At 60.9% G+C, this 113,808-nt stretch carries 105 protein-coding genes, 1 pseudogene and 2 riboswitches (2 of these 108 running past the window's edge); of the genes and pseudogenes, 47 read left to right on the top strand and 59 right to left on the bottom strand.

Going from position 1 to position 113,808, the window contains the following annotated elements; genetic code table 11:
• The 3 genes from KHP07_RS17735 to KHP07_RS17725 form a co-directional block, all read left to right on the top strand.
• Positions 1–899, top strand: the 3' portion of a protein-coding gene (locus tag KHP07_RS17735; RefSeq protein WP_099492638.1) for a phosphoethanolamine transferase CptA. 859 nt of this gene lie to the left of the window's left edge; 899 of the gene's 1,758 nt are visible here — the last part of the coding sequence; its start codon lies beyond the left edge, outside the window; it ends in the stop codon at positions 897–899.
• 114 nt (positions 900–1,013) lie between these two features.
• Positions 1,014–3,242, top strand: a complete 2,229-nt coding sequence (locus KHP07_RS17730) for a TonB-dependent siderophore receptor (RefSeq protein WP_214497643.1) — start codon at positions 1,014–1,016, stop codon at positions 3,240–3,242.
• Positions 3,243–3,386: 144 nt separating this feature from the next.
• Positions 3,387–3,608: a hypothetical protein gene (locus KHP07_RS17725; RefSeq protein WP_078048118.1), complete on the top strand. Its 222-nt coding sequence runs from the start codon at positions 3,387–3,389 to the stop codon at positions 3,606–3,608.
• 110 nt (positions 3,609–3,718) lie between these two features.
• Here KHP07_RS17725 and KHP07_RS17720 read toward each other — a convergent pair whose 3' ends face one another.
• The 4 genes from KHP07_RS17720 to KHP07_RS17705 all read right to left on the bottom strand — a co-directional run bounded on the left by KHP07_RS17720 (position 3,719) and on the right by KHP07_RS17705 (position 6,606).
• Positions 3,719–4,210, bottom strand: a complete 492-nt coding sequence (locus KHP07_RS17720; protein WP_214497642.1) for a GNAT family N-acetyltransferase — start codon at positions 4,208–4,210, stop codon at positions 3,719–3,721.
• Positions 4,211–4,382: 172 nt separating this feature from the next.
• Positions 4,383–5,486, bottom strand: a complete 1,104-nt coding sequence (zapE, locus tag KHP07_RS17715) for a cell division protein ZapE (RefSeq protein ID WP_214497641.1) — start codon at positions 5,484–5,486, stop codon at positions 4,383–4,385.
• Between the two features lie 15 nt (positions 5,487–5,501).
• Positions 5,502–5,837: a nuclear transport factor 2 family protein gene (locus KHP07_RS17710; RefSeq protein ID WP_078048115.1), complete on the bottom strand. Its 336-nt coding sequence runs from the start codon at positions 5,835–5,837 to the stop codon at positions 5,502–5,504.
• A 52-nt stretch (positions 5,838–5,889) separates the two neighbouring features.
• On the bottom strand, positions 5,890–6,606 hold the full coding sequence (locus KHP07_RS17705) for a helix-turn-helix transcriptional regulator (RefSeq protein WP_078048114.1): 717 nt from the start codon (positions 6,604–6,606) through the stop codon (positions 5,890–5,892).
• Between the two features lie 160 nt (positions 6,607–6,766).
• Here KHP07_RS17705 and KHP07_RS17700 point away from each other — a divergent pair, with 160 nt between their 5' ends.
• Positions 6,767–7,813 carry an aldo/keto reductase gene (locus KHP07_RS17700; RefSeq protein ID WP_214497640.1) on the top strand — a complete coding sequence of 349 codons (1,047 nt, stop codon included), beginning with the start codon at positions 6,767–6,769 and terminating at the stop codon, positions 7,811–7,813.
• 53 nt (positions 7,814–7,866) lie between these two features.
• On the opposite strand, the gene pepN is transcribed toward KHP07_RS17700, so the two are convergent.
• The 6 genes from pepN to KHP07_RS17670 are packed head-to-tail and all read right to left on the bottom strand — an operon-like array spanning position 7,867 to position 14,367.
• Entirely contained in the window at positions 7,867–10,524 is a 2,658-nt protein-coding gene (gene pepN / locus KHP07_RS17695; protein ID WP_214497639.1) for an aminopeptidase N, read from the bottom strand.
• Between the two features lie 13 nt (positions 10,525–10,537).
• The gene (locus KHP07_RS17690; protein WP_214497638.1) at positions 10,538–11,368 is read right to left on the bottom strand and encodes a DUF2797 domain-containing protein; all 831 of its coding nucleotides are present in this window, start codon (positions 11,366–11,368) and stop codon (positions 10,538–10,540) included.
• Positions 11,365–11,625 carry a YeaC family protein gene (locus KHP07_RS17685; RefSeq protein ID WP_016972751.1) on the bottom strand — a complete coding sequence of 87 codons (261 nt, stop codon included), beginning with the start codon at positions 11,623–11,625 and terminating at the stop codon, positions 11,365–11,367. Before KHP07_RS17685 ends, KHP07_RS17690 begins: the two co-directional genes overlap by 4 nt.
• 14 nt (positions 11,626–11,639) lie before the next feature.
• On the bottom strand, positions 11,640–12,509 hold the full coding sequence (locus tag KHP07_RS17680) for a rhomboid family intramembrane serine protease (RefSeq protein WP_214497637.1): 870 nt from the start codon (positions 12,507–12,509) through the stop codon (positions 11,640–11,642).
• Positions 12,506–13,480, bottom strand: coding sequence for a metallophosphoesterase (locus KHP07_RS17675; RefSeq protein WP_178076800.1), 975 nt, complete (start codon positions 13,478–13,480; stop codon positions 12,506–12,508). The genes KHP07_RS17680 and KHP07_RS17675 overlap by 4 nt, the downstream gene beginning before the upstream one ends.
• Positions 13,477–14,367, bottom strand: coding sequence for an NAD(+) kinase (locus tag KHP07_RS17670; protein ID WP_003217892.1), 891 nt, complete (start codon positions 14,365–14,367; stop codon positions 13,477–13,479). The genes KHP07_RS17675 and KHP07_RS17670 overlap by 4 nt, the downstream gene beginning before the upstream one ends.
• Positions 14,368–14,512: 145 nt before the next feature.
• Between KHP07_RS17670 and KHP07_RS17665 the strand changes: the two genes are divergently transcribed.
• A complete protein-coding gene (locus KHP07_RS17665) occupies positions 14,513–15,460 on the top strand; it encodes a DUF1853 family protein (protein WP_214497636.1) in 948 nt (315 codons plus the stop codon).
• On the opposite strand, the gene KHP07_RS17660 is transcribed toward KHP07_RS17665, so the two are convergent.
• From KHP07_RS17660 to cobW, 4 genes are all read right to left on the bottom strand, one after another.
• Entirely contained in the window at positions 15,457–16,056 is a 600-nt protein-coding gene (locus KHP07_RS17660; protein ID WP_214497706.1) for a vWA domain-containing protein, read from the bottom strand. The genes KHP07_RS17665 and KHP07_RS17660 overlap by 4 nt on opposite strands.
• Positions 16,057–16,109: 53 nt before the next feature.
• Positions 16,110–17,108 carry a magnesium chelatase ATPase subunit I gene (locus KHP07_RS17655; RefSeq protein ID WP_214497635.1) on the bottom strand — a complete coding sequence of 333 codons (999 nt, stop codon included), beginning with the start codon at positions 17,106–17,108 and terminating at the stop codon, positions 16,110–16,112.
• 186 nt (positions 17,109–17,294) lie between these two features.
• Positions 17,295–21,056 (bottom strand): cobaltochelatase subunit CobN, encoded by a 3,762-nt coding sequence (gene cobN, locus KHP07_RS17650; protein ID WP_214497634.1) that lies wholly within the window; start codon positions 21,054–21,056, stop codon positions 17,295–17,297.
• A gap of 3 nt (positions 21,057–21,059) precedes the next feature.
• Complete coding sequence (cobW, locus tag KHP07_RS17645; RefSeq protein ID WP_214497633.1) at positions 21,060–22,121, bottom strand: cobalamin biosynthesis protein CobW; 1,062 nt, start codon at positions 22,119–22,121, stop codon at positions 21,060–21,062.
• A 93-nt stretch (positions 22,122–22,214) separates the two neighbouring features.
• Positions 22,215–22,414: riboswitch (cobalamin riboswitch) on the bottom strand.
• 827 nt (positions 22,415–23,241) lie between these two features.
• Positions 23,242–23,446, top strand: a riboswitch (cobalamin riboswitch).
• 96 nt (positions 23,447–23,542) lie between these two features.
• Between cobW and KHP07_RS17640 the strand changes: the two genes are divergently transcribed.
• From KHP07_RS17640 to cobM, 4 genes are all read left to right on the top strand, one after another.
• The gene (locus KHP07_RS17640; RefSeq protein WP_214497632.1) at positions 23,543–23,731 is read left to right on the top strand and encodes a CbtB domain-containing protein; all 189 of its coding nucleotides are present in this window, start codon (positions 23,543–23,545) and stop codon (positions 23,729–23,731) included.
• 11 nt (positions 23,732–23,742) lie between these two features.
• On the top strand, positions 23,743–24,447 hold the full coding sequence (locus KHP07_RS17635) for a CbtA family protein (RefSeq protein WP_214497631.1): 705 nt from the start codon (positions 23,743–23,745) through the stop codon (positions 24,445–24,447).
• The gene (locus KHP07_RS17630) at positions 24,444–24,836 is read left to right on the top strand and encodes a cobalamin biosynthesis protein (RefSeq protein WP_214497630.1); all 393 of its coding nucleotides are present in this window, start codon (positions 24,444–24,446) and stop codon (positions 24,834–24,836) included. The genes KHP07_RS17635 and KHP07_RS17630 overlap by 4 nt, the downstream gene beginning before the upstream one ends.
• Before the next feature lie 69 nt (positions 24,837–24,905).
• Positions 24,906–25,652, top strand: a complete 747-nt coding sequence (gene cobM / locus KHP07_RS17625) for a precorrin-4 C(11)-methyltransferase (protein ID WP_214497629.1) — start codon at positions 24,906–24,908, stop codon at positions 25,650–25,652.
• Between the two features lie 248 nt (positions 25,653–25,900).
• On the opposite strand, the gene nfuA is transcribed toward cobM, so the two are convergent.
• From nfuA to KHP07_RS17610, 3 genes are all read right to left on the bottom strand, one after another.
• On the bottom strand, positions 25,901–26,485 hold the full coding sequence (gene nfuA, locus KHP07_RS17620) for a Fe-S biogenesis protein NfuA (RefSeq protein ID WP_003173594.1): 585 nt from the start codon (positions 26,483–26,485) through the stop codon (positions 25,901–25,903).
• A gap of 59 nt (positions 26,486–26,544) precedes the next feature.
• The gene (locus KHP07_RS17615; RefSeq protein ID WP_214497628.1) at positions 26,545–27,567 is read right to left on the bottom strand and encodes an acyltransferase family protein; all 1,023 of its coding nucleotides are present in this window, start codon (positions 27,565–27,567) and stop codon (positions 26,545–26,547) included.
• 87 nt (positions 27,568–27,654) lie between these two features.
• Positions 27,655–29,946 carry a fatty acid cis/trans isomerase gene (locus KHP07_RS17610; protein WP_214497627.1) on the bottom strand — a complete coding sequence of 764 codons (2,292 nt, stop codon included), beginning with the start codon at positions 29,944–29,946 and terminating at the stop codon, positions 27,655–27,657.
• Positions 29,947–30,112: 166 nt separating this feature from the next.
• Between KHP07_RS17610 and metH the strand changes: the two genes are divergently transcribed.
• Positions 30,113–33,823 (top strand): methionine synthase, encoded by a 3,711-nt coding sequence (gene metH, locus KHP07_RS17605; RefSeq protein WP_214497626.1) that lies wholly within the window; start codon positions 30,113–30,115, stop codon positions 33,821–33,823.
• Positions 33,824–33,920: 97 nt separating this feature from the next.
• Here the strand turns inward: metH and KHP07_RS17600 are convergent, their stop codons facing one another.
• Positions 33,921–34,370, bottom strand: coding sequence for an NEL-type E3 ubiquitin ligase domain-containing protein (locus KHP07_RS17600; RefSeq protein WP_157806789.1), 450 nt, complete (start codon positions 34,368–34,370; stop codon positions 33,921–33,923).
• 328 nt (positions 34,371–34,698) lie between these two features.
• Between KHP07_RS17600 and KHP07_RS17595 the strand changes: the two genes are divergently transcribed.
• The 4 genes from KHP07_RS17595 (at position 34,699) to KHP07_RS17580 (ending at position 42,400) form a co-directional block, all read left to right on the top strand.
• Positions 34,699–39,546 (top strand): dermonecrotic toxin domain-containing protein, encoded by a 4,848-nt coding sequence (locus tag KHP07_RS17595; protein WP_214497625.1) that lies wholly within the window; start codon positions 34,699–34,701, stop codon positions 39,544–39,546.
• 94 nt (positions 39,547–39,640) lie between these two features.
• Positions 39,641–39,859 carry a DUF2970 domain-containing protein gene (locus tag KHP07_RS17590; RefSeq protein WP_099493915.1) on the top strand — a complete coding sequence of 73 codons (219 nt, stop codon included), beginning with the start codon at positions 39,641–39,643 and terminating at the stop codon, positions 39,857–39,859.
• Between the two features lie 404 nt (positions 39,860–40,263).
• The gene (locus KHP07_RS17585; RefSeq protein ID WP_099493916.1) at positions 40,264–41,922 is read left to right on the top strand and encodes a nitrite/sulfite reductase; all 1,659 of its coding nucleotides are present in this window, start codon (positions 40,264–40,266) and stop codon (positions 41,920–41,922) included.
• A complete protein-coding gene (locus KHP07_RS17580; RefSeq protein ID WP_048727764.1) occupies positions 41,906–42,400 on the top strand; it encodes a DUF934 domain-containing protein in 495 nt (164 codons plus the stop codon). Before KHP07_RS17585 ends, KHP07_RS17580 begins: the two co-directional genes overlap by 17 nt.
• A gap of 40 nt (positions 42,401–42,440) precedes the next feature.
• Here the strand turns inward: KHP07_RS17580 and KHP07_RS17575 are convergent, their stop codons facing one another.
• Complete coding sequence (locus tag KHP07_RS17575) at positions 42,441–42,845, bottom strand: MerR family transcriptional regulator (RefSeq protein ID WP_078048095.1); 405 nt, start codon at positions 42,843–42,845, stop codon at positions 42,441–42,443.
• Between the two features lie 71 nt (positions 42,846–42,916).
• On the opposite strand from KHP07_RS17575, the gene KHP07_RS17570 reads away from it, so the two are divergent.
• Both KHP07_RS17570 and poxB read left to right on the top strand, forming a co-directional pair.
• The gene (locus KHP07_RS17570; RefSeq protein ID WP_214497624.1) at positions 42,917–44,149 is read left to right on the top strand and encodes an NADH:flavin oxidoreductase/NADH oxidase family protein; all 1,233 of its coding nucleotides are present in this window, start codon (positions 42,917–42,919) and stop codon (positions 44,147–44,149) included.
• 77 nt (positions 44,150–44,226) lie between these two features.
• The gene (gene poxB / locus KHP07_RS17565; RefSeq protein WP_078048093.1) at positions 44,227–45,951 is read left to right on the top strand and encodes a ubiquinone-dependent pyruvate dehydrogenase; all 1,725 of its coding nucleotides are present in this window, start codon (positions 44,227–44,229) and stop codon (positions 45,949–45,951) included.
• A 114-nt stretch (positions 45,952–46,065) separates the two neighbouring features.
• On the opposite strand, the gene KHP07_RS17560 is transcribed toward poxB, so the two are convergent.
• Entirely contained in the window at positions 46,066–46,623 is a 558-nt protein-coding gene (locus KHP07_RS17560; RefSeq protein WP_214497623.1) for an NADPH-dependent FMN reductase, read from the bottom strand.
• Positions 46,624–46,850: 227 nt separating this feature from the next.
• Between KHP07_RS17560 and KHP07_RS17555 the strand changes: the two genes are divergently transcribed.
• Positions 46,851–47,087 carry a hypothetical protein gene (locus KHP07_RS17555; RefSeq protein WP_016979714.1) on the top strand — a complete coding sequence of 79 codons (237 nt, stop codon included), beginning with the start codon at positions 46,851–46,853 and terminating at the stop codon, positions 47,085–47,087.
• Positions 47,088–47,148: 61 nt separating this feature from the next.
• Here the strand turns inward: KHP07_RS17555 and KHP07_RS17550 are convergent, their stop codons facing one another.
• On the bottom strand, positions 47,149–47,490 hold the full coding sequence (locus KHP07_RS17550; protein ID WP_078048091.1) for a hypothetical protein: 342 nt from the start codon (positions 47,488–47,490) through the stop codon (positions 47,149–47,151).
• A 109-nt stretch (positions 47,491–47,599) separates the two neighbouring features.
• Between KHP07_RS17550 and KHP07_RS17545 the strand changes: the two genes are divergently transcribed.
• Positions 47,600–48,508, top strand: a complete 909-nt coding sequence (locus tag KHP07_RS17545; RefSeq protein ID WP_078048090.1) for a LysR substrate-binding domain-containing protein — start codon at positions 47,600–47,602, stop codon at positions 48,506–48,508.
• 56 nt (positions 48,509–48,564) lie between these two features.
• On the opposite strand, the gene KHP07_RS17540 is transcribed toward KHP07_RS17545, so the two are convergent.
• From KHP07_RS17540 to KHP07_RS17520, 5 genes are all read right to left on the bottom strand, one after another.
• Positions 48,565–49,146: a GNAT family N-acetyltransferase gene (locus tag KHP07_RS17540; RefSeq protein ID WP_099493921.1), complete on the bottom strand. Its 582-nt coding sequence runs from the start codon at positions 49,144–49,146 to the stop codon at positions 48,565–48,567.
• Positions 49,147–49,154: 8 nt separating this feature from the next.
• Positions 49,155–51,410, bottom strand: coding sequence for an Orn/Lys/Arg family decarboxylase (locus tag KHP07_RS17535; RefSeq protein ID WP_078048088.1), 2,256 nt, complete (start codon positions 51,408–51,410; stop codon positions 49,155–49,157).
• A 186-nt stretch (positions 51,411–51,596) separates the two neighbouring features.
• Positions 51,597–52,337, bottom strand: a complete 741-nt coding sequence (gene dnaQ, locus KHP07_RS17530; RefSeq protein ID WP_177409512.1) for a DNA polymerase III subunit epsilon — start codon at positions 52,335–52,337, stop codon at positions 51,597–51,599.
• An 82-nt stretch (positions 52,338–52,419) separates the two neighbouring features.
• Positions 52,420–52,872, bottom strand: a complete 453-nt coding sequence (gene rnhA, locus KHP07_RS17525; protein ID WP_003173571.1) for a ribonuclease HI — start codon at positions 52,870–52,872, stop codon at positions 52,420–52,422.
• A gap of 30 nt (positions 52,873–52,902) precedes the next feature.
• A complete protein-coding gene (locus KHP07_RS17520) occupies positions 52,903–53,661 on the bottom strand; it encodes a class I SAM-dependent methyltransferase (protein ID WP_078048086.1) in 759 nt (252 codons plus the stop codon).
• A gap of 65 nt (positions 53,662–53,726) precedes the next feature.
• Here KHP07_RS17520 and gloB point away from each other — a divergent pair, with 65 nt between their 5' ends.
• The 11 genes from gloB (at position 53,727) to KHP07_RS17465 (ending at position 68,909) form a co-directional block, all read left to right on the top strand.
• Positions 53,727–54,494, top strand: a complete 768-nt coding sequence (gloB, locus tag KHP07_RS17515) for a hydroxyacylglutathione hydrolase (RefSeq protein WP_214497622.1) — start codon at positions 53,727–53,729, stop codon at positions 54,492–54,494.
• A 98-nt stretch (positions 54,495–54,592) separates the two neighbouring features.
• A complete protein-coding gene (locus KHP07_RS17510) occupies positions 54,593–56,008 on the top strand; it encodes a lytic transglycosylase domain-containing protein (protein WP_078048084.1) in 1,416 nt (471 codons plus the stop codon).
• Positions 56,009–56,302: 294 nt separating this feature from the next.
• Positions 56,303–58,132, top strand: a complete 1,830-nt coding sequence (locus KHP07_RS17505) for an extracellular solute-binding protein (protein ID WP_214497621.1) — start codon at positions 56,303–56,305, stop codon at positions 58,130–58,132.
• Positions 58,129–59,967, top strand: a complete 1,839-nt coding sequence (locus KHP07_RS17500) for an extracellular solute-binding protein (RefSeq protein WP_214497620.1) — start codon at positions 58,129–58,131, stop codon at positions 59,965–59,967. Before KHP07_RS17505 ends, KHP07_RS17500 begins: the two co-directional genes overlap by 4 nt.
• Positions 59,968–61,044, top strand: a complete 1,077-nt coding sequence (locus KHP07_RS17495) for a microcin C ABC transporter permease YejB (RefSeq protein ID WP_078048081.1) — start codon at positions 59,968–59,970, stop codon at positions 61,042–61,044.
• Position 61,045: 1 nt separating this feature from the next.
• A complete protein-coding gene (locus KHP07_RS17490; protein WP_012723835.1) occupies positions 61,046–62,065 on the top strand; it encodes an ABC transporter permease in 1,020 nt (339 codons plus the stop codon).
• A gap of 1 nt (position 62,066) precedes the next feature.
• Positions 62,067–63,668 carry an ABC transporter ATP-binding protein gene (locus tag KHP07_RS17485; RefSeq protein ID WP_214497619.1) on the top strand — a complete coding sequence of 534 codons (1,602 nt, stop codon included), beginning with the start codon at positions 62,067–62,069 and terminating at the stop codon, positions 63,666–63,668.
• A 185-nt stretch (positions 63,669–63,853) separates the two neighbouring features.
• Complete coding sequence (locus tag KHP07_RS17480) at positions 63,854–64,375, top strand: sigma-70 family RNA polymerase sigma factor (protein ID WP_078048079.1); 522 nt, start codon at positions 63,854–63,856, stop codon at positions 64,373–64,375.
• Entirely contained in the window at positions 64,372–65,322 is a 951-nt protein-coding gene (locus tag KHP07_RS17475; RefSeq protein WP_214497618.1) for a FecR domain-containing protein, read from the top strand. The genes KHP07_RS17480 and KHP07_RS17475 overlap by 4 nt, the downstream gene beginning before the upstream one ends.
• Before the next feature lie 97 nt (positions 65,323–65,419).
• Positions 65,420–67,882, top strand: a complete 2,463-nt coding sequence (locus KHP07_RS17470) for a TonB-dependent siderophore receptor (protein WP_214497617.1) — start codon at positions 65,420–65,422, stop codon at positions 67,880–67,882.
• 133 nt (positions 67,883–68,015) lie between these two features.
• Entirely contained in the window at positions 68,016–68,909 is an 894-nt protein-coding gene (locus KHP07_RS17465) for an AraC family transcriptional regulator (protein WP_250883606.1), read from the top strand.
• On the opposite strand, the gene KHP07_RS17460 is transcribed toward KHP07_RS17465, so the two are convergent.
• Positions 68,851–69,438 (bottom strand): LysE family translocator, encoded by a 588-nt coding sequence (locus tag KHP07_RS17460; protein WP_078048075.1) that lies wholly within the window; start codon positions 69,436–69,438, stop codon positions 68,851–68,853. The genes KHP07_RS17465 and KHP07_RS17460 overlap by 59 nt on opposite strands.
• Before the next feature lie 131 nt (positions 69,439–69,569).
• Here KHP07_RS17460 and KHP07_RS17455 point away from each other — a divergent pair, with 131 nt between their 5' ends.
• From KHP07_RS17455 to KHP07_RS17445, 3 genes are all read left to right on the top strand, one after another.
• Positions 69,570–69,818, top strand: coding sequence for a hypothetical protein (locus KHP07_RS17455; protein ID WP_214497616.1), 249 nt, complete (start codon positions 69,570–69,572; stop codon positions 69,816–69,818).
• A 131-nt stretch (positions 69,819–69,949) separates the two neighbouring features.
• Entirely contained in the window at positions 69,950–70,792 is an 843-nt protein-coding gene (locus KHP07_RS17450; RefSeq protein WP_214497615.1) for an alpha/beta fold hydrolase, read from the top strand.
• A gap of 64 nt (positions 70,793–70,856) precedes the next feature.
• Positions 70,857–71,450 carry a TetR/AcrR family transcriptional regulator gene (locus KHP07_RS17445; RefSeq protein ID WP_214497614.1) on the top strand — a complete coding sequence of 198 codons (594 nt, stop codon included), beginning with the start codon at positions 70,857–70,859 and terminating at the stop codon, positions 71,448–71,450.
• Here KHP07_RS17445 and KHP07_RS17440 read toward each other — a convergent pair.
• Together KHP07_RS17440 and KHP07_RS17435 are read right to left on the bottom strand one after the other, a co-directional pair.
• A complete protein-coding gene (locus KHP07_RS17440; RefSeq protein WP_214497613.1) occupies positions 71,443–73,131 on the bottom strand; it encodes a phospholipase D-like domain-containing protein in 1,689 nt (562 codons plus the stop codon). The genes KHP07_RS17445 and KHP07_RS17440 overlap by 8 nt on opposite strands.
• Positions 73,132–73,184: 53 nt before the next feature.
• Complete coding sequence (locus KHP07_RS17435; RefSeq protein ID WP_078048071.1) at positions 73,185–73,619, bottom strand: winged helix-turn-helix transcriptional regulator; 435 nt, start codon at positions 73,617–73,619, stop codon at positions 73,185–73,187.
• A gap of 118 nt (positions 73,620–73,737) precedes the next feature.
• Here KHP07_RS17435 and KHP07_RS17430 point away from each other — a divergent pair, with 118 nt between their 5' ends.
• Positions 73,738–74,436 carry an SDR family oxidoreductase gene (locus KHP07_RS17430; protein ID WP_214497612.1) on the top strand — a complete coding sequence of 233 codons (699 nt, stop codon included), beginning with the start codon at positions 73,738–73,740 and terminating at the stop codon, positions 74,434–74,436.
• Here the strand turns inward: KHP07_RS17430 and KHP07_RS17425 are convergent.
• Positions 74,426–75,298: an NAD(P)/FAD-dependent oxidoreductase gene (locus tag KHP07_RS17425; RefSeq protein WP_214497611.1), complete on the bottom strand. Its 873-nt coding sequence runs from the start codon at positions 75,296–75,298 to the stop codon at positions 74,426–74,428. The two genes, KHP07_RS17430 and KHP07_RS17425, sit on opposite strands and share 11 nt — an antisense overlap.
• Positions 75,299–75,442: 144 nt before the next feature.
• On the opposite strand from KHP07_RS17425, the gene KHP07_RS17420 reads away from it, so the two are divergent.
• Complete coding sequence (locus KHP07_RS17420; protein ID WP_078048068.1) at positions 75,443–75,880, top strand: Rrf2 family transcriptional regulator; 438 nt, start codon at positions 75,443–75,445, stop codon at positions 75,878–75,880.
• On the opposite strand, the gene KHP07_RS17415 is transcribed toward KHP07_RS17420, so the two are convergent.
• Entirely contained in the window at positions 75,877–76,506 is a 630-nt protein-coding gene (locus KHP07_RS17415) for a ribonuclease T2 family protein (protein WP_100490950.1), read from the bottom strand. The genes KHP07_RS17420 and KHP07_RS17415 overlap by 4 nt on opposite strands.
• Positions 76,507–76,543: 37 nt before the next feature.
• Positions 76,544–77,524: a Gfo/Idh/MocA family protein gene (locus KHP07_RS17410; RefSeq protein ID WP_214497610.1), complete on the bottom strand. Its 981-nt coding sequence runs from the start codon at positions 77,522–77,524 to the stop codon at positions 76,544–76,546.
• 127 nt (positions 77,525–77,651) lie between these two features.
• On the opposite strand from KHP07_RS17410, the gene KHP07_RS17405 reads away from it, so the two are divergent.
• The gene (locus tag KHP07_RS17405) at positions 77,652–78,014 is read left to right on the top strand and encodes an NUDIX hydrolase (protein ID WP_078048065.1); all 363 of its coding nucleotides are present in this window, start codon (positions 77,652–77,654) and stop codon (positions 78,012–78,014) included.
• On the opposite strand, the gene KHP07_RS17400 is transcribed toward KHP07_RS17405, so the two are convergent.
• The 5 genes from KHP07_RS17400 to KHP07_RS17380 all read right to left on the bottom strand — a co-directional run bounded on the left by KHP07_RS17400 (position 78,000) and on the right by KHP07_RS17380 (position 80,802).
• Positions 78,000–78,713 carry a transporter substrate-binding domain-containing protein gene (locus KHP07_RS17400; protein WP_099493937.1) on the bottom strand — a complete coding sequence of 238 codons (714 nt, stop codon included), beginning with the start codon at positions 78,711–78,713 and terminating at the stop codon, positions 78,000–78,002. The two genes, KHP07_RS17405 and KHP07_RS17400, sit on opposite strands and share 15 nt — an antisense overlap.
• Before the next feature lie 291 nt (positions 78,714–79,004).
• A complete protein-coding gene (locus tag KHP07_RS17395) occupies positions 79,005–79,472 on the bottom strand; it encodes a periplasmic heavy metal sensor (RefSeq protein ID WP_099493938.1) in 468 nt (155 codons plus the stop codon).
• On the bottom strand, positions 79,469–79,900 hold the full coding sequence (locus tag KHP07_RS17390) for a hypothetical protein (RefSeq protein ID WP_214497609.1): 432 nt from the start codon (positions 79,898–79,900) through the stop codon (positions 79,469–79,471). The genes KHP07_RS17395 and KHP07_RS17390 overlap by 4 nt, the downstream gene beginning before the upstream one ends.
• Complete coding sequence (locus KHP07_RS17385; RefSeq protein WP_099493940.1) at positions 79,897–80,475, bottom strand: RNA polymerase sigma factor; 579 nt, start codon at positions 80,473–80,475, stop codon at positions 79,897–79,899. The genes KHP07_RS17390 and KHP07_RS17385 overlap by 4 nt, the downstream gene beginning before the upstream one ends.
• A 15-nt stretch (positions 80,476–80,490) precedes the next feature.
• Positions 80,491–80,802 carry a YXWGXW repeat-containing protein gene (locus KHP07_RS17380; protein ID WP_078048060.1) on the bottom strand — a complete coding sequence of 104 codons (312 nt, stop codon included), beginning with the start codon at positions 80,800–80,802 and terminating at the stop codon, positions 80,491–80,493.
• Positions 80,803–81,015: 213 nt separating this feature from the next.
• On the opposite strand from KHP07_RS17380, the gene KHP07_RS17375 reads away from it, so the two are divergent.
• Positions 81,016–81,156 carry a hypothetical protein gene (locus KHP07_RS17375; protein ID WP_177409459.1) on the top strand — a complete coding sequence of 47 codons (141 nt, stop codon included), beginning with the start codon at positions 81,016–81,018 and terminating at the stop codon, positions 81,154–81,156.
• On the opposite strand, the gene KHP07_RS17370 is transcribed toward KHP07_RS17375, so the two are convergent.
• On the bottom strand, positions 81,153–81,401 hold the full coding sequence (locus KHP07_RS17370; RefSeq protein WP_078048059.1) for a DUF1652 domain-containing protein: 249 nt from the start codon (positions 81,399–81,401) through the stop codon (positions 81,153–81,155). The two genes, KHP07_RS17375 and KHP07_RS17370, sit on opposite strands and share 4 nt — an antisense overlap.
• A gap of 247 nt (positions 81,402–81,648) precedes the next feature.
• Between KHP07_RS17370 and KHP07_RS17365 the strand changes: the two genes are divergently transcribed.
• A complete protein-coding gene (locus tag KHP07_RS17365) occupies positions 81,649–82,593 on the top strand; it encodes a GGDEF domain-containing protein (RefSeq protein ID WP_214497608.1) in 945 nt (314 codons plus the stop codon).
• A 258-nt stretch (positions 82,594–82,851) separates the two neighbouring features.
• On the opposite strand, the gene KHP07_RS17360 is transcribed toward KHP07_RS17365, so the two are convergent.
• From KHP07_RS17360 to KHP07_RS17340, 5 genes are all read right to left on the bottom strand, one after another.
• A complete protein-coding gene (locus tag KHP07_RS17360; protein WP_100490954.1) occupies positions 82,852–83,112 on the bottom strand; it encodes a hypothetical protein in 261 nt (86 codons plus the stop codon).
• 4 nt (positions 83,113–83,116) lie between these two features.
• A complete protein-coding gene (locus tag KHP07_RS17355; RefSeq protein WP_078048056.1) occupies positions 83,117–83,563 on the bottom strand; it encodes a GNAT family N-acetyltransferase in 447 nt (148 codons plus the stop codon).
• A 74-nt stretch (positions 83,564–83,637) separates the two neighbouring features.
• The gene (locus KHP07_RS17350; RefSeq protein ID WP_099493944.1) at positions 83,638–84,546 is read right to left on the bottom strand and encodes a helix-turn-helix transcriptional regulator; all 909 of its coding nucleotides are present in this window, start codon (positions 84,544–84,546) and stop codon (positions 83,638–83,640) included.
• Between the two features lie 36 nt (positions 84,547–84,582).
• Positions 84,583–85,278, bottom strand: coding sequence for a fumarylacetoacetate hydrolase family protein (locus tag KHP07_RS17345; protein WP_100490955.1), 696 nt, complete (start codon positions 85,276–85,278; stop codon positions 84,583–84,585).
• A gap of 66 nt (positions 85,279–85,344) precedes the next feature.
• Positions 85,345–86,397 carry an AbrB family transcriptional regulator gene (locus tag KHP07_RS17340; RefSeq protein ID WP_214497607.1) on the bottom strand — a complete coding sequence of 351 codons (1,053 nt, stop codon included), beginning with the start codon at positions 86,395–86,397 and terminating at the stop codon, positions 85,345–85,347.
• A 109-nt stretch (positions 86,398–86,506) separates the two neighbouring features.
• Here KHP07_RS17340 and KHP07_RS17335 point away from each other — a divergent pair, with 109 nt between their 5' ends.
• Positions 86,507–87,406 carry a LysR family transcriptional regulator gene (locus tag KHP07_RS17335; protein WP_214497606.1) on the top strand — a complete coding sequence of 300 codons (900 nt, stop codon included), beginning with the start codon at positions 86,507–86,509 and terminating at the stop codon, positions 87,404–87,406.
• Positions 87,407–87,410: 4 nt separating this feature from the next.
• Here the strand turns inward: KHP07_RS17335 and KHP07_RS17330 are convergent, their stop codons facing one another.
• Positions 87,411–87,740, bottom strand: coding sequence for a hypothetical protein (locus KHP07_RS17330; protein ID WP_078050907.1), 330 nt, complete (start codon positions 87,738–87,740; stop codon positions 87,411–87,413).
• Between the two features lie 92 nt (positions 87,741–87,832).
• A complete protein-coding gene (locus tag KHP07_RS17325) occupies positions 87,833–88,273 on the bottom strand; it encodes a carboxymuconolactone decarboxylase family protein (RefSeq protein WP_100490957.1) in 441 nt (146 codons plus the stop codon).
• Between the two features lie 183 nt (positions 88,274–88,456).
• On the opposite strand from KHP07_RS17325, the pseudogene pdxR reads away from it, so the two are divergent.
• A pseudogene (gene pdxR / locus KHP07_RS17320) lies at positions 88,457–89,828 on the top strand (MocR-like pyridoxine biosynthesis transcription factor PdxR).
• An 80-nt stretch (positions 89,829–89,908) separates the two neighbouring features.
• Positions 89,909–90,490 carry an LOG family protein gene (locus KHP07_RS17315; RefSeq protein ID WP_214497605.1) on the top strand — a complete coding sequence of 194 codons (582 nt, stop codon included), beginning with the start codon at positions 89,909–89,911 and terminating at the stop codon, positions 90,488–90,490.
• A gap of 58 nt (positions 90,491–90,548) precedes the next feature.
• On the opposite strand, the gene KHP07_RS17310 is transcribed toward KHP07_RS17315, so the two are convergent.
• On the bottom strand, positions 90,549–93,053 hold the full coding sequence (locus tag KHP07_RS17310; protein ID WP_099493950.1) for a TonB-dependent siderophore receptor: 2,505 nt from the start codon (positions 93,051–93,053) through the stop codon (positions 90,549–90,551).
• 253 nt (positions 93,054–93,306) lie between these two features.
• On the opposite strand from KHP07_RS17310, the gene KHP07_RS17305 reads away from it, so the two are divergent.
• Together KHP07_RS17305 and KHP07_RS17300 are read left to right on the top strand one after the other, a co-directional pair.
• The gene (locus KHP07_RS17305) at positions 93,307–97,932 is read left to right on the top strand and encodes an RHS repeat-associated core domain-containing protein (protein WP_214497604.1); all 4,626 of its coding nucleotides are present in this window, start codon (positions 93,307–93,309) and stop codon (positions 97,930–97,932) included.
• Positions 97,929–98,339 (top strand): DUF6896 domain-containing protein, encoded by a 411-nt coding sequence (locus KHP07_RS17300; protein ID WP_214497603.1) that lies wholly within the window; start codon positions 97,929–97,931, stop codon positions 98,337–98,339. Before KHP07_RS17305 ends, KHP07_RS17300 begins: the two co-directional genes overlap by 4 nt.
• Before the next feature lie 37 nt (positions 98,340–98,376).
• Here KHP07_RS17300 and KHP07_RS17295 read toward each other — a convergent pair whose 3' ends face one another.
• Positions 98,377–98,814: a DUF3995 domain-containing protein gene (locus tag KHP07_RS17295; protein WP_078048046.1), complete on the bottom strand. Its 438-nt coding sequence runs from the start codon at positions 98,812–98,814 to the stop codon at positions 98,377–98,379.
• 93 nt (positions 98,815–98,907) lie between these two features.
• Between KHP07_RS17295 and KHP07_RS17290 the strand changes: the two genes are divergently transcribed.
• Together KHP07_RS17290 and KHP07_RS17285 are read left to right on the top strand one after the other, a co-directional pair.
• Positions 98,908–99,297 carry a DUF2946 domain-containing protein gene (locus KHP07_RS17290; protein ID WP_078048045.1) on the top strand — a complete coding sequence of 130 codons (390 nt, stop codon included), beginning with the start codon at positions 98,908–98,910 and terminating at the stop codon, positions 99,295–99,297.
• A gap of 95 nt (positions 99,298–99,392) precedes the next feature.
• Positions 99,393–101,519, top strand: a complete 2,127-nt coding sequence (locus tag KHP07_RS17285) for a TonB-dependent receptor (protein ID WP_100490965.1) — start codon at positions 99,393–99,395, stop codon at positions 101,517–101,519.
• Positions 101,520–101,648: 129 nt separating this feature from the next.
• Here the strand turns inward: KHP07_RS17285 and KHP07_RS17280 are convergent, their stop codons facing one another.
• Together KHP07_RS17280 and KHP07_RS17275 are read right to left on the bottom strand one after the other, a co-directional pair.
• Positions 101,649–102,665 (bottom strand): ABC transporter substrate-binding protein, encoded by a 1,017-nt coding sequence (locus KHP07_RS17280; RefSeq protein WP_214497602.1) that lies wholly within the window; start codon positions 102,663–102,665, stop codon positions 101,649–101,651.
• 133 nt (positions 102,666–102,798) lie between these two features.
• Complete coding sequence (locus KHP07_RS17275) at positions 102,799–103,248, bottom strand: hypothetical protein (RefSeq protein WP_177409513.1); 450 nt, start codon at positions 103,246–103,248, stop codon at positions 102,799–102,801.
• A 418-nt stretch (positions 103,249–103,666) separates the two neighbouring features.
• On the opposite strand from KHP07_RS17275, the gene KHP07_RS17270 reads away from it, so the two are divergent.
• The 3 genes from KHP07_RS17270 (at position 103,667) to KHP07_RS17260 (ending at position 104,587) form a co-directional block, all read left to right on the top strand.
• Positions 103,667–103,942 carry a hypothetical protein gene (locus tag KHP07_RS17270; RefSeq protein WP_214497601.1) on the top strand — a complete coding sequence of 92 codons (276 nt, stop codon included), beginning with the start codon at positions 103,667–103,669 and terminating at the stop codon, positions 103,940–103,942.
• 110 nt (positions 103,943–104,052) lie between these two features.
• Positions 104,053–104,283 carry a hypothetical protein gene (locus KHP07_RS17265; RefSeq protein WP_078048040.1) on the top strand — a complete coding sequence of 77 codons (231 nt, stop codon included), beginning with the start codon at positions 104,053–104,055 and terminating at the stop codon, positions 104,281–104,283.
• A gap of 67 nt (positions 104,284–104,350) precedes the next feature.
• Positions 104,351–104,587 (top strand): DUF2789 domain-containing protein, encoded by a 237-nt coding sequence (locus tag KHP07_RS17260; protein ID WP_078048039.1) that lies wholly within the window; start codon positions 104,351–104,353, stop codon positions 104,585–104,587.
• 7 nt (positions 104,588–104,594) lie between these two features.
• Here KHP07_RS17260 and KHP07_RS17255 read toward each other — a convergent pair whose 3' ends face one another.
• The 10 genes from KHP07_RS17255 to iolD form a co-directional block, all read right to left on the bottom strand.
• Complete coding sequence (locus KHP07_RS17255; RefSeq protein ID WP_028615868.1) at positions 104,595–104,798, bottom strand: hypothetical protein; 204 nt, start codon at positions 104,796–104,798, stop codon at positions 104,595–104,597.
• Positions 104,799–104,913: 115 nt separating this feature from the next.
• On the bottom strand, positions 104,914–106,146 hold the full coding sequence (locus tag KHP07_RS17250; protein WP_457232578.1) for a methyl-accepting chemotaxis protein: 1,233 nt from the start codon (positions 106,144–106,146) through the stop codon (positions 104,914–104,916).
• Between the two features lie 545 nt (positions 106,147–106,691).
• A complete protein-coding gene (locus tag KHP07_RS17245; protein WP_010564800.1) occupies positions 106,692–107,096 on the bottom strand; it encodes a TraR/DksA family transcriptional regulator in 405 nt (134 codons plus the stop codon).
• Positions 107,097–107,434: 338 nt separating this feature from the next.
• Positions 107,435–108,457 (bottom strand): ABC transporter permease, encoded by a 1,023-nt coding sequence (locus KHP07_RS17240; protein WP_016975559.1) that lies wholly within the window; start codon positions 108,455–108,457, stop codon positions 107,435–107,437.
• A gap of 26 nt (positions 108,458–108,483) precedes the next feature.
• On the bottom strand, positions 108,484–110,037 hold the full coding sequence (locus tag KHP07_RS17235; protein ID WP_078048037.1) for a sugar ABC transporter ATP-binding protein: 1,554 nt from the start codon (positions 110,035–110,037) through the stop codon (positions 108,484–108,486).
• Positions 110,038–110,102: 65 nt separating this feature from the next.
• The gene (locus KHP07_RS17230) at positions 110,103–111,032 is read right to left on the bottom strand and encodes a sugar ABC transporter substrate-binding protein (protein WP_078048036.1); all 930 of its coding nucleotides are present in this window, start codon (positions 111,030–111,032) and stop codon (positions 110,103–110,105) included.
• Positions 111,033–111,080: 48 nt separating this feature from the next.
• On the bottom strand, positions 111,081–111,257 hold the full coding sequence (locus KHP07_RS17225; protein WP_163033238.1) for a hypothetical protein: 177 nt from the start codon (positions 111,255–111,257) through the stop codon (positions 111,081–111,083).
• A 127-nt stretch (positions 111,258–111,384) separates the two neighbouring features.
• The gene (locus KHP07_RS17220) at positions 111,385–112,413 is read right to left on the bottom strand and encodes a Gfo/Idh/MocA family protein (RefSeq protein WP_214497599.1); all 1,029 of its coding nucleotides are present in this window, start codon (positions 112,411–112,413) and stop codon (positions 111,385–111,387) included.
• A gap of 153 nt (positions 112,414–112,566) precedes the next feature.
• Positions 112,567–113,577, bottom strand: a complete 1,011-nt coding sequence (iolG, locus tag KHP07_RS17215; RefSeq protein WP_078048034.1) for a bifunctional inositol 2-dehydrogenase/D-chiro-inositol 1-dehydrogenase — start codon at positions 113,575–113,577, stop codon at positions 112,567–112,569.
• A gap of 18 nt (positions 113,578–113,595) precedes the next feature.
• Positions 113,596–113,808: the 3' end of a 3D-(3,5/4)-trihydroxycyclohexane-1,2-dione acylhydrolase (decyclizing) gene (gene iolD, locus KHP07_RS17210; RefSeq protein WP_214497598.1), read on the bottom strand. 1,719 nt of this gene lie beyond the right edge of the window; only the last 213 of its 1,932 coding nucleotides appear in the window; its start codon lies beyond the right edge, outside the window; the stop codon is at positions 113,596–113,598.

Genomic DNA, 113,808 nt, shown 5'->3' with positions numbered 1-113,808 from the left:
TCGAAGCACTGCAACAGGTACTGACCTTCGCCGACGAAGAAAACCCGGACCTGTACCTCAAGACCCCTTCGATTGTCAGCGTGATGAAACAGGCGGGCTACAAGACCTACTGGATCACCAACCAGCAGACCATGACCAAGCGCAACACCATGCTCACGACCTTTTCCGAACAGGCCGACGAGCAGGTGTACCTGAATAACAACCGCAACCAGAACGCCCGCCAATACGACGGTGATGTGCTGGCACCGTTTTCCAAGGCCCTGGCCGACCCGGCGGAACGCAAATTCATTGTGGTGCACCTGTTGGGCACCCACATGAGCTACCAGTACCGCTACCCGCCGACCTTCGACAAATTCACCGACCGCCAGGGCGTCCCGGCGGGTGTGAGCGACGATCAACTGCCTACCTACAACAGCTACGACAACGCCGTGCTGTACAACGACTTCGTGGTGTCGAGCCTGATCAAGGACTACGCCAAGACCGACCCGAATGGCTTCCTGCTGTACCTGTCAGACCATGGCGAAGACGTGTTCGACTCGGCGGGCCACAGCACGTTGGGTCGCAATGAAGCCAACCCGACGGCGCCGATGTACACCATCCCGTTCATGGCCTACGCCTCGCCGAAATGGCGTGAAACCCACGACTGGAGCTTTGCGGGCGACTTGCAGCGGCCTTACAGCAGCTCGCAGTTGATCCACACATGGGCGGACCTCGCCGGCTTGAGTTTCAACGAGCTGGACCGTACAAAAAGCCTGGTAAGCGACAACTTCAGGCCGCGCCCGCAGATGATCGGCAACCCCTACCTACGCCAGCAGAAGCCGCTGATCGACTTCAGCCTGATCAAGCCCAAGAAGGTCAACCCGACCGATGTGGTGCTTCAGGAACCGCCCGCTCTGTAACAGAAAGATAACAATCATTCTCGTTTAAGCCTAAAGTTCCCCTTCTCCTTTCGTCTTTGAGCCATGGCCTTTTCTTACTGAGAAGGCCGCAAAGACGACAAGGAGTCTTCCGCGATGTTCGCGCCCTTTACCCGTTCCATGACCCTCAGCCTCGGCCTGTTAAGCGTGGTCGCCAGCCCGGAGCTGCTGGCTGAAACCGTCCCCGAAAACAAAACCCTCGAACTCGGCGCCACCAGCATCACCGCCGAAGGCCTGGGTGCTACCACCGAGCACACCGGGGCCTACACCACCGGTTCCATGAGCACCGCCACCCGCCTGAACCTGTCGGTCAAGGAAACCCCGCAATCGATCTCGGTGATCACTCGCCAGCAGATGGATGATTTCAACCTCAACACATTGACCGATGCGCTGCGCCAGACCACTGGGGTGACAGTCCAGCACTTGGATTCGGACCGTGCTGGCTACTCATCGCGGGGCTACTCCATCAACAATTTCCAAGTGGATGGCATGCTCAATACCTTTGGGCGCATGAAGTCCGACTCCGACACCATCATCTACGACCGTATCGAGGTGGTACGCGGCGCGACCGGCCTGACCACCGGTGCGGGCGACCCCTCGGCCACGGTCAACATGATCCGCAAACGCCCGACTTCGCAGTGGCAAGCCAAAGCGGGCGTCAGCGGCGCCAGCCATGACAACTACTACAGCTACCTGGATGTGGGCGGCCCACTGGCCTTTGATGGGCGCCTGCGCGGACGTACCGTGATGGCTTACCGCGACAGCCAATCCTTTCGCGATAATTACGCCCTGCAAAGGGAAGTCGGCTACGGCATTCTCGAAGCCGATCTGACGGACGACACCGTGGTAGCCGTAGGCTTCGATTATCAGAACAAACATGTGCAGGGCACCTCATGGGGCACACTGCCCTATTGGAACAGCGATGGCAGTAAGGCTCGCCTGTCGCGCTCCGCCAATATGGCCACCGACTGGAGTTCCTGGCCGCTCAAGGACAAGACCACCTTTGCCTCCCTTGACCACAAACTGTCCGAGAACTGGCGCCTGAAAGCCGCCTATACCCACCGGCAGAGCGATACCGACGGCAAGGTATATTACGGCGGCGCGGGTTTCCCGAATCCGGACGGTAGCGGCATGACCGCCTGGACCAACCAAATGGTCGGTACCTCGAAGATGGATGCCGTGGACTTCAACCTCGCCGGCGCCTACTCACTGCTGGGACGCGAGCATGAATTGATGGTGGGGTATGGGGAGTCGCAGCAAAGGGATTCTTCACCCTACCAGCGTTACAGCACACCCGAAGGCTACGAAACCATCCCTGATTGGCAACACATGGGCGGGATCGTCAAGTTCCCCGACCGCACCACCGGGCTCAAGGGCCCACACTCACGCAAACAACAGAAGGCCGGTTACCTGGCCACTCGACTGAGCCTGACCGACAGGCTGCACGCGGTACTGGGCAGCCGCTATGGCAGTTGGGAAATCGAAAGTACCCCGGCTGAATACGACGCCAATAATCAACGCGTCCCCGAACCCAAAACCCGCCAGACCCACAACGACATGTGGACGCCCTACGCCGGGCTGCTCTACGACCTGACGCCGGAATACACGGTGTATGCCAGCTACACCGATATCTTCAACCCGCAGGACGAACGCGACGCCAGCAAGAAGTACTTGGAGCCGGTGGTGGGCAGCAACTATGAAATCGGCCTCAAGGGCAGCCTGCTGAACGAGCGGTTGAACCTGGCCACTGCGTTTTTCTGGAGCACCCAGGATAACGTAGCTGAACTCGACAACACCGCCCCACCAGACCCGGTCACCCGCGAGCAGTTCTACAAATCCGGTGGCAAAGGCAACAAGGTGCAGGGCTTTGAAGTCGAGGTGTCAGGCGAAGTGATGCCCGACTGGAACCTCACCGCTGGGTACACCTATACCCACTCGCTCAACGGCGATAAGCAACGCAACAACACCGATCAGCCGATGAACTTGCTGAAGATGTCGACAGCCTATCGCCTGCCCGGGGAATGGCGCGGGTTGACGGTGGGGGGTGCTGTCAATTGGCAGAGCGACTTCTACGCATTTGCCGGGCGTCCAACGGGTGGCCGCGATCAAGACGGCGACCTCATCACGACACCGACCAAGATCACCCAACAGGCCTATACCGTCGTCAACCTGATGTCGCGCTACCAGTTCGACGAACATGTCTCGGTGTCGGTCAACGTCAACAATCTATTTGATAAAAAATATTACGAACGCGTCGGTTTTTATAATGGCGTGTATTGGGGCGACCCGCGCTCGATCACCTTGGCACTCGACTGGAAGATGTAAGAATTTATAACCCGAAGTTAACGAAATTGTTAACTTCGGGATTTTTTAGCGTTAATTCCTACTTAATAAACCCACCCCACACTCGCCCCATGAATCTGATCAAGGACAGAGCGGATACCGATCACTCTTAATGGGAACACTGCCATGAAACTCTCGACCTTGATGCTTGCCAGCCTGATGACCCTGACGTCTGCCGCCGCCTTTGCCGAAGGCGGTTCCGAGCGTTCGAAGGAGTTCTACAACAACTTCACGTTCATGCAGCAAAAGACTCACGGCACGGCTGAACAAACAGCTCAGGCTGATGGCAAGAACGTCAAGAAAGAGGCGGCCGATCAATCCACCGCTGAGCAACAACCGAATACTTGATTCAACGGCATACCTGATTTAACCGCACTACCCCTTACCATCCCGCTCCTTTGGCTAGGGTCTACTTGGCGCCATTTAATACATGGCGCCTTTTTTTTGCCTGTTATTTATTAAAGTGGTTTATTCCAGAACAACATGCGTCCGTGGGCGGGATCAAATACCGAGTCATCAAACCCAAACTTGCGATACGCCGATTGCGCCACGGCATTTCCCTCCAACACCTCCAGGGTGATCTTGCAGCAGCCGCGCTGACGGGCGATTTCCTCGACCTTCTGCAGCATTTTCTGGCTCAGCCCCAAACCACGAAACGAGTCCATCACCACCACATCGTGGACGTTGACCAGCGGACGACAGGCAAATGTGGAGAACCCTTCAAAGCAATTCACCAAGCCCGCCGGTTCACCGCCGACAAACGCCAGCACGCTGAACGCATGGGGACGCTTGGCCAGCTCGCCCGGCAGTTGCTCCAGCAGGTCAGCGGGCAGGCTGTGGCCACCGCCCATGGGGTCTTCAGCATAGTGGTTGAGCACACGGCCAATCGCTTCGGCATGCACGGGGTTGGTGTAGCTGGCTTGCAGCACCAGGATATCTAGGGTGTCCATGTCCATCCTCGATCACAACTAAAAGGGAATCGGCTCCCTGTGAGGGGCACGATTGTAAGCATGGAGCAGGTGTCAGATGAAGGAGATTAACTACAAAAATACGCCTGAAAACGCGAAGGTTCAGCGGGTGTAAAAGCGCAATCAGGCGATTCCTGGATTTTTTCGCACAGACTCAGCCGAAACGCTGCAACTGCATTTCCTGCAGCCGGCTGAGCGTCCTGCGGAAGGGAAATTCCAGGTAGCCTTCGGTATAGAGACACTCCAGCGCCACCTTGGCCTCGATGAACAGCGGCACTCTTCGGTCGTAGCATTCGTCCACCAAGGCGATAAACCGGCGCACGCTGTCATCGTGCACCGACAACTGCGGCAATTCACGATCACCGGCCACCACGCGCTGTGCGCCGTCTTCGGTGCCACGGGCAATCCGGCCAGGGCGTTTTTGCGCGCTGAGGTTGGGCACTTCACCCAGTAGGATCGCCTTGAAGCGATCACACAACAGCATGAAGTCCATCGCCGCCAGGGGTGGCTCGCACAGGTCGGCGTAGCGGCACCAGAGCACCGTGTCGCTGGCCTGCACGGCGATGATGGAACGATGCCCCACCACCACCGGCCCGCTGCAGGTTGGCTGGCTTTCAGCTAATTGCGCGAACACGCCGGCCAGTGCCTCGGGCTGGTTGACCCAGTAACGCTGAATGCCTACCCCCGGGTGCAACCGGTGGTCCTCTGCGCCATCCACCGCGACCACGTGCATATGCTGCTTTATCGCCGCGATCCCCGGCAAAAAGCGCTCGCGGTTGAAGCCCTCGGCGTACAGTTGGTCAGGCGGCTGGTTGGACGTGCAGACCATCACCACACCTTCCTCGAACATCACCTGGAACAGGCGCCCAAGGATAATCGCGTCGCCGATGTCATTGACGAACAACTCATCGAAGCACAGCACGCGCACTTCCTGGCTCAGCTCCCGAGCCAGGGCCTGCAAGGGGTCCTCGATGCCCGTCAGCTGGAACAGGCGCTGGTGCACCCAGCCCATAAAGTGATGAAAGTGCTGGCGCCGCGCAGGCACCCGCAGGCTCTGGTAGAACTGGTCCATCAGCCAAGTCTTGCCACGCCCCACGGGGCCCCACAGGTAAACGCCGGTGATCGGCGCATGGCCGTGATGCAGGGCTTGGTGGCAGGCTTGTAAGGCGTCCACGGCGCGGCGCTGGGCGTCATCGGCGACGAAACCCTGTTGAGCGATGGCGTGTTGATAGGCAGCGAGGGGCGAGTCGAAAGTCATGCCCGCGATTATGACCTACAGGGAAATATCCAGCCGTGAAATCTTGCCCTGTTCGTTCAACCGAAAGGTGTAGCGCAGCTCCAAGGGGCTGCCCGGGAAATTGCCGGACACGCTGTTGCTGACCAGCACCTTGCCGGTACGGTGTTGCACCTTGAGCACTTCGACCCGCGGCTGATAACGACGCCCGGTGTCCTCCATCCAGCGCGCAATCGCGGCAGTGCCGACCTGGTGCTGGCCCTCATCGAACACGTTGGCATCCTCGGCAAAGCACTGGGCCACAGCCGAGGTGTCGAGGGTGTTGGCCGCCGCGATATAGGCCGCGATGGCCGGTGCCAACTCAGGAATAGACATGGCACAGCTCCTTTCTTGGTGATTTGTGAGGCCATGCTAAGCCAGTGTTGTGTCAGTTTTTGTCAGGAGTAAAAGGCCCGGATTCATTTTGCTCCAGCAGCTTGCGCCAGGCCCGCAGCCAGTCACTGCGGCGCCCCGGATAACGCTCGCCGAGCGCTTGGGCACTCGCCACGCGGTCGGTGCGGAAAGTGCGGTAGGCGCCGCGCAGCTCACACCAGGCCACGACTACCCGCACCTCATTCAAGAAACCCAGGGCCAGGGGCCAGATCAGGCGCTGGCTCTGGGTCTGGCTGGCGTCCGCATAGTCGATATGCAGCTTGGCCTGGCTGCGAATAGCCTCGCGAAACACGTTGAGGGGGACGCGGTTTTCCGGGTAACCGAACCCAGGCGGGCCGGGCAACAGCGTAGGGTTGCGCAAGGCTTCCTGGGCGGCCGGGTCGAGTACGTCGGCGATCTTCGCCAGGGCATTGGCGGCGGCGCGGCTGAGCACCTCATCGCCGCGCTGGTCCACGTAGCGCAAGCCGAGCACGATGGCTTCGGTTTCCTCGGCGTTGAGCATCAAGGGCGGCAGAAACAAGCCACTGCGCAGCACATACCCTACCCCCGCCTCGCCAAAGATAGGCGCACCCAGGGCGGTCAATTCGGCGATATCGCGGTACAGCGTACGCTCGGACACCTCCAACTGCGCCGCCAGCACGGCAGCGGTCACCGGTCGTTTCTTGCCCCGTAGGGCCTGCAGCAAAGTCAGTAGACGAGTGGTACGCGACACAGGAATGCCTGCCGAGAAGGAAAAAGTGACGCAGCTTAGCAGAGCCCCCTGTCAGAAAACGTCAGCAGTAAAAAAGCCCCTTGACCGAATACATTACCAAGATCATATTAAATACATGTTACTAAACATGTAAGAAAATCACTGCCTCAGGAGTCCTTGTATGCGCAATAAAGTCTTTGGCCGCCGCAGCGGTCTGCAGGTATCTGAACTGGCCTTGGGCACCGGTAATTTCGGTACGGGCTGGGGCCATGGCGCCGAGCGCGATGAAGCCAAACAGATCTTCGACGGCTACCTTGAGGCCGGTGGCAACTTCCTCGATACCGCCAACGGCTATCAGTTCGGCCAGGCGGAAAAGCTGCTGGGCGAATTTATCGCCTCCGAGCGCGACAACCTGGTCGTGGCCACCAAGTACACCCTGCGCACCCAACCGTCCGATGAAGGCACGATCAGGCTCGGCAACAACCGCAAGAACCTGGTCCGCTCGGTGGAAGAAAGCCTCAAGCGCCTGAACACCGACCGCATCGACCTGCTCTGGGCGCACATGAGCGACAACGTCACGCCCATGGAAGAGATCCTGCGCGGCCTCGATGACTTGGTCCGCGCCGGCAAGATCCACTATGCCGGCCTGTCCAATTTCCCCGCCTGGCGGATTGCCCGCGCCGACCTGTTGGCCGAAGTGCGCAGCTTTGCGCCCATCATCGGCATCCAGGTGGAATACAGCCTGGTCGAGCGCACTGCCGACCGCGAGCTGCTGCCGATGGCCGAAGCCCTGGGCCTGGCCGCCACGCTGTGGTCGCCCCTGGGCGGCGGCTTCCTGACCGGCAAGTACCGCAACACCCAGGACGACAACCGCGCCAACAAACTCGGGATCCTGGTGCACGCCGAGCACAGCGCCCGCGAAACCGCGGTGCTCGACGCACTGCTGGCGGTCGCTGGTGAAGTCGACGCCACCCCCACCCACGTTGCCATTGCCTGGTTGCGGGAAAAAGCACGGCGCTCGACCACGGCGCTGATCCCGATTCTCGGCTCGCGCACCCGCGCGCAACTGGACAGCACCCTCGGCGCCCTCGACGTGCAACTGTCGGCCGAGCAGGTCACCCGCCTCGACACCGCCAGCGCCATACCGCTGGGTGTGCCGCACGGGATCATCGCCGAGCGTTTCCCCCTCGATAACGGCCTCGACACCCCTCGCCCGCCCGTTATCTGAGGCGAAAAAAAACGGCCTGTTAGACAGGCCGTTTTTTTATTCAACGTGGCAGCTTAAGCCAGGCTTTTGCTGACCACCTCAAACACGTCACTCGACAACTCACCGGACGCCAGAATGCGCTCCAGCTCCGCCTTCATCAGCGCCTGACGCGCGCTGTCGTATTTGCGCCAGCGGGTCAGCGGCGCCAGTTGGCGCGAAGCGATCTGTGGGTTGAAGCCATTGAGCTGAATCACCAAGTCCGCCAGGAAGCGATAACCCGAGCCGTCCGCTGCATGGAAGTTGATCAGGTTCTGCCCGGCAAAGGCGCCGATCAAGGCACGCACCTTGTTCGGGTTCTTCAGTGTGAACGCTGGGTGCTCCATCAACGCCTTGACCCGCGCCAAACCGCCCGGCAACGTGCTGCCAGCCTGCACGCTGAACCACTGGTCCATCACCAGCGGGTTGTCCTTGAAGTTTTCCGCAAACACCGCCAGCGCCTTGGCCTTCTCTGCTTCGAATGGCGAATTCACCAGCACCGCCAGCGCGGTCAGGCGCTCGGTCATGTTGTCGCTGGTGTCGAACTGTTCGATGGTCGCCGCCAGCACTTGCGGCTTGCCGCTGAGCATCAGGTACGACAGCGCAATGTTCTGCAACGCGCGACGGGCAAAGTGCTCGGCGGCCGCCACGTATGGCGTTTGCTTGGACAGTTCGCGATTGGCCTGGTAGCGCAGCCAGAGGGCTTCATGCAGGTTGTCCGCCAGTTGCTTGCGTGCGAATTCACGGGCGGCGTGGATGGCATCCACATCCGCCACGTCGCTGATTTCGGTCAGGTAGGCCTCACCCGGCAACGACAGCATTTCTGCCACCATGGCCTGGTCCAGGCTTTCGTCGCTCAACACACTGCGCAGCGCAGTGATCAAGCGCTGATCCATGTGCAAGGCCTGGCCCTGTTGATGCTGGGCGATCAACTCCTGCAACACCTGCACCGACAACTGCTGGCCGGCATCCCAGCGGTTGAAGCCGTCGCTGTCATGCTGCATGAGGAACATCAGTTGGTCGCGGGTGTACGGGAAGCTCAGCTTGACCGGCGCCGAGAACCCACGCAGCAGCGAAGGCAACGGCTGCTCGGCGATATCAACGAAGGTAAAGGTCTGCTCGGCCTCGGTCACCGAGATCACGCGCGACGTGGCGCCAGCGGCCGCTTCACCGGCCAGGCGCAAGGCAATACCAGCGCCCTTGGCGTCCAGCAAGCCCAGTTCCACCGGGATCACGAACGGCAGTTTTTCCACCTTGTCCGGGGTTTCCGGGCAGTTTTGACGGAAGGTCAGGCTGTAGGTCCTGGCCGCGGCATCGTAGGACTCGCTCACCACCAGACGCGGCGTGCCGGCCTGGCTGTACCAGCGTTTGAACTGGGTCAGGTCGGCGCCGTTGGCGTCTTCCATGGCCTTGATGAAATCGTCGCAGGTCACGGCCTGGCCGTCGTGGCGTTCGAAGTACAGGTCGCTACCTTTGCGGAAGCCCTCGGCGCCGAGCAAGGTGTGGATCATGCCGACCACTTCCGAGCCCTTTTCGTACACGGTCAGGGTGTAGAAGTTGGAGATCTCGATAAAGCTGTCCGGGCGCACCGCGTGGGCCATCGGGCCGGCGTCTTCGGCGAACTGGTGGGTACGCAGGTACGCCACGTCCTGGATGCGCTTGACCGTGGCCGAGTTCATGTCGGCCGAGAAACCCGAGTCACGGAACACGGTGAAGCCTTCCTTGAGCGACAGCTGGAACCAGTCGCGGCAGGTCACGCGGTTGCCCGACCAGTTGTGGAAGTATTCGTGGGCAACAATCGCCTCGACCCGCTGGTGCGCGGCGTCTGTCGCGGTTTCGGCGCGGGCCAGCACGGCACTGGAGTTGAAGATATTCAGGCCCTTGTTTTCCATGGCGCCCATGTTGAAATCATTCACCGCCACGATCATGAAGATGTCGAGGTCGTACTCGCGACCGTAGGTTTCTTCGTCCCAGCGCATGGATTTTTTCAGGCTGGTCATGGCGTGCTGGCACTTGTCGATGTTTTCCGGCTCGACGTAGATGCGCAGCGCGACCTCGCGGTTGGTCATGGTGGTGAAGGTGTCTTCGACACACCACAAATCACCCGCAACCAGCGCAAACAGGTACGCCGGCTTTTTGAACGGGTCTTCCCAGGTTGCCCAGTGACGGCCATCTTCGCCGGGGCCGCTGGCGATCGGGTTGCCGTTGGACAACAGGATCGGGTAGCGGTGTTGCTCGGCGATCACCGTGGTGGTGAAGGTGCTCATCACGTCCGGGCGGTCGAGGTAATAGGTGATCTTGCGGAAGCCTTCAGCCTCGCACTGGGTGCAGAACATGGTGCCGGACTTGTACAGGCCTTCCAGGGCGGTGTTGGTTTCCGGGTGGATTTTTACCGTGGTATCCAGGGTAAAAGTCTCGCTCTTCGGATGCACCGTCAGGTGACTGTCGGTCAGTTGATAATCATCGGCCGTCAGTTCCTGATCGGCCAGGTTCACACTCAACAGCTCCAACTGCTGGCCGTCCAGCACCAGCGGCGGCAAACCGGCGCCGCGCTCAGGGTTGCGGCGCATCACCAACTGCGCGTGAACCAGGCTATGGTCCTCGAACAACTCGAAGGTCAGGTGCGTCTCTTCGATCAGGTAGTCCGGCGCCTGATAGTCCTTCAGGTAGATCATCTTCGGTTGTTCGGTGCGCATGGGTGGCATCCTTCTACTGATGCACGGCGAGCTGGTAGGCCGTGTACTTACGAATGTTGATAACGCCGGTGTCGAAGATCAGGTATTGGCCCTTGATCCCCAGCAGCGTGCCTTCGGCAATCGGGTTCTTGTCCAGGTTGAAGCTGACGATCTTGGTCGGATACTGCTCGACCGGATAGCGGATTTCGATCGGCTCAATGTCGGCAATCGTTTGGATGGCCTGCAGGCCAAAGCGTTCCTGCAGACTCACCAGGCCTTCGGCGCAGGAGGCGAACAGCTCGTCACGCACCTGCTTGAGGTCGACGGACTGGGCGTCGCCCTTGAGCAGCGCGCGCCAGTTGGTCTTGTCGGCCACCTGGCTGCGGAACAGGTCCTCGACGAAGCCGGATTGCTGGCGGGTCGTCACGCGCATGATCGGCAGCGCCTGGCTCGCGCCCTGGTCGAGCCAGCGCGTCGGCAACTGGGTGGCGCGGGTGATGCCGACCTTGATCCCCGACGAATTCGCCAGGTACACCACATGGTCGGTCATGCAGAATTGTTCGCCCCAGCCCGGATCGCGGCAGGTGCCGGCGTCGTAATGGCAACGCTCGGGGCTCATGATGCACAGGTCACACTGGGCCAGCTTGGTCATGCACGGGTAGCAGTACCCCTGGCTGAAGCTGGTCTTGGTCTTGCGGCCGCAATGGCTGCAATGGATGGCACCGAGGTATTCCAGGCGCACGTGAGTGCCGATCAACGGGTTGACCGGCACCTCGGCATTGCCCAGGCGAAACGCGTATTGAACGGTCGGCTCACCGAGTTGCGCCGACATTTTGCTGACTGCACCGCGACCAATTTCAATCAATGGATCGCATCCGACTTGAACAGGATATTCGGTACTGGCGCGGACTTGGAGGCACATTCCTGCGGGCCCATGTAGCCGGTGCGCTGGTCTTCCGGCAGGTTCTGGATTTCCCAGGCGATCACCGCTTGCAGGGACAGCTCGCGCTGTTCGGCAGTGAGCTTGCGGCCATCGGACCACTTGCCGATTTCCACGGCGAGCTTGAGGCTCTCGTAGATGTCCGGGGTGATGTTTTCAATCATTTCAGCAAAAGAGGACATAAGGCTCTTCCTTATCAAAGAGAGGCTTTGTGGCGGCTGTACAGCCCACCCAGCAAACCCGTCAGGCAACCGATAACCAGGCCGCCGACATGGGCAGCATTGGCGATTTCGCCGAAACCGATCATCGAGACCAGCCCCGACAGGCAGAGCAACAGCCACACCAGCATCATCACCAGCACCCCACGGGGCAGGCGATAGGCCGGATTAGGCGACAGTAATTGAAAAATCCAGCAATGCCCGAGCAGGCCATACAGCACGCCGGACAACCCACCGAACAGGCCGGGGCCGCCATAAACATATTGAGCGTAGTTCGACACCAAGCTGAACAACAGGGTCAGGCCCAGCAAATTGATGCTGCCCTGGCGCGCTTCGATGCGCCGGCCCAGTTCCCAGTACCACATGCCATTCATGGCGAGGTGCAGGATGCCAAAGTGGATCAGCATCGGCGTGACCAGGCGCCACCACTGCCCTGCCGCCAGGCTGTCGGCCAGCGGCGTGAACTGGATGTACTCGCCGACGATGCGGAACTGCAGGAACGTCAGCCAACTCATGGCTTGCAGGTTTTCACCGAGCAAGGTCACGGCGCCCACAATGATACTTGCCAGCAGCACCAACGCGGTTAACGGGCTGTGCCGCAGTTGCTGGAGAAACCCAGGGCGCTTGATCGGCGCCTGCTCGGGAATGTCCAGTTGCTGGTCCGGGTCACCGGCGGGAAAGCGTTGGTACAGCACGCGCACGTCGTCGCTGATGTTCTCGGGCACCCACAACACCTGCTCGCCCGCCTCTTCACTGACACGATGGGGCACTTGCATGCGTTGCAGCAACTGGACAAAGCCGCCCAGGTCGACGCTCAAGGGCAGGCGTAATACCGCCACAGCACTCATTTGATAACCTCGGGGCGCTCTACGTCGACCCATACGAATTTACTCGGATCCAGGCGGGTTTCCTGATCCAGGCGATAAGCCACCAGCTTGCCGTACAGCACGGCGCTGTAGTCCAGGCACGCCAGGTTCTCGCGGATCGGCGCCGGTTTGCCGCTGCGCCAGTAATGGCCGACGAACAACAACGGTTCGTCGACGCCGTAGCGCAGCAGGGAATTCTTTTCGGTGGACGATAACGGCGTACGCGCCACTGGCTCCGGCAAGGCGTCGGGCTGGAACACGATATCGCCGTAGGTCTTGGGGTCGTCCTCCCAGAACTTGGTGCGAAAGAACGAGCGCGTCAGGCCATCGCCACCGGTCAGCGTAAGGCCGTGCGGCAGGCGCATGTCGGTACCGCGCAGCAGGCGGTCGAAGGCGTTGCAGGCAAAACTGCCCGGCACGGCGGCGGCCTGCAGGAAGTGCTGGTCGATGCAACCGTCCGGGAAGGTCGCGCGCAGCGGCTGGATAAAGCCGTCGTCCCAGCACGCATGCACCACGCGGAAGCGCCCAGCGTCGACGAACAGCGGCATGTCATAGAACCAGCCGAGGAAGTCATGCCAGTCCGCCGGGTGGTGTTCGAACTGGGTCAGGGTCTCCTGGATCAACCGTGCATGCCGTGGGTTGTGCTCGCGCACGAACTGCTTGCCACTGCCCGGCGGCGCCGGTGTGGTCCAACCCAGGGCGTTGAACTCGTGGTTGCCCATGATGCACAGCGCCTGGCCAGCCTCGGTCATGTCGTGGACGATATGCAGCGCCTCGCGGATGCGTGGGCCGCGGTCAATGATATCGCCGAGGAACACCGCCATGCGCGACGGATGACGCCAGGTGCCGCCCTGCTTGTGGTAGCCCAGCAGGTCGAGCAGGTGCTCAAGGGTGTGGGCGCAACCGTGCACGTCACCAATCAGGTCGTAGCTACGCGCGGGATCGAGCATCAGTCGCCTCCACCCCCCAAGCGGCTGCCCCAGCCCAGCTTGGTGCGGCACACTTCGTAGTAGTTGTGGTCCAGCGGGTGGATCAACCGCAACTTCTGTGCCTTCTTGCTCACGGTGATGGTGTCACCGGGGGCGCAGGTGAAATGGTTCTGACCGTCGCAGGACACCTGCGGGTAGATCTGCATGTCTTTGGACACCACGATTTTCAGCTCACTGTTGCCGTCGACCACGATGGGCCTGCTCGACAACATATGGGGATACATCGGCACGATCACAATGGCATCCAGCTTGGGATGCATGATCGGCCCACCTGCCGACAGCGCGTAGGCCGTGGAGCCGGTGGGCGTGGCGACGATCAGGCCGTCGGCCTTCTGGCTGCACACGAATTGGCCGTCTATATAGAGTTCGAACTCGATCATCCGCGTCGACTTGCCGGGGTGCAGCACCACATCATTCAAGGCATCGCCCTGGCCGATGGCTTCGCCGTGGCGGCGCACTTCGGCTTGCAGCAGGAAGCGGTTTTCCACCAGGTAATGGCCGTCGAGCACCTTGGCGACTTCGACTTCCAACTCATCGGGACGGATATCGGTGAGGAAACCCAGGCTACCCCGGTTGATCCCCAGCACCGGTACGTTGTGCCGCGCCAGGGCACGGGCGGCGCCGAGCAGGCTGCCGTCGCCGCCGACCACGATGACCATGTCGCAGACTTCGCCTAGCATCTTGCGCGACGAGGTTTGCAAGCCGTGGCCCGGCAGGATTTCAGCGATGGTGTCTTCGAGGATCACATGCAGGTGGCGTTCCAGCAGGAACTTTTTCAGCCGGCGGACGGTGTCCAACACCTGGGTACTGCCCAGGCGACCGATAATGCCGATATTGCGAAATTGCTCCATGGGGCTCCTGCGGGATGTGGGGTGTGGCAAAAAAGAACGATTATGGGCGAAAGGCCGTCCCAGGCAAAATCCTTTGTCGCCGTGAAGCCTTGATGACAAGGGTTCTCATCCACCCGCACGACACTGAAAAGGCTATGCTCGGACCATGACTGTGTTCCCGGATCTGCACAACCTGCCCCGCCAGCTGCGCCACCCCGAAGTGCGCGACCTGGCGTGGGTGATGCTCGCCCCGCCGATGCTCGCGCAAACACCGTGGCCGCAGCGCCACCCGCTGGCCGGCAGTGACTGGGTGCAGGCGCCGCACCTGCTAGAGCGCTGGCTGCGCCAGCTCGATCAGGACAGCAGCGCCTTGCAGCAGTGGCTGAACCAGTCACGCACCCGGCGCCTGGGCCTCTATTACGAGCGCCTGTGGCAGTTTGCGGTGCAGCATGCGCCGGGCGTGGAACTGTTGGCGGCCAACCTGCCGATCCGCCGCGCTGGGCATACCCTCGGCGAGTTGGACATGCTGCTGCGCGACCGCGACGGCGTGCATCATCTGGAGCTGGCAATCAAACTGTACCTCGGCCCGCAGGACGGCAATGGCCAGGACACGGATCAATGGTTGGGGCCGGGCTGCCACGATCGGCTGGACCGCAAACTGGCGCATCTGGCCCAACATCAACTGCCGATTTCTAAGCGAGCGGAAAGCCAGGAGGCGCTGGCGGCGCTGGATATCCAGCATTTCGATGCGCATTTGTGGCTGGGCGGTTATCTGTTGTACCCCTGGCCTGGCGAGGCCCAAGCCCCCATTGGTGCCCATCCACAGCATTTACGTGGGCGCTGGTTGCATCAGCGTGATTGGCCAGCGTTTGTCAGCCAAAGTCCGCCCGGCCGCTGGCAGCCCCTGCCCAGGCATGCGTGGTTGGCGCCGGCGCATTACCCGACGGATGAAGTCTGGAGTGAAGAACAGATGAGGGGCTGGCTGGCGCAGCTGGATCCCATGGCGCCGGCGCAGTTGTTGGTGCGGATGGTTCAAGTCGATCAGGATTGGGAGGAAGCCGAGCGGCTGTTCCTGGTGGCGGACCTTTGGCCCAACGTGCCGGGCAATAGCTAATCGTCAATATGCCGATAGTCCAGCTGCAACCCCACGGCCAACTCCCGAGCCCGACCCAACCTGATGGGCCCGCGCTCGATATCCACCAACAGCCCCGGACACTCCAGCAACGGCAACCCGGCGATGTCCTTGAGTCGCCCGTCAGTGATCACCAGCAGCCGCTGTTGTTCAGCCGGATACCGCTTGCGGCGCAGCGTCAACCACGCCCCGGCCTCGGTCAACGCCGCGAGCAACGGCGTACCACCGCCCGCGCCCAATTGATCCAGCCAGTCCGCCAAGCCCTTCGCCGCTTTCAACCCTTGTACCTGCCATTTGGGCGAGTGCCCGCTGGCCGTCAACAACGCCATCCGCGCCCGCTGGCGGTAAGCGTCATCGAACAATTGCGCCAACAAACCCTTGGCATCGGTGAGCGCACGATGCCGCCGGGTGGATGCCGACGCATCGACAATCACCAACCAGAGCTCATGGGCCGAACGACTGCGCAGGTGATAAAGCAGATCCTCACGGGCTTGCGGCCGGCCACCGAGCAAGGTGCCGGGCCAATTGATCGTCCCCTGCTTCGCGCTGCGCGCCTTACCGTGCCTGCCGCTGTCCAGTCGCCCTGCCTTGGGGCGGGCATCCGTCCCCGTGTCAGGCCGGGGGCGAATGCCTAGGGCTTTTTTGGCCAGGTGGGGACTTCCCGGCGCGCCCCCGTGGGCAGGGCCGGAGCGGGCATGTCGCCCCACTGGCCTTGGCCTGGCGAAGCGTCGGAAGATTTGGGCGACTGCCCTTCGCTGGGCGGGTTGGACGATGGGGCTTGTTCCTGGCGACGATGGCGCAGGGCAAACTCGGCCACCGCTTCGATATCTTCCTCGGCGATCGCACTGGCGCCACGCCAGGCGGCATGGGCCCGAGCGCCGCGCAACCAGACCAAGTCCGCACGCAAACCGTCGACGCCCGCCGCGAAGCAACGTTCGGTGATCCTTGCCAGCGCCTCGTCGTCCAGCGCGATAGTGTCCAGTTGTGCCCGCGCCTGAGTGCAGCGTTCGCGCAAGGCCGCCTGCGACACTTCCCATTGCGAGCAGAACGCCGCCGGGTCGCTGTCGAAATCCAGGCGCCGACGAATAATCTGCCCACGCTCGGCGGGCAAGGTCTGCCCGCTCAACGCCACGTTGAAACCGAAACGGTCGAGCAGTTGCGGACGCAACTCGCCCTCCTCCGGGTTCATGGTGCCGATCAGCACGAACCGCGCCGAATGGCGATGGGAAATGCCGTCACGCTCGATCAGATTGGTGCCGCTGGCGGCCACGTCCAGCAGCAAATCCACCAAATGATCGGGCAGCAGGTTGACTTCATCGACGTACAGCACGCCGCCATCCGCCTTGGCCAATACGCCGGGCGAAAACTGCGCCCGGCCCTCGCCCAATGCAGCATCCAGGTCCAGCGTGCCGACAAGGCGCTCTTCAGTCGCGCCCAGGGGCAAAGTCACGAATTGACCACTGGCCAGCAGGTCCGCCAAACCACGCGCCAAAGTCGACTTGGCCATGCCGCGCGGGCCTTCGATCAGCACACCGCCGATCTTCGGGTCGATGGCGGTCAGGCACAGCGCCAGTTTCAGGTCATCGGCGCCGACTACGGCGGACAGCGGAAAATGGGGAATATCAGTCATACGATCCCTCTTCAAATTCTGCGACACAAGCAACCACACTGTAGTGAGCGGGCTTGCCCCGCGCTGGGCTGCGTAGCAGCCCCAATAAAGCTAAACGGATTCTTCCTGGCAAAACGCGGTGTCCGGTTTTGGGGCCGCTTCGCAGCCCAGCGCGGGGCAAGCCCGCTCACCACAACAAGCTTGCCTTCAGCCATCCTCTTCGATATCCAGCAACAGGTTTTCCAACGCCTCGCGGTACGCCCCCGGTTCCTGCCACATGCCACGCTGCTGGGCTTCGAGCATGCGCTCGGTCATGTCGCGCAGCGCATCGGGGTTGTGCTGTCGCACAAAGGACCGGGTATCGGGGTCGAGCAGATAGGCGTCGGCCAACAGCGCATATTGGTGGTCGTCTATCAGCGCGGTGGTGGCGTCGAAGGCGAACAGGTTGTCCACGGTCGCCGCCATCTCGAACGCACCTTTATAACCATGGCGTTTCACGCCTTCGATCCACTTGGGGTTGGCGGCGCGGGAACGGATCACCCGGTTCAGCTCTTCCTTCAGGGTGCGGATCTTCGGCAGGTCGGGCTGGCTGTGGTCGCCATGATAGCTGGCAGCCTTATCGCCGCTCAGGGTTTCCACGGCAGCAAGCATGCCGCCCTGGAATTGGTAGTAATCATTGGAATCGAGCAGGTCGTGCTCGCGGTTGTCCTGGTTCTGCAACACAGCCTGCACCTGGCTCAGACGCTGGGCGAATTGCTCGCGGGCGGCGGTGCCTTCGTCGGAACCGCCATAGGCGTAGCCGCCCCAGTTCAGGTAGACCTCGGCCAAGTCTTCGCGGCTTTGCCACAGGCGACCGTCGACCGCGCCCTGCACGCCCGCGCCATAGGCGCCGGGCTTGGCGCCGAAGATGCGCCAACCGGCCTGTTTCGCAGCGGCCTCGTCGTCCAGGCCGGACTTGAGCAACGCCTCGCGCTCACTGCGCACCTTGGCCGCCAGCGGGTTCATGTCGTCCGGCTCGTCGAGCGCGGCCACCGCTTGCACGGCGGCATCGAACAGGCGGATCAGGTTGGCGAAGGCATCCCGGAAAAAGCCCGACACCCGCAGCGTCACGTCTACGCGCGGCCGGTCGAGCAGGCTGATCGGCAGGATTTCAAAGTCATCCACCCGCTGGCTGCCCGTCGCCCACACCGGGCGCACGCCCATCAGCGCCATGGCCTGGGCGATATCATCGCCGCCGGTGCGCATGGTGGCGGTGCCCCATACCGACAGGCCAAGTTGGCGCAGGTGGTCGCCATGGTCTTGCAGGTGTCGCTCAAGAATCAGGTTGGCCGACTGGAAACCGATGCGCCACGCGGTGGTGGTGGGCAGGTTGCGCACGTCGACGCTGAAAAAGTTGCGCCCGGTCGGCAGCACATCCAGACGCCCGCGACTCGGCGCACCGCTAGGGCCAGCGGGCACAAAACGGCCGCTCAAGGCATCGAGCAGCCCACGCATTTCCGCCGGACCACAGGCGTCCAGGCGTGGCGCCACGACGATACGCAGGCTTTCGATCACGGCTTTCACATCCTCCCAGCCGGACTCTTCCAACTGTTCAAGTGGCCCTTCCAGCGCCTGCTCGATCAAGCGCGCGGCGTACAGCTCCAGGCGTTCGCGGGTATCGCCGGCGGTGCGCCACAACTGCCCGTCGATCTTCTGCAGCACCAACGGGCGCCGTCCTGTCCACGGCTCGGCCAGGGCGCAATCGAGGGGGTCAAAGCCCAGGTCGAAGGCCTTGGCCAGCACCCGCAGCAAGCTCGACTGCGGGCCACGGCCATCGCCCCGCGGGATGCGCAGCAATGCCAGCAAGGTGTCGATACGCAAACGCCCCTCGGGCGACTCGCCAAAGATATGCAGGCCGTCGCGGATTTGCGACTCCTTCAAGTCGCACAGGTAAGTGTCCAGGCGCGGCAGCCACACGGCGGCATCGGCGTCGCTTTCCAGCTCCAGTTCCTGGTCGATACGGGTTTCGCGCACCAGCTTGAGGATGTCTTTCTGCAATTCCAGGGCGCGGCGCGGATCCAGCAACTGGGCGTCGTAATATTCGTCCGCCAACAGCTCCAGGTCACGCAGCGGGCCATAGGTCTCGGCACGGGTCAGCGGCGGCATCAGGTGGTCGATGATCACCGCCTGGGTACGCCGCTTGGCCTGGGCGCCCTCGCCCGGGTCGTTGACGATAAAGGGATAGATATTCGGCAGCGGCCCCAGCAGCGCGTCGGGCCAGCAGTTTTCCGACAGCCCCACGCCTTTGCCGGGCAGCCATTCGAGGTTGCCGTGCTTGCCCACATGGATCACGCCATGGGCGCCGTAGGTGTGGCGCAGCCAAAAGTAGAACGCCAGGTACGCGTGGGGCGGCACCAGGTCCGGGTCGTGGTACACCGCGCTGGCGTCCACTTGATAACCCCGGGCCGGCTGGATACCGACAAAGGTCAGGCCCAGGCGCAGGCCAGCGATCATCATGCGGCCATCACGGAACATCGGATCGTTTTGTGGCGTGCCCCAGCGTTCCAGTACGGCCTGCCGATTGGCTTCGGGCAGGCGAGCGAACATCGCCGCGTAGTCGTCCAGGCCCAGGCTTTGATGGCACGGGCGCAGGTCGAGGCTGTCGAGGTCGTTGGTGACGCCGCCGAGCAACTCGTGGATCAGCGCCGTGCCACTGTCGGGCAAGGTCTCCGGCAGCGGATAGCCTTCAGCCTGCAGGGCACGCAAAATATTCAGTGCGGCCGCTGGGGTATCGAGGCCCACGCCATTGCCAATCCGACCGTCGCGGGTCGGGTAGTTGGCAAGGATCAGCGCGATGCGCTTGTGCGCATTCGGCACTCGCGCCAACTCGACCCAGCGTCGCGCCAGTTCCGCGACAAAATCCATGCGCTCGGGCGCGGCGCGGTAGCACACCACATCCGACTGGCTGCGCTCGCTGCGCCAGGCCAGGTCCTTGAAGCTGATTGGCCGGCTGATGATCCGTCCATCCAGCTCCGGCAGGGCGATGTGCATGGCCAAGTCACGCGGGCCGAGGCCTTGCTCGCTGGCTTCCCAACCAGGTTGGTTGTCCTGGGCGCAAATGGCCTGGATCACCGGGATATTGCGGCGAAACGGCCGCAAGTGCGGCGCTTCGGGGCTGGACTGGGCGAAGCCGGTGGTGTTCAGGATCACCGCCGCACCCACCTCATCCAGCCAATCCTCGACCACCGCCAGGCAGCCGGGCTCTTTCAAACTGGCCACCGCCATCGGCAACGGGTTAAGCCCCGCGGCCTGCAAGCGCTGGCAGAACACGTCGATAAAACCGGTATTGGCCGCCTGCAAATGGGAGCGATAGAACAGCACCGCCGCCACCGGCCAGTCGGCGTGCCAGTCGGCCTGCCAATCATTCAGGCGGGCGTTAGCGTGGCGCGGATGATAAATCGCCGTGCGCGGCAGGGTCTGCGGCTCCGCCCAGGCGTAGTCACGGCCCAGGTAGGCACTGGCCAGGCAGCGATAAAAATCCAGCGCATTGCCTAGGCCGCCCTGGCGCAGGAAGTGCCAGAGGCGATCACGCGCTTCGGCGCCGACGGTGCTCAACCCGCTGAGTTCAGGGTCCGGACGATCATCCCCCGGCACTAGGATCAGCTGCACGCCCCTTTCGGCCAGCTCCACCAGGCGCTCGATGCCGTAGCGCCAATAACCGATGCCACCATGCAGCGAAATCAGGATGACCTTGGCATGGCGCAGCACCTCATCGACATACAGGTCGACCGAGGCATGGTTCTGCACCTGCATCGGGTTGGCCAGGCGAAAGCTGGGGTAGTCGTCGGGTAACTGCTGGGCCGCTTCGGCCAGCAGCGCCAGGCTGGAATCACCGCTGCACAGGATCACCAGTTCAGCGGGGGTCTGGCCAAGGTCGGCAATATTGTCGTCCGAGACGAAACCACCGGGCTGGGTCCTGAGCAGGTGCATGGGTTAAACGCTGAGAGCGGCGCGCAGTTGCGCTTCAAGGCCGGCCGCATCGAGGTCCTGACCGATCAGCACCAGGCGCGTGATGCGCGGCTCGTCGGCGCTCCAGGCACGGTCGAAGTGCTTGTCGAAACGCGTGCCCACGCCCTGGATCAGCAGGCGCATCGGCTTGTTCGGGATGGCGGCGAAGCCTTTGACGCGCAAGATGCCGTGCTGCACCACCAGTTGCGTCAGGGCGTCGAGCAGCAGCGCTTCGTCGGCTTGCGGCAGGTCGATGGAGATGGAATCGAAGGCGTCGTGATCGTGATCGTCTTCACCTTCGTGATGATGATCGTGATGGCTGTGGCGACCGTCGATGTGTTCTTCGGAGCCTGCACCCAGGCCGATCAACACGTCCAGCGGCAGGCGACCGCTGCTGGCTTCAATGATCTTCACGGCGGGTGGCAGTTCTTCGGCGACTTCCAGGCGCACGCGAGCCAGGTCTTCGGGGCTGATCAAGTCGCTCTTGTTGAGGATCACCAGGTCGGCGCTGGCCAACTGGTCGGCGAACAGCTCGTGCAGGGGTGATTCGTGGTCCAGGTTCGGGTCAAGTTTGCGCTGGGCATCGACCTGTTCCGGGAACGCCGCGAAGGTGCCTGCGGCCACGGCCGGGCTGTCGACCACGGTGATCACCGCGTCAACGGTGCAGGCACTGCGGATTTCCGGCCACTGGAAGGCTTGTACCAACGGTTTTGGCAGGGCCAGGCCGGAGGTTTCGATAAGGATATGGTCGAGGTCACCACGACGGGCGACCAATTCGCGCATCACCGGGAAGAACTCTTCCTGCACGGTGCAGCACAGGCAGCCGTTGGCCAGCTCATAGACGCGGCCGTTGGCTTCTTCTTCGGTGCAACCGATGGAGCACTGCTTGAGGATTTCACCGTCAATGCCCAACTCGCCGAATTCATTGACGATCACCGCGATACGGCGGCCCTGGGCGTTGTCGAGCATATGGCGCAGCAAGGTGGTCTTGCCCGAGCCGAGGAAGCCGGTAACGATGGTGACGGGGAGTTTGGCCAGTGTTTTCATCGGATGCCCTTGGGGGCGGGCATACGGGACGATAGGCCCTGCGACGGCACGCAGCAGCGGATTTCGTCACCGGATCACCCCGCCCGGTTGAATTGGAAAATCGGTTGCGAGGCAGGTCTCCTGGCTTGGGGCTTGCGGGTCTTGCGACCAGCGCTGGCTGCGCCTTCCCGCTGTAATGGCAGTGGCGTGGCAGTCAGATGAACCCTTTACAGTTGCGGGGGCAGCCGCGGCTTGGACCGCGTTCCCTTCTTAGCTTCGGCCTGGGCTGAAGAACCTCGAGGGTGCAAGGCTACGCAGTGCTTGGGGGATGGTCAATGATGGGGTTTGGGTTGGGGTACATATCCGTTGCTGCGGTAATGGCCGCTTATGGTTCCGCCCTTACGGCGGGTCACTTTGCAAAAGCGGCAAAGTAACCAAAGCGCTCTTGCCCCAACACTCGGTACCTCGCCTAGGCTCGGTATGCCCGTAATCCGACAGTGATTTGGGGGGCCGCCGCCACGCGCCATCCATGGCGCGGGGCGGCTAAACCGGCATCCCTGCCGGTTTACCCCCCAAATCCCTGCCGAATTCCGGCCAGCGTGTTTGACGGGGCGCCTAAGATCAAAATCAAAAGCACAGCGGCCTGACAGCCGGCTTGAGTGGTGTAAAGCAAAGGCAAAATCAAACGCGGTCTTGTAGGAGCCGGCTTGCCGGCGATGGTCTTCAACGATGACGCGGGGAATCAGACAAAACGCGGCGGTCTCACGTTTTTCGCCGGCAAGCCGGCTCCTACAGAAAACGAAAAGCGTATCTACGATGCGAAGCGAGTCGCTCTTGATCTGAGGCGCCCCGTCAAACACGCTGGCCGAACGCAGGCTTGAATCCGTGGGTAACCCGGCAGGACGCCGGGTTAGCCGCGCTGGGCCAAGGATGGCCCATCGCGGCGGCCCACGGATTCAAGCCGGAGTGAGGGCACACCGAGCCTAGGCGAGGTGCCGAGTGTTGGGGCGAAGGCCTTTTGGTTACTTTTGGGCCTTTCCAAAAGTGACCCGCTGTAAGAGCGGAACCATAAGCCGCCGTTACCTAAACAACGGATATGCTCCCAACAACCCAATTGACTCCCCTCCCACCCCCATGCTCTCCTACACACCTTGTTTCGGGTGCCCCTCACAGGGTGAAACGGGAAACCGGTGCGTCATAGCGATATGACCAGTCCGGTGCTGCCCCCGCAACGGTAAGCGAGCGAAGTGTCAGATCCACTGTGCCTCCAAGGCATGGGAAGGCGACGCTTAATAGGCGCAATGCCCCTCGCAAGCCCGGAGACCGGCCCGAAAAAATCAGATAACAAACCCGCGGTGGGCGGGCGCTGTTTAAACCCTGCGTGCCCGGCTCGCGGTGTTTTCATGCGCTCGTTTCACCCTGACACCTGAAAGGGACGCGCCATGTCGATCATCAGCAGCACCTCGCACACCGCCAGCAGCTCCGCCCCCCTGAGCCAACGCCTGACCGCCGCCATCGGCGCGTCGATTCTCGGCGCGTGCCTGGTGTACTTCGCCGGTTTCTCGCACATCGAGGCCGTGCACAACGCCGCCCACGATACCCGCCACAGCGCCGCGTTCCCGTGCCACTGAGACCTGCCGACATGATCAAGCGTATCGCGCAAACCGCAGGTTTCACCGGTCTTCTGGCCGCCCTGCTGCTGACCCTGTTGCAAAGCTTCTGGGTCGCCCCGCTGATTCTGCAAGCGGAAACCTACGAACATGCCCCTGCCGCCACCGAAGTGGCCCATGCACACACCGAGGGTGCCGCCGCCCACACCCACGACGCCGAAGCCTGGGAACCCGAAGATGGCTGGCAACGCGTGCTGTCCACCACCGGCGGCAACTTGGTAGTCGCGGTCGGGTTTGCGTTGATGCTGGCCGGCCTGTACACCCTGCGTGCGCCGACCCGTACGGCGCAAGGCCTGCTCTGGGGCCTGGCGGGTTACGCAACCTTTGTGCTGGCGCCAACCTTGGGCCTGCCGCCAGAGCTGCCAGGCACCGCCGCGGCTGACCTGGCGCAACGGCAGATCTGGTGGATCGGCACTGCCGCGTCGACCGCCGCCGGTATCGCGCTGATTGTGTTCGGTCGCAACTGGCTGCTCAAAGCGCTGGGCGTGGCGATCCTGGTGGTGCCGCACGTGATCGGTGCTCCACAGCCAGAAGTACACTCGATGCTGGCCCCGGAAGCCCTGGAAGCCCAGTTCAAGATCGCTTCGCAGTTGACCAACGTCGCATTCTGGCTGGCCCTGGGCCTGATCAGTGCGTGGCTGTTCCGCCGCAACCGTGACGATCAATACGCGGCATGATCCTGGTGGTCGGCCTGGGCTGCCAGCGCGGTTGTGATGTTCACGCCTTGCAGGCCCTGTTTGATGCGGCCCTCGCCGAGGGCGATATCGAGCGCCAGCGCATCACCGCGCTGGCCAGTATCGATCGCAAACAGGATGAACCAGGCCTGCTGGCGCTGGCCAAAGCACTGGACCTGCCGTTGCAGTGTTTCAGCGCCGAGCAACTGGCGGTTTTCGAAAACCGCCTGAGCCACAAATCCGAGGTGGTTTTTGCCCATACCGGCTGTTACGGCATCGCTGAAAGCGCCGCCTTGGCCCTGGCTGAACACCTCGGTCACGCCCCTGCCCGCCTGCTGATCACCCGCAGAAAAAACGCCCAAGCGACCTTTGCATTGGCGTGCGCCGGCTAAAATCCCGATAATCGCCCGCCCCGATCATGAATAACATTCATGCTCGCCCGTTTTTCGACAGGAATTACCATGACCGTCTACTTCATCGGCGCAGGCCCCGGCGACCCGGAATTGATCACCGTCAAAGGCCAGCGGCTGATCCGCAGTTGCCCGGTGATCATCTACGCCGGTTCACTGGTGCCAGCGGCGGTGCTGGAAGGTCATCAGGCCGAAACCCTGGTCAATAGCGCCGAATTGCATCTGGAGCAGATCATCGACCTGATCAAGGCCGCCCACGCAAAAGGGCAGGATGTGGCCCGCGTGCACTCCGGTGACCCGAGCCTGTATGGGGCAATTGGCGAACAGATCCGTCATTTGCGCGAGCTGAACATCCCCTTCCAGATCATCCCCGGCGTCACCGCGGTAGCCGCTTGCGCGGCGCTGCTGGAAACCGAACTGACCCTGCCCGACATCGCCCAGAGCGTGATCCTGACCCGCTACGCGGATAAAACCAGCATGCCGGCCGGTGAAGACTTCGACAGCCTGGCCCGGCATGCCACGACCATGGCGATCCACCTGGGGGTCAACCACCTGGATAAAATCGTCGCCGAACTGCTGCCGCACTATGGCGCGGATTGTCCGATTGCCGTGGTGCATCGCGCGACCTGGCCGGATCAGGATTGGGCAGTCGGCACCCTCGATGACATTGCCGAGAAAGTGGCGTCAAAAGGGTTTCGACGTACGGCATTGATTGTGGTGGGTCGGGTGCTGGCCAATGATAGTTTCAGTGAGTCTTCGCTGTATCGGGCCGGGCATGCACACCTTTACCGACCATGACAAATAACCTCATAAAATAGCCGCAACTCACTGATATATGTGAATATTTTGATACTGTAGGAGCTGGCTGGCCAGAGATCGCGGCGTATCTGCTGCCGACTCTGTTGACTGACACGCCGCTATCGCCGGCAAGCCGGCTCCTACAGTTAATCTTCAGCGTTAGATAGACGGCGTAAGACGCTGAATTTAAAGCATAAAAAAACGGCGCTCACGGGGCGCCGTTTTTCTGTTCGCAGTGAACACCTTACTCAGTAGTAGGCGTTTTCTTTCTGCGTGTGGTCGGTCACGTCACGTACACCCTTGAGCTCCGGAATGCGCTCAAGCAAGGTACGCTCGATGCCTTCACGCAAAGTCACGTCCGCCTGGCCACAGCCCTGGCAGCCGCCGCCGAACTTGAGCACGGCAATGCCGTCTTCGACCACGTCGATCAGACTGACCTGACCACCGTGGCTGGCCAGCCCAGGATTGATCTCGGTTTGCAGGTAATAGTTGATGCGCTCGTTGACCGGGCTGTCAGCGTTGACGTTCGGCACCTTGGCGTTTGGCGCCTTGATGGTCAACTGGCCGCCCATGCGGTCGGTGGCGTAGTCGACTACAGCGTCGTCAAGGAAGGCTTCGCTGAAGGCATCGATGTACGCGGTGAAGCTTTTGAGCCCCAGGGCGGTGTCCTCAGGCTTCTCTTCCCCTGGCTTGCAGTAGGCAATGCACGTTTCAGCGTATTGGGTGCCGGGCTGGGTGATAAAGACGCGGATGCCGATACCTGGGGTGTTCTGCTTGGACAGCAGGTCAGCCAAGTAATCGTGGGCGGCGTCGGTAATGGTTATGGCAGTCATGGAAACTCCTCACAGGCTTGTCGGCAGTTTACGCCAAAATATTACGTTGGTACAAAGTCCTAGTATTTTTGTCGGGAAAGGACAATCGGAGCCTCCACGCCAAACCAACGCTTGAGCCTGAGGTATGCACCCTTTTCCAGCCAGTGATAGCTGTAAAAGGCGCCAGATGCGGTCAGTACGATGCAAACAGGCAATATCAAGTAGGGGCTTATTCCAGTGTGTCCGACAACCCATCGTCCAGCACACAGCACCAGGTCGTGGAGCAAATACACCGAATAGGAACAATCACCGAGCATCTTCATAAAGCGAGAGCCTTGAAAGAAAGGCTCCAGCATCACAAAACTCATCACCAACATCGCGCTGGGCACCCCCCACTCCAGCACGCGCGGTATATCGGCCCCCTGGTAAATCGCCGCACAAGCCACCACGATTCCCAACAACGGCAGCCATGCCCTGGCCCGAAACAGGCCGCGGCGGTACAGCATGCCGATCACAACGCCCATCAGGAATTCAAAAACCATGTCCTGACGATAAAAGTCGCTGGTCAAGTCGAGCCCAGGACCGATGTAGCACACGAGAAACAGTAGCACCGCCACCACCCACAACCGATATGACGGGGGAACCATTAAGGCGATGGCAAACAGGGCATAGAACAGCATCTCGAAGTTCAGGGTCCAGCCGACATTCAGCAGCGGGTAGACCCCATAGCCCCCTGGGTTTTCAGCGCAGAGAAACAACAGCGACATGAGCGCATGACCCAGTTCGAGATGATCATCTGGAAACATCGAGGGGACGACCGCGATGACGACAGCCGTGACCAGGGTATAGAACCAGTACGCTGGAACTATCCTGGCCACTCGCATCAGTATGAATTGCCTGGGTGTCAATGACTTGTCAGCGGTCGCCAGGAAAATCACAAGGCCGCTGATGACAAAGAATACGTCGACCCCTATACCGCCCTTATCGGCGAACACGAACTCCAGAGGGTTATGTGCCTCATAATCGAAAAACGTCCCCATGAAGTGATGCCCCACCACCACCCACGCCGCCAGCGCCCGTAGCGCCTGTACTGAAATCAACATGATCGGAATACCTGCTCCACTCCCGCAAGATAGATATCCGACCGCTTCAGCACCCGCTCAGAGAGATGACTGGATCACTGCCCTTAGTTATAGGTTTTCATAGCGGTTCATGTCCAATACCCCTTCTTCCACCGGCAGGGTTTCGCGGATGTACTGCGATAAATCGTGAAAGTACTGCCAGAACAACGGATGACTGCGTCGCACTCCCCAGCGATCCACAATCTTCTCGAAACGCTTGGCATCCTTGGCCTGCTCCATTTCAGCCACGAACTCAGGCACTTCCTGGGCCGGAATATTGAACATGAAGTTCGGGTAGCTACTCAGCACACCCGGATAAATCGTCACCGTATCCAGCCCTGGCTGGTAGCGATAAGCCTCACCCAAGAGAAACGCCACATTACTGTGGGCGCGGTTGCGCAACATGCTGTAGACCACGCGTTTGCCGTTGGCGGTTTCAACCCGCAGCATGGTCGCTTCAGGCAATTGATCGATCACCTTGAGCCCAGCAGCCGGCCGTGAGGTCAAGCGACTTAGCGCCTGCTCCGCATCCTGCAAGGCCGGATCAACACCGTCACGCGAGCAATAAGCACCGCTACAGCGATTGATCGGATCCGGACTGGCGTTCAAATCGCCGTAACGGCTGAGCAGCTGATTGGCAAAATCGCGCTTCGGATCGTTTTCGTCCAGGTGCAGCCCAGTAGGTTTGTCGTCATCGATAGCCTCGTAATCCAGCCACAGCTTGAGCTTGCCACTGTTCTGGTACCAGTCATCCATAAAACCTTCGCGCGAATCGGCCGGCATCAAGCGTAGAAAGTTCTGCTCGGCGCCATTGCGGATCAAGTCGAAGTACAACCGGGTCTGGGCCTGGTGCGACACGTTGCCAAACACATCAAAATTCACCGCCAACTGGTAATACGTGCGCTCCAGCAACGGGTAGTCAAACAGCCACATCGTCTGCGGCACCTCGCCAATCAGCCCTTTGGTCACCGAGGCGCTGTCGAAGTGGCGGAAAATGCTCAGCAAGGCATTGTCATTGCCCGCCCACAGGCTCGACCAACTCGGTGGCGGCAGGTCGGCGTAACTGTCACGGCGCAGGGCCTCGTATTCATTGCGTTTGTCGCGGTAGGCCAGCCACAGGCTGAGCACACTGCCCACGTCATCGTTCTGCCCCGGCATGGCCAGCAAGGGCGTGGCCTGGCCGCGATAGCGCGCGTCGGTGATGTACAGGTCGTGGTCCGGGTCCTGGAACAGGGTCCAGAAGTTATCGCGGATCACGTCCGTGGCGATCTGCCCACGGCAAACCGGCCCGCGAATAAAGGTGCGCACAAAGTACTCGGCGTTATCCAACATGAACTGGTAACGCGCCTTGGCCGGGATGGCCTCGAAGGTTTCAAAGGGGTTGGCGCGCCGGCCAGGGCCGTAGCCCGGCAAGGCGTTGACCTGCCAGTCACCGGCGTAGAACAGCGCTTTGATGCGCGCCATCTTGTCGGCACTGAATGGGTACGTAATGTGGGTCTTATGCACAATCACGCCCTGCACCGGCCATAGGCGGTAGTACACCTGGGTGCCCGGATCATCATTGGGACGGCGCGTGGCGATCAGGTCGATGGGTTGGCCGCTCGGCGTACGCGAACGCACCCACTGGAAGAAATGCCCCGGCTCGCCATTCTCGAAGTAAATGTGGGCAAGGAACAAATGCTCGAACAACCAGCGCGCCACCAGGCTTTCGCGGGCGCCGGGCTGGTTGAACAGGTTCTCCCACTGCTGCACTTGCAGGGCTTCCCGGGCGCTGGGGGCCAGGCCTTGTTCATCGATTGGCGCACCCGACGCGAGCCAGCGTTGCAGGGTCTGGTACTGCTGGTCGGTCAGTCCCGTGACCGCCAGCGGCATGCCTTCCTTGGGATGGGCACCCGCGTAGGCATTGAACTCGCCGGGCATGGCGCACATGTTTTCGCGGTTCAGGCCCAGCACAATGTCGTCGGGCAACTTGGCATTGGGTTGCAGCGGTGCGTTGTGGCCCAGTTCCAGCATACGCGCCATCAGGGCGGCCTGGCTGCCTTGGGCGTCCAGTACCGAATAGAAGCCTTTCTGCTGCCAGGCTTGCTTGCCAAAAGCGTCATAAAACAAGCGGGTGGTCGGCGTGGCCTGGCTGCGTTCGCCGTCGTACACCGGCATTTTGCTGGCACCGCGCGCCGCGCCCTCGGCACTGCCCAGGTTGAGCTGGCAGGCGGAGTCGTAGCAGGCGTGGCAGGCCACGCATTTTTCGGTGAAGATCGGTTGAATGTCGCGGGTATACGAAATCGCCGGGGCGGGTCCGTCAGCCTGTGCGAGGCAGGCGACCAGTGCCAGGACGGCGCTGGTGATGAGGCGAAGTGACATGTATCCGGTCCCGATTCAATGCGTGCGCTGAAAAATTGCCGGTGATTCTACCGGGCCATCCCCCACAACAACATGAACGATATTCATGCAAAACCTGCACATGCTCTAAATCGGCACAGGTTTGCTATGATCCACGCCCTCCGTAATGCCTGACCAGAGTAGTCCCATGTCCGATCGTAGCGTTCGTCTGCAAGCCCTTCATCAAGCCCTCAAGGAACGTATCCTGATCCTCGACGGCGGTATGGGCACGATGATCCAGAGCTATAAACTGGAAGAGCAGGACTACCGTGGCAAACGCTTCGCCGACTGGCCAAGCGACGTCAAGGGTAACAATGACCTGCTGGTGATCACCCGGCCCGACGTGATCGGCGGCATCGAAAAAGCCTACTTGGATGCTGGCGCCGACATCCTCGAAACCAACACGTTCAACGCCACGCGCATTTCCATGGCCGATTACGGCATGGAAGAACTGGCCTATGAACTAAACGTAGAAGGCGCACGCCTGGCGCGCAAGATCGCCGACGCCAAGACCGCCGAAAACCCGGCCAAGCCGCGTTTCGTCGCCGGCGTGCTCGGCCCGACCAGCCGCACCTGCTCGCTGTCGCCAGACGTGAACAACCCCGGCTACCGCAACGTGACCTTCGATGAGCTGGTGGAAAACTACACCGAAGCCACCAAAGGTTTGATCGAGGGCGGCGCGGACCTGATCCTGATCGAGACCATCTTCGACACCCTCAACGCCAAGGCCGCGATCTTCGCCGTGCAAGGGGTGTTCGAAGCGCTGAACATCGAACTGCCGATCATGATCTCCGGCACCATCACCGACGCCTCCGGCCGCACGTTGTCGGGCCAGACCACCGAAGCGTTCTGGAACTCCGTGGCCCACGCCAAGCCGATTTCCGTGGGCCTCAACTGCGCCCTGGGCGCCAGCGAGCTGCGGCCGTACCTGGAAGAGTTGTCGAACAAGGCCAACACCCACGTTTCTGCGCACCCGAACGCCGGCCTGCCCAACGAATTCGGTGAATACGATGAGCTGCCGTCACAAACCGCCAAGGTCATCGAAGAGTTTGCCCAGAGCGGCTTTCTCAACATTGTCGGCGGTTGCTGCGGTACCACGCCGGGCCACATCGAGGCCATCGCCAAGGCCGTGGCCGGTTACGCACCGCGCCAGATCCCGGATATCCCGAAGGCTTGCCGCCTGTCGGGCCTCGAACCCTTCACCATCGATCGCAGCTCGTTGTTCGTCAACGTCGGTGAGCGCACCAACATCACCGGCTCGGCCAAGTTCGCCCGCCTGATCCGCGAGGACAACTACACCGAAGCCCTGGAAGTCGCCTTGCAGCAGGTGGAAGCCGGCGCCCAGGTGATCGACATCAACATGGACGAGGGCATGCTCGATTCGAAGAAGGCCATGGTGACCTTCCTCAATCTGATTGCCGGCGAGCCTGATATCTCCCGCGTACCGATCATGATCGACTCCTCCAAGTGGGACGTGATCGAAGCTGGCCTGAAGTGCATCCAGGGCAAGGGCATCGTCAACTCCATCAGCATGAAGGAAGGCGTCGAGCAGTTCATCCACCACGCCAAGCTGTGCAAGCGCTACGGCGCTGCGGTGGTGGTAATGGCGTTCGACGAAGCCGGCCAGGCCGACACCGAGGCGCGCAAGAAAGAAATCTGCAAACGCTCCTACGACATCCTGGTCAACGAAGTAGGCTTCCCACCGGAAGACATCATCTTCGACCCGAACATCTTCGCGGTCGCCACCGGTATCGAGGAGCACAACAACTACGCCGTCGACTTCATCAATGCCTGCGCCTATATCCGTGACGAACTGCCGTATGCGCTGACCTCCGGCGGCGTGTCCAACGTGTCGTTCTCGTTCCGGGGCAACAACCCGGTGCGCGAGGCGATCCACTCGGTGTTCCTGCTGTATGCGATCCGCAACGGCTTGACCATGGGTATCGTCAACGCTGGCCAGTTGGAGATCTACGACCAGATCCCGACCGAGCTGCGCGACGCCGTGGAAGACGTGGTGCTCAACCGCACCCCGGAAGGCACCGATGCCCTCCTCGCCATTGCCGACAAGTACAAGGGTGACGGCAGCGTCAAGGAAGCCGAGACCGAGGAATGGCGTGGCTGGGACGTCAACAAGCGCCTTGAACACGCACTGGTCAAAGGCATCACCACCCACATCGTTGAAGACACCGAGGAATCGCGCCTGTCGTTCGCGCGCCCGATCGAAGTGATCGAAGGCCCGCTGATGTCCGGCATGAACATCGTCGGCGACTTGTTCGGCGCCGGCAAAATGTTCCTGCCCCAAGTGGTGAAATCCGCCCGAGTGATGAAACAGGCCGTGGCCCACTTGATCCCGTTCATCGAGCTGGAAAAAGGCGACAAACCGGAAGCCAAGGGCAAGATCCTGATGGCCACGGTGAAGGGCGACGTGCACGATATCGGCAAGAACATTGTCGGCGTGGTACTGGGTTGCAACGGCTATGACATCGTCGACTTGGGCGTAATGGTGCCGGCGGAGAAGATCCTGCAGGTGGCCAAGGAGCAGAAGTGCGACATCATCGGGTTGTCCGGCCTGATCACGCCGTCCCTCGACGAGATGGTGCATGTGGCCCGCGAGATGCAGCGCCAGGATTTCTACCTGCCGCTGATGATCGGTGGCGCCACCACGTCCAAGGCGCACACGGCGGTGAAGATCGAGCCCAAGTACAGCAATGATGCCGTGGTGTATGTCACCGACGCCTCGCGCGCGGTGGGTGTGGCCACGCAACTGCTGTCCAAGGAGCTCAAGGCCGGCTTTGTCGAGCGTACCCGCGAAGAGTACGTGGAAGTGCGTGAGCGCACCTCCAACCGTAGCGCGCGCACCGAGCGCCTGAGCTACCCGGCGGCCATCGCCAAGAAGCCGCAGTTCGACTGGAGCACCTACACCCCGGTGGTGCCGACCTTTACCGGCGCCAAGGTGCTGGACAATATCGACCTCAAGGTGCTGGCCAAATACATCGACTGGACGCCGTTCTTTATCTCCTGGGACCTGGCGGGCAAGTTCCCGCGCATCCTCGAAGACGAAGTGGTCGGTGAAGCCGCCACTGCGCTGTACGCCGATGCCCAGGAAATGCTCAAGAAGCTGATCGACGAAAAGCTCATCAGCGCCCGTGCCGTGTTCGGCTTCTGGCCGACCAACCAGGTGCAGGACGATGACCTGGAAGTCTACGGCGACGATGGCCAGCCGATTGCGCGGCTGCATCACCTGCGCCAGCAGATCATCAAGACCGACGGCAAGCCGAACTTCTCCCTGGCGGACTTCGTCGCACCCAAGGACAGCGGCGTAACCGACTACATCGGTGGCTTCATCACCACCGCCGGCATCGGCGCCGAAGAAGTCGCCAAGGCCTACCAGGACGCCGGCGACGACTACAACTCGATCATGGTCAAGGCCCTGGCCGACCGCCTGGCCGAGGCCTGCGCCGAGTGGCTGCACCAACAAGTGCGTAAAGAACACTGGGGCTACGCCAAGGACGAGCAACTGGACAACGAGGCGCTGATCAAGGAGCAGTACAGCGGCATCCGCCCTGCCCCAGGCTACCCGGCGTGCCCGGATCACACCGAGAAAGCCCAGTTGTTCCAACTGCTCGACCCCGAGGCCCGCGAAATGCACGCCGGTCGCAGTGGCGTGTTCCTCACCGAACACTACGCGATGTTCCCGGCAGCGGCGGTCAGCGGCTGGTACTTCGCCCACCCGCAGGCGCAGTATTTTGCCGTGGGCAAGGTCGACAAGGACCAGGTGACCAGCTACACCGCGCGCAAGGGCCAGGACCTCAGCGTGACCGAGCGGTGGCTGGCGCCGAACCTGGGGTATGACAACTGATCGGCTAACTACCCAGCGCGGCGATTTCCCGCGCTGACAGTTCATTCATCAATGCCTGCTGCTCGGCCTCGTTGGCCTTATCCAGGACGCCAATTTCCTAGAAGTACTCCGGGCTAAACCCGGGGTATTGATCTTCCAATGCCGAGGCCTTGTCTTGACGGATGTGTTGCCGCGTCGCGAAGTCGTCGGGATATTTCTCCTGCAAGTACTCTTTCCAGTACGGGCGCGCAGTCAGTTGCTCGCAGAATGCAGGTGTCTGCTCCAGTTCAAGAATCTTTTGATAGGCCACGTCCAGGTCCGTTGTTTTCACCCCAGACAGATGTTCATAAATCATGCCTTGGGGCTGCCTCGGCAGTTCCAGCCGCTGGGCTAAGCCGACGCGGTAGGCCAGGCGAATTTCCGCAGGGTCGATGTGGGGGTTGAGCCGAGTGCGTTCGAGGGCGATCGCTTCCAACTGAGCCAGACGGAATAACCCCCTGGACAGTTTCAGCAGGGCGCGGCACTTGTGAGTGGGGTCCACCTCGCGCAGGGCATTGAACTCATACACCTCGACCTCCAGCAATATACGGCCGTCCCCAGTAAACTGACTCAGCAACCCATTTAACTCTGTGGCTGTCAGTTTGGCGCTTGCCAGTTTCAGGCGACGTATTTGCGTAAACAGACTCCTGATGCGTTAAGAATAAGCTTCAGAAAACCACCCCCGATGCACTTCAAAGCGGTGCACTGTTGTCACGGGCTAAGCACCCAGGGCCCGTTGCGGTAGCGCCTTACCGCATTCACTGCAAAAAAATACGATTTCCTGTCGCAGACCGATTATCGATCTGCTGACCCGGCAGCCAAGCAATACCGGGATCTACAGGAAAAAGGATTTAGCCATGCCCACCGCCACCCTCCCCCCATCACCCGCTGCTTCCAGCCAGATACCCGCCCAGGCAATCCATAAGCGCTTCTCCTCCCGCCCCTCTTTGTTCTCGGTAGTATTCAATACCCTGCGCGACCGTATCATGGAGCGTTACCGGACTCTGGAACTGGACCTTCTCACGACCAGGCTGGCGAGCCCTACGCCCTCCGGCAGTTATACCTACCCACTGCTGATAAACATCGCTATCGCGCATGTCGTGAACCCGCAACTGCTGGATTTGCGCTCGCGCCGGGAGCTGCCCTTTTACCTTACGCAGCAAATACCCACGACCCTCGAGCCTTCTGCCCCCCCTCCAATTGATATGCAGGTCATTGCGCAAATCATCGACGAGTTGCCCGAATCGCTCTACCTCTATTTCCAGCAAGCCCTGGCCGACTATTGGAGCGCAATCGACAGCCATGGACAAAGCCGCTGGCAATGGCTGGGCGAGTATCTCAACGGCCAGATGACTGCCACAGCAGCAGGCCACTCAGGCCTGACCGACCTACAACGGGACATGCTGACCGTCACTGCCACCTGGCCAGAACTTCTGGAGCGTCTGCCGCGTTCCACGCCCATCACCTATGTCTATTGCATTGAAACCACGCTATCCAAAGATGGGAAAGAAGAATGCCTGCTCACGCCCGACCTGTTGCTGGTTCGCGACAAGCAGGTGCTGCTGTACAGCGTGGCCGGCGTCATCGAGCCGTTTGATTCGATTGACGCCTTTGGTGAAAGCTGGGGCAGTCGAATGCAGCGCCAGTTCCAGTGCGACAGCGTGACCTGGCGACGCAACGAGCCTGAAGACAATGTATTTGAACGCCAGGCCGGACTTATCCTCAATCAGCAACTGGAAGACCTGGCGGCGCTGTCATTCCAGGGTCAAAGTGAAGAGGCACTGACCCTCACTCTGGATACGCTCACGGATCCAGCCTTGCATTTCACCACTGTGCCTGTGCCGCCTGCCACGCAGCTGCAAACGATCAACGATCAGCTTCCCGAACACCTCGCGCAAGCGACTGCCGATGACCGCTTTGCCTACCTGCGCCACTTGCAGGATATGGCGCTAGTGGTGAAACAGAAGCAGGGCCGTTCGTTCAACGAGGGTATTGAGACTATCCACGGCTTCAGTCGCGACGCACTGCGCAAACAAATGCAGGCCGATCATGCTGATTTTGATCCCGACGATGTGATATTGGACTTTGCAGTGGCCGCAGGCTACCCAGGCGGTTCTGGCTTTATCGAGCATGTACAGATGTCACTGACGGAGCTGGCCGTGAAGAATCTCGCCGGTAAGCCCAAAGGAACGCTTACGCTCTCTGCGAAAGGCACCAAGGCTCTGCCGGACTGGCTCAACGAGACCTACTTGCTGGGTAGCGCCGGCCTGATCCAGCGCGTCGACATCGGCACCCACTATCCACAGAAGATCAAGGAGATGTTGCTGTCTGACACCGCCGAAGCACGCCGCCGGGAGCGGTTGTTTACCCGCGAGCTCAAGGTCAAGCTGCCGATACAGGCATTGGAGTATGCGATCAGGCAGCAATACGGCGTGACCACCACCGGCTATCGGTATGTAAAAGCATTGATGGGCTATACACCCGCCGACAGAGTCGTCGACGGTCAGGAGATCGTCCTGCGCCCCCTGGGCCTGTGCCGAAAAGCCGGTGCCCCACCCGATATCGTTAACAATTTCTTCGTGATCGAGCCCCGCGACAGTCATCAAGGACCGCACCTGCTGTATCGCCCGTTATACGACGAAGCCCTTCATCAATACTCGACGCGTCAGGCCTTGCTGGACGCACTCGCCAGCCCAGGCGCCTTGCAAACCAGCGTACTGACCTGGCTGAGCGACAAAGCGCGTGCGGTCTACGACCACGGCGGGATCAAGGAGCCGCACATCATCAGATTCCTGCCCGGCGATGAGTTCGTTACCCGCGAAAAGCCTGCCCCCGCGACGCTGTCCATCGATGAAGGGGCGCAAGAATGGTTACAGTCGCAAGTCAACGGTAAGTTGCTCAACCATTTGTTCGGCAGTACCGCCCGCGCCCTGGTTGACGTGGCGGATAGAGCGTCTGTGTCCAACAGCGAAAGCCGCTGGGCCGTCATGATGGAGGGGGCCTGGCTGTTGTTTAACACCCTGCTGTTACCGCTGGCGCGGGGGGCCTTAATGTTGGCGGGTTGGTTCCTGGTACTGGTCAGCAGCCTGCAAGAGGACTTGGAGGGCCTTGACAGTGATGAACCCACCCGCCGCGAGTTGGCACTGATCGACCTGCTACTTAATATCGCAATGGTGCTGATGCATGGCACCACCCCCTCTGAAAGAGCCGCAAAACCTTTGCCGAAGCTGGAGGAACACGATCACCTTCTGCACCTTAAGCCGTTGCGCCGTATTGCAGGCATGCCCGCTCAACCGGGAGTCGCTCAGGTTCGACAGGGCACCGTGGCGTTGCCGGGAGAGCCTCCAGCGAGAGGCCATACCGCATTGGAATTCACCCGCTCGATTGCCAGCCCCAAGGCGGGCGCCAACTTGCTGAAAGCTTTGCTCGCCGTGCATGTGCCGTGGCCATCGTCCTTGCCGCCGCCAGAAACGAGTGGCCGCCTCAAGGGGCTATACCGTATCGGCGATGCCTGGCACGCCAGTGTCGGCGGCCTGCTGTTCCAAGTCAGCGTGGTGCCGGGTTTCGGCGATGTTTACCTGGTTGACCCACAGCGTACACACCATCCGGGCTTCAAACTGACCCGCGACGACCTGGGAAAATGGCGGCTGGACCGTCAGGCACGGTTGGAGGGTGGCATGCCTAGAGGGCGAATAACGGAATGGAAGACAAAACGCCAAGAAAATCTGGATCAACTGCGTTCGGAATTGCAAACCTTTAGTCTAGATGCGGCACAAAAGTATGCCACTACCCAACAGCTTTATGATGCAGCGCGCACTGCCGGGGCTCAAATGAAAACCAGCATGCGCTTAGTGCGAGAGGATTTGGAAAGGTACAAGAATCCCCAACTACTTCCCGAACTGATTCCCAGAATCAGAGAACGCCATCTACAAAGGCAACAGGACATGAGACTTGCCCAACGCCACTGGGCAGTCACAGTCGATATCTATAAGGAAAAGGCGGCTTTATTTGCAATGGAGTGCACGCAGGTTTCAGTAAAGGCCAGCAGACTAATAGACATGGACAGGACGGCCGTGGACTATAAAGACATACAAGATCGGATGATTGAGTATAATTTCCAGTTTAACGTGTCATCTTATGACTTCGATAATGACTACATCAATCTCACCTTAAGCAGCCCGATGGGGGAAAGCTATCCTGAATACTTACTCCGCATCGATAGCGAACTGCTCAAAAGGGATACAGATAGCTACGATGATTTAATCGAAAGCGCGACGCTACGATTGGAGTGTTTCGAGGGCATGTTACTAAGCGCAGAAATAATCGAATACACGCTGGAGGACTCAGGGCCGCTGCGTGAGAGATTTGAGAGTTATTTGCCAACGTCGTATGACATGTCCAAAGCGCGCGTAATATTTTACCAATTTTTAACGCTGAATGAGTTGATCATCAATCGTGCGATTGAAACGGACATTCCCGCGGAGCGACACTTTGGCAGCGAACTTATGGACCGCAATGCCGCCGTCAAAATCCTCACTTATTATAAGGAAGTCAATTCGGTCAGCGGCTATTCACCGTCCGATCAAATTGCCATGCTCGGCAATTTGCTTCACATGCTTGAGCGAATGGAAAATGCAGTTAACTCGTTAGCTGAAATGAAATCCCGGTTGCTGCGCGAGCAGTATCGAGCGCCGCTTCTGGATCTCTTCAGCGAAATGCGTTCGAACGCAGAAAAACAGTTAGCCGATTTGATCCGGGCCGAAGAAGCAATCGCCCCCTTGCCAGAGCCCAAAAAAGCCAAACGCCCCAAAAACGCCAACCGCAGAGTAATCAAAACCCGCGACAATCAACACCTGATTGGTGAGTTACGCCCCAGTCAGCCTGACGCACCCGGCAATTTTGTCGATATCAAAGACCCTATCACCGACCAACCCATTGCCACCTACCACGAACACGCCAGTGAAGGGGTATGGGTCAAGGTTGTCACGGCCGCGCCGGTCGAACCGCCCAAACCAAAGGTCACACGTTCGTTGAAAAAGATAACAGGCGATGCACGCACCCTGATCGCTCAAAAAGCGGGGATTGAGCACACGATACGCGCCCAACAGAAAAAGCTGGAAACCCCCTCGGAACGCGAAGACGTAACCCCATTGGACTGGGACGACATGCTGACCCAGCACGCGAACAAGATGGACGCATTGGCCGATGAAATTCAACGCGAACACAGCACCGCCTCAAAGGCCACTGAACTGATCAACGATTACCGTGCCGAGTCGAATGCCTTAAAAACGTTGGCCGTTGAGGCGCGCAGTAAAGGCTACCTGAAGCAGCGTCCTCAAGCGTTCAAAGTTGACTACCTGTGGAAAAACAAGTGCGTCGATATAAACTTGTCTAAACGTCGCGTCCCACTGAAGGCAGGCGACTTCCTCGACGAATATACCGTGCGCGATAAAAGTAAAATTGCGCAAGGCAAACCGTACGAGGAAACCATTTTGTGGTACGCCCACTTCCATTACCCCTCCGTCGACACCCCCGTCCAGCAAAGTACCTTCGGCCATTTGAAGACCGTAGAGGATCGGCCCTACACACTCAAAGAATTGATCGAACGGGCGCGAGCGAATAACCGTGAAGTGATTCACCTGGAAAGAGCCGTGATCAAAGCGCCGCTGGATAACGATTTGTTTTTCAAGCTGGCGCAATTATAGAGGCTAAGTTGGGGCGCGCTTCGTGGGTGAACGATGAGGTGCTGGATGACAGATTGTCTATGCTCTGTAGCATGATCTTGCTGACGAGGGCTGTATGGACGATCCAATCGACAACAAACCGCCGAGCTTCTGGCAGATGCTCCACAGCGTCATGGCCGCCGCGTTTGGCGTGCAAAGCGGCAAGAACCGCGCGCGGGATTTCACCCACGGCAAGCCCAGCCACTTTGTGATCCTGGGAATTTTGTTTACGGTGGTGTTTGCGCTGACGCTGTTTGGCATCGTGCAACTGGTATTGCACTTGGCCGGCGTGTGAACCCAACCTGACTGTAGGCGCTGGCAAGCCAGCGCCTACAGGGGTCCGTCTCTATGACTACTGGTGGCTGACCCAGAACACGGCAGTCCCAACCACCAGGATTATCAAGAACAGAATGGCCCAGGCGTCCACGGTACTGTCGGGTTTACGGGCTTTTGTCGAATTGCTCATCGCATCGCCTCTTGTCGGTTTTATAGGTGATAACGTTCAGACACGATCACAGTAAAGTCGACGATTGCCCGCATGACAAATGTGGGTATCGCGATAACCGTTCTCATTAGTCAATTTGGTTATTTGCATATACTCAAACATCACTTTTGCGCATAAACGCAAACTGGTATCGTGCGCCGGCTCCGTTGGGAGTGCGCGGCCGTGCGCGCAGATTTGCCGAGAACAGGACCTATATGTACGTATACGACGAATACGATCAGCGCATCATCGAGGACCGCGTCAAGCAGTTCCGTGATCAGACCCGACGCTACCTAGCAGGTGAACTGAGCGAAGAAGAGTTCCGCCCTCTGCGCCTGCAAAATGGCCTTTATGTTCAGCGCTTTGCGCCGATGCTGCGGGTGGCCGTGCCCTATGGCCAACTGACTTCGCGCCAGATGCGCATGATGGCCAAGATTGCCCGCGACTTCGACAAAGGCTATGCCCACATCAGTACCCGCCAGAACATACAGTTCAACTGGCCGGCGCTGGAAGATGTGCCGGACATCCTGGCTGAACTGGCCACCGTGCAGATGCACGCCATTCAGACCAGCGGCAACTGCCTGCGCAACGTGACCACCGACCAATTCGCCGGTGTTGCCGCCGACGAGCTGATCGACCCACGCCCCTGGTGCGAAATCATCCGTCAGTGGACCACCTTCCACCCTGAGTTCGCCTACTTGCCGCGCAAGTTCAAGATCGCCGTCAATGGCTCGACCTCGGACCGCGCCGCCATCGAAGTGCACGATATCGGCCTGGAGCCGGTGCACAACGCCGCCGGCGAGCTGGGCTTTCGCGTACTGGTAGGTGGCGGCCTCGGCCGTACGCCGGTGGTCGGTGCCTTTATCAATGAGTTCCTGCCGTGGCAGGACCTGTTGAGCTACCTCGACGCCATCCTTCGGGTCTACAACCGCTATGGCCGTCGTGACAACAAATACAAGGCCCGGATCAAGATCCTGGTCAAAGCGCTGACCCCTGAGGTGTTTGCCCAGAAGGTCGACGCCGAGATGGAACACCTGCGCGGCGGCCAGACCACCCTGACCGAAGCCGAAGTGCACCGCGTCGCCAAGCACTTCGTCGACCCTGAGTACAAGGCCCTGGGCAATCAGGACACCGAGTTGGCAGCGCTGGACAAGGAGCACCCGGGTTTCGCTCGCTGGCGTGGCCGCAACACCCTGGCGCACAAGAAGCCGGGTTATGTCGCGGTGACCCTGTCGCTGAAACCTACCGGTGTTGCACCGGGCGATATCACCGACAAGCAGCTGGACGCCGTCGCCGACCTGGCCGACCGCTATAGCTTCGGTCAACTGCGCACTTCCCACGAGCAGAACATCATTCTCGCGGACGTTGAGCAGAGCCAACTGTTCACCCTGTGGGGCGAGTTGCGCGAAGGCGGATTCGCCACGCCAAACATCGGCCTGCTGACCGACATCATCTGCTGCCCGGGCGGCGATTTCTGCTCCCTGGCCAACGCCAAGTCGATCCCGATCGCCGAATCGATCCAGCGCCGTTTCGACGACCTGGATTACCTGTTCGACATCGGCGAGCTGGACCTGAACATTTCCGGTTGCATGAACGCCTGTGGTCACCACCACGTCGGCCACATCGGCATCCTGGGCGTGGACAAGAAAGGCGAAGAATTCTACCAAGTGTCCCTGGGTGGCAGCGCCAGCCGCGATGCGAGCCTGGGCAAGATCCTTGGCCCGTCCTTTGCCCAGGAAGCCATGCCCGAGGTGATCGGCAAGCTGATCGATGTGTACATCGAACAGCGCACCGAAGATGAGCGTTTCATCGACACCTACCAGCGCATCGGCATCGACCTGTTCAAGGAGCGCGTCTATGCAGCGAATCATTAAGAACAACGAAGTCCTCGATGAAACCTGGCACCTGCTGCCCAAGGACGCGAGCTTCGACGGTATCTCCAACTGCGACGACCTGATCGTGCCGTTGGCCCTGTGGCGCGAACACGGCCACGCCCTCAAGGCCCGCGACGGCGGCCTGGGCGTGTGGCTGGACGCCGATGAAGAAGCCGAAGAGATCGGTGACGACGTGGAACACTTCCAGGTCATCGCCCTGAACTTCCCGGCCTTCACCGACGGCCGCAACTACTCCAACGCACGCCTACTACGTGACCGTTACGGTTACAAAGGCGAGCTGCGCGCGATTGGTGACGTGCTGCGCGACCAGTTGTTCTACTTGCGCCGCTGCGGCTTCGATGCCTTCGCCCTGCGCGCCGACAAAGACCCGTACGAAGCGCTGGAAAGCCTCAAGGACTTCTCGGTGACGTACCAGGCCGCCACGGATGAACCACTGCCGCTGTTCCGTCGTCGCTGAGTATTGCCGTATGAAAAAGCCCTGGCATGCCAGGGCTTTTTTACGGCTCGAGTTTGATCGACGCCAGCACCTGCTTTTGCCCCATGCTGCAGGGCACACCTTCCGGCTGCGCCCGTACCGCTTCGATCACTCCCAGCAATTGCGCCTTGCTGTGGGCCAACTGCGCTTGCATCTCTTCGATCTGCGCGACCTTGCGCTCCAATGCCTCGATCAACTCTTCGCGTTTGTGCTCGCCCGGCGCCGGCATCAGTGCCTTGAGTTCCTGCAAGGTAAAGCCTGCCTGTTGCGCGCTCTGGATCAGTTGCAGGGTTTGCAGAGCCTGCGGCGCATATCGTCGGTAACCATTGGCCTGGCGCCCCACCTGGCTGATCAGCCCCTCGGCCTCATAAAAGCGGATCCGCGAAGCCGCTAATCCACTCTGCTTTGCCAGCTCACCAATATTCATCACCGCCCCTGCTTGACATTAAAGTTAACTTTAAGCTTAGCCTGAGGCCTCCCCCGCTCAGGAGTCAACCCATGTCACCCTTTGAAGCCCTGCCATTGCCCAATGGTCAAGTCCTCTCCAACCGCATCGCCAAGGCCGCGATGGAAGAAAATATGGCCGATGGGAATCAGGCGCCGTCGCGCGAATTGAAGCAGTTGTACAAGGCCTGGGCGCAGGGCGAGCCCGGCTTGTTGATCACCGGCAACGTGATGGTCGACCGCCGCGCCATGACCGGCCCCGGCGGCGTGGCGCTTGAGGATGAGCAGCACCTGGCGAGCTTTCGCGAGTGGGCCGACGTGGCGCGCGACAACGGCGTGCACTTCTGGGTACAACTCAGCCACCCAGGTCGCCAGACGCCGGCCAACCTGCGCCAGCAGGCCATTGCACCGTCCGCCGTGGCGCTCGACCTGGGCGGTTTTTCGAAGATGTTTGCCACGCCCAAGGCCATGACCGAAGACGACATCCAGGACGTGATCCAGCGCTTCGCCACCAGCGCACGCCTGGCCGAGCAAGCCGGGTTTACCGGCGTGCAGATCCACGGTGCCCATGGCTACTTGCTCAGCCAGTTCCTTTCACCGCTGAGCAATCAGCGCACCGACCGCTGGGGCGGTTCCCTGGAGAACCGCGCGCGGATGTTGCTGGAAGTGATTCGTGCAGTGCGCGCTAACGTCAGCCCGTCGTTTTGTGTCGCCGTCAAACTAAACTCTGCCGACTTCCAACGGGGCGGCTTTGCAGAAGCCGACGCACTCGCCGTGGTCGAAATGCTCAACCCGTTGCCCATCGACCTGCTGGAGTTATCCGGTGGCAGTTACGAAGCGCCGGCCATGCAAGGTGAAGCACGTGACGGTCGCACCCTGGCACGTGAGGCGTACTTCCTGGAGTTCGCCAGCCAACTGGCGACCATCGCCAAGATGCCGGTGATGGTCACCGGCGGCATTCGCCGCCTGCCCATCGTGCAACAGGTGCTGGACAGCGGCGTCGCCATGGCCGGGATCGCCACGGCCCTGACCCTGGAGCCGCAACTGATCCAGCACTGGCGCGAAGGCCGCGACCCCAACCCGCAACTCAAGCCCATCGACTGGAAGCGCAAACCCCTGGCCTCCCTCGCCATCCTCGCGGTGGTGCGCTACCAGATGCGCCGCCTCAGCCGCGGCCATTTGCCCAAAGCCAATGTTGCGCCGTGCATGGCGTTGGTGCGTGACCAATGGTTTCTGGCGCGGCGTACCCGGCAGTACCGGGCAGCCATGACGCAATCTTCACATTAAAGGATGAACATCCGCCGTGATCGAACTGTCCCCTATTGATCAGCAGTTTTTAACCTCACTGACGATTGGAGTTCTTCATGGCGAAAATCAACCTGGCCCAACAATTGGCGACCACCCTTGAACAGGCGGGCATCAAGCGCATCTGGGGCCTGACCGGTGACAGCCTCAATGGCCTCACCGACGCCCTGCGCACCATGGACAGCATCGAGTGGATGCATGTGCGTCACGAAGAAGTGGCGGCATTCGCTGCGGGTGCCGAGGCGGCCGCCACGGGTGAGTTGACTGTGTGCGCCGGCAGTTGCGGGCCAGGCAACCTGCACTTGATCAATGGCCTGTTCGACTGCCATCGCAACCATGTGCCGGTGCTGGCGATTGCCGCGCAGATCCCGTCTTCGGAGATCGGCCTCAACTACTTCCAGGAAACCCATCCACAGGAACTGTTCAAGGAGTGCAGCCACTTTATCGAGCTGGTGACCAACCCCGAGCAGATGCCTCATGTGCTGCACCGCGCCATGCGCTCGGCGATCCTCAATCGTGGTGTGGCGGTGGTGGTGATTCCGGGCGACGTGTCGCTGCTGGAAGTCGAGGACAAGCTCAAGCCCTGGCCAGCCCTGCACGCACCGCGCACGCTGCCCGCCGACCCGGACCTGCAACGCCTCACCGAGATCCTTGAAAGCAGTCAGAAAGTCACCCTGCTGTGCGGCAGCGGTTGCGCCGGCGCCCATGATCAAGTGGTGGCCCTGGCCGACACCCTCGGCGCTCCCGTGGTCCACGCCCTGCGCGGCAAAGAACATGTGGAGTGGGACAATCCGTTCGACGTGGGCATGACCGGCCTGATCGGCTTCAGCTCCGGGTACCACGCCATGCTCGACTGCGACACGTTGATCATGCTCGGCACAGACTTTCCCTACCGCCAGTTTTACCCCACCGACGCCAAGATCATCCAGGTTGACCGCAACCCCCAGGCCCTGGGCCGTCGCGCCACGCTGGACCTGGGCATTGCCGCGGATGTCAGTGAAACCATCGGCGCCCTGTTGCCGCGCTTGACGCGCAAGACCGATCGCAGCTTTCTCGAAACCTCCTTGAAGCATTACGAAAAGGCCCGTCAAGGGCTGGACGACCTGGCTCAACCGTCGAAGGCCAATCGGCCGATCCACCCGCAATACGTCGCGCGCCTGCTCAGCGAGTTGGCGGATGACGATGCCATCTTCACCGCTGACGTGGGTTCGCCGACCGTGTGGGCGGCGCGCTATTTGAAGATGAATGGCAAGCGCCGCCTGATCGGTTCGTTCAACCACGGTTCGATGGCCAACGCCATGCCCCAAGCGATTGGTGCGCAGGCGGCTTTCCCGGATCGCCAGGTGATCTCGATGTCCGGTGACGGCGGCTTTGCCATGTTGATGGGGGATTTCATCTCACTGGCGCAGCTGAATCTGCCGGTGAAAGTCATCGTGTTCGATAACTCGTCGCTGGGTTTTGTCGCCATGGAAATGAAAGCCGCAGGTTACCTGGATGCTGGCACCGAGCTGAAAAACCCGGACTTCGCCGCCATGTCCAACGCCATGGGTATCCTCGGCATCCGCGTGGAGCAATCCGAAGACCTGGAACCGGCCCTGCGCCGCGCCCTGGCCCATGACGGCCCGGTGCTGGTAGACGTGGTCACCGCCACCCAGGAACTGGTGATGCCGCCGACCATCAAGCTGGAGCAGGCCAAGGGGTTCAGCCTGTACATGCTCAAGGCGGTGATGAGCGGCCGTGGCGATGAAGTGATCGAACTGGCGCGCACCAACTGGTTGCGCTGACCCCAATGTGGGAGCGGGCTTGCTCGCGAATGCAAGCTGTCAGTTGATAAATACATCGACTGACGCTCCGCTTTCGCGAGCAAGCCCGCTCCCACAATTTGATCTCGTTGCAAATCAAGCGTGCTGTTTTCCCACCCATTTACCGTAGGCATCAATGAACGCCTGCAGAAACGGCTTGGTCTTTTCCGACACGTTGCCGGCGTCGTCAAACACGTTGCCCGCGCCCCCCAGGTAAGCTTCTGGCTGCTGCATACACCACACATCAAGGAACACCAGCGACTGGCGCAGGTGATGGTTGGCGCCAAACCCACCAATCGCACCCGGCGACACGCTGATGATCGCGCCTGGCTTGCCGCTCCAGGCGCTCTTGCCGTAGGGACGTGACCCGACGTCGATGGCGTTCTTCAGCGGCGCCGGGACAGAGCGGTTGTATTCCGGGGTCACGAACAACACCGCGTCGGATGAGCTCACGTGTTGACGGAAAGTACTGTAGGCTGCCGGCGGTGTCGCACCGTCAATGTCTTCGTTGTAGAGCGGCAAGTCGCCAATTTCCACAATGCTCAACTTCAGGTTGGCAGGGGCCAATTCGGCCAATGCCAGCGCGACCTTGCGGTTGATCGAGTCTTTTCTCAAGCTGCCAACCAGGACGGCTACGGTGTAGACCTTGCTCATTGGGGTTTCCCGACGTCTGACTAAAGGAGCTTGTAGTTATAGAGTCTTCGCGGCGTGTTCACCAGCGGGTTTTGATAATCCCCAGGCTGTTTGCTTCGCAGCGTGATGCGTAGGAATCATCTGAAAAGATCAGCGAATAGTATTTTTATTCCGTAAGTAAACTACCCCGCTCCATGACGGTCTACAGAACCGCAAATCGAGTGTTTATCTCCAGAGGTTCTAAACAGATGGCAGCAGTACTAGTCGGACAGTTTCATGCCAGAGACGCAGAAGGACGCGTGTATTCGGTGCATGAGTTCCAGGAATCCAACCCGGCGCAAGGCGACCTGGCTGGCTCGGCACCTACCACCACCTACAAGCTGGCCATTGGCGATCGTGTAGAGAAACTGGAAGGCGACGAATTCAAGTTGATCCAATCGGGCACTATTCTTGTGCGCGAGTCGCAAACCACTCTCGCGTCATAAGATCCCGCCCTATCCACCTGCTCAGTCCTGGCCATTGATGGCGTTGACTGGGCTGGGGTGATCACGGCCGGCGAATCTCGGTGACTTCAATCACCGGCTCCCCTTCTGTCTTCTTCAGCGTCACCATCAACCGCCCCCGCTCGCCTTCGACGGCATACATCGAACGTTGGTAGCCCACGGTGTTATAGCCGGGATGCGCAACCACCTGCCTGACCAATTCAAGCCCTAGCACCGCGCCCACTTGTTCGACGACCTGTTCCTGGGAACGGATAAACGCTTCAAGTGCCAGGTTTTCCGGCGGGGTTTCGTTTTGCGTGTTGACGAGATAAGCAGCCACGCACCCCACGGTCACCAGGACCAGCAGTTGCTTGGCCGTTACCCCGAGGATCGAGGGAAGAGGCATATGAGACCAGACCTGTTTTTGTTGTTAACGCCGGTAGCCGGCTTTGGTCGTTGATGATCAGCGCAGCCATTCTATTGAATCCCCGGGCCGCTGCACATAGACTCCGGCGATGCGTTTACGTCATATCGAAGTGATTCAGGCCATCTTGCAGACCGGACACCCAGGCCTGGCCGCCGAGTGGTTGCAACTCCCTGTGGGCGATGTGGAGGCGGCGCTCAAGGAGGCCGAGGCGCAATTGGGTTTTATGTTGTTCGCCAGCGTGCGCGGGCGCCTGCAGGCCACCCGGGAAACCCTGGAGTTGCAGGCAGAAATCGCCCATGTGTACGAGGCACTGGAGCCGGTGCAACGCCTGGCCAGCCGTTTGAAAAACCATCATGCCCCGACCCTGCGCGCGCTCTGTACGCCGCCCCTGGCCAATCAACTGTTGCCGCAAAGCATCGCAGTGCTGCGCCGACGCTTCCAGGACACCCCCTGCAACCTGTCCAGCCAACCGACCCGCGAGATCGTCAGGAGCCTGCTGCTGCACGAAGCCGATGTGGGATTGAGCCTGCATGACCCGGAACACCCGCAGATCCACAGCCGTGTGCTGGCCCAGGGCAAACTGCAACTGCTGGCGCCCCATGGCTGGCTCAAGCCCAAGCAGAAGTACATTGCACTGCAGGACCTGGCGGGCCAATCGATGATCGGCCTGGAGGGCCAGGACCCGCTCAGCCGCCTGCTGGACGCCAAGCTGCAAGCCTTGCGCCCACTGCCGGTGGTGCAAACGCGCGTGCAGACCTATCAGATGATGCGCAGCATGGTAGAGGCGGGAGAAGGCCTGGCGGTGGTCGACCCGTTCACCGCGTTTGGCGCGCGCGAGGCCGGGCTGGATGCGTGCCCGGTGTCGCCGCCGATCATGGTCAGCCTGTATGCGCTGACCCTCAAGGACGGCGCGACCTCCCCGGCGTTGAATGCGTTGCTGGAGATCGTGACGCAAAAGGCTGAAGGGCTGTTGGCCAGCGACTCAAGACCGTTGTAGGCCCTGCGTTATCGTGGACGACTGTCGCCGGCAAGCCGGCGCCTGCAGGTTACCCGTCAGGTCGCATCGACTTCCGTCTTGAACATCCGATACCAGAAAATCGCCACTTCGCGGGTCTGCGGATCGATGCCGCGATAGCGCAGGTGGTCGATGCCGCCCATCACGTAGCCGCAACGCTCGTACAAGCGACAGGCGCCGAGGTTGTTGTTCTGGGTTTCGAGCATCATGCCGGGCAGGTTTTTCTTGCGGCTCCAGAACTGCGCCACATCCAGCAACGCCTTGGCCACCCCGTGACGCCGGGCGGGCAAGGCGACGGCCAATTCATCGACATGGGCAAAACCGTTCCAATTGGTGCTGACCACGATATGCCCCACCGGGCGGTCGTCCAGGTAAGCCATGAAGATCGCGCTGTCGGGTGCGTCGCGAAAACTGGCGAACTCCTCCGGGTCAATGCCATAGCACTTGCGGTACGGCAGGATGCGCTCCACAGGCCATTGGTCGACCCGCTTGCCCATCTGCGGCTCACCGTAGGCACTGACCTCAAAGCTGAAGTCATTACCCCACACGTAGGCATCAAAGCCTTCGTCGGCGACCCGTACACTGAGCCCCGGGTACTTCGGGTTCATTACAGCTTGCATAAACATCCTTAACCCTTGATGCAATCGACAGTGTAACAACGACCACTGCCGTCATCTTCGTGTTGCAACCCATGAACATCGGCGACAAAACCGGGAAAACTGCTATCGAAGGTCCTGGCGAAGGCCAGGTAATCGATGATCGAGCGTGTCGACTCGGTAAAGCGTTCGCCCGGCATGATCAGTGGAATGCCCGGCGGATAAGGCACCAGCATCACGGCTGCGATGCGCCCTGGCAAGGCGTCGATGGAGACCGCCTCCACTTCACCCCTGACCAACTGATCGTAGGCGTCGGCGGGTTTCATCGCGATTTCCGGCAAAACGGTGTACATCCGTTTGAGGTGCTTGGCGGTGGCGTTGCTACGGTAACAGCTATGCAATTGATCGCACAGGTCGCGCAGGCCCAGGCCTTGATAGCGCGTCGGGCCCTGGGCAAACACCGATGGCAGGCAACTGGCCAGGCTGACATTGGCGTCGTAGCTGCGCTTGAACTCCAGCAACTCCGTGAGCAAGGTACTCCATTTACCTTTGGTAATGCCCATGGAGAACAGTACGAGGAAGGAGTACAGCCCAGTCTTTTCCACCACCAGGCCACGCTCCCAAAGGAACTTGCTGACCACCGCCGCCGGAATCCCGCAATCACTCAGGGCCCCGCCCGCGTTGAGACCGGGCATCACCAGTGTCACCTTGATCGGGTCCAGCAGCACGTAGTCCTCGGCGACATCACCAAAGCCATGCCAGTCGTCCTGCGGGTGCAACAGCCAATCGGCGGTGACAACCCGGTCGATACCCGCCACCGACGGCGGCTGCCAGATGGAAAACCACCAATCCTCGGCGGCGATGTGCTGGCGCAGGTTGGCCAGGGCACGGCGGAAGCTCAGGGCCTCGTCGAACATTTCCTGCAACAGCGAGCGCCCGGCCGGGCCTTCCATCATCGCCGAGGCCACATCCAGCGAGGCAATGATGCTGTATTGCGGCGACGTCGAAATATGCATCATGAACGCTTCGTTGAAGCGGTCACGGTCCAGTTGGCGCGCGCCGCCGTCCTGCACATGGATCATCGAGGCCTGGCTGAACGCCGCCAACAGCTTGTGGGTAGAGTGGGTGGTGAACACCAGCGGGCTGTCCGGCGTGCGCGAAGTGCCCATGCCATAGCGGCCGGCGAAGAACTCATGAAACGCCGCGTAGGCGTACCAGGCTTCGTCAAAGTGCAGGACCTCAACGCTATTGCCCAACTGCTGCTTGATCAACTCGGCGTTGTAGCACAGGCCGTCATAGGTGGAGTTGGTGACCACCGCCATCTTCACCTTGGGCGGACGACCACGGGTCAGCGGGCTGGCGTCGATCTTGGCGCGGATCGCGTCAGGGCTGAATTCGCTCAGGGGAATCGGGCCGATGATCCCCAGCTCGTTGCGTTCCGGGCACAGGTACAACGGAATGGCGCCAGTCATGATGATCGAGTGCAGCACCGACTTGTGACAGTTGCGGTCCACCAGCACCAGGTCATCGCGCCCGACCATGGAATGCCACACGATTTTGTTCGCGGTGGAGGTGCCATTGATGACGAAGAAAGTGTGGTCAGCGCCAAAGTTGCGCGCCGCGCGGGCCTCAGCTTCGGCCAGCGGCCCGGTGTGGTCGAGCAACGAACCCAGCTCGGGCACCGACACCGACAAGTCCGAACGCAGGGTGTTTTCACCGAAGAACTGATGGAACGCCTGCCCTACCGGGCTCTTGCGGTAGGCCACGCCGCCACCATGGCCGGGGGTGTGCCAGGAGTAATTCGAATCCGCGGTGTGCTGCACCAGCGCCTTGAAGAACGGCGGCAACAGGCCATCCAGGTAAGTACGGGCCGCGCGAGCGACTTGCCGGGCCAGAAACGGCACGGTGTCTTCGAACAGGTAAAGGATCCCGCGCAGTTGGTTGAGCTCGCTCATGGCGTCCGCCGGCGCATTCTCCAGGGTGACTTGCTCGCCCAGCGCGAAGATCGGCAAATTGGGCGCCCGCAGCCGCGCAAGCCGGATCAACTCGACCATATTCTGCAACAGATGGGTATTCTCGCCGGCGCCTTCGGCGGCGATCAGCATGCACGCCAGGCCGTGATGGGTAGAAGCCACCAGCCTGCCTTCGGCGTAGTCCACTGCGGAAAAGATACTGAAGCCCTCTTGCTCCAACTCTCGGGCGATGCCTCGGACCCGGTCACCGGCAACGGTGTCGGCCTTGATGTCGCGGTGCACTATAAGGACGGGGAACTTCAGGTCTTTATACATCAGCGCTTGTAGTCCTGAGGGCTATGCACTCAAGGGTAGAAGCTGGAAGCGGATGTGGCGAATGAAGATTTCGAACAGGCAACACACCCTCTGTAGGCGCCGGCTTGCCGGCGATGGCGGCCCCGAACCTATCGCAAGGTTCAAGGGCTTCATCGTCGGCAAGTCGGCTCCTACAGGGAGGATGGGTTATTGCTGGGTCAGTTGGGTCCACAGCGCCGGCGCACCCGCCGACTTGGCGATCGCTTCCAGCCGTGCCAGGTGCTCGGCCAGGTCCTGCTCACTGGCGCGAATAATCGGCGTGGGCTTGCGATCAGCCGGCAGGCGGCGGATTTCCGAAGGTCGGTTACCCGAGCCTTCCGCCGAGCCGCTGCCATCGCTGGCATTACCCGCCAGGGACAGGCTGGTCTGCCCGCCGGTCATGGTCAGGTAGACGTCGGCGAGAATCTCGGAGTCGAGCAAGGCGCCGTGGAGTTCACGGCCGGAGTTGTCGACGCCATAACGTTTGCACAAGGCATCCAGGCTGTTGCGCTGGCCCGGGTGACGCTCACGGGCCATCATCAAGGTGTCGAGGATCGAGCAGTGCTGGGAAATGTCTGCGCGATCGGTTTGCCCCATCAGGGCAAATTCGTTGTTGATGAAGCCGACGTCGAACGCCGCGTTATGGATGATCAACTGGGCGCCGTTGATGAATTCGAAGAACTCATCGGCGACTTCGGCAAAACGCGGCTTGCCCTTGAGGAATTCGTCAGTGATACCGTGGACGCCGATCGCGCCCTCGTCACTGTCGCGGTCCGGTTGCAGGTAGACGTGGAAGTGACGACCGGTGAGACGACGACCCATCAGTTCGACACAGCCGATTTCAATGATCCGGTGGCCGTCGGTCACCGGCATGCCGGTGGTTTCGGTATCGAGTACAACAGATCGGATGGCCATCAGGGTTCAGCTCTCAACGGTGTGGTGTGCGGTGTGGTGTAAATCAAGGCGCGCGATATTAACACGTGAGTCGCCATCAGCTCTGCTTGTAGCCGCGCACTTCGTCCACGCCTCGGTTGGCCAACTGGTCGGCGCGTTCGTTGCCGGGGTGGCCGATGTGGCCGCGTACCCATTTCCAGGTGATGTCGTGGCGATTGCATTGTTCATCGAGCAGTTGCCACAGGTCGGCATTTTTCACCGGCTCCTTGGCGGCGGTCTTCCAGCCGCGCTTCTTCCAGTTGACCATCCACTCGTTGATGCCCTTCATCACGTATTGCGAGTCGGTCACCAGCAGCACGTTGCAGCGGCGCTTGAGTTCTTCGAGGCCGCGAATGGCGCCCATCAGCTCCATGCGGTTGTTGGTGGTATTGGCTTCACCGCCCCACAACTCTTTCTCCACGCCTTTGCACACCAGCAACGCGCCCCAGCCGCCAGGGCCCGGATTGCCTTTGCAGGCACCATCGGTGAAGAGTTCTACGCTATCGGTCATCGGTCACTCGGTATTCATTCAAGAAGAGGGTCATGCATCGCTTTGCTTGCGGTTGACCTTGGCCATCGGCATGGGCACCAGCTTGCCCATCGGCTCGCGGCGCACCTGCTGCACCGGCCGCAGCCCAACCACGATCTTGCGTGCCACCAGCAGATAGAAGCCGCCACCGCCCAATTGCCAGGCACCTGCGCGGCGCTCCCAGCCGGCCAGGCGGCTTTGCCACTTGGTTGACGCAAGCGGCGGACGATAGCACCCGAAGCGGCGTTTCTCCAGCGCGAAGCCCAGCAGGTTCAGCCAGTCGCCCACCCGTTGCGGCGAGATACAGCGTGCTTGGCGCAGGCCGTCGTGGGCGAACACATGGCGCAGGCCCCAACTGCTCCAGGGGTTGATCCCCACAATCAGCAAATGCCCCCCTGGCCGTACACTGCTCGCGGCTTCGCGCAGCAAGCCGTGGGGCGACAGGCAGAAATCCAGGCCATGCTGCAACACCACCACGTCAGCGGCGTGTTCGCTGAGCGGCCAGGCCTGCTCCTCACAGACAATCTCCACCCCCGGCAACGGTGCCCCCAGGCGCACATTGCGCTGCACCTGCGGCGCGGACGGCGGCGTTTCGGCCGAAGGACCGTAATGCACCAGGTAGCCACCAAAGAAACGGCCCAACTCGTCTTCGAGCATGCGCCGTTCTTCGTCCAGCAGAAATTGCCCGATGGGACCGGACAGCCATTCGCGGGCTGCACCGATCAAGGCCAGCCACTCAGGATCGGCCTGGGCGAACGCTTTATCAGTCATTGCATTCTCCAACTCGCCTAGACGTTCTAAGATGCACCAATGTGTTCAGCTTGGCGAATCGAAGAATGATACAGATCAGTGCCCTGCCCGCCTTCACCGATAACTACATATGGTTGTTACAGGACCCAAGCACCCGACGCTGCGCCGTGGTCGACCCTGGCGACGCCGCCCCCGTGCTGGCCTGGCTCGAGCAGAACCCTGGCTGGAGCCTCAGCGACATCCTGATCACCCACCACCACCATGATCATGTCGGCGGCGTCGAACAACTCAAAGGCGCAACCGACGCCAAGGTGTATGGCCCGGCCAACGAGAAGATCCCGGCACGGGACGTGGCGCTCAACGACAACGACCGCATCACCGTGCTCGGCTGGGACTTTGACATCTATACAGTGCCCGGCCACACCCTGGGCCATATCGCCTTTTATCACCCGGGCGTGCTGTTGTGTGGCGATACCCTGTTCGCCGCCGGTTGCGGGCGCTTGTTCGAAGGCACGCCGGAACAGATGTACACCTCCCTTGAGCGTCTGGCCGCCCTGCCCGCCGACACGCGGGTGTACTGCACCCACGAATACACCCAAAGTAACCTCAAATTCGCCCAGGCGGTGGAACCGGACAATGCCGATATCGCCGAACGGGTGGAAACTGTCCGCCAACTTCGGGCCCGTGGCGAGATCACGCTGCCTTCCAATCTGGCCCTGGAAAAACGTACCAACCCTTTTTTGCGCACCGCTGAAACATCCGTTAAACAAAAAGCGGACGAACGGAATGGCCGCGACAACCGCTCTGGGGCCGAGGTGTTTGCTAGCTTGAGGGCTTGGAAAGATAAGTTCTAACGGGATGCAATCTGATACGTAATTTCTGAATGGTTGACCGGAACCAATCGGGTTTCTAGAATCGCCCGACATTTTTGCCCGGAACTTACTTCCAGCCAATGTCGTCATCTATTCGTAAATCCAACCATTCAGACGCATTGACCCGCCTGGCTCAAGCTGTGGCGGTGGCTGTGTCCGCCACACTGGCGGGCTGCCAATCAAACAATTTCACCGCACAATCCACCGTGCAACCCAAGCCTAACCTCAGCGCCAAGATCAAACAGAAACCCGTCATCTGGCTGTCGGAAAAGCCAACTCCCGAGGCCCCCCAGGACGTCTGGGAACGCATGCGACGTGGCTTTCAATTGCAGGACGGCGTAGGCGTCAACCCGCGCATCGAGCAACAGCGCCTGTGGTTCGCCAGCAACCCGTCCTTTCTGGAGAATGCCGGGGAACGCGGCAGTCTCTACATTCATTACATCGTCGAACGCCTTGAAGAACGCAACATGCCCCTGGAGCTGGCACTCCTGCCAGTGATTGAAAGTGCCTACAACCCGATGGCCTATTCGCGCAGCGATGCGGTCGGCTTGTGGCAATTCATTCCCTCTACCGGGCGCTACTTCAACCTGCGCCAGACCCGCGCCTACGATGGCCGCCGTGACATCACCGCCTCCACCACCGCCGCCCTCGACTACCTGACCCGCCTGCACGACATGTTCAACGGTGACTGGCTGCTGGCCCTGGCCGCCTACAACGCTGGCGAAGGCACGGTGAGCCGGGCAATCGAGCGCAACGAGAAGCTCGGCCTGCCGACCGACTACTGGAACCTGCCGCTGCCCCAGGAAACCAAGGACTACGTGCCCAAGTTCCTGGCGCTGTCCCAGGTGGTGCTGGCGCCCGAGGCCTATGGCGTCAACCTCAACCCGATTGCCAACACACCGTACTTCGAAGTGGTTGAAGTCAAGCAAAGCATGGACCTGTCCCGGGTTGCCGCGTTGGCCGAAATCGACGAAGACGAACTGTTCCAGCTCAACCCGGCCCTGAAGCAACGCACCACCCTGGACGGCCCTCAGCATTTGCTGGTGCCAAGCTCCAAGGCGCAATTGCTCACCAGCACCCTTTCGACGATGAAGCCGGAAGAATTGCTGGCGATGCGCCCTAAAAAGCAGGTGTTCGACGAAGTCGAGACCGCGCGCGTGGCCGGGCGTACCCGCAGCTACAAGGTGCGCAGTGGCGACAATCTCACGCTGATTGCCAAGGCCAACAAGGTCGATGTGCATGACCTGCAGCGCTGGAACAAGCTCAACGGCCAGGCCCTCAAGGTCGGCCAGACCCTGGTGATGCAGGACACGCGCAAGCTGGTGGCCAAGGCCGACAGCAAGAAGCCGGTGCAATACAAGGTCAAGAAAGGCGACTCGCTGTACATCGTCGCCAAGCGCTTCAACGTTGAGATGCAACATCTCAAGCGCTGGAACCCGCGTACTGGCCAGGCGCTCAAGCCGGGGCAGATGCTGGTGGTTTCCGGGCCACGCTGACTGACAAACAAAGCTTGTTTGTGTGAGCGGGCTATGTGGTGAGCGGGCTTGCCCCGCGCTGGGCTGCGCAGCAGCCCTAAAACCATGCAATGCATTTTGTCTGGAACAATGCGTATAGCCAACGGGGTTGCTGCGCAGCCCTGCGCGGGGCAAGCCCGCTCACCACAGCAAGCCCGCTCACCACGCAAGCCAGCGCCACATGGAATCTCCGTCAGCCGACCGGCTTTTTCCAACCGGAACAAGCTGTTACTGTACCGATCATAAAGCCCAAGCCGCCTGGATCGGATCCCTGACTTGAAGCGTCCCCTCCTTCTACTAATAAGTCTGGCCTTGAGCTTTGCTGCGAACGCGACGATTACCGAGAGCCACGGTTATGCACAGTTCGGCAGCCTCAAGTACCCGGCCAAATTCACCCACTTCGATTGGGTAAACCCTGCAGCGCCGAAAGGCGGGACATTGCGGGTCATGGCCTTTGGCACCTTCGACACCCTCAACCCCTACACCTTCAAGGGCTCCAGCCCGGTTTCCACGCCCAACTTCCTGCAATACGGCGTCAATGAGCTGAACGAGCCGTTGATGGTCGGCACCGGCCTGTACGCGCCTTCCGGCGATGAACCCACCTCCAGCTATGGGTTGATCGCCCAGTCGGTGGAATACAGCGAGGACCGCAGCTGGGTGGTGTTCAACCTGCGCCCGGAAGCGCGCTTTCACGATGGCAAGCCGATCACCGCCTCTGACGTGGCGTTTTCCTATCGCACCCTGCTGACCGAAGGCCACCCGCAGTACCGCACCAACCTGCAGGAAGTGGCACGGGTGGATATCCTCAACCGGCACCGCATCCGCTTTGTGTTCAAGCGCGCCGGCAACCCGTTGCTGATCCTGCGCCTGGGCGAGTTGCCGGTATTGCCCCAGCACTATTGGAAAAACCGCGATTTCAAGGCCACCACTTTTGAACCGCCACTGGGCAGCGGGCCGTACCGCATCAGCAAGGTCACGCCTGGCCGGCAACTGGTGTTCGAACGGGTCAAGGATTACTGGGGCAAGGACCTGCCGGTCAATCAGGGTTTCTATAACTACGACAAGGTCGAAGTGGAGTTCTACCGCGACAGCGACGTGGCCTTCGAAGCCTTCAAGGCCGGCGAGTTCGATATCTACATAGAGCACCAGGCCAAGAACTGGGCCAATGGCTACAACTTCCCCGCGGTGAACCGTGGCGACGTGATCAAGGCGCAGATCGCCCACCAGATCCCGACCCAGAGCCAGGGCCTGTTCATGAACACCCGGCGGCCCACCTTCAGCCAGACCAAGGTGCGTGAAGCCCTGGGGCTGATGTTCGACTTCGAATGGACCAACCGCACCCTGTTCAGCAGCGCCTACAAGCGCACCTTGAGCTACTACCCCAACAGCGAATTCGCCGCGACCGGTGTGCCCACCGGCCATGAGTGGCTGATGCTCTCGCCTTACCGCGAGCAGTTGCCGGCCAACCTGTTTACCCAGCCGTTCAGCCTGCCCCAAACCGACGGGCGTGGCATCCCCCGCGAAACCCTGCGCCGTGCGCTGGCGCTGCTCAGCGACGCCGGCTGGAAGCTTTCCGGCCAGCGCCTGCTCAACAAGGACGGCCAACCGCTGCGTTTCGAGATACTGCTGGTCAACCCGAACCTGGAGCGCATCCTGCAGCCCTACGTCGAGAACTTGATCAGCATCGGCATCGACGCGCGCCTGCGCACCGTCGACCGCGCCCAGTACAAGCAACGCCTGGATCAATTCGACTTCGACATGATCCTGATCACCCTCAACCAGACCCTGAGCCCGGGCCTTGAGCAGTGGCAGTATTTCCACTCCAGCCAGGCCGCGATCAAGGGCAGCAAGAACTTCGCAGGCATCGCCAACCCGGTTGTCGATCACCTGCTGGAACACCTGCTGGCTGCCAAGACCCGCGAGGAACAACTGGCCGCCGGCCGTGCCCTGGACCGGGTGCTGCTGTGGCAGCACTACAGCATTCCCAACTGGTACCTCAACTATCATCGCTTGGCGTACCGCAACCGGTTCGCCTTTGTCACCACGCCGCCCTACAGCCTGGGCCTGAGCGCATGGTGGCTGAAAGCTTCGGAGAAAGCCCAATGATGTCTTTGCGTACTGCCCTGCTCGGCGGCCTGCTGCTGTGCACCATGGCCCAAGCCGCCCCGCAACATGCGTTGACGCTCTACAACGAGCCGCCGAAATACCCCGCCGACTTCAAGCATTTCGACTACGTCAACCCGGATGCGCCCAAGGGCGGCACGTTCCGAGAGTCGGCCATGGGCGGTTTCGATAGCCTCAACCCCTACATCAGCAAGGGCGTACCGGCCGACAACCTCGGCCTGATCTACGACACTCTGGCCATGCAGAGCCTGGATGAACCCATCACCGAGTACGGCCTGGTCGCCGGCAAGATCGAAAAAGCCCCGGACAACAGTTGGGTGCGCTTCTACCTGCGCCCCGAAGCACGCTTCCACGACGGCCACCCGATCCGCGCCGAAGATGTGGTGTTTACCTTCCAGGAATTGATCAAGGAAGGCTCGCCGATCTACCGCACCTATTACGCCGACGTCGACGAAGTGGTCGCCGAGGACCCGCTGAAGGTGCTGTTCAAGTTCAAGCGCACCAATAACCGCGAATTGCCGCTGATCCTCGGCCAACTGCCGGTATTGCCCAAGCATTGGTGGGCGACCCGCGACTTCGCCAAGGGCAACCTTGAAGTGCCGCTGGGCAGCGGGCCGTACAAGGTCGCCGAGGTGAAGGCCGGGCGCATGATCCGCTACGAGCGGGTCAAAGACTACTGGGCCAAGGACCTGCCGGTCGCCAAGGGTTTCTACAACTTCGATAACCGCATCACCGACTATTACCGCGACAGCACCGTGTCCCTGGAAGCCCTCAAGGCCGGGCAGTTCGACTACTGGCTGGAATTCAGCGCCAAGAACTGGGCCAACGCCTACAACATCCCGGCGGTGGCCCAGGGTCGCCTGATCAAGGAAGAAATCCCCAACGGCAACCCCACCGGCATGCAGGGCTTCGTGTTCAACATGCGCAAACCGATGTTCCAGGACGTGCGGGTGCGCAAGGCCATCAGCCTGTTGCTGGATTTCGAGTGGAGCAACAAGCAGTTGTTCAACGGTGCCTACACCCGCACCCGCAGTTACTTCGAAAACTCGGAGATGGCCGCCACCGGCCTGCCAGGTCCAGACGAGCTGAAAATCCTCGAGCCCCTGCGCGACAAGATCCCGCCCGAAGTCTTCACCCAGGCGTTCGAACCGGCCAAGACCGACGGCAGCGGCATGATCCGCACCCAGCAACGCGAAGCCTACCAACTGCTGCAGGAAGCCGGCTGGCGCATCGTCGACGACAAGATGGTCGACACCACTGGCAAGCCGGTGAAAATCGAGTTCCTGCTGGCCCAGACCGAGTTCGAGCGCATCCTGCTGCCGTTCAAGCGCAACCTGGCTGACCTGGGGATCGACCTGGTGATCCGCCGGGTGGACGTCTCGCAGTTCGTCAACCGCATTCGCTCGCGGGACTTCGACATGCTGGTGGGCAGCTTCCCGCAGTCCACCTCGCCGGGCAATGAACAACGGGAGTTCTGGAAGTCTTCCAGCGCCGACAAACCTGGCAGCCGCAACTACATGGGCCTCAAGGACCCGGCCATCGACCAGTTGGTGGAAGAGCTGATCGACGCCGATTCGCGCAAAAGCCTGGTGGCGCATGCCAAGGCCCTGGACCGCGTGTTGCAGTTCGGCTACTACGTGATCCCGAACTGGCACATCAAGACCTTCCGCGTCGCGTACTGGGACCACCTGGGCCACCCCAAAGTCCCGCCGCGCTACGACGTCGGCACGGCCACCTGGTGGGCCAAACCCGACGCCAAGCCTGCCATTCCCCTAGACACGAGCACCCACGCCGATCCGGCGAGCGGAGGCGATTAAATGCTGGCCTATATCTTTCGCCGCCTGTTACTGATCATCCCTACGCTGTTCGGGATCCTGCTGATCAACTTCGTCATCATCCAGGCCGCCCCCGGGGGCCCGGTGGAACAGATGATCGCTAAGCTCGAAGGCTTTGAAGGCGCCACCAGCCGCATTGCCGGCGGCGGTGCCGAGGTGTCGGTGGCCGGTTCCAGCAGCTACCGAGGCGCCCAGGGCCTGGACCCGGCGCTGATCAAGGAAATCGAGAAGATGTACGGCTTCGACAAATCGGCGCCGGAACGCCTGTGGATCATGGTCAAGAACTACGCCCAGCTGGATTTCGGCGACAGCTTCTTTCGTGACGCCAAGGTCATCGATCTGATCAAGGAAAAGATGCCGGTGTCCATCTCCCTCGGGTTATGGAGCACGCTGATCATGTACCTGGTGTCCATCCCCCTGGGGATCGCCAAGGCCACGCGGCACGGCAGCCATTTCGATGTGTGGACCAGTTCGGCGATCATCGTCGGCTACGCGATCCCGGCGTTCCTGTTTGCGATCCTGTTGATCGTGGTGTTTGCCGGTGGCAGTTACCTGGACTGGTTCCCCTTGCGCGGGCTCACGTCGAACAACTTCGACGAGCTGAGCTGGGGCGGCAAGGTCCTCGATTACTTCTGGCACCTGGCGCTGCCTATCACGGCCTTGGTGATCGGCAACTTTGCCACCATGACCCTGCTGACCAAGAACAGCTTTCTCGACGAGATCAACAAGCAGTACGTGATCACCGCCAAAGCCAAGGGCCTGACCAACCACCGCGTGCTGTACGGCCATGTGTTCCGCAATGCGATGTTGCTGGTAATCGCCGGCTTCCCTTCGGCGTTTATCGGCATTTTCTTCACCGGTTCGCTGCTGGTGGAGGTGATCTTTTCCCTCGACGGCCTGGGCCTGATGAGCTTTGAAGCGGCGATCAACCGCGACTACCCGGTGGTGTTCGGCACGTTGTTCATCTTCACCCTGTTGGGGCTGATTGTGAAACTGATCGGCGACCTCACCTACACCCTGGTCGATCCGCGCATCGACTTTGCCAGCCGGGAGCATTGAGATGAATCTATCCCCCCTCAATCGCCGCCGGTTCGAGCGGTTCAAGGCCAACAAGCGCGGCTGGTGGTCGCTGTGGCTGTTCCTGATTCTGTTTGTGCTGAGCCTGGGCGCCGAGCTGATCGCCAACGACAAGCCTCTGGCCGTGCACTACGACGGTGGCTGGTACTTCCCGGCGCTCAAGCGCTACCCGGAGACCACCTTTGGCGGCGAGTTCCCGCTGGAGGCCAACTACAAGAGCCCGTATATCCAGGAACTGCTCAAGGCCAAGGACGCCTGGACCTTATGGGCGCCGATCCCGTTCAGCTACCAGAGCATCAACTACGACCTCAAGGTGCCCGCCCCGGCGCCGCCCTCTTCAGTGAACCTGCTGGGCACCGACGACCAAGGCCGCGACGTACTGGCGCGGGTCATCTACGGCTTCCGTGTGTCGGTGCTGTTTGCCCTGACGCTGACAGTGCTCAGCTCGATCATCGGCGTGATCGCCGGGGCCTTGCAGGGCTTCTATGGCGGCTGGGTCGACCTGGCGGGGCAGCGGTTCCTGGAAATATGGTCCGGGTTGCCGGTGTTGTACTTGCTGATCATCCTCGCCAGTTTCGTGCAGCCCAACTTCTGGTGGCTGCTGGGGATCATGCTGCTGTTTTCGTGGATGAGCCTGGTGGACGTGGTACGCGCCGAGTTCCTGCGCGGACGCAACCTGGAATACGTGCGCGCCGCCAGGGCCCTGGGCATGCAGAACGGCGCGATCATGTTCCGCCACATTTTGCCGAATGCGATGGTGTCGACCATGACCTTCATGCCGTTCATCCTCACCGGCGCCATCGGCACCCTCACCGCCCTGGACTTCCTCGGCTTTGGTTTGCCGGCTGGCTCGCCATCGCTGGGTGAACTGGTGGCCCAAGGCAAATCCAATCTGCAAGCGCCGTGGCTGGGCATGAGTGCCTTTGCCGTGCTGGCAATCATGTTGAGTTTGCTGGTGTTTATCGGCGAGTCCGCTCGCGATGCCTTCGACCCGAGGAAATGAGATGAATCAGGACAATCTGATCGAAATCCGCGACCTCTCCGTCGAGTTTGTCACGGGCGACCATCACCACCGTGTGGTGAACAACGTCAGCTTCGACATCAAGCGCGGCGAAACCATCGCGCTGGTGGGCGAAAGCGGTTCGGGCAAATCGGTGACGGCCCACTCGATCCTGCGCCTGCTGCCCTACCCGCTGGCGCGGCACCCCTCTGGCACCATCAACTATGCCGGGCAGGACCTGCTGACACTCAAAGAAAAAACCATCCGCCACATTCGCGGCAACCGCATTGCGATGATCTTCCAGGAGCCGATGACCTCCTTGAACCCGCTGCACAACATCGAGAAGCAGATCAATGAAGTGCTGGGCCTGCACAAGGGGCTCACCGGCAAGGTCGCCACCCAGCGCACCCTGGAGTTGCTGGAACTGGTGGGCATTCCCGAACCGCACAAGCGCCTCAAGGCCCTGCCCCATGAGTTGTCCGGCGGCCAGCGCCAGCGGGTGATGATCGCCATGGCATTGGCCAATGAGCCAGAACTGCTGATTGCCGATGAGCCGACCACGGCGCTGGATGTGACGGTGCAACTGAAGATCCTGGAACTGCTCAAGGAGTTGCAGGCGCGCTTGGGCATGGCGCTGCTGTTGATCAGCCATGACCTTAACCTGGTGCGGCGCATTGCCCACCGCGTGTGCGTGATGCAGAAGGGTTGCATCGTCGAACAGGCGGACTGCGAGACGCTGTTCCAGTCGCCCCAGCATCCCTACACCCAGGAACTGCTTGCGGCCGAGCCCAGTGGCGGGCCCGCCAACAACGCGGTGGGCGCGCCGCTTTTGGAAGTCGATGACCTCAAGGTGTGGTTCCCGATCAAGAAAGGCTTTTTGCGCAACACCGTCGACTACGTCAAGGCGGTGGACGGTATCAACTTCAGCCTGCCCCAGGGGCAGACCCTGGGCATCGTTGGCGAAAGCGGCTCGGGCAAATCCACCCTGGGCCTGGCGATTTTGCGGTTGATCGCCAGCAAGGGCGGGATCCGCTTCGAAGGCCAGCAACTGGACAAGCTGACCCAGCAGCAGGTGCGCCCGCTGCGCCGGGAAATGCAGGTGGTGTTCCAGGACCCGTTCGGCAGCCTGAGCCCGCGCATGTGCGTCAGCGAGATCGTCGGTGAAGGCCTGCGCATCCACAAGATGGGTACACCGGCCGAGCAGGAAGTCGCGATTATCGCAGCACTCAAGGAGGTGGGCCTGGACCCGGAATCCCGGCACCGCTACCCCCACGAATTCTCCGGCGGCCAGCGCCAACGCATCGCCATCGCCCGCGCACTGGTGCTCAAGCCACGCCTGATCCTGCTCGACGAACCCACCTCGGCCCTCGACCGCACGGTGCAACGCCAGGTGGTGGAACTGCTACGCAGCCTGCAGGCCAAGTACAACCTGACATACCTGTTTATCAGCCATGACTTGGCCGTGGTCAAAGCCTTGAGTCACCAGTTGATGGTGGTCAAACATGGGCAGGTGGTGGAGCAAGGCGATGCCCAGGCGATTTTCGCCGATCCGCAGCATGCCTACACCCGTCAGCTGCTGGAGGCCGCGTTCCTAGTACCCGCCTGACCCAAAATGCGGGAGCTGGCTCGGCTGCGTTAGCGGCGGGCCAGCCTATACATTCATCGACTGATGCGCCGCCATCGCGGGCAAGCCCGCTCCCCCATAACAGCCATTCAATATCATTTGCGCGCACGCGCCCCCTTTGCTTTAATCGCGACCAATTCTTATTTACGCCAATCCTTTTGCGCTGGATGGAAATCGTGTCGACCTCTTTCACCCACCTCTACGGCACCCACCACAGCTGGCTGCTCGGCCTGTTACGGCGCCGCTTGAACGACCGCTGGGATGCCGCCGACCTGGCCCACGACACGTTTATCCGTATCCTCAACCGGCCTCCGGTCGAGACCGATCACCTGCGCCAGCGCTCCTACCTGGCCACCATCGCCCGTGGCTTGTGCATCGACCACTGGCGCCGCCGTCAGCTCGAAAAAGCCTGGCTGGAGAGCCTGGCCCTGTGCCCGGAAGCCATCCAGCCTTCACCGGAACAACGCGCAATCATCGTCGAGACCCTCTACGAAGTAGACGCCATGCTCGCGCGCCTGCCGAAGAAAGTCAGCGAAGCCTTCCTGCTCGCCCAGTTGCACGGCCAGCCTTACAAACAGATCGCCGAGCACCTGGGCGTGGGTGAACGCATGGTCAAGAAATACATGGCCCAGGCCCTTCTGCACTGCGCCATCCTTGAAGCCGAACTCGACGGGATGCTGGTGCAATGAACACTTCCGGCACCCTCAGCCATGCCAGCCTGGAGCAGGCGGCGCACTGGTACGTGCGCCTGCAGGACCCGGCCGGCAACCAGGAGCACCAGCGTTGGCAAGCCTGGGTGGCACAGAACCCCGAGCACCTGGCGGCCTGGCAGTATGTCGAGCGGGTCAGCCAACGCTTTGCGCCCTTGATGGAACAACCCCAAGGCGCCAGCCGGGCGTTGCGCAGTTCGCGGCGCCAGACCCTCAAGACGCTGTTGGTGCTGTGTGCCGGTTCGACACTGGCCTGGGGCACCTGGCGCACGACCGCCCTGCCTCGACTGGTTGGCGGCTGGCGTGCGGACTACGCCACCGGCAGCGGCGAGACGCGCGATGCGCTGCTGGCCGATGGCAGCCATGTGTGGCTGAACGCCTTGAGTGCGTTGGATGTGCGTTTTGATGGGCTACAACGGTTGTTGCAGTTGCGCTTTGGCGAAGTGCTGATCGACACGGCCAAGGACGCCAGCCGGCCATTCCTGGTGGACACCGAACACGGGCGTATGCAGGCGCTGGGGACACATTTCAGTGTGCTGCACGGCGAGCATCACACCCAGCTCAACGTCTTCGAAGGGCGGGTGCAGGTCACCACGCACGACGCGCAGGCACGCATCCTCGAAGCCGGCCAACAGGTGTCCTTTACGCGCGACGGCTTCGCCCCTACTGCACCGGTCTCCCCGGCCCGTGAAGCCTGGAGCCGTGGCGTGCTGTTGGCGGACAACCTCCCGCTGGGCCAATTGATCGCCGAACTCAACCGCTATCGCCCCGGCCACCTGGGCTGCGACCCGGCTGTGGCGCAACTGCCGGTGATGGGTTCATTCCCGCTGATCGACAGCGATCACGCCCTGCACCTGTTGCAAGCGGCGCTGCCGATTCGCGTCGACAGGCCGATGCCCTGGTGGGTCACTGTCGGGCCAAAGTAAAAAAACGCTAAATGTCAGTTCCCTTTTCCCACACTCGTTCGGTTAACCCTGCAGACGCTCTATTTCGCCGATCGATTTGATCCAAAGGGAACCCTTCATGTCGCAACCTGCTCGTTTTGCGCTGCGCCCATTGGCGCTGGCCACGTCGCTGTTTTGCCTCGGCGCGCCGGCGGCCTACGCCGCCGAATCAGCCGCCACCCAGGAAGCCACTCGCAACTACCGGATCGCCGCCGGCTCCCTGGTCAGTGTGTTGAACAGCTTTGCCGAGCAGTCCGGCCTTTTCATCGCAGGCCATAACAACCTCGCCGCCGGTAAAACCAGCCCCGGCCTGAATGGCAGCTACACCCCCGCCAGCGGTTTGCAGCGCCTGTTGCAAGGCAGTGGCTTGCAGGCCGTCGCCCAGGGCAATAACAGCTACGTACTGGAGCCGATTCCAGCCAACAGCGGCGCCCTGGAGCTGGGCGCCACCACGATCTCCGGCCAGGGCCTGGGCGCGACCACCGAAGACACGCATTCGTACACCACCGGTTCCATGGCGTCGGCCACCGGCCTGCCGCTGTCGATGCGCGAAACCCCGCAATCGGTCACGGTGATCACCCGCCAGCAGATGGACGACCAGGGCTCCACGAACATCGCCGACACCCTGCGCCGCGCCCCTGGCGTCAGCGTGCAGAACTACGACAGCGAGCGCTGGGAGTTCTCCAGCCGGGGCTTGCCGATCACCAATTTCCAGTATGACGGCGTCAACTCCACCTACGACGGCGTGTATGACTACGGCACCACCAGCACCGACATGGCGGTGTATGACCACCTGGAAATCATCAAGGGCTCGGCCGGCCTGCTGAGCGGCTCCGGCGACCCGTCGGCCACCGTCAACCTGATCCGCAAGAAACCCACGGCGGCGTTCAAGGCCTCGGTGACCCAGACCTTCGGTTCCTGGGACAACTACCGCACCGAAGGCGACCTTTCCGGCCCGCTGACCGAGTCCGGCAATGTGCGCGGGCGTTTTGTCGGTGTGTACCAGGACCGCCAGTCGTACCTGGACCACTACCAGCACACCAAGGACATCGCCTACGGCATCCTCGAAGCCGACTTGACGCCCGACACCCTGCTGACCTTCGGCATCGACCAGCAGGACACGCGCTCACGCGGCGCCAGTTGGACCGGTTTCCCGATGTATTTCAGCGACGGTTCGCGCACCCACTTCTCGCGTTCGTTCAACCCGGCCGCCGACTGGAGCCGCCGCGATTTCACCAACCAGACGCTCTTCGCCTCAGTGCAGCAGAAGCTGGCGAATGACTGGTCGCTCAAGGTCAGCCTCGACCGCAAGCGCAGCCAGCACGACACCCTGCTCGCGTCCGCCAGCGGTGGCAACCCGGACCCGGTCAGCGGCGAGAACATGTACATGTTCATGGGCAAGTACAAGGGCGACCAGGTGCAGAACACCCTGGACGTCAACCTCAGCGGGCCGTTCAGCCTGTTTGGCCGCGAGCACGAGTTGATCATGGGCTTCATGGCCACCCGCTCTAAACAGGACGTGCCGGTGTACGGCTCGATCTACCCACTGGTGGGCGGCAGTATCTTCGACTGGCACGGCGAATACGCCAAGCCGTACATCCCGCGCAGCGGCCAGAACGATATCGTGCAGCGCCAGACCGGGGCGTACCTGGCCACGCGCCTGAAACCCACCGATGATTTGTCGGTGATCCTCGGCACCCGCGTGAGCACGTTCAGCGGCACCGACACCACCGACTTCTACGACCCGACCAAGGCCGACAACCGCACCACCTACCACCAGAGCGGCGTGGTCACGCCGTACGCCGGCATCGTCTATGACCTCAACGACACCTGGTCGGTGTACACCAGCTACACCCAGATCTATCGCCCGCAAACCAGCAAGGACGCCGACCGCAAACTGCTTGATCCAATCGAAGGCGATACCTACGAAGCCGGGATCAAGGCCGCGTTCTACGACGGCCGCCTCAACGCCAGCTTTGCAGCGTTTCGCATTGAGCAGGACAATGTTGCCGAGTACGTCTCGGGCTTCGAGACCGACTCGGTGTACCGCGCCATCGCCGGCGCCACCACCAAAGGCTTCGAAGCGGAGTTGTCGGGTGAAGTGCTGGACGGCTGGAACGTCTCCGCCGGCTACACTTACCAACACACCCGCGACGCCAATGACGGCTACGTCTACAGCTCGGTGCTGCAAACCACCACGCCACAGCAAGTGGTGCGCCTGTTCAGCACTTACCGCCTGCCCGGCGCCCTGGAGAACGTCACCGTCGGCGGCGGCGTGAACTGGCAGAGCGAATTCTTCGGCAATGTGTTCCAGCCGGACCCGAATGACACGGTCAACTTCGGCCACAACTCGCGCATCACCCAGGACAGCTACTACCTGGTGGACCTGATGGCGCGCTACCGCTTCAACGACCACCTGAGCACCACGCTCAACGTGAAGAACCTGTTCGACAAAACGTACTACACGGGCCTGGGCAACTTCGGCACCGGTTTCTACGGCGAACCGCGTAGCCTGCAATTGGCGACCAAGTGGGACTTCTAGGCTCGAACGCTAACCGGTGGCAAGGGAGCTTGCTCTCTTGCCAAACGTGCAGCAGCCGCGCTTAAGCACCTGAAACTTGTGGCAGCCTGTGCAATGATCCTCCTTCGATCTCTCAAGGGACGGAACAGCCACCATGCTGCCGAACACCCCCATGCATCCCGCGCACGCGCCGCAGTTCTGGCGCGACGAGCGCCTGCCGTTCATCGAAGCGCGCACCATCGCCGACGGACGCAAGGTCACCTACGGTCGGCACGCCCACGAGCACTTCTCCATCGGTGCGGTGACCCTGGGGCGCAGCTATTACCACTACGGCGCGCAGACCTTCCAGATCAGCGCCGGCACCGTGGTGTTGATGAACCCGGGCGATGTGCACGCCTGCAACCCCATCGATAACGAGCACTGGTCTTATCAGATGCTGTACCTCGATACGCCCTGGCTGACCGACCTGCAATACCAATTGGGGTTCAGCACCGACCAGGGCTATCGAGCGTTCAACACCCCTTACACGTGCGACCCCGTGTTGTATCGCGGGCTGTTGGCGCTCTACCGCACACTGGTGGACACGCAAGCTGAACACCTGCAAAAGCAAAGTGCGCTGGTGAGTTACTTCAGTGAAGTGCAACAGCGCCTCAACCCCTCCGACACGCCGCCACGTGAGGTCAACCACAAGCTGGAACGCGCCGCCGAGTTCATCCGCGCCCATTGCACCCAGGCGTTGAAACTCGAAGATATCTGCCTGGCTGCCGAGTTATCGCCGTCCTACCTGATTCGCGCGTTCAAGCAGTATTACGGGCTGACGCCCCATGCGCTCCTGGTGAACCAGCGTATCCAGTTTGCCCGCGCCCAGTTGCGTAACGGCGAGCTGATCGCCGAGGTCGCCCTGGCCGCCGGCTTTGCCGACCAGGCGCATTTCCAGCGCGCGTTCAAGCTGCACTTCGCCGCCACGCCCGGGCAGTACCGCGACCTGCTCAAGCCATCAGCAAATAACCCACACTGGCCACCAGCAACGCGGCCATTGAGCGGTTGAACACACGCACGCCCTGGGGATTGCCCAGGTAGCGGCGCAGAAACGTCCCGGCATAGGCCCAGCACGCCACCGACAGGTAGCAGATCACCAGGTAGAGGCTCGCGAACAGCCACACTTGCTGCGCATCACCGTCGGCCACAAACAGCCCCATCCCCGCGACGCAGGCCAGCCATGCCTTGGGGTTGAGCCATTGCATGACCGCGCCATACAGCATCGACGGCGCGGTGGCGGTGCCATCGGCATCCAGCCGGCCATCGTCCACTGCCAGCTTCCAGGCCATGTACAGCAGGAAGACCACCCCGCCCCACTGGATCAACTGAGTCAGGATCGGCCAGCGCAGCAGCACTTCATGCAAGCCCAGGCCGATCAATACCAGCAACAAGGTAAAACCCGCCGCCGCGCCAAACACGTGTTTCTGGCTCGCCACAAAACCGAAGCGCGCCCCTGAACTCAGGGCGACCACATTCACAGGTCCCGGTGTGATGGAGGTGGCCAACGCAAACGCAGCCATGGAAACGATCAAGCTCATTGCAATTCCTTCTTATTCGAACGAGTGGCGATGGGTCCACGGTAAAGCGCATCAAGAGCGGGGTATTGAACAAAATAACCCTCGTCGAATTATTTTGTAGACGATCGCCGCAACTCCCGTGGATGGCCGACATGTCCCAGCGGCAGCGTGACCATCTAGACGAAGCGGCCAGCCAGGTGCCCACCCGCAATATCCCCGATTGGCTGCTGCGCCTGCTGGCACGTTTCGATCCGCTCCTGCGCGGCCTGACCCCCAACCTCGGCCGCCAACATCGCCACACAGCCGAAAAAGCCCGCGTCATGCTCGGCTGGCAAACACGCCCGACCCGCGAAACGCTGATCGATTGTGCCAACAGCCTGATTGCCCACAAGGGGCTTTAGACGCTTTTATTCCATTGATATAACTGCATTTTTTTCTTTCGAACGGCAGGTTTTGATAGGCAAAAATGCGTATTTGCCGGGCCGCAGCCGATGCTAGAGTTCAGCCCCCTCAACACAAAAAAGGAACCGCTATGTCACGTCGCCTGTTGGCAGCCGCCTGCCTGATGCTGTTTTTTTCTGCGGCCCAAGCAGCTGAACGCTGGGAAACCCTGCCGCCAACGCCCGCCCCCGTGGCTGGCGCCAAGGGCGGCTACGCCGCCGTCAACGGCATCAAGGTCTATTACACCCGCACCGGCCATGGCTCGCCGGTGGTGCTGCTGCACGGTGGTTTGTCCAACTCCGATTACTGGGGCAACCAGGTCAAGGCGCTGGCCGCCAAGCACACGGTGATCAGTATCGACAGCCGTGGCCACGGGCGCAGCTCGCGGGACGACAAACCCTACGGCTACGACCTGATGGCCGACGACGTGGTCGCCGTGCTCGACAGCCTGAAAATCCCCCGCGCCGATATCGTCGGCTGGAGCGACGGCGCCATCATCGGCATCGACCTGGCCCTGCGTCACCCGGACCGTATCGGCAAAGTGTTCGCCTTCGCCGCCAACACCCAGACTGCCGGGGTGAAGGATGGCGTCGAGAAGAACCCCACCTTCGCGGCCTTCATCGAACGCGCGGGCAAGGAGTACGGCAAGCTGTCGCCAACGCCGAAAGAGTACGACGCGTTTGTCGAACAGATCAGCCACATGTGGGCCAGCCAACCGAACTGGACCGACGCGCAACTGCAAAGCATCAAGACGCCGATCCTGATTGCCGATGGCGACCATGACGAGGCGATCAAGCGCGAACACACCGAGTACATGGCCGCGACCATTCCCGGTGCGGGCCTGTTGATCCTGCCCAATACCAGCCACTTTGCCTTCCTGCAGGACCCGGCGTTGTTCAATGCGGCATTGCTGGGCTTCCTCGACGGCAAATAGACCCTGTACCCTGTCGGCGCGCATCACCTGCGCGCCCACCGTTTCCAGCCACGTCAGGACGCCAATGCCCAACCCCATTCCACGACGGCGCAACGCCGCCGTCACGCGCGAAGCCATCTTGCTCTCCGCGCGCAAAGCGTTCGCCCAATCGGGCTATGACGGCGCCGGCGTAGGTGAAATCGCCGCCGGCGCGGGGGTGACCGCGATGCTGGTCAACCGCTACTTCAGCTCCAAGGAGCAGCTGTTTGCCGAAGTGATCGCCGACACCATGGCCACCCCCATCATCCTCACCGAAGGCAACCTCCCTTCGCAAAATCTCGGACGCACCCTCGCCACCGCATTGGTCAGCATCACCGAAGCCGGCAGCACGCCGCTGGAAGGTTTCCTGATCATGCTGCACTCGGCTTCCAGCAAACGCACCGCCATCATCGGCCGCGAACAGGTGGAAAAAGGTCACCAGGCGACCATGGCCGCTGCCCTCAAGGGCGCTCACCACGAGGAGCGCGCGGCACTGGTGATGGCGTTGGTTTCCGGGTTCCAGGTGATGCGCCAAATGCTCGAACTGTCGGCACTGGCCAAGGCCGATCCCCAGGTGTTGGTCGACCTGCTGACGCCGCTGTTCCAGCAGTTGGTGGATGGCCAACCCCAGCCTATTTGACGAACAACTCGCGGTCCCGCGCCTTCACATGACCGGGTCGGTAGTAGGCGTCAAACCAGGTTTTTTGCCCCGCTGCCGGTGGCTTGGCCAGGCGCAGGGTCTGCAGCGCACCGGGCTGGCTGGCATTGACGCGAAAGTGGAAGTGGTCAAACAGGCGCAACGCCTCGATGGCATACACCACGGCGACCTTGCGGTCTTCAATGCGGATCAGGTGGTCGCCGTTGTTCTTCTCCCCGCCTCCGGCCAGGTTGGATGACCCGGTGTACACCGTGGGGTTGGCGCCGTTGAAGTCGGTGACTACAAACTTGTTGTGCACCATGTTCCCCGCATTGCCCGACCATTCCGACCTGAACGGCGCCGGCGCGTTACTCGCCAGGTAGGCGAACGGCAGCAGCCCCACCGAGCCGTCCGGCTTGCGCACCGCCAGCTTGCCGGTGCGCTGGGCCACGCCATAGGAGAACAGCGCGCGCCGCATCAACTCATCCAGCGCGGTGCGCACTTTGCCGTTGATCAGGCTGAGGAACACGATGGAATACAGCACCGAGCTGGTGGCGTTTTCGATGCTGGTGGCGATGGGGTCCAGGGACAGTGCGCTGTCAGCATGGGGTGCAAAGCACAACGACACTTTGGAGCCCGGCTCGTCGCGCACCACCCACCACTTTTGCGCGAGCGGATGCTGGCGGAACATCGCGGGCGAATGCCAGTAAACATCGAATACCTCTGCAAACTTGCCCGCGACCCTTTCATCGTCGAACAACAGCACGTTATTGGCCTGTATATACAAACCACGCAGGGCAAAGTTAGTGGAGCCGCCCAGCACGCGGATCGCCTTGCCGGCGCGGCGCACAATCAGCACCTTATTGTGCTGCTGGCTGGAAAAATGCAAGCGCTTGACCTGCGCCCCGGCTGCGCTCAAGCGCGTGGCGCTGAGGCTTTCACAGCTGTCGGCGGCGCCCTGGTCGCCATGGTCATCGATGATTGCGCGCAGGCGCGGGCCGAGGTGTTCCAGGCGGCGCAGGAGGTCGGGCTCCTTGCTTTCGTAGATCAGTGCATCAAGGGTCAGCTCGGGGTCGTTGGCCACTTGATCCAGCACCTGCAGAATCAACTGCCGTGCCTCGAACCCCAGCCATTGGTAATTGCGTTCGAACGGCGCCATGTCCAACGCCAGGTAGGCGCTGGGTGCAGAGCGAGCCGGCGGCAGGATACGTGTTTCATTATCGAAACGGTCGCCGTACGCCTGGGACGACGCAAAACCTCGGGTGAAGCCGATATTCACGAACTGGTTGAGGGTTTGCGCTTCGAGGCTGACCTGCCCCTCCACGCCCACACCCTTGCTCAGCACGCCGTCGGCGCGCATGTAGCAGGCGGTGACCCGGTAGCGGTAATAGCCCGGCAGGATCTCGCTGGGCACATGGATCCAGCGGAATTTCTGGAACGGCGCCTCGGTGGACGGAAAAGTACGCGGGCGCTCGGGCGTGGGTGGGTAGTCGAAGTGCAACCGGTTGTGCAGCACGCCCCAGTGCGTACTGCCGGGGTAACGCACTTCGATGCTGAAGCCGACAAAATCGACGGTGGCGAGGTCGGGGGCCAGGTCGAATGCCAGCAGTGCAGCGCCCTCTCCTCGGTACAGCTTGAAGGTCAACCCTTGGAATGTTGTCTTGCTCTCGAAATCGGCGCTCAAGTGATGTCCCTTCCAATGGGAGACGTTCCTTAGAGTCTAGCGCCTGTGCGGCATCAAGCCAGTGGCGATTGCGTGACGATATCGCCGATGCCCAACACCCGCCCATCCTCGGCAACGATCTGCACGTTACGCAGGGGCTTGAGCGAGCGCGCATCCAGCACCTGGGCGCTGACATGCTCGGCCTCAGTGAAGGCTTGGCCCCATTGCGCCAGCGTCACCAGCACCGGCATGAGCGCGCGGCCTTTGTCAGTGAGCTGGTATTCGCTGCGCGCGCCGACTTCGCTGGTGTGCAACAGGCCCTGCTCGACCATGTCCTTGAGCCGTGTGGCGAGGATGTTTTTTGCCACGCCCAGGTGCTTCTGGAAATCACCGAAGCGCGTCACCCCGGCGAAGGCGTCGCGAATGATCAGCAACGTCCACCAGTCACCCACCACGTCCAAGGCGCGAGCCACCGGGCAGCCGTCGCCTTCCAGGCATTTGCGTTTCATCGTCGGCCCTCCAGGCAGGCGTAAAATTAGGTTGCATTATAGGACCAACAGGCTCAGGATAAAAACGGTTTCATTATTAAACCAAATTCATCCCTTATTTCGCAGGCTGGAGCGCATCATGGACATTCGTGGAAAAGTAGTACTGGTCACCGGCGCCAATCGCGGCCTGGGCAAAGCCTTCGTCAACGCCTTGCTGGAAGGCGGTGCAGCCAAGGTCTATGCCGGCGCGCGTGACCCCAACAGCGTCGACATCCCCGGCAGCACCCCGATTGCACTGGACATCACCGACCCGGCCAGCGTGCAGCGTGCCGCCGAGCACTGCACGGATGTCGACGTGGTGATCAACAACGCGGGGTTCCTGAAGTACGGCTCGTTGCTGGCCGAAGACAGCGTCGAGAACCTGCAGCAGCACTTTGACGTGAACACCTTTGGCACCCTGCGCGTCAGCCGTGCCTTTGCGCCGATCCTGGCCAAGCAAGGCGGTGGCGCGTTGATCAACGTGCTGTCGGTATTGAGCTGGCTGAGCCCTCCCGGCACCGGTGGCTACAGCACCTCCAAGTCGGCCCAGTGGGGCCTCACCAACGGCCTGCGCGGCGAGTTGCGCGAGCAGAACACCCTGGTCATCGGCGTACACCCGGCCTACATCGACACCGACATGGTCGCCGATGTGCAAGCCCCCAAAAGCACGCCGCAGGAAGTCGTCGTCCTCACCCTGCAAGCCCTGAGCGAAGACCGCGAAGAAGTGCTGATCACCGACATGACCCATGCGGTGAAAGCCTCGTTGTCCACTGCCAGCCCGGTCTACCTCAACCACTGATCAAGGAAAAATGCGCGCCCACCCCGGCGCGCACGCCCTCGGCCACGGCCAGCGCCACGGAACCCGCGGCGAGGGAGGCATCGCCACAGGCAAACACACCAGGCACGGAGGTCTGGCGCATGTCATTGGTGAGCAGGTAACGGCCAGTGGGGCCGTCGGCCAACTCACACCCCAACTGTGCAGCCAATGGACTGATGTGCGTGCGAGACATCGTGAAGAGACCGTCGAGGTTGAACACCCGGCCATCGTCCAATTCCAGGTCGGCACGCGCACCGCAAATCCTTCGTACCGCCCCGCTTTCCACACGCACCCCACGACGGTCCAACTGCGCCTGCTGTTCGGCATCCGGGGTAAACACGCCATTGGTAAACAAGGTGGTGGTGCCCCAGTCCGGCAGCATCAGCGCGTGGTGCATGGCCAGCGGTGAGGTCGCGAGTACCCCGATGCGGCCTTGATCCAGCTCATAACCATGGCAGTAAGGGCAGTGGAATACGTGCTTGCCCCAGCGTTCTTCCAGGCCTTCGATGTCGGGCAGCACGTCGATCACACCCGTGGCGAGGATCAAGCGCTTGCCTTCAAAGGTACCGTTATGTTCGGTGCGCACGCTGAAGCCTTCGGCCTCAACCACGCGGTCCTGCACCCACGTGACCGTCGCGTACTCCATCAACTGGCTACGACCTTCGGCGGCGATGATCGCTGGCGTCTGCCCGTCCTGACCGAGAAACCCGTGGGACGTGGCTGCAAAGCGGTTGCGCCGCTGCCCGGCATCGATCACCAGCACCTGGCGCCGCGCCCGTGCCAATTGCAGGCCGGCGGACAGGCCAGCGTAGCTGCCGCCCACGATGATTACGTCGTACATCATGAAAATGACCCCATGCGGTGTGCCCCCGGTTATCCGGGCGCTTTCACGACACACCATAAGTTACGTAAAAATACGCCGTCAAGAGTCTCGCAACTTTTCAGGTTGCGAGGGATACTGTGCGCTGAATTGACCCGAGGCCCCTTGATGAGAAACGACACCCGTCTTTCGCGCATGCTGCATGTGCTGATCCATATGGGTCGCCATGAAGAGCGCGCCACGTCGGAAACCATCGCGCAGATGCTGGGCACCAACCCGGTGGTGGTGCGGCGCACACTCGGGCTGCTCAAGGAAAAGGGCTACGTCCGCTCGGAAAAAGGCCATCAAGGTGGCTGGAGCCTGGGCAAGCCGTTGAGTGAAATCACCTTGCTGGAGATTCACAACGCCTTGGGCACGCCGTCGATATTTGCCATCGGCCTGTCCACTGATCACCCGGAATGCCTGGTGGAACAAGCGGTGAACGCCGCGCTGACGGACGCCTTCGAGCAAGCCCAGGCGCTGCTGTTGAAGCGCCTGGGCGAGGTCACGTTGGCGCAATTGGCCGAAGATTTTGACGAGCGCTATCGCGTGGCGATGCTGCCTTAGCGCTGGGCGGGGATGCGGATATCGCCGTCGCGGCACTGGGTTTTTACGCTACGCGGGCAACCGGCGAACGCCAGGTCCTTGGTCAGGCACACCCGCACCTCCGACAGCACCTTGCCTTTGCAGATCACCGCCAGCCCATGGTTGCCCATGCGCGGGTTGCTCTCGCGAAACAACGCCTCGATCTCACTGGCCTGCAGCGACGGCGGCGTATTGAACGGCTGCAACGGCTGCGGAATAGTCACCACGCCCAATGCCTGGTCGGTTTTTTCCAGGTAGGCCAACGGCTCCAGCCCTGTGCACGTGCCGTGCTTGGCCCATTCGTGCTTGAGCAGCGACCGGGTCGGGAACAGGGCCGCGCCCTTCTCGATCGCTTCGTGAGTCAACTGCGCTTGGGGTGCGCATGAGGCCGGCCACCCTCCCCGTGCGTACTGCGGCCACAAGCCGTGCAATACAAAACCATAGCCCTTGCCCGAGCACTGTTCATTGTCCGGGTGCGTCAGGCAAAAGGTCGGCGACCACGACAGCGACAACACATAAAAATCAAACTCCCCCGGCGTACCTTGGGTACGCGGGGCCGCCCCTGCACTTGTGGCCAGTACCAGCCACAACGCCATCCAGTATTTCATCCGTCCGTTCCTTCCAAAAACAACAACCCTATCGGGCTTACCCCGGATGATTGGGGTTACGTTGTAGCACCTTGTCGAGGATGCGATCGGTCTTCAGCGCCTCGATGCCCAGTGACGGGTGCTCGGCATCGCCGCGGATATGCGCGTTCATCGCCAGCACGTGGTGCCATTGGATATGCGCGTGGCACGGCACTTCCAGCACCTCGTTGGTTTCACCTTCAAGGTGCAGGGGCTGGTCTTCGAAAACCGAGAAGCGGATGCGCCCACGGCTGCCAATCAGCTCCACCTGGTCTTCACGGCGGTCTGCGACGAAATTCCAGCAGCCCATGCCGAGTGCGCCCGAACTGAAGGTCCAGCACGCCGTCACGGCGTCCTCGGCCGCATAGCGCTCGGCTTGTCGCGCAGTAAAGCCCGAGACTTCGATGATGTCGCCGGCCAGGTACTGGAACAGGTCGAACCCATGGCTGGCCAGGTCGGCAAAGTAGCCACCGCCGGCAATGGCCGGGTCGGTGCGCCAGTTGGCGGCGCTGGCATCGTCGGCGCCCGGTGGTTTGCACAGGGTCCAGGTCAGATGGCGCAGCTCACCAATCCGCCCGTCCCGCAGCCAATCACGCACTTGCTGGAAGCGCGGCAGCGAACGCCGGTAGTAGGAGACAAACAGATGCAACCCGGCGCGCTCGAAGGTGCGCTGCATCAAAGCGCTTTGCTCGGCATTGAGGGACATGGGCTTCTCGACGCAGCAATGCTTGCCGGCCGCCGCGACCATCAGGCTGTATTCGAGGTGACTGTCCGGCGGCGTAGCGATGTACACCGCGTCCACCTCGAGGTCGTTGATCAGTGCCTGGGCGTCGGTGTAGAAGCGCGCGATGCCGTGGCGTGCCGCATAATCGCGCACCGCCTCTTCACGGCGTCCCATCACGGCCACCAACGCCGAACCTGGCGCTTTGTAGAAAGCGGGTCCACTCTTCAATTCAGTGACACTGCCACAGCCGATCATGCCCCAGCGTACGGTGCTCATCTGCTCTCCTCGTCCGTTTTGATCAATCGGGCAGTATCCACATCCCCACACGTCAGCGCCATAACCACTTAGCATGACAATTGCATTACACTTTTATGACACTCATCCCACTGCGGGGGCACAGACGATGAAAATTAGGGCCACGGTCATTTGCGAACACGAGGGGCATATCCTCTTCGTGCGCAAGGCCAGATCAAAATGGGCGCTGCCGGGGGGCAAGGTCGAGCGCAACGAGCGTCCGGTCGGCGCGGCGGCCCGCGAGCTGGAAGAAGAGACCGGGTTGAACGTGGACGGCTTGCTGTACCTGCAGGAGCTCAAGGCGCGCGACACCGTGCACCACGTGTTCGAAGCTTCGGTGGTAAACCTCGCCGATGCAAAACCTTGCAATGAAATAATCGATTGCCAGTGGCATCCCTATGGCGCCATGGACGACCTGGACACCACCGACGCCACCCGGCACATCGTCAAATCCTTCCTACGTCGCCTGTAATTCAGCGCTCTGCCCGCTGGCCTCGAGACCTCGCTTTACCCCACCATTCTCTTTCTGCCGTTCGACAAAGGATCTGACGAACGCGGCAGCGGCTGCATGTGCCACCGGTACTGCCATGGCTTGGCGGATGGTCATGAAGTCATCCTCGACCAGGCGCCATTGTGCGCTCACCCGGGTGCGCAGAAAGTCCCGCACCCCCGCCGCCGCATCCAGCCCTTGCGCGATAAACCAGTCCACCGCGGCCGCCGACGTGGGCGCCCGTACCAACTCGGCGTGCGCCACCGTACGGCTCAGGTACAGGTCGTAGGCTGCGCCCTGGCCGACGGCGATGCGTCGACCCGCTGCATCCAATTGGGCGACGTGGGTAAAGGGCGAATCCGTCGCCACCAGGTAGGTGCCCTTGATCGCCACGTAGGGTGCGCTGAACGCGATCTCCTGCTCACGCACCGGCTCGATGGCCAGGAACGCCACGCGCCAGGCATCCTCGGCCAGCGCAGCAAAGACCTTGCCCGCCGCCTCGAAGGTGATCAGCGCCAACTCGACACCCAGCTCTTCAGCCAAGGCCTTGGCCAACGCCACTGAGACCCCCTGTGGCTCACCGCCCGCGCCGCGTTGCGCCAGCACCGGGTTGCCGAAGTTGATGGCGGCACGCAGCACGCCATCGGGGGCCAATTGTTGCAGTACAGCGGGATCAATCATCGAGCGCTCCTGGGCGGGTTCGTTGCACGGTCTTGCGGATCACAAACGGCAGCACGCCGCCGTGCTCAAGGTACCCAAGCGCTTGCAACGCGTCGAGGTGCAAGGCAGTCCAAATGCAGAGTTGCGAAGCAGCCCTGAATCCACTTGGCCGCATCACCGAGGCGCTAGCATCGCCGGCAAGCCAGCGCCTACACGTACCTGCTTTTGATCCAACCACACAGGCCGGCATGCTCTTGCTTTTTGGTCTTGATCTTAGGCGTCCCGTCAAACACGCTGGCCGTAATCCTGTACTCAAGACCGGGGCTTCTTGCCTCCTTCCTGCCCCCGCAAATACAACGCCTCCACCAACCTCTGCCGTTCTTCCCGAGGCAACGTCGCGGCAAACTGCGCCAATGTTGAATCCACCAACGCCCGCAACGCCATGTCCGCCTCCCGCGCCTTGGCCAACTCCGTCACCAACACATCCCGGTCCAACGTCGGCGCCTCCAGTTGCTTGATTACCCCCAACCGCGCTTCCCGCCCCGCCATCACCAACGGCTGACTGTCCGCACGGTTCTGCCGCAGCAATGCGCGCAATTCCTTGCGCCGTTCCGGGGGCAACTTGACCATCGCCTGCCGCAACCCATGCTGGTTGACCACCGCCTCCACCGGCTTGGCACTCGCCACCCAGTGGTACCACCCACCGCCCACCCCGCCGATCAGAAACACATTGAGCAGCACCGAGACAAGCAACCACGGCTTCAGGGATTGGGCGCTCATTGCTCGGTGTCCTCGGCGTTGACGGAAAAGATGACCTGCGCATCGCCCTGATCAAACACACTGGGCAACACCTCGGCGGACACCATCGGCAGCGGCACGCTCATGGACGCCACCAGCATGCCGGTGACGATGCCGGCAATGCCCACCCCCACCAGCCCCGCAGGCGACAACCAACCGGCATAACGCGACCAGAACGACGCGCGACGCGGCGCAGACTGGCGAATCTTCCGGGTCAGTGCCGGGTCGAGAAAGGCCAGTTGATGGCTGTCCAGTTGGGCATCCAGCCAGCCAGCGGCGTGCACTGCTTCGCGCGCACTGGCATTACCGCTGTCGAGCAGCGCCTGGGCGGCGCCTTGCTCTGCCAATGGCCAGCGTTGTAGATCGGCCCCGTAGGCGTCGGCCAGATAAGCAAATCGTTCAGGTGTCATGATGTTCCCCTTCCTGGGCGGGCAAGCCCGGGTGTGTCGGCAAGTTGACTGCGCAACTGGCGCCGGGCCCGCGACAGCAGGCTCTCCAGTGCCTCGACGCTGATATTCATCAGGGCCGCGGCGTCGATGTTCGACAGCTCCTGGTAGTACTGCAACACAATCGCTTCACGCTGGCGCTCGGGCAACGCCGCCAACGCGGCGGCCATGCGAGCGCTGCGGTCGGCGGCTTCCAACTGTTCGTCCAGGGACGGCGTGGTGTCGACCAACGCCGCCGTGTCGTCGTCGCTCAACGGGCGCTCCTTGCGCCGGCGCAAGCGGTCATGGCACAGGTTGAGCGCGACCCGGTGCAGCCAGGTGTCGAAGCGCGCCTCGCCACTGCGCCAGCTGGCCGCGTGACGCCAGATGCGCAGGAAGCTTTCCTGGGCCACGTCCTTGGCCTCATCGGCATCCCCCAGGATCCGGCTGGCGAGCGCCAGCAGACGCGGCAGTTTGCGCGTCACCATTTCGTTGACGGCCGCAGGCTCGTTGTTGCTGATACGTGCAAGCAGTTCAACGTCCGGATCAGTGTCTTTCAATCGGGCAATTCTCGGTCAGCGGATCCAATGCCCTTCACGCCAGTACCAATTGGGGCCATGGGCCTCCCAGTGGCCGGGCTCCCAGCGCGCGTTGCGCATCACCGGTTGCCAATGACCAGGCTCCCAGGCGTAGCCACGCCCTTCCCAGCGCCAGTGCCCGCGGTCCCAGACGTAACCGGGGCGCTCCACAGGGATCACTTCCACGCGTTGCGGCGGTGGCGCCTGGCGGATGATGATTTCGGTCTGGGCAAACACAGGGGTGCTGACAAACGCGGCGAGGGCCAGCGGAGCAAGCAAGGCAAAACGCAATTTGGCCAGGGGTCTCATGGCAACTCCTTCATGCAACGGGCGACAGTGCAGGTTGCTGATGGGTTGAACGGCGGGTGGCGAAAAATCCGTCGCAGAACGCGCGGATTATTTACGGGAGCAGTATTGCCCAGGGGATGGCGGGGCTTGATGAAATGTTTGAAAGCTTGGCGACGGATTTACCCACGTGGCGGCGTTGAAGGATTAACGCTGATCAACCCAAGAGGAAACACCATGTACCGCCGACTTTACATGCTGGTTGCCGCACTGCTGATTGTCAGCCTGAGCGGCTGCGTGATCGTGCCGGAACACCGCCATTGCTGCTGGCGTTATTACGGCGCCCTCGATGCGCCGAGCCACACCGTCAACGGCTAGCCCACCGCCGCAAACCCACGGCGCCCAGCCTTGATCTCGGTGCGCAACTCGCCAATCAGGTTTGAGATGGAACGGATGCTGTCCAAACCGTTGGGGGACACACCCGTCAGTAACAGCTCGACCCGGCCGGACACCGGTTCGAAGATATTGATGCGCAACGAGCCGTCGCTGTTGAGCGTGCAGTCGCACGTCAGCGGCAGGAACCCCGAGGCCATGATGCGGTTGAATTCAACGATTGAAATCATGATAAGTCCCCTTCCCTGGGCCTCACCCGGTAGTTGTGATGGAGACAGAGTAGATGAGGTTTTACGGGGCATGTAGCGATTCATGCGAAAGTGTTAGCTAGGCCTCATTTCGCCTTGGAAACGTCGAATCGCTGACGCCAGAAAACCTGCCTTTGGACCTCTCGTCTGCTGTTGCGGCGAGCACTTGACTCGACGCCAGGATCGAAAGAGGCTCTTGGCTTTTCGCCATCATCCTGAGCAGCCCACCATGAGCATCGACCCTCCGAGCCAGCCCGACAGCGATGTGTACAAGACCTTGCTGGAGTCGACCAAGGCCATCCCCTGGCGCATCGATTGGCCGACCATGACCTTCAGCTACATCGGCCCGCAGATCGAGACATTGCTCGGCTGGGCGCCGCAAAGCTGGGTCAGCGTGGACGATTGGGTCGAGCGCATGCACCCCGACGACCGCGACTATGTGGTGAACTTCTGCGTGTCGCAATCGCGCGCCGGGGTGGACCATGAGGCGGACTACCGGGCGCTGACGGTGAATGGCGACTACGTATGGATTCGCGATGTGGTGCACGTGGTGCGCAAGGACGGTGAGGTCGAGGCCTTGATCGGCTTCATGTTCGATATCAGCGAGCGCAAGAAGACCGAAGAACACCTGGTGCGCCTGCAAAAACAACTTGAGGAATACTCCTACCAGGATGGCCTGACCGGCATCGCCAACCGGCGCATGTTCGACACCGTACTGGAACGCGAATGGGCCAGCGCCCAGCGCAGCCAGTTGCCGCTGTCGTTGATCATTCTGGATATCGATTTTTTCAAGCAGTACAACGACCACTACGGCCATATCAAGGGCGACGAATGCTTGCGGCACGTGGCGAACACCCTGTCCCAGGCGGCCAACCGGCCACGGGATTTCATTGCACGTATCGGCGGTGAGGAATTTGTGTGGTTGTTGCCGGAAACCGATGCGCAATCAGCCAGGCAAGTGGCGCAACGCTGTCTGCATCTGGTCCGTCAGCAACAGATCGAGCACGGCTATTCGACGGTGTCGAACCTGCTCACCCTGAGCCTCGGCGTCGGCACGCGCATCGTCAAACCTGATACGCCGATGCTGGAGTTTGTCGAAGAGGTCGACAAATTGCTGTACCACGCCAAACGCACTGGGCGAATGCGTGCAGCATTCGCCGACGGCGAAGTGTGACGCAGAGGTCAAATCGCAGGCAAAAAAAATCCCAAGTAGCTGATGGAAACTTGGGATTTAAAAATGCATAAACCGTGGGAGGTGAACGCCCGGCTATAGTATCGAGTGATAAAAGCCGTCACAAGATTAATTTAATCCTTTCGTCGGATTAAAAGCGCTGTAAGTCATTCAATAACCACACCTTTTTTAAGGTGGGCAGGTATATAAGTGCCACTTTTTGGTGCAACTACCGGTGATATTTCCACTTATTAAAAAGGGTTATTGCGTTGTCGCACTTCTTGATACACGCCCCTTTAAATGCGTGCAGGTGTCTTCGGCTTCAATGCTGTGCGGCAGTACCGAACGCGCCACACTTTCCACCTGCCTGCACAGTGCCAGGCGATCATTGGCCGCGTCCCGCTCGCGGTCGACCTCGGCATTGAGCCAAACAAAATAGACACCCAGCAATACCGCAACGCACAGCACGCCGACGACGAAGTAGCGAAAGCTGTTGGAGGACGGCGACTCGGGCGCGTTCATGACGTTACGGCGCCCTGCTCTTCTCGTAACGCACGTCGCCACCCTCGACCTGGCCGACCACCGCCCAGCCCAGCCGCTGATAGAACCCGTTGGCCCGTATGCCGTCGCGTCCGTCGGTGATCAGAAACAGCCGCTCATGGTGCTCAAACAGCGCGGCCTCGGCCACCGCCATCAATTGACGGCCCAGGCCCAGGTTCTCGTGGGTCGGCAACACAAACATCGCGAACACCTCGCCCCCGGCCAGGTCGACCATGCTGAACCCTGCGGGCTGGCCATCCACTTCTGCGATCCATACGCAAGGCGCCGCGCGGATGCTGTCGGCCAGCACCTGTGGCGTGATGCCCAGGTCGGCCATTTGCTCGACACTCAAATGGTTTTGCACCACCGAGGTGCGAATGGCGAAAAGCGTGTCGACGTCGTCCTGTGTCGCTGTGCGGATCAGGGTTTGCATACTGGCCTCCCGGATGAAGGACGCAATTGTATGCAAATAGAAACACAGTGAATGTCGTGGATTTGTAAAACGCCCTACGGAGCCTCGCCATGCTGCTGGCGACGGAACTGCCCAGGCGTCACCCCATGGGCCTTGCGGAAACACCGGGAAAAGTACGCCTCATCGGTAAAACCGCAGCGGTGCGCGATGGCGCCAATCAGCTGCGCACTGTTGAGCAACAAGGTGCGCGCCAACTGCATGCGCCGGTCGAGCACCAGTTGCGAGAAAGGTTTGCCGGTTTCCTTGCGCAATAGGTGGGTGAGGTAATTGGGGGACAGGAATGCGGCGGCGGCCGCATCCGTCAGGTTGAGCGTCGGCTCATGCAGGTGCTCGCGGATATACCCCTGCACGCGCGCCAGTGCATCCTTGCGCCCACGCCGGGTGGCATTGTTGGCGGCGAAGGCTTGCAGGGGCTCGGCGTACTGTTCGCAGACCAGGCCAACCAGTTGAAACAGGTAGCCCTTGAGGCGCTCACGGGCGCCGAAGGTACGCTGGGCATCCAGTTCACGCATGTGGGTGAGCCAGGTTTGCACCTGCTCGAACGCCGTGTCATCGAGGATGAAATCCAACTGTTCCTGGAAACGAAACGGCGACAGCTCAGGCGCCTGGCCGATGGGGATGTCTTCCAGGTCCAAGGGGTCGCAGGTCAGCTGCGGCAGGAAAAACGCCTGGCTGAAGTTGATCAACATGAACTCGCCATCCGCGGGATGGGGAATTACATGCAAGCGATGAGGCAGGATAAACGCCAGGGCCTTGCGCGGAAACGGCCGCACTGCGCCACCGATATGCTGCACGGTGTCGCCGCCGAGGTTGATCTGGATCTGGAAGTACTCATGGCGATGGGGATGGGTCAGCGCCGCCCTGCCGCGTTTGTCGCGGATGTAGAAGTCGGGACGGTCGCTGCGCTGTTCCATGCCATAGGTGGTGACGCGGGTGCCTGGCATAACGGTCTCTCGGGTGGCCTGGGCACCACTGTAGCCTCAACCCTGGCCGAGGGTGAAACGCAACTCGCCGATGCCATCGATGCCGGCGGTGACCACGTCGCCCGGCTGCAACGCGCCAACGCCTGCGGGCGTGCCGGTGAAGATAAGGTCGCCGGCCTTGAGCGCGACGGATCGCGAGGCATGGCTGATCACGTCACTGACAGACCAGATCAGGTCGGCCAGGTCGCCCACCTGACGCTGTTCGCCATTGACCTTGAGCCAGATCTTGCCGCTGGACGGGTGCCCGACCGCGCTAACCGGACGCAGTGCCGTGGTGGGCGCAGACTCGTCAAAGGCCTTGGCCCACTCCCACGGACGCGCGTGTTTTTTCGCCTGGGCTTGCAGGTCGCGGCGGGTCAGGTCGATGCCGAGGCCATACCCCCAGACGTGGGAAAGCGCCTGGTCCGGGCTGATATCCACGCCGTCCTTGCCGATGGCCACCACCAGTTCCACCTCGTGGTGCAGGTCGGCGGTCAACGGCGGATAGGCAATCACCCCGTGCGCCGGCACCACCGCATCTGCAGGTTTCATGAAGAAGAATGGCGGCTCGCGGTCCGGGTCATGCCCCATCTCGCGTGCATGTTCGCTGTAGTTGCGGCCCACGCAGAACACACGGCGCAGCGGGAAGCGCGCCTCGCTGCCTTCTACTGCGAGGGATGGGATTGGCGCGGGGGTGAATACGTAATCAGTCATGGCCTGTGCCTCTTCGTTTACCTGGCGCCAGTATGGCCAGGGTCGCCGGGGCAAAGTTGGACAGGCTTACGCAGATTTTGCACTGACCGGTGCTTGCACCTGCGGCTGCGGGTTGAGCAGGCGATAGAGTGGCAGGCAGGCCGCCTGGATCAGCAGCATGCGGATCACTTGCATCGCCGTCACCAGGGTCACCGCCAGCCCCAGGGCTTCGGCGGTCAGGCTCATTTCCGGCGCACTGCCAGGCATCATGCCCAGGGCCAGCGACAGCCAGGGTATGCCCAACCCGGCGCCAAGCGCCCAGGCAACCACGGCGGTGGTGACCACCGACACGACCAATAACAGCATCACCTTGGCCAGCAGCCCTGGTGCGCGACGAAAGAAACTGCGGTCAAACGCGACGCCCAATGCACAGCCGATCAACAACTGCCCGCTGCCACTGAGCCAGCCCGGCATGCTCATCGACAGATGATTGCAGCCCACTCCCACCGCGCAGATCAGGAACGGTCCGAACGTCCACGGGTTGGGCAGCTTGCACTGCTTGAAACCCAGGGCCGCCAGCCAGCCCATCGCCAGAATGAAGATCAGCCACGGCCAGATCACCGGCAAGGGCACAGGGGCAGCCACGGCGGGCATACCAAAGGTGGCGACGGCAGGGACTGTCAGCAGGATCAGCAGCAGCCGGATGCTGTGGGCGGCGGCGATAAAGCTGGTGTCTGCCTGGCGTTGGCGGCCCAGGTGCACCATTTCGCTGGAGTTGGCGGGCATCAGGGCAAAAAACGCCGTGCCAAACCCCACGCCCCAGCGATGCAGGACCAGCACCGAACACAGCGCAAGCACCAGCGTCAGCAACACGGCCGTGACGATCAGCCCGAGGTGGGCCGCCACCTGCTGCATTACCGGCAAGGTGAAATGACAGCCAATGGCGACCGCCACAATCAGTTGCCCGGCTTGGCGACCATGGGGAACTTCCGGCACCAGGCTGCCGGCGCAGCGCGTCAGCATCACCGCCACCAGCGAGCCGATCACCCAGGGCAACGGCCACCCCGCCCAACTGGCAAGGCTGCCGCCCAAAGCACCGACGATCAGGGTGACAAGCCAATAAGGTCGAAAGTTGTGCATGGTGTGGCACTCGGCGTGGAGAAGAATGCCGACAGGTTATAGACTCGCCTTCATCACAGAAAATATCCATTTGTGAAACCAGTCATCACAGTTTGTTATGCGAGCCCGTATGAACCTGAAAGCGTTGGAGTACTGCGTCGAGATCGCCCGCCAAGGCAGCTTTACCAAGGCCGCCCACGCGTTGCACGTGGCACAGCCGGCGCTGAGCATGGCGGTGAGCCGGCTGGAAGACGAATTGGGAGTAGCGCTGTTCAACCGCGCCACGCGGCAGATCAGCGTGACCGCCGAAGGCCAGTTGTTCCTGGCGCGTGCCGAAGCGTGCCTGGAAGGACTGGCCGGCGCCCGACGTGAATTGCACGACCTGACCCAACTGCACAGCGGCGAGATCCGCGTCGGCGTGCCGCCCATGTATGGCATCCGCCATATTCCCGAACTGCTGATGCAATTTCGCACGCGTTACCCAGGCATTGCCATGCATGTGGTGGAAGGCAGTGCCGATGACATCAGCGAACGCCTGGCTACGCGGGACATCGACGTGGCGCTGCTGGAGTCGCGGCGGGTTGATCCGGCGTGGGAATCGGTGTTGCTGGGCAGCGATGAGATGGTGCTGTGCATGGCCGAACAGCATCCGCTGGCGGGCGCGCCATCCATTTCGGCGCAACGCCTGCAGGGTGAACCGATGCTGGTGTTCGACAACACCTTCCTGCAACGCCATCTGCTGGATGCGTTTTGCAGCAACGCTCGCGTGCGTTTCACCATCGCCCTGGAGAGCAACTTTGTGCCACTGGTGATTACCGCGACGCGCAGCGGGATGGGCGTGTCCACCCTGCTGCGTTCGGTTCAGGAGCAGGAGCCGGGGTTGGTCGGCGTGTCATTCGAGCCGGCGCAGTTCATGCACTTTAACCTGTGCTGGCGCGCCAGTGAATACCTGTCCCAGGCCAATCGGCGGTTCATTGAAACGGCAAAGCAGTATTTCCAGGAGGACGCCAGCTCGCCGCTGTCGCGCTAAGGGGTTATTTGCGTGCGACCTTGTAGCGCACGCAATCCTGATAGAACCCCTGGCGAATCGCCTCGGGCTTGAGCCGTGAGCGGCTGTCGTAGGTTTGTTCGGTGATGCCCATGGCCATCATGCGCATCCACGATTTGTTGAATTTCATGGTCTGGATCTTCTGCCGCGCCGCGTACAACGACACTCCAGATAACTTGAGTTCCTGGGCCCTGGCGGCAGTGCCGGCGCCCCAACTGCACATGTACTTGTCACCCTCGCGCAGCTCCCGTGCCTGCACGGCAGCCGCGCCGCCGGCCAGGGAACAGGCGATCAGCATGATTCCAACAGAGCGCATTTGCATCCTCACCTAACCACCTGAAAATAAAAGCGATTCTGGCGATGATTTTGTTACAAAGGGGCCATTAAATTGCCTTATTGCGCAATGTTTCAGTGGGCCGCAGCAGGCGTGGTGCGAAAGGTGACGCCCAGGCGGTTGAAGGCATTCATCAACGCGATGCCATACGTGAGGTCGGCCAGTTCCTTGGCGCTGAACTCGGCGGCGGCCGCTGCGTAATCCGCGTCCGACACATCGCTGCGGGTCACGGCTTCGGCAAAGGCCAGGGCGATGCGCTCACGGGGCGTGAATACATTGCGGGCATCGTGCCACACCGGCACCAATACCAGCTTGTCCACGGCCAGGCCTTGCTTGAGCAGATCACGCGAGTGCATGTCGATGCAGAATGCGCAGCCGTTTATCTGCGACACGCGCAGGTAGACCAGATCAATCAGCGCTTTGGGCAAGCCGCTGTTTTGCAGGTAGACATAAACGCCGCCGAAAGCCTTGTAACCTTCCGGGGATGCTTGGGTGTAGTCGAGGCGAGTGGTCATGATGAATCCTGTTTAGGTTGAGTGAAGGCACCATGTTGCCGCGCCATGGCCCACCCCTGAAGGGCCATGAACAGCCACGGCGACTGGACCATGATGGCCCAGTCAACACATCCGGTTATGGCACTTGGGCATAGGTCATGAAGCGACTACAGTGAGGGCAGCCGCGACCTGGAGATCGTTCCCATGCATACCCTGCCACCCCCAGACCCTGGCTCGACCGAGCCGATCTACCGCCAGTTGTATTGGCGGTTTCGCCGCTCGATTGCCGAGGGGTTGCTCAAGCCGGGCGAGCGCGTCCCGGCCGCACGGGCGCTGGCCAAGGAACTGGGCGTGGCGCGGGGCACCATCGACAACGCCTACGCCTTGCTGACCGCCGAGGGTTACTTCGAACCCCGTGGCCAGGCAGGCACGGTGGTTGCCCACGGCATTGCCAGCGCCCAGCCCACGCCGGTGGTCATCACGCCCTACAAGGCCGTACGGCAACAGGCGCAGGTCCTGCCCTTCCAGATGGGCCTGCCGGCCCTGGACGCCTTCCCCCGCAAGATCTGGTCGAAAATCGCCGCGCGCTGCGTGCGTGCCACGCAACTGGCGGACATGGCCAACCCGCCAATCGGCGGCCTGCCCGCGCTGCGCACCGCGATCGCCAGCTACCTGCAAGTGGCCCGGGGCATTCACTGCGCTCCGGAGCAGATCTTTGTCACCTCGGGCTACCGCAACACCCTGAGCCTGATCACCCATGCCTTGCTCAAACCCGGCGACGAGGTGCTGGTCGAAGACCCGGGCTACCCGCCGACGCGTCCGCTGCTGTCGTTCTTGCAAATCAACACGACCCCCGTCCCGGTGGACCAGGATGGCCTGTGCGTGTCCCCCACCAGCACTGCACGCGCAGTGATTGTCACGCCGGCCCATCATTTCCCTGTCGCTGCCGCGCCGCCTGGCCCTGCTGGACTGGGCCCGACGCGAACACGCCTGGATCATCGAGGACGACTATGACGGCGAATACCGCTATGTCAGCCGCCCGTTGCCTGCCCTCAAGAGCCTGGACCGCGATGGTCGGGTGCTCTACGCCGGCACCTTCAGCAAAGTGCTGTTCCCCGGCATCCGTCTGGCCTATCTGGTGGTGCCTGCGGCCCAAGTGGCGCGTTTCGAACAGGTCAGCCAAAGCTTCCTCGGCCATTGCCCGGAACTGACGCAGGCAATCGTCGCCAGCTTTATCGCCGAAGGGCATTTCGCCCGGCATATCCAACGCATGCGCAAGCTGTATAGCGAACGGCGCGAGGCAACTGCCAACGGCTTGCGCAAGGCAATGGGCGAACATGTTTCCATCGATGCGCAGCCTGGCGGCATGCACCTAATCCTACGACTCAAGGCGCCGCAATCAGACCGCCTGCTGGTGCAGAAACTGGCGGACGAGGGTATCTACGCGGAGGCATTGAGCGAGTGGGGTGTGGTGCAGCAGACCGGTCCCGGCTTGCTGCTGGGCTTTGCCAATATCGACTCCCAGGCCCGCGCTGAAGCCTTGGGCCGGCGCATCCTGGCATGCCTGATGGCCTAGTTGCCCAGGCCGTTCTTGGCGCTGTGCGTGACAGCAGCCAAGCATGAAACTGCCACGCCCTCCCCCAACCAGGATTTCCGATGCGCAGTATCACGGTTTTTTGCGGTTCCAATGTCGGCGCAAGCCCCCAGTACGCCGAGAACGCCAAGGCCCTGGGTCGAGAAATCGCCCGGCGTGGCATTCGACTGGTCTACGGCGGCAGTGCCAAGGGCTTGATGGGTGTGATTGCCGACAGTGCGCTGGCCGAAGGTGGCGAAGTGATCGGCATCATCACCCGATTGCTGCATGACCTTGGGCACCTGCAACCGGGGCTCAGCGCCTATGAAACCCTGCCGGACATGCGCAGCCGCAAAGCGCGCATGAGCGAACTGGCCGATGGTTTCATCGCCCTGCCTGGTGGCCTCGGCACTTTCGAAGAAGTGTTGGAAGCGATGACGTTGACCCAACTGGGCGAGCATCAAAAAGGCGTGGCCTGCTTGAACACGGCCAATTTCTTTGCACCGCTGCGCAGCGTGTTCGCACATGCCGTCAGGGAAGGTTTCATGAAGGCCGAACACAGCCAAATGCTGATCGTCGAAGACAACCCCGGCGCCCTGCTCGATGCCCTTGGGCAGTGGCAGGCGCCGGTGGTCAACAAATGGATTGAGCCCGCTAAGCGCTAGCCCGTTTAGGCCTTGGCGATGCTGCTCCCGAATCCTTGCGCCAAGGTCTTTTTTTACCTCACCACTGGTACGTGGCGCTCGCCTGTACGGTGCGCTGCGAGCCATACCAGCACCACGAATAGGAGTAGCAGGACGCGACATACTCTTTGTTCGCCAGGTTGGTGGCGTTAAGCGCCAGGCGCAGGTTGTCCTTCAGGCTAGTAATGTTCGGGATGTCATAGTGCACGGCGGCATCGAACAAGGTGTAGCCCGGCACCTTGAGGGTGTTGGCGGTATCCCCCCAAGAAGACCCGACGTAACGCGCACCCGCGCCGGCGCCGAAGCCCTTGAGGGTGCCGTCGTGGAAGGTGTAGTCGGCCCACGCCGAGGCCGTGTGGCGCGGCACACCGTAGGTGGTGGTGCCTTCGGCGGCAATGGCCGGGCCTACGCCGATATCGCTGATGGGCGCATAACGCACGGTGTTGTTCGACTTGCTGATGCGGTTGTCCAGGTAGGCATAGGCCGCAGTGATGTCCAGGTTATCGTTGAGGCTGGCCTTGCCCTCCAGCTCAAAACCACGGGACTGCACTTCGCCGTCCTGGCTCTGGCAGCGCCCGGTGCCACACAAATGGGTCGGGTCCGGGTCGGTGGTCAGCACGTTGGTCTGGCGCAGGTCGAAGATCGCCGCCGTGATAAAGCTGTTGCTGCCCGGCGGTTGGTATTTGATACCGATTTCATACTGCTTGCCTTCGGTGGGCTTGAACACCGATCCACCGTAGCCGGTACCCGACTGCGGATTAAACGACTCCGCGTAACTGGCATACGGCGCCAGGCCATTATCGAAGAGGTAGACCAGGCCGATACGGCCAGTGAACGCCTTGCTGTCCAGGGATGACTCGGACTTGGCACCGGTGCGAAGGGTCTTGGTGCTGCTGTCGGTGCTGGCCCAGTCATAACGACCGCCCAGCAGCAGCACCCACTTGTCCCACTTCATCTGTTCCTGCAAGTACACACCGGTCTGTTCGCTGCGCGAGGTGCCGTCGGTGGTGTAGGCCGGCACCGGCACCGCCGCGCCGTAGACCGGGTTGAAAATATCCAGGGACGGGCCGGCGGTGTACACGCCGGAACCCGACTTGGTGTCGGTACTGGTGTTCTGATAGTCGAGGCCCATCAACAAGGTGTGCTGCAAGGGGCCGGTGTCGAATTTGGCCTGCAGCTGGTTGTCGAGGGTGTAGGCATCCAGGTCGACATCGCTGGCGATGGTCGAACGGCGGATAGTGCGGTAATCCGTCAGCAGATAGTTGCTGTAGAGGCTGCGGTACTGGCCTTCGCTGCGCAGGTAACGCGCATTCTGGCGTACGGTCCACACGTCATCGAAATGATGCTCGAACGCCCAGCCGATGGAGTAATACTCGCGGTCGCTCTTCTCGAAGTTCTTTTCGCCGTCGTAGAAATCCACATCGATGCTGCGCCCGGTCGGGCTGTGCAGCACCGAGCCCCAGGCCGGCACCGAGCCGTAGGACGCGCCTTTGGGGTCCTTCTGGAAATGCCCGAGCAGGGTCAGCGAGGTGGCGTCGTCCGGGCGCCAGGTGAACGCGCTGGACAGCGACTGACGGCGCGTCTCGGTGTGCTCCACCTGGCCATCGGCATCGTCGAAAAGCCCGGCCACACGGTAGGAATACACCCCCTGATCATCCAGCGGGCCGCTCAAGTCAAAGGTGGTGCGCTTCTTGTTGAAGGTGCCGTATTCCACACCCACTTCATGAAACGGTGTGTCCAGCGGGCGTTTGCTGACCATGTTGATCACCCCGCTCGGCGTGCCCTGCCCGTACAGCACCGATGCCGGACCGCGCAGCACTTCCACGCGCTCCAGGTCGAAGGCGTCTTTCTGCGGCAAGGCGTCACGGCTCGATGGCATGCGCAGGCCGTCGAGGTAGGTGGCCGGGGAGAAACCACGGATGGTCAACTGGTCGAGACGCGACGCGGTGGCGCCACGGGTTTCCGGGATGACGGCGGCGCTGTAGCGCAGGATCTGGTTGAGGCTCTCGGCGTTCTGCGCGCGCATCTGGTCTTTGGTGACGATGGAAATCGACTGCGGGGTTTCGATCAGCGCGGTATCGGTCTTGGTGCCCGACAAACTGCGCGTGGCCACATAGCCGGCCACCGGCCCGGTCGGGCTTTCGCTCTGGTACGCGCCGCTGATGGTGGTGGCCTGCAGCTCCATGGCACCGCCGTTGTCCGGGATGGCTTCCAGGCGATAGCGGTCGGCGGAAATCTTCAAGGCTTGCAGGCCACTGCCGGCGAGCAGTTGATTCAGTGCCACGTCGGTGGCGTATTGTCCTTTTAAACCCTTGCTGCGCTTGCCACGGGTCAGACTTGCATCGAAGGCCAGCACCAAGCCTGCCTGCTCGGCCAGGCTATTGAGCGCTTGGCTCAAATCTCCGGCGGGAACTGAAAAACTGCGCTCGGCGCTGCTGGTGCTTTCTTCGGCAAAGGAGCTCTGGACGGTCAGCAACGGCACAGCGGCAAAAGCCATCGCCACTGACAAAGCCAGTGGATGCAAGGGACGAGCAAGGCGCGACATGGGAAATCCTGCGTAAGGGAGGTTCTATTAACCATGACGGCCACGTCGGGAAATCGGGCAAGGATGCGAGCGATTTTTATTTGAGAAGCGATGACGCAATCAGGTTTGTCGCTTTTTCGTGTAGCCCTTTGGGTGGGTTTCTCGCGGTTTTTCCCTCTGGGTAGTCGGCGTTTTCTGATTTTCTCAACCGCTCATCCAGACGCTTTTTGCTGCGGCATGCTCCGACGCCTTGCCCTCTGCCCGGACGTCACGGATGACCCACGCTGCCCACATTGCCCTGATCGAACATGAACTGAATGGCTTTCACCAGAGCCTGGTGATTTATCGCCAGCAAATGGGCACTTGGTATTCGCGCGCGCTGGATTCAGTCAGCCATGGGCTGGACATGCCTTCGCTGCTGGGGATGGACCGGGTGTTGCGAGCGGGGGATTCACAGCGCTCGGTGAGCATGGCAGATGCTGATTTCTCGACCGTGAGCCAGTGCCCAATGGGCGGCGAACTGAAGATCGAGAGCCTGTTCGAGTCGGTGTATGACGTGCCGATCGGCAATATCCCGGTGGAGGTCATCGGCCTGGATGACGGCAGTTCCACCGTGGTCATGCTGGATGAACAGGGTAAGGGTTCGCACCACTGCGCGGCGGGTGGGCGCTACCAGGTGCGGGTGCAGGGTGGCGTGTCCGAGGAACAGGTCGAGGCCCTGTTTACCTCTTACGCCGGGCTGACCGGCGACCTGGAGCGGTGGCTTCGGGAGCAATGGTCTGGCTTTAAACCCCAGTGGGAACGCTCGACCGCCAGTGCAATTGGCAGCGGCCTGTTGGCGGGCAGTTGGGCGGCGATTCGCGACGTGTGGGACAGCATCAAGCTGGTGCAGGCGATTCTTGAAGACCCGCTGAAGTTCGTCGAACAGTTGGGCACCGAAGCAGCCAAGTTGGCGCAGCTCGCGACCGATGCACCCAAGGTCATGGAGCAGGCCATGTTGCTGGCCAGTGACGAGGCCGCGCTGTACCTGATGTTGCGCACGGCGATGATCTGGTTGGATGCATTGCCACCCAGCGAAATAGCGAAAGTGGCGGCTGGGTTTGTGGTGTCGCTGCTGATCGACCTGGTGATTGGCGTGGTGTTGACCATCGCCTTGCCGGCGGCGGGTGTGGCGTATTTGAGTCTGCGGCTGGTCAAGTATGGGGCGCAGATTCTTGATGCGGCGGTGGGCTTTGTTAAGGGACTTTTGGCAATCCTGACGAAGTTCATGCAGGCCGTGGATCGCTATAAGGCGGTCGCGGTCCGCGGGGTGGTCGGCGGGCTCAAGCAAGGCACGATGCAGATGCGCTGGAAGGCGCGGCAGAACGCGGTGCTGAAGCAGAAAGAGCCTGTGGATGACGTGCCCGCTGTTGCGAAGAATCCGGCTGGGGATGCGGCCGCCTCTTCCGACAAGACAGCCACCAACGGCTGCCCAGTGTCGATGGTCACGGGCGAAGAATTGCTGACCCTCACCGATGGGGTGCTGGACGGCATTTTGCCGTTTGAGTGGACCCGGTTGTACCGCACCAGTGCAGTGGAAATGGACTGCGGGTTGGGGTTTGGCTGGAGTCACTCGCTGGCCCATCGGCTGAGTATTTCCGGTGATTCGGTGGTGTGGACCGATCATGAAAATCGCTCGACCACCCTGCCCTTGCCCACGGTTTCCCGCCCCGCAATCACCAATAGCCTGGCTGAAGCGGCGATCTATCTCGGGGCGTTGCCCGATGAACTGGTGCTGGCTCAGGCGTCACGTTTCTACCACTTCCGCGACGGTGTGCTGACGGCGATCAGCGACGCGTATGACAACCGGCTGCGTATTGCCCGGGATTTTCTGGGGCGCATTGAACGGCTGGATAACGGCGTGGGGCGCTCGCTGTTGTTGCGCTACGCGTCGGGCCGGATTGTGGCGGTGGACTACCAAATTCAACGCATCGTGGACGAGGGTCCGTATGTTTGGGTGACGGAACAGACGGTTGTTTCCTACGCCTATGACGACCTTGGCCGACTGATTTCAGCGACTAACGCTGTCGGCGAAAGCGAGGTTTATCGGTACGACGATCAGCACGTCATTCTTGAGCGCGGCCTGGCCGGTGGGGCGAGTTTCTACTGGGAGTGGGAACGGGCTGGCAAGGCGGCGCGGTGTGTTCGGCATTGGGCGAGCTTTTCGCAGATGGACACGCGGTATGCCTGGGACGACAACGGGCAGGTCACGGTGTTTAACGCCGATGGCAGCCAGGAAGTCTACGTGCATGACCAGCGCGCACGGCTGGTGCAGCGGGTGGATCCGGACGGGGCCGAGCACTTCAAGTCCTACGATGACAACGGGCGGCTGACGGTTGAGCAGGATCCGCTGGGCGCGATCACGGCGTATCAGTACGACGAAGCTGGGCGCTTGGTGGCGTTGTTTCCGGGGGACGATGAGCCGACGACCTACGAGCATGACAACGGGTTCGTACGGGTTGTGCGCCGGGGTGAAGCGGTTTGGAAGTATGAGCGCAATGATCAAGGCGATGTAACGCGCAAGACCGATCCTGACGGTCATGTGACTGACTACAGCTACAACAAATACGGGCAGCTGGTTGGGGTTTGGTACCCGGATCATAGCTGTCAGCGACTGGTGTGGAATGAGCGTGGGCAGTTGCTTGAGGAGCAGTTGCCGGATGGTGGGATCAAGCGTTATCGCTATGACGATCTTGGGCGAAAAATCTCCCAAGAAGATGAGCACGGGGCGCTCACACAATTTGAGTGGAACGACGTTGGGCGATTAGTCCAAATCGTCTTGCCGAGCGGTGATACGCGTAAATATACCTACAACGCGTACGGAAAAATCACCTCCGAACGGGATGAACTCGGCCACGTCACCCGCTACGAATACGCCGACGGCTTGCACCTGATCAGCCGGCGCATCAACGCTGATGGCAGCCAGGTCAAATACCGTTACGACAATGTGCGGTTATTGCTGACCGAAATTGAAAACGAGGTTGGCGAAACCTACCGACTCCAGTACCACAGCAACGGCCTGATCCAGCAGGAAACCGGGTTTGACGGGCAGCGCACGGCTTACGTCTACGACCTCAATGGCAACCTGCAGGAAAAGACCGAACACGGCGATGACGGTAGTCAGCTGGTTACCCGCTACGAGCGCGACCATGCCGGTCGACTCGTAAGAAAAACCCTACCTGATGGCAACAAGGTTAATTACGCCTACGACCGCCAGGGCAACCTCCTAAGCGTCGAAGATGGCCATTGGGCCCTGGCCTACGAATACGACGCTCAAAACCGCCTCACCGCCGAACACCAAGGCTGGGGCACCCTGCGCTACGGCTACGACGCCTGCGGCAACCTTCGAAACCTACGCCTGCCGGACAACAACCGCCTCACGTTCAACCACACCAAAGGTGGTCATCTCGCCACCGTCGAACTGAACGGTGAAGTCCTTACTTCCCATCTATTCAAAGCAGGCCAGGAACACCAACGCCAACAAGGCCAACTGATCAGCCATTACCACTACGACGACCAGCAGCGCCTACACGCTCACGCCGTCACCCAGCAGGCTTACACCCTCTACCAACGCCACTACGACTACGACAAATCCAGCAACCTCACCCGCCTGCTCGACACCCGCAAGGGCGACCACCGCTACCACTACGACCCCCTAAGCCGCCTCACCCGCGCCGACCACACCCAAGGCGAGCAAGAACGCTTCGGCCACGACCCCGCCGGCAACCTGCTCATGCAAAACCGCCCCGGCCCCGACATCGTCGCCGGCAACCGCCTGATGATCCAGGGCGACCACCACTACGACTACGACGCCTTCGGCAACCTCATCCGCGAACGACGCGGCAAAGGCCATCGACTCGTTACTGAATACCGCTACGACTGCCAGCATCGGCTGATCGGCATTAAAACGCCCAACGGCCAAACCGCGAGCTATCGCTACGACGCGTTTGGGCGGCGTATCAGCAAAACCGTTGATGACATAACGACCGAGTTCTTCTGGCAAGGCGACAAACTCATCGCCGAGCACCACGCGGATCGGCACCGTAACTATCTCTATGAACCGGACAGCTTCCGCCCGCTGGCCTTATTGGAAGGCTTCGGCCCAAAGGAAACCAAGCCCTACCACTACCAACTCGACCACCTCGGCACCCCACAGGAACTCACCGCACCGGATGGCGAAATCGTCTGGTCCGCGCATTACCGCGCCTACGGTGAAATCAGCCGACTAGACATAGGAAAAATCGACAATCCACTGCGCTTCCAAGGCCAATACTTCGACCAAGAAAGCGGACTGCACTACAACCGCCATCGCTACTACAATCCGGATGTTGGTCGCTATCTGACGCCAGATCCGGTGAAGTTGGCGGGTGGGATCAATGCGTACCAATACACCACCAATCCCACGGGCTGGGTAGATCCATCAGGACTGAATGCCTGTCCCGGGGAGGACAGCTGCAAACTACAGACAATCCCGGGCGCGGACAATCCAACCCAAAAAGCACATGTGGAGGATGGAGTTCAATCGCCTCCCCTCATCCACGGAGTTAATGCGGAAACCTTGAGTCGAACACACACCATCGAGGGCAAACGCTCAACCAAACGGGTTGAGAAAATTGCCCTTAGCATGCGAAGCGATGGGTACAAAATCAACGAACCCATTGAAATAGTCGAACACAACGAACGGCGCTATATTTTAGACGGGCATCATCGTGCCTCGGCAGCAAGACAAACACATACGCCAGTCACCTTAAAGTTAATCACCGATATATATAGCCACAAAACCACGTTCAACAGCATTGAAGAAGTGATAGAAGCATCAAATGCGGTTGGGCTCGATAGATTGGATAGGCCAAGACGATGAAAAATCAGACCCTGGAAAATTTGATAGCCGAGTATTTGACGCAAGTTGAAAAAGCGACTGACTTGCTTGAACAAGCTTTTGGAACCAAGAACATTCTCAGGCTGTGGCACTCCAAAAAAATCCCGCGACGAGGATTTGTCACCGACGGCGTAACCTACGAGTTGCATGGCATTGGATGCAGCGTTTATCTATCTGAAATATGTGTCGACTTTGATTACGGTCCGAATGAAAGAGTCGATGGGTTCGACCCGTGGAGACTGTATATGTACGCGTGCGAAGTACCATGCAGATACAAGAAATATACCAATAAAGATTCGCTTGAGCGTGATTTCAGCGAGTACCTGAAAAAGGGCAAAGCTCAGAAAATCTCTGGATCCATGTCCAACTTGTACTTCATACAGCCTTGATTGCATGGCCTGATCTAATGATCAGGCCCTCAACTTCTCACCCCCAAGCCACCACCAACAACCCCACCCCCAACACCAAACACAGCGGCGAGTAAAAATACGTATCCAACCTCGCAAACCGCGAACCACCCACCTTCTTGAAAAACCCCACCAACTCCGAATCCCCAATCGCCCTGGCAAACATCACCACCGCAATCGCGCTGATCCCCCACTGCAAGGCCCCGTGAGACACCGCCGAGAAATACAGCCCCGCCCGCAGGCAAACCAGCAAGGCAATGGCCACCAGCCCCATCGCGACCAGGAAGGTCCCGAGCGCCGAGGGCTTGAACGCGGGCTTTGGCCCGCTGGCGAATTCGCCGGGCAGTTGGGGGATGGCGGCGAGGCTGCCGAGTTTGCCGCCGGCGGCCCAGTACAGGTGGACCATGCTGATGCAGGTAAAAACCCCGACAATCCATCGTGCGACAACAAAGCTCATGGCTGGCTCTCCCTGAAAAGGTGCGAAACAGGATAGTCGCCCTGAGATTTTTTGCAGGCATTTCGTCGGCGGCTGATGGTAAAGTGCCGCCCCATGAAAATCGCCCGTGCCGACCGCTCGCTCATTGCCTGGATGCTCTACAGCTGCGTCCTGTTCAATGTGTTCGCCTGCAGTATCGGTCATGGGCAGATGGTCGGGATGCAGCTCAATGGCATCGGCGGTCAGTTTTGTACGGTGGACCCGCGTACCCAGGCGCCTAAGCCGTCCAACTCCACTGAAGAGAATGTGCCTACGCTGTCCAAGGCGTTTGGTTGCCCGCTGTGTTCCACCGGTGGCATGGGCCCGGCCCTGAGTTCCAGCCTGAATGTGGCCGTATTGCCACAACCCCACGCCCCACCCCCAGCCATTGTCCTGGCTGCTGACATCCCTGCCCGCTTCACCTGGCCCGCGGCTAATCCACGCGCGCCACCTGCGTTCGCCTGATTCCTTCGCGTTTTGATCTGCACTGAGTACCGTTTCCGCAAGGAAGTACGGGCGGCTGTGCGTTGTTTTCAAGCCAAGTTTTTCAGGATTCAACCATGAAACATCTACCTCTGTTGGCAGGCCTGTTCGGCTGCCTGCCTGTCTGCGCCTGGGCCCTTGAGTTGGCCCCAACGACCATTGATGGCGAACAAGCCGCCGAACCCGGCCTGGCCCTGGACCAATCCAGTGGTATGGCGTCGCGGTTGGGCTTGAGCGTGCGGGAAACCCCGGCGTCGGTGGCCATCGCCAATCGCAATGATATCGAGCGCCATGGCGCCAAGACCTTCCGCGACGCGGCCAATACCCTGCCCGGCGTCAACGCCAGCGCCCCACCGGGGTTTGGCGGGTTTGTCTCCTACCGTGGCTTTACCAGCAGCCAGATCACCCAGATGTTCAACGGCATCAACGTCGCGACCGGCCTGGCCCGTCCCGTGGATGCGTGGATCTATGACCGGGTGGAACTGGTGGGCGGCCCCTCCTCGCTGATCAACGGTGCAGGCTCCGTGGGCGGTTCGCTCAACTACGTGACCAAGCTGGCGACCCGTGAGGAACAGGCGGCCGAAGGCCAACTCACCTATGGCAGCTACGACACTGCCGGCATGGCTTTCGGGGTCAATCATGCCCTGACCGAACCCGGTGCCGAGGTGCAGCATTACGCCCGCCTGGATGTCAGCCGCAACACCAACCACAGTTACATCGACCGTGATCAGCGCGAGGCCTGGAGCCTGGCGTTTTCCCTGCTCAGCGACCTCACCCCCAACCTGTCCCACACCCTGGCGCTGGAATACCAGGACGAGCACGAAGACAGTCCCTACTGGGGCACGCCGGTGCTCAACCCCAAGGCGGGCGAACTGAAGATCGACAAGCACAACCGCTTCAACAACTACAACGTCGCCGACGGCCGCTACGAGCAGCGCACGATCTGGGCGCGTTCGATCATCGACTATCGTCTCAACGACAGCACCACGCTGAAAAACACCCTCTATCACCTGGACAGCCAACGCGATTACCGCAACCTGGAAACCTACCAGTACAACGCCGACAACAGCGCGGTGAACCGCTCGACGGCTTACCAAGTGCGTCATCAGGGCGAGCAGAACGGCAACCAGTTCGAGTTACGACACGACGACCGTATTTTTGGCCTGTCGACCACCTGGTCTGGCGGGTTCGAGTACAAGGTCAACAGCACCACCAACACCCCGCTGAATGTGCCCGGCAACAGCACGGTAGACCCGAACAACTTCGACCCCGGCCACTTCTACGACATCCCGCGAACCCGAGAGAAGTTCGGCAAGGACAAGACCAACGAAGTCACCACCAAGGCGCTGTTCGTGGAAAATCGTCTGGGCCTCACTGACAAACTCTCACTGCTGACCGGCCTGCGTTATGACGCCATTGACCTGGACGTCACCAACCATCGCGCGATAACCGCTACCAACCCTCGCCACTTCAAGCGCAACTGGGACCCGGTGACTGGCCGCGTGGGCCTGACCTATCAGTTCATCCCATCGGCCAATGTGTATGTGCAATACAGCACTGCGGCCGAGCAACCGACTACCACGACGCAAGTGTTCGATGTCTCGACCGGCAAACAGTGGGAAGTGGGCAGCAAGTTCGACTACCTGGACGGCCGTGGATCGGCCACCGTTGCCGCGTACAAGATCGAGCGCAAGGACTTTGCCGTCACCGACCCGCAGGATCCGACCAACAGCATTCCGGTCGGCGCGCAATCATCCAAGGGTATCGAGTTGGCCAGCTCGCTGCGCATCACGCCCAAGCTACTGGCAGAGGGCAACTTCGCCTGGGTCGATGCCGAGTACGATGACTTCAACGAGAAAATCGCCAGTGGCGCAGTGGTCTCGCGCAAGGGCAACACGCCCACTAACGTGCCCAAGCGCGTGGGCAACCTGTGGCTGACGTATGACTTTGCCGAGGACTGGCAAGGGGGGGTGGACGCGCGGTATGTCGCCGAGGTGTACGCAGATAATGCCAACACCCAGACAGTGCCGGCCTACACGCTGTTCGGAACGTTCCTGCGCTATAAGGTCGACTCGCACACCTCGGTGACGGGCCGGGTGCGCAACCTGACGAATGAAGTGTATGCCGAGTTCGCGCATGTATCGCCGGCCTATTACCTGGGCTCGCCACGAACCTTTGAGGTGGCGGTACAAACCCGGTTCTGACCTTCAAACACAAACCACTGTAGGAGCTGGCTTGCCAGCGATGGCATCACCTGGGTACACCTGAGGTACCGAGTCGCCTGCATCGCCGGCAAGCCAGCTCCCACATTCACCAGGCCGTGAGGTCCGAGCTTATTTCAGGCTGGCCTCAACCTTCTGTGCCACATCCTCGGTCAACCACGCCTTCCACACCTCGGGATGTTCCTTGAGAAACACCTGGGCCACTTCCCGAGGGGCGGTGTGATTTTCGCTCATGGTCGCCAGGGCTTTATTCAGCGGGTCAATCGGAAATTCGACCTTCTCGAAGAACTGGGCGATCTGCGGGTGTTCCTTCTGGAACGGCGTAGAAACGCCGATGCTCAACTTGGACGCCAACGATCGCGTCGGCTTCGGATCAGGGTTATCCGCATCCGTGAGGGTCTTCCATGCCTCGGCATCGAACGGTGGTTCTTCCAGCTGGATCAACTTGTAGCGCCCCATCAGCGGCGTCGGCGACCAGTAGTAGAACAACACCGGCTTGCCCCGGCGGATCGATGAGGCAATCTCGGCATCCAGTGCCGCGCCCGAGCCGCTGCGGAAGTTCACGTAGCTGTCATCCAAGCCATAGGCCTTGAGCTTCTGCTTGTTGACCACTTCCGAGGTCCAGCCGATCGGGCTGTTGAGGAAGCGCCCCTTGCCTGGGGATTCCGGGTCCTTGAACACGTCTTTGTAGCGCGCCAGGTCCTTCACGCTCTTGAGCTCGGGGGCGAGGGGCTTGATGCCTTTGGCCGGGTCACCCTTGACCACGTATTCCGGCACCCACCAGCCTTCGGTTGCGCCCTTGACCGTATCGCCCAGGCCCACCACCTTGCCTTCGGCCTCGGCCTTGACCCACACCGGACTGCGGCCGGCCCACTCTTCGCCGATCACCTGGATGTCGTTCTTCGCCAAGGCGGTTTCCAGGGTGATGGTGGTACCCGGCAACGTGTCGGTGGGCAGCTCGAAACCCTTCTCGACAATCACCCGCAGCACTTCGGTGATCAGGCTGCCGCTTTCCCAGTTCAGGTCGGCAAAATGTATCGGTGCCTGGGCGGCGTTAACCGGCAGCGTCGCCACTGAAAGCCCCAGGGTCGTCAGGGACGCAGCCAATAGTGTTCTCAATCCTTTCATGCCTTCGCACCTCGCGATATCGCAGCCAATGGCGGACGGCTTTGCTGCGTATGCGCGAAGCCTCTGAATAGTTAAGTCAACTCAACTGTAGTAGAGGTTCCGGGAGATAGCGGGTGATCGCGGTTTTTGCTGATTACTCGCTGGCCTTGAACGTGACCAGTTCACCCTTGCGCCATTTGGCGGCCTTGCCGGTCACGGCTTTCAGGGTTTTGGTCAGGCCTTCTTGCAACTGCTCGTTGGCGGCGAACACCAGCATCACGCTGTGGCCTTCCTTGAACACAATGCCCTGGCCTTCGGTCGAGGACACAAAGGCGTAGTCGCCCAGGCCATAGACGGTCAACTTGATGTCGCGGAACTTCAACTCGAACTTGCCGCCTTCACGACTGGGCAATACCGCCGCGCGGAAATGGTCGCCGACTTTGAGTTCAAGGCGAGGCTTGTCGTCCACCACCATCGCCGCTTCAGTGTCGATTTCGGCAATGTAGATGCCTTCCGGCGTCTGTTCGGTAATGTAAACAAAACGGGATTGAAACTGTTTGACCAACTTTGCGCGCAAATCACCCAGCACGAACAACGCGTGCATATCCAGATTACTGACTGCCAAGGAAACGCCCCCACATCGAAAAGAGCGCCGTCCGCCAGAGCGGGCAGCACAAAAAAACGGCCGTTACGGCACGATCACACAACGCATTGTTTGAAAAAAACTGAAGAAAATCCCACTGTCGCGCCATAAGACTAGTACAGACGTACGCGATGGACCTTTGTAAAGGTCATCAGGCATCACAGGAGATCACAGGTTCAACGGCCCGAGAATACGGGCTGACCAACTTCAGAGAAAAACCCAATTAAAAATGCAGTTTTCCGACATGCCAACACAAAAAGACACACCTGCCACGGAACTGGGTGTTGACCGCCGACGACAATACTAAAACAGCAGCACAGAGCAAAACCACCCACAGCGTTGCAATCACATTACCCGGATCGACCGAAAGGAGCAGGCCATGCAACGATCAACCTACAGCGCTATGTCTTCGTACACCCGTCCATCCCGTCAGGACGAAGCCCAATACTACCGCTTGAATGGCTCTGATGGGTACTCGGATTCGGTTCTTTACCAAGTCGTGCCTGCCGGTAGAAACTTCTTCCACATCCGCGAAGTGCTCAGCGGCCGAATCAAAGGCTTTCGCAGCGACCATGTCAAGGCCTGCGAGCTGGCCAAGAAACTTGAAGCAATGCTGCAGACAGCCCACGGAGCAATCGTTTCGTCAGGCCATTAACTTAACTGCGCCGCCGACCCGCAACAACTGCCATACTGGCCCGTCCACTGAAGTTTGTGCCCGCCGGGCCAGGTTTCACCAGTGCAGTTATCTCCAAGGGAAGGCTCTACGTGACGGAATTTGATATCGGCGAATTTTTCATCCATGGCGACGCGAGGGAAGTAGACGGCGAATTCCAAGCTGTGATCGTAATGCGGGCCAAGCCACCGCTGACCACTGTCACCACCCACCAGGTGGAAAAAGACCGCTGGTTCAAAACTGTCGACGCGGCTGCCATCGCCGCCAAGGACGCCGCCAAGGCGTTAAAGACTGCCGTGGACGCCGGGGCCCTGAATTCCTGAGATCCGATAGAACTCTGCTGCGCCACAACCCTCCCATGCATAACGACCACCCTGCATGGAGAACCAAATGGACGCGCCAATCCCCACCCTTGAAACCCTGTTTGAACAATTGGGCCTGGATTCAACCCCAGACGGCATCGATGCGTTTATCGTTGCCCATCCATTGCCTGAAGACGTGAAGCTCATCGATGCACCGTTCTGGTCGGCGCAACAAGCGAGTTTTCTCAAGGAAGAGCTTCGCGACGATGCCGAATGGGCGATTGCCGTGGATGAACTGAACCAACGCCTGCATCAAGCGAACTGAGTCGGCGTCAATGCAGGCTGTCTGACTGTTCCAGGCGCAACAGCGCCTGCCAGGCAGCCCTGCACTCCTCCGCTTCATCGCGACTGGCGAACGCCGTGCCGCGCTGCTCACCGTTGAGCAACACCACCCAGCAAGCCTTCTGACCCAGCGCACGCAAGGTTTCGGGAACGCCACTGCCAATCATCACGGCGACATCGACTTTGTTTTGCATGAAGCTTCTCCGCAGCATTAGTTAGCTGGCTAACAATGTTGGCCATGCTACGGTTTTCCTCCAGTTGGAAAAAGCTATCCCCGGAATAGCTCCATTGCATAAACAGCAATAATCCCTATCGCCCGCCTTTTGCTACCTCGGGTTTATAGCCCAGGCGCAAGCCGCCCCAATGCCGGCCCTTGACCATGATCGGCACCGACAGGTCGTGCATCAGTTCGCCGGTGTCACGGGTATAGGTCTGCAGCAGAACGGCCTGTTGGTGGCTGCCACAGCGGATCCCGGTGCGGTCTTCAAACTTGCGCTTGGTGCGGTTCTGCACGGCATCCACCTGCGCATCACCGGTCAGCGCGTGGGAGAACGCCTTGTTGTGCGTCGGCACATAGCCCTGGGGCGTGCAGGCGATGGCAAACACCAACCCTTCATGCCGTGGCAACAGTGCCTCCTGGATCGCCGGCAGCACCTGGTCGGTGTAGCCGTCAAAGCGGGTGTGGTATTTGCTCGGGCTGGTATTGGCGATCGGCGTGTAGCTGCGGTCGAACAGGTCGTCCAGGCTGATGCGGTTCTGCTGCACATCGGCTTCGAACTGCGCGGCAATCCGGCTTGCGCCTTCACGCGCCAGGTCGTAGATGCGCTGGTGGTAGTCATCCAGCCCGACTTCGGCCAGGCGCTCGCTGATGGTTTCGGCCTGGCCTTCCATCTGCACGGCAGCGTCAGCCAGTTGACGGGTTTGCTGATCGCTGACGGCCAGGTCGCTGCGCATCTGCTCCACGGCATGGAAAAGGCTGTCGAGTTGCGTGCGATTGGTGTCGGTGCCCTGGGCGATTTCATTAACCTGGCCTTCCACATCCGCCGCCAGGCTGGCGATATTTTGCAGTTGCTCGCCAGCGTGCTCCACCTGCTCGACGCCGGTGTGCAGGTCGGCCGAGAGCTGGCGAATCTGTTCCACCACCTGGGCAGTGCGTTGCTGGATATCCGCGACCATCACGCCCACTTCATCAGTGGCCGTGGCTGTTCGCCCAGCGAGCCCGCGCACTTCATCGGCGACCACCGCGAACCCGCGCCCATGTTCACCGGCCCGTGCGGCTTCAATGGCCGCGTTGAGCGCCAGCAAATTGGTCTGGCTGGCGATGGACTGGATCACCAGGGTCACCCGCTGGATTTCCTCACTGCGCTGACTCAAGGCTTCGATCAGTTCACGGCTGGCATTGGCGCGCTGGCTGAGCTGGTGCATACGCGTGATCGATTGGGCCAGCACCTCGCGGCCTTCAGTGCTGCGCCGGTGGGCCTGGCTGGCAGCGCCTAGCGCTTCGCGACTGAGTTGAGAGGTGATCTTTTCGGTGCCGATCATCACCTCGGCACTGCTGACAATCTGCTTGGCGGCGCTCAACTGTGATTGCAACCGGGCAGCCAGCTGCTTGACCGAATAGGCCACGCCGGCGGCGGACAATGCGTTATGGCTGGTGGTGTAGGACAGGTCGCGCGTCAGCTCGCCAATGGAATCGACGCCTTCGGAGGAGGCAATAAACGGCGTGCGACTTTTCAACCGAGGCAGCCAGATCACCAGCAGCGCCAGTGGCAAGCAGACGTAGAGTGGCAGGCTGGCAAGCGCCAGGCCCAACAGTACCAGCACCAGGGCGGTGCTCTGCAAGAACGGCGTGAGCCAGCCGGGCAACCCGCGCACCACCGGTTGCGGTGGCACAGCTGCGCCCATCAGAGATCCGTCTCCAGCCATCGTCGTTACCCCACTGCTTGTCATTATTGTTCCTGCATTAAACGCCACTATCGGGCCATTATCCATGGGCCTTTAGTGGGGTAGCTTGCAGCAGATCAATAGACGGGGTGTAACGGGTCTTTCCCTGGGGAACCGCGTGGCGATCCCCCAGCTTCACCGCATCAGGCTTGGCGCTGGTGCTTGTCGATCTGCTCGTGGCGCTCTTGCGCTTCGATGCAGTACTTGGTGGTCGGGCTGATCAGCAGGCGCTTGAGGCCGATAGGCTCGCCGCTGTCATCGCACCAGCCAAAGGAATCTTCCTTGATGCGTTCCAGTGCACGCTCAAGCTGCGGCAGCATGCGCTGATCGCGGTCGATTGCGTTGACCAGCCAGGTACGCTCTTCTTCAACGGAAGCGGCGTCAGCCGGATCGGCCGGGGTGTCCAGGCTTTCAATGGCGATACGGTTCTGTTCAATGCGCTCGTGGTGTTCCACTTTCATGTCTTGCAGCAACTGCTCGAAAAAAGCGTGCTGTTCGGCATTCATGTAGTCATCCGCCGGCATGGCCAGCAACTTTTCCTTTGTCATTGATTTCTCTATAAAAAATACGTGCATTAAGGCGAATAAGGGAGCGTTCCGGCCGACCTCTGCAGGTCTCGGAAAGGCGCCGTCCATTCCAAGCGCCACCCGGCACTCAATTTACGAGGGGCGGCAGTCTAAGGCCGACTTGAGGGCGCAGCAACTGAAATGACAGGCATTTTTTCCCAGATAACCCCAAAAGGCACCAGGACGGGCTTGGCGAATGGTTATCGGAGTGCGTTTATAGCAGGAAAGTTCGTGAAGCAGCTATAAGCCGCAAGCGGCAAGCGACAAGCTGCAAACATCAGCATGCTTGCAGCTTGAGGCTTGAGGCTTGCCGCTGCGCCTCAGCGCTTGAGCTTGCGCTTGTTGCGGTACTGGTCGATCACCACCGCCACCACAATGATCAGGCCCTTGATGATGTCCTGGATGTACGCATCCACACCGACAAAGGTAAACCCGCTGGCCATCACCCCAAGGATCAGCGCGCCGATCACGGTGCCGGTGATGCGCCCTACCCCGCCCGCCAGGCTAGTACCGCCGATCACTGCCGCAGCAATCGCATCCAGCTCATAAGACATGCCCATGCCGGCCTGGCCGGTGGCGGCACGTGCCGAGGCCACCACACCCGCCAGGCCAGCCAAGAGACCGGCGATGCTGTACACGATGATCAAGTGGCGCTTGACGTTGATCCCCGAGGTACGCGCCGCCTGCATGTTGCCGCCGATGGCGTAGGTGTACTTGCCATACTTGGTGTAGCGCAGCGCGATATGGAAGATCACCGCCACCACCAGGAAGATGATCACCGGCATCGCGCCATGGCCGATGGCCGTGTACGAGTCCGAGAGCATGCTCACCGGCTGGCCTTCGGTGTAGTAACGCGCCAGGCCACGGGCCGAGACCATCATGCCCAGGGTCGCAATGAACGGCGGAATGCCGGTGACGGCGATGATGCTGCCGTTGATCGCCCCCGCCAGCAGCCCGACGCCCAGCCCCATCGCCACCGGGATCCACACCGGCAAGTCGGTGAGGCTCGGGAATACCGCACGGGAAAAGTCGGAAGTCTGGGCCAAACTCGCGGCGATCATCGCCGACAGCGCCAGCACCGAACCGGAGGAGAGATCGATCCCCGTGGTGATGATGACCTGGGTCACGCCGATTGCCAGCAGACCAATGATCGACACTTGCAGAATCATCAGCACCAGGCGCTGGGAGTTCATCAGGAAACTCTGGTCCCGCACGATCCAGCCAAACAGCTCGAAGACCAGGCCGATGCCGATCAGCACCAAAAAGATGCTCAGCTCGGTGGGCATGCGTCGACGACTTTTGGTTGGCACCGTCGCAGGCTTGTTATCCGTTATTGCGTTCATAACCCATCACCTTCTTATTCTGTACGTCAGTGGACTGCGGTCATCCCGGAGGCCAACTGCATGACTTTTTCCTGGGTCGCTTCGCTGCGGTCCAGGGTGCCCATCAATTCGCCTTCGTGCATCACCATGACCCGGTCGCTCATGCCCAGCACTTCGGGCAATTCGGAAGAAATCATGATCACCGCCATGCCTTCGCTGGCCAGGAACGAGATCAAGCGATAGATCTCGGCCTTGGCGCCCACGTCGATGCCCCGCGTGGGTTCATCAAGGATCAGCAGGCGCGGGTTGGTCATCAGCCAGCGTGCCAGCAAGGCCTTCTGCTGGTTGCCGCCGGACAAGGTGTCGATGCACTGCTCAAGGGACGGGGTTTTCACCCGCAGCTTCTTGCACATGTCTTCGCACAGCGCACGCAGGGCTTTCTGCTGGATAAAGCCGTTGCCCGAGTAATGCGGCAGCACGGCCATTTCCATGTTTTCCAGGACCGACAGGCACGGGAACAGGCCACTGAGCTTGCGGTCCTCAGTCAGCAGGGCAAACCCTTTCTCGATGGCCATGTGCGGGTCGCTGATACGCACCGCTTTACCGTCCAGTTCAATCTGCCCGCCGTCGCTTGGGGTGATGCCAAACAGGGTCTCCGCCACATTGGTGCGGCCCGAGCCCATCAGCCCGGCGATGCCAAGGATCTCGCCAGCGTGCAGGTCGAAGGAGACGTCCTTGAACACCCCGTCCAGGCGCAGGTCGCGGACCGACAGCAGCAGGTCGCCGATGGGCGTCTCGCGCACCGGGAACAGCTGGCTCAGCTCACGGCCGACCATCATCGAGATAAGGCTGTCGCTGTTCATGCTGTCGGCGCGTTGCAGGCCGATGTAGTGGCCGTCGCGGAACACCGCCACTTCATCGGCGATGGCGAACACTTCGTTCATTTTATGCGTGATGTAGACGATGCCTTTGCCCTGGGACTTGAGGTCGGCAATGATCGAAAACAGGTGGGCCACTTCCTTCTCGGTAATGGCGGACGTCGGCTCATCCATGATCAGGATGTCGGAGTCGTAGGACACGGCCTTGGCAATCTCGACCATCTGCCGCTCGGCGATGCTCAGGTTACCCACGTGTTCCTCGGGGTCCAGGTTGATGCGCAGGCGCGCCAGTAATTCGGCCGTGCAGCGGTGCATTTCGCGGTGATTGACCATGTGCAGGCTGTTGAGTTGCTCGCGGCCGATCCAGATGTTCTCGGCGATGCTCATGTGCGGCATCAGGTTGAGTTCCTGGTGGATCATCGCGATCCCGGCCTTCTGGGCCGCCAGGGGCGTTTCAAACACGATCGGCTTGCCACGCAGGCGAATCTCGCCAGCGTCGGGCTGGTAGATGCCGGCGATGATTTTCATCAGCGTCGACTTGCCCGCACCGTTCTCGCCCATCAGCGCCAGCACTGTGCCGGGGCGTACCCGCAGTTGCACGTCGGCCAGGGCCACGACGCCGGGGAAGCCTTTGCTGATGTTGACGATTTCCAACAGGTAGGGTTCGTCCAGCGGCAACGGCTGGATGCCGGGGGGCTGTGAGACAGCGGCTTGAGCGAGCATAAGGAGGTACTCCATCGGCAAGGCGGGCACGACCGCCCTGCCGGCTTATTGTTGTTATATAGGGGCTACTTGAAGTCTTTGACGTTGTCCGGGGTGATCAGCTGGAACGGGATCACTACGTTCTGTTCGATAGGCTCGTTCTTGGCCATCTTGCGCGCCGTCTCGACCGACTTGTCCGCCTGGCCCTTGGCGTCCTGGAAGGCCGACACGGTCATGTCACCCTTGGTGATTGCGTTCAGGCCGTCCGGCGTGCCGTCGACACCGGCGATCAACACGCCCTTCTTGCCCGCCGATTTCAGCGCCATGGCGGCACCGATCGCCATCTCGTCGTTGTTCGACAGCACCGCCTGGAAGTCGCGGCCCTGGGTCAGCCAGTCGTTGACCAGGGTCATGCCCTTGTCACGCAGCCAGATACCGGTCTGTTCCTGCTCGATCTTGATGCCTGGGTACTTAGTCAGGACTTCCTTCACACCCTTGGTACGGTTGGTGGTGGAGTTGTTCGCCAGGTCACCCAGCAGGATCACAATGTTGCCCTTGCCGCCGAGTTTTTCGGCGATGTACTGCATCTGCAGTTTGCCGGCCTCGACGTCATCGGAGGTCACCGCCGCGACACCTGGGGCCAGTGTCGGGCTGTCAGGACGACGGTTGACGAACACCAGCGGGATTTTCGCTGCGGTGGCGGCCTTGATGATGTTGGCCGTCGACGCGGTATCCACCGGGTTGACGATGATCGCGTCGACTTTCTGGCTGATAAAGTTCTCGACCTGGCTCAACTGCTTGACCACATCGGCGCGGGCGTCTTCGAACTGCAGCTGTACGCCATCGCCCTTGGGATAGGACTTGGCTTGCTTGTCCATGTCTTCGCGCAGGTAGGTCAGGAAGGTGTCATCGAAGGCGGACATGCTCACGCCTATCTTGAGGTCAGCAGCCGAGGCAACACCGCTGGCGAGCAGCATGGACAAGGCCAGCGCGGTAAAACGGATCGGGGTCTTCATGAACGGTCTGTCTCCACTTTCTTGTTGGTTTTTTGGACGTTGCGTTTATCAGAGCTCAGCAGGCAGCCGGACCACCGGTGCGCCTGGAATACAGCAGACCAGCGCGCCTTGGTTTTCGACGCACAGCACATTAAGGAAGGAGAAGTAGAACGGCCGGGCGCGGGGCAGACCGCGTGGCGTGTGGGCAGGGCGTAAAACTCGCAGTACAGCGTTGAAGATTTTCATCTGACGGTACCTGGTTGTTTTTGATCTTGTTTTTGTTGAGCCGTGCGGATCGAGTCCGAACGTACTTTATGCAACCTGGAAAAGACTTTATTGGAAAATAATTTCCATATCAACCTGTTTTAGAATTTTATTCTATTTTTGTTGAAACCACCTGCTGGCGCTCGGCGCTCAGGCGTGCGGCGTCCAATATACGGGTGGTTTCCAGCGCGTCATAGGTGTCCACCGGCAACGGTCCCTGCCCTTGCACGGCCAGTTGCAACTGCCGATAGAACTGCGTCCAGCAGCCCTTTTCCGAGGGTACTCGCTCACGCTCAGAACCTTGTTCGAACCAGCCCCAGCGTCGATGCTCTTCGGCACCCCAGTGCTCGCCTTCGGTTTTCGGCGACTTGCCGGCCATCAGCGCCTCTTCCTGACCATCCAGGCCTTCGACGGTGTAACAGCCTGCGCTGCCACTGACGCGAAAACGCGGTGCCTGGCTGTTTTGCAAGGCGTTGCCCCACAGATGGGAGATCACGCCGTTGGCATGAGTCAGGGAGACAAAGAAGCCGTGATCCACCGTGGGGTGTTCGGCGGTGTAATGCAGCTGGGCGAACACTCGATCTACCGGGCCGAACAGTTGCAACGCCTGGTCGACCAAATGGCTGCCCAAGTCGCGCAGCCAGCCACCACCGCTGGCGTTACCTACGGCTTGCGGGCTGTAGCGTTCCACGCGGGATTCAAAGCGGCTGATTTTGCCCAGGGCGCCGGCGTCGATGAGCTTGCGCAGGGTCAGGTAGTCCGAATCCCAGCGCCGGTTCTGATACACGCTGAGCAGCGTGCCCTGGCGCTCGGCCGCGGTGATCAGCGCCTGGGCCTGTTCGGCGTTGGCGGCAAAGGGCTTGTCGCTGACCACGGTAACGCCATGTTCGATGGCTTCCAGCACCAGGGCCGGGCGGCCTTTGAGGGTGGTGGAAATGACCAGGGCGTCGACACCCGCCTCGACGATCTGGCCGATGGAATCGAAAGCCTTGAGGCCGGGATGGTCAGTCGCCAACTGCTGGCGGCGTTCAGGTGAGCGAGTAACGACGCCAACAAACGTGGCGCCGGGCAGTGTTGCAATCAGCGGCGCATGAAAGAAGCGCCCTCCGTGGCCATAGCCAACCAGTCCAATTCGCATACATACACTCCTAATTTAAACTGGAAACCCAATTCAACTGTGGGAGCTGGCTTGCCTGCGATAGCAGTGTGTCAGGCAATGAATCTGACACTGATGAACCGCCATCGCAGGCAAGCCAGCTCCCACAGTTTTTAACCGGGTTTCTTCAGTGAATCAGCCGTAGAAGTGCGGGCGATCCGGCAGGCTCACCTTCACAATCTGCTCACTGTTCTGCGCCTCGATGCACGCATCCGCCGCCACTGCCGCCGCAAAGCCATCCCACGCCGACGGCCCGCCGACCTGGCCGGCGCGAACGCTGTCGATAAACGCCTGCAACTCCACGTCATAGGCCCCGATAAACCGGTCCTTCCAGTCCATCAGGATCGCGTTGGACAGCTTCGCCCCGCTACGCAATTGCACCTGGGACGGCTCCGGCAGCTTGGCGATGCCGGTCTCCCCCACCACTTCGCACTGGATGTCGTAGCCGTACTGGCAGTTCACAAACACTTCCACATCGATGCGCGTGCCCTTGGCGGTTTCCAGCAGCACGATCTGCGGGTCACGCAGGTGCGCCAGGGCCTTGCTGGACTTGCGCGGGAACACCACTTGCACCGACACGTAGTCATCGTTGAGCAGCCAACGCAACACATCCAGCTCGTGGATCAGGGTGTCGGTGATCGCCATGTCGGTCTTGTAGTTCTCACCTACCGTGGGGTTGCGGTGTGCGCAATGCAGCATCAACGGCTCGCCGATCTGGCCACTGTCGATCACGGCCTTGAGGGCGCGATAGCCTTCGTCATACGGACGCATGAAGCCGACTTGCACCAGGCGCTTGCCGTAGGCCACCTCGGCATCGACGATCTTGCGGCAGCCCTCGGCAGTGACCGCCAGGGGTTTTTCGCAGAACACCGGTTTGCCGGCGGCGATGGCGGCGAGCACGAACTCTTCGTGGCTCGGGCCCCAGGAGGTCACCAGGATCGCTTGCACCTGCGGCGAGTTGATCAACGCATGGCCGTCGGGGTACACCTCGGCGTCCAGCTTCAAGTCCGCCACCACCTTGGCGGCCTGTTCAAGGTTGATGTCGGTCACAGCGACGACCTGGCTGTTGAGCAGGGTCTGGCTGCAACGACGAATATGGTCCCGGCCAATGGCGCCCGTACCAATCACTCCAAGCTTCAAAGACATACAACACTCCTCTTGTTATTAGTACTGCCGGGCCTTCGCCAGGTGTTCGTTGAGTTTTTTCGCGGCGGCATTCGTGCGTTCGCTGGTGGACACCTGCGCCACGCCTACCCGCCACCACGACAGGTAGCCGTGGATCATGGTCTTGGGCAGCACCTTGATATCGATCAGCGTCGAAACCGTTTGAGTACGCGCATCCGCCAGCGCCGCTTCGAGTTGTTCCACGGTGCTGAC

The organism is Pseudomonas sp. VS40 (assembly GCF_018587885.1).
Taxonomy (GTDB): Bacteria; Pseudomonadota; Gammaproteobacteria; order Pseudomonadales; family Pseudomonadaceae; genus Aquipseudomonas; species Aquipseudomonas pergaminensis.
Note: the sequence above shows the minus strand (reverse complement) of the source record. Positions and strands in the feature narration are given on the sequence as shown.

Coding starts and splice junctions, on each gene's coding strand:
- KHP07_RS17460 (WP_078048075.1), bottom strand. CDS start 69,438: ATGAGCTTGATCGTTTCCATGGCTGCGTTTGCGTTGGCCACCTCCATC.
- KHP07_RS17335 (WP_214497606.1), top strand. CDS start 86,507: ATGAACCTGAAAGCGTTGGAGTACTGCGTCGAGATCGCCCGCCAAGGC.
- KHP07_RS17395 (WP_099493938.1), bottom strand. CDS start 79,472: ATGAGCGCCCAATCCCTGAAGCCGTGGTTGCTTGTCTCGGTGCTGCTC.
- KHP07_RS17480 (WP_078048079.1), top strand. CDS start 63,854: ATGGAAATCGTGTCGACCTCTTTCACCCACCTCTACGGCACCCACCAC.
- cobN (WP_214497634.1), bottom strand. CDS start 21,056: ATGCACCTGCTCAGGACCCAGCCCGGTGGTTTCGTCTCGGACGACAAT.
- KHP07_RS17710 (WP_078048115.1), bottom strand. CDS start 5,837: ATGTCTATTCCTGAGTTGGCACCGGCCATCGCGGCCTATATCGCGGCG.
- KHP07_RS17685 (WP_016972751.1), bottom strand. CDS start 11,625: ATGTCCTCTTTTGCTGAAATGATTGAAAACATCACCCCGGACATCTAC.
- KHP07_RS17425 (WP_214497611.1), bottom strand. CDS start 75,298: ATGATGTACGACGTAATCATCGTGGGCGGCAGCTACGCTGGCCTGTCC.
- KHP07_RS17355 (WP_078048056.1), bottom strand. CDS start 83,563: ATGCAAACCCTGATCCGCACAGCGACACAGGACGACGTCGACACGCTT.
- KHP07_RS17550 (WP_078048091.1), bottom strand. CDS start 47,490: ATGCCTCTTCCCTCGATCCTCGGGGTAACGGCCAAGCAACTGCTGGTC.
- KHP07_RS17485 (WP_214497619.1), top strand. CDS start 62,067: ATGAATCAGGACAATCTGATCGAAATCCGCGACCTCTCCGTCGAGTTT.
- KHP07_RS17725 (WP_078048118.1), top strand. CDS start 3,387: ATGAAACTCTCGACCTTGATGCTTGCCAGCCTGATGACCCTGACGTCT.
- KHP07_RS17635 (WP_214497631.1), top strand. CDS start 23,743: ATGATCAAGCGTATCGCGCAAACCGCAGGTTTCACCGGTCTTCTGGCC.
- KHP07_RS17400 (WP_099493937.1), bottom strand. CDS start 78,713: ATGATTGATCCCGCTGTACTGCAACAATTGGCCCCCGATGGCGTGCTG.
- KHP07_RS17580 (WP_048727764.1), top strand. CDS start 41,906: ATGCAGCGAATCATTAAGAACAACGAAGTCCTCGATGAAACCTGGCAC.
- KHP07_RS17720 (WP_214497642.1), bottom strand. CDS start 4,210: ATGGACACCCTAGATATCCTGGTGCTGCAAGCCAGCTACACCAACCCC.
- KHP07_RS17595 (WP_214497625.1), top strand. CDS start 34,699: ATGCCCACCGCCACCCTCCCCCCATCACCCGCTGCTTCCAGCCAGATA.
- KHP07_RS17330 (WP_078050907.1), bottom strand. CDS start 87,740: ATGCGCTCTGTTGGAATCATGCTGATCGCCTGTTCCCTGGCCGGCGGC.
- KHP07_RS17555 (WP_016979714.1), top strand. CDS start 46,851: ATGGCAGCAGTACTAGTCGGACAGTTTCATGCCAGAGACGCAGAAGGA.
- KHP07_RS17670 (WP_003217892.1), bottom strand. CDS start 14,367: ATGGAGCAATTTCGCAATATCGGCATTATCGGTCGCCTGGGCAGTACC.
- KHP07_RS17575 (WP_078048095.1), bottom strand. CDS start 42,845: ATGAATATTGGTGAGCTGGCAAAGCAGAGTGGATTAGCGGCTTCGCGG.
- KHP07_RS17295 (WP_078048046.1), bottom strand. CDS start 98,814: ATGAGCTTTGTTGTCGCACGATGGATTGTCGGGGTTTTTACCTGCATC.
- KHP07_RS17345 (WP_100490955.1), bottom strand. CDS start 85,278: ATGACTGATTACGTATTCACCCCCGCGCCAATCCCATCCCTCGCAGTA.
- KHP07_RS17405 (WP_078048065.1), top strand. CDS start 77,652: ATGAAAATTAGGGCCACGGTCATTTGCGAACACGAGGGGCATATCCTC.
- KHP07_RS17475 (WP_214497618.1), top strand. CDS start 64,372: ATGAACACTTCCGGCACCCTCAGCCATGCCAGCCTGGAGCAGGCGGCG.
- iolG (WP_078048034.1), bottom strand. CDS start 113,577: ATGTCTTTGAAGCTTGGAGTGATTGGTACGGGCGCCATTGGCCGGGAC.
- KHP07_RS17240 (WP_016975559.1), bottom strand. CDS start 108,457: ATGAACGCAATAACGGATAACAAGCCTGCGACGGTGCCAACCAAAAGT.
- KHP07_RS17640 (WP_214497632.1), top strand. CDS start 23,543: ATGTCGATCATCAGCAGCACCTCGCACACCGCCAGCAGCTCCGCCCCC.
- cobW (WP_214497633.1), bottom strand. CDS start 22,121: ATGAAAACACTGGCCAAACTCCCCGTCACCATCGTTACCGGCTTCCTC.
- KHP07_RS17270 (WP_214497601.1), top strand. CDS start 103,667: ATGCAACGATCAACCTACAGCGCTATGTCTTCGTACACCCGTCCATCC.
- gloB (WP_214497622.1), top strand. CDS start 53,727: ATGATACAGATCAGTGCCCTGCCCGCCTTCACCGATAACTACATATGG.
- KHP07_RS17315 (WP_214497605.1), top strand. CDS start 89,909: ATGCGCAGTATCACGGTTTTTTGCGGTTCCAATGTCGGCGCAAGCCCC.
- KHP07_RS17290 (WP_078048045.1), top strand. CDS start 98,908: ATGAAAATCGCCCGTGCCGACCGCTCGCTCATTGCCTGGATGCTCTAC.
- KHP07_RS17245 (WP_010564800.1), bottom strand. CDS start 107,096: ATGACAAAGGAAAAGTTGCTGGCCATGCCGGCGGATGACTACATGAAT.
- KHP07_RS17510 (WP_078048084.1), top strand. CDS start 54,593: ATGTCGTCATCTATTCGTAAATCCAACCATTCAGACGCATTGACCCGC.
- KHP07_RS17450 (WP_214497615.1), top strand. CDS start 69,950: ATGTCACGTCGCCTGTTGGCAGCCGCCTGCCTGATGCTGTTTTTTTCT.
- KHP07_RS17465 (WP_250883606.1), top strand. CDS start 68,016: ATGCTGCCGAACACCCCCATGCATCCCGCGCACGCGCCGCAGTTCTGG.
- metH (WP_214497626.1), top strand. CDS start 30,113: ATGTCCGATCGTAGCGTTCGTCTGCAAGCCCTTCATCAAGCCCTCAAG.
- KHP07_RS17235 (WP_078048037.1), bottom strand. CDS start 110,037: ATGCTCGCTCAAGCCGCTGTCTCACAGCCCCCCGGCATCCAGCCGTTG.
- KHP07_RS17280 (WP_214497602.1), bottom strand. CDS start 102,665: ATGAAAGGATTGAGAACACTATTGGCTGCGTCCCTGACGACCCTGGGG.
- KHP07_RS17410 (WP_214497610.1), bottom strand. CDS start 77,524: ATGAGCACCGTACGCTGGGGCATGATCGGCTGTGGCAGTGTCACTGAA.
- KHP07_RS17500 (WP_214497620.1), top strand. CDS start 58,129: ATGATGTCTTTGCGTACTGCCCTGCTCGGCGGCCTGCTGCTGTGCACC.
- KHP07_RS17380 (WP_078048060.1), bottom strand. CDS start 80,802: ATGAGACCCCTGGCCAAATTGCGTTTTGCCTTGCTTGCTCCGCTGGCC.
- KHP07_RS17610 (WP_214497627.1), bottom strand. CDS start 29,946: ATGTCACTTCGCCTCATCACCAGCGCCGTCCTGGCACTGGTCGCCTGC.
- KHP07_RS17310 (WP_099493950.1), bottom strand. CDS start 93,053: ATGTCGCGCCTTGCTCGTCCCTTGCATCCACTGGCTTTGTCAGTGGCG.
- KHP07_RS17615 (WP_214497628.1), bottom strand. CDS start 27,567: ATGTTGATTTCAGTACAGGCGCTACGGGCGCTGGCGGCGTGGGTGGTG.
- KHP07_RS17730 (WP_214497643.1), top strand. CDS start 1,014: ATGTTCGCGCCCTTTACCCGTTCCATGACCCTCAGCCTCGGCCTGTTA.
- KHP07_RS17415 (WP_100490950.1), bottom strand. CDS start 76,506: ATGAAATACTGGATGGCGTTGTGGCTGGTACTGGCCACAAGTGCAGGG.
- KHP07_RS17375 (WP_177409459.1), top strand. CDS start 81,016: ATGTACCGCCGACTTTACATGCTGGTTGCCGCACTGCTGATTGTCAGC.
- KHP07_RS17540 (WP_099493921.1), bottom strand. CDS start 49,146: ATGCAAGCTGTAATGAACCCGAAGTACCCGGGGCTCAGTGTACGGGTC.
- KHP07_RS17655 (WP_214497635.1), bottom strand. CDS start 17,108: ATGACTGATATTCCCCATTTTCCGCTGTCCGCCGTAGTCGGCGCCGAT.
- KHP07_RS17325 (WP_100490957.1), bottom strand. CDS start 88,273: ATGACCACTCGCCTCGACTACACCCAAGCATCCCCGGAAGGTTACAAG.
- KHP07_RS17420 (WP_078048068.1), top strand. CDS start 75,443: ATGAGAAACGACACCCGTCTTTCGCGCATGCTGCATGTGCTGATCCAT.
- cobM (WP_214497629.1), top strand. CDS start 24,906: ATGACCGTCTACTTCATCGGCGCAGGCCCCGGCGACCCGGAATTGATC.
- KHP07_RS17225 (WP_163033238.1), bottom strand. CDS start 111,257: ATGAAAATCTTCAACGCTGTACTGCGAGTTTTACGCCCTGCCCACACG.
- KHP07_RS17430 (WP_214497612.1), top strand. CDS start 73,738: ATGGACATTCGTGGAAAAGTAGTACTGGTCACCGGCGCCAATCGCGGC.
- KHP07_RS17700 (WP_214497640.1), top strand. CDS start 6,767: ATGCGCAATAAAGTCTTTGGCCGCCGCAGCGGTCTGCAGGTATCTGAA.
- poxB (WP_078048093.1), top strand. CDS start 44,227: ATGGCGAAAATCAACCTGGCCCAACAATTGGCGACCACCCTTGAACAG.
- KHP07_RS17260 (WP_078048039.1), top strand. CDS start 104,351: ATGGACGCGCCAATCCCCACCCTTGAAACCCTGTTTGAACAATTGGGC.
- KHP07_RS17455 (WP_214497616.1), top strand. CDS start 69,570: ATGTCCCAGCGGCAGCGTGACCATCTAGACGAAGCGGCCAGCCAGGTG.
- KHP07_RS17490 (WP_012723835.1), top strand. CDS start 61,046: ATGAATCTATCCCCCCTCAATCGCCGCCGGTTCGAGCGGTTCAAGGCC.
- pepN (WP_214497639.1), bottom strand. CDS start 10,524: ATGCGCACCGAACAACCGAAGATGATCTACCTGAAGGACTATCAGGCG.
- KHP07_RS17300 (WP_214497603.1), top strand. CDS start 97,929: ATGAAAAATCAGACCCTGGAAAATTTGATAGCCGAGTATTTGACGCAA.
- KHP07_RS17495 (WP_078048081.1), top strand. CDS start 59,968: ATGCTGGCCTATATCTTTCGCCGCCTGTTACTGATCATCCCTACGCTG.
- KHP07_RS17630 (WP_214497630.1), top strand. CDS start 24,444: ATGATCCTGGTGGTCGGCCTGGGCTGCCAGCGCGGTTGTGATGTTCAC.
- KHP07_RS17220 (WP_214497599.1), bottom strand. CDS start 112,413: ATGCGAATTGGACTGGTTGGCTATGGCCACGGAGGGCGCTTCTTTCAT.
- KHP07_RS17520 (WP_078048086.1), bottom strand. CDS start 53,661: ATGACTGATAAAGCGTTCGCCCAGGCCGATCCTGAGTGGCTGGCCTTG.
- KHP07_RS17435 (WP_078048071.1), bottom strand. CDS start 73,619: ATGAAACGCAAATGCCTGGAAGGCGACGGCTGCCCGGTGGCTCGCGCC.
- KHP07_RS17590 (WP_099493915.1), top strand. CDS start 39,641: ATGGACGATCCAATCGACAACAAACCGCCGAGCTTCTGGCAGATGCTC.
- KHP07_RS17370 (WP_078048059.1), bottom strand. CDS start 81,401: ATGATTTCAATCGTTGAATTCAACCGCATCATGGCCTCGGGGTTCCTG.
- KHP07_RS17535 (WP_078048088.1), bottom strand. CDS start 51,410: ATGTATAAAGACCTGAAGTTCCCCGTCCTTATAGTGCACCGCGACATC.
- KHP07_RS17275 (WP_177409513.1), bottom strand. CDS start 103,248: ATGCACGCGTTGTTCGTGCTGGGTGATTTGCGCGCAAAGTTGGTCAAA.
- KHP07_RS17365 (WP_214497608.1), top strand. CDS start 81,649: ATGAGCATCGACCCTCCGAGCCAGCCCGACAGCGATGTGTACAAGACC.
- KHP07_RS17230 (WP_078048036.1), bottom strand. CDS start 111,032: ATGAAGACCCCGATCCGTTTTACCGCGCTGGCCTTGTCCATGCTGCTC.
- rnhA (WP_003173571.1), bottom strand. CDS start 52,872: ATGACCGATAGCGTAGAACTCTTCACCGATGGTGCCTGCAAAGGCAAT.
- KHP07_RS17350 (WP_099493944.1), bottom strand. CDS start 84,546: ATGCCAGGCACCCGCGTCACCACCTATGGCATGGAACAGCGCAGCGAC.
- KHP07_RS17665 (WP_214497636.1), top strand. CDS start 14,513: ATGACTGTGTTCCCGGATCTGCACAACCTGCCCCGCCAGCTGCGCCAC.
- KHP07_RS17560 (WP_214497623.1), bottom strand. CDS start 46,623: ATGAGCAAGGTCTACACCGTAGCCGTCCTGGTTGGCAGCTTGAGAAAA.
- KHP07_RS17360 (WP_100490954.1), bottom strand. CDS start 83,112: ATGAACGCGCCCGAGTCGCCGTCCTCCAACAGCTTTCGCTACTTCGTC.
- KHP07_RS17305 (WP_214497604.1), top strand. CDS start 93,307: ATGACCCACGCTGCCCACATTGCCCTGATCGAACATGAACTGAATGGC.
- KHP07_RS17255 (WP_028615868.1), bottom strand. CDS start 104,798: ATGCAAAACAAAGTCGATGTCGCCGTGATGATTGGCAGTGGCGTTCCC.
- zapE (WP_214497641.1), bottom strand. CDS start 5,486: ATGACTTTCGACTCGCCCCTCGCTGCCTATCAACACGCCATCGCTCAA.
- KHP07_RS17680 (WP_214497637.1), bottom strand. CDS start 12,509: ATGAGTGCTGTGGCGGTATTACGCCTGCCCTTGAGCGTCGACCTGGGC.
- KHP07_RS17585 (WP_099493916.1), top strand. CDS start 40,264: ATGTACGTATACGACGAATACGATCAGCGCATCATCGAGGACCGCGTC.
- KHP07_RS17470 (WP_214497617.1), top strand. CDS start 65,420: ATGTCGCAACCTGCTCGTTTTGCGCTGCGCCCATTGGCGCTGGCCACG.
- KHP07_RS17340 (WP_214497607.1), bottom strand. CDS start 86,397: ATGCACAACTTTCGACCTTATTGGCTTGTCACCCTGATCGTCGGTGCT.
- KHP07_RS17545 (WP_078048090.1), top strand. CDS start 47,600: ATGCGTTTACGTCATATCGAAGTGATTCAGGCCATCTTGCAGACCGGA.
- KHP07_RS17570 (WP_214497624.1), top strand. CDS start 42,917: ATGTCACCCTTTGAAGCCCTGCCATTGCCCAATGGTCAAGTCCTCTCC.
- KHP07_RS17390 (WP_214497609.1), bottom strand. CDS start 79,900: ATGACACCTGAACGATTTGCTTATCTGGCCGACGCCTACGGGGCCGAT.
- nfuA (WP_003173594.1), bottom strand. CDS start 26,485: ATGACTGCCATAACCATTACCGACGCCGCCCACGATTACTTGGCTGAC.
- KHP07_RS17285 (WP_100490965.1), top strand. CDS start 99,393: ATGAAACATCTACCTCTGTTGGCAGGCCTGTTCGGCTGCCTGCCTGTC.
- KHP07_RS17250 (WP_457232578.1), bottom strand. CDS start 106,146: ATGATCGGCACCGAAAAGATCACCTCTCAACTCAGTCGCGAAGCGCTA.
- KHP07_RS17445 (WP_214497614.1), top strand. CDS start 70,857: ATGCCCAACCCCATTCCACGACGGCGCAACGCCGCCGTCACGCGCGAA.